Origin of the sequence: Algisphaera agarilytica, assembly GCF_014207595.1 — a bacterium.
In the GTDB taxonomy this organism is placed as follows: domain Bacteria; phylum Planctomycetota; class Phycisphaerae; order Phycisphaerales; family Phycisphaeraceae; genus Algisphaera; species Algisphaera agarilytica.
The window spans coordinates 2,166,479-2,278,959 of the sequence record NZ_JACHGY010000001.1; the positions used below are offsets into that span (position 1 = coordinate 2,166,479).

The 112,481-nt window shown below is 63.7% G+C and carries 110 protein-coding genes and 1 riboswitch (2 of these 111 running past the window's edge); of the genes, 51 read left to right on the forward strand and 59 right to left on the reverse strand.

Annotated features, from left to right (window positions below):
• The 4 genes from HNQ40_RS09265 to HNQ40_RS09280 form a co-directional block, all read right to left on the reverse strand.
• Positions 1 to 17 carry the 5' end (the start) of a class I SAM-dependent methyltransferase gene (locus HNQ40_RS09265; protein ID WP_184677559.1) on the reverse strand. The gene continues 1,213 nt to the left of window position 1, outside the view, so the window shows 17 of its 1,230 coding nt (coding positions 1-17); its start codon is at positions 15 to 17; the stop codon falls past the left edge of the window.
• Positions 14 to 1,003, reverse strand: coding sequence for a GDP-mannose 4,6-dehydratase (locus tag HNQ40_RS09270; RefSeq protein ID WP_184677560.1), 990 nt, complete (start codon positions 1,001 to 1,003; stop codon positions 14 to 16). The genes HNQ40_RS09265 and HNQ40_RS09270 overlap by 4 nt, the downstream gene beginning before the upstream one ends.
• On the reverse strand, positions 996 to 1,769 hold the full coding sequence (gene rfbF / locus HNQ40_RS09275; RefSeq protein ID WP_184677561.1) for a glucose-1-phosphate cytidylyltransferase: 774 nt from the start codon (positions 1,767 to 1,769) through the stop codon (positions 996 to 998). The genes HNQ40_RS09270 and rfbF overlap by 8 nt, the downstream gene beginning before the upstream one ends.
• A gap of 68 nt (positions 1,770 to 1,837) precedes the next feature.
• Positions 1,838 to 2,857 (reverse strand): glycosyltransferase, encoded by a 1,020-nt coding sequence (locus HNQ40_RS09280; protein ID WP_184677562.1) that lies wholly within the window; start codon positions 2,855 to 2,857, stop codon positions 1,838 to 1,840.
• Between the two features lie 191 nt (positions 2,858 to 3,048).
• On the opposite strand from HNQ40_RS09280, the gene HNQ40_RS09285 reads away from it, so the two are divergent.
• Entirely contained in the window at positions 3,049 to 3,765 is a 717-nt protein-coding gene (locus tag HNQ40_RS09285) for a lipopolysaccharide kinase InaA family protein (protein ID WP_221435453.1), read from the forward strand.
• Positions 3,766 to 3,783: 18 nt separating this feature from the next.
• Here the strand turns inward: HNQ40_RS09285 and HNQ40_RS09290 are convergent, their stop codons facing one another.
• Positions 3,784 to 4,446, reverse strand: a complete 663-nt coding sequence (locus HNQ40_RS09290; RefSeq protein WP_184677564.1) for a hypothetical protein — start codon at positions 4,444 to 4,446, stop codon at positions 3,784 to 3,786.
• Between the two features lie 190 nt (positions 4,447 to 4,636).
• Between HNQ40_RS09290 and lepA the strand changes: the two genes are divergently transcribed.
• Positions 4,637 to 6,451, forward strand: coding sequence for a translation elongation factor 4 (lepA, locus tag HNQ40_RS09295; RefSeq protein ID WP_184677565.1), 1,815 nt, complete (start codon positions 4,637 to 4,639; stop codon positions 6,449 to 6,451).
• A 62-nt stretch (positions 6,452 to 6,513) separates the two neighbouring features.
• Here lepA and HNQ40_RS09300 read toward each other — a convergent pair whose 3' ends face one another.
• Positions 6,514 to 7,554, reverse strand: a complete 1,041-nt coding sequence (locus tag HNQ40_RS09300) for a glycosyltransferase family 61 protein (protein WP_184677566.1) — start codon at positions 7,552 to 7,554, stop codon at positions 6,514 to 6,516.
• A 122-nt stretch (positions 7,555 to 7,676) separates the two neighbouring features.
• Between HNQ40_RS09300 and HNQ40_RS09305 the strand changes: the two genes are divergently transcribed.
• The 14 genes from HNQ40_RS09305 (at position 7,677) to HNQ40_RS09370 (ending at position 21,866) form a co-directional block, all read left to right on the forward strand.
• Complete coding sequence (locus HNQ40_RS09305; protein ID WP_184677567.1) at positions 7,677 to 8,114, forward strand: bis(5'-nucleosyl)-tetraphosphatase; 438 nt, start codon at positions 7,677 to 7,679, stop codon at positions 8,112 to 8,114.
• Positions 8,115 to 8,473: 359 nt separating this feature from the next.
• Complete coding sequence (locus tag HNQ40_RS09310; RefSeq protein WP_184677568.1) at positions 8,474 to 8,998, forward strand: type II secretion system protein; 525 nt, start codon at positions 8,474 to 8,476, stop codon at positions 8,996 to 8,998.
• 155 nt (positions 8,999 to 9,153) lie between these two features.
• Entirely contained in the window at positions 9,154 to 9,438 is a 285-nt protein-coding gene (locus HNQ40_RS09315) for a hypothetical protein (RefSeq protein WP_184677569.1), read from the forward strand.
• A gap of 102 nt (positions 9,439 to 9,540) precedes the next feature.
• Positions 9,541 to 10,059 carry a GspH/FimT family pseudopilin gene (locus HNQ40_RS09320; RefSeq protein ID WP_221435454.1) on the forward strand — a complete coding sequence of 173 codons (519 nt, stop codon included), beginning with the start codon at positions 9,541 to 9,543 and terminating at the stop codon, positions 10,057 to 10,059.
• Between the two features lie 133 nt (positions 10,060 to 10,192).
• Positions 10,193 to 11,335 carry a pilus assembly protein PilM gene (gene pilM / locus HNQ40_RS09325; RefSeq protein ID WP_315852786.1) on the forward strand — a complete coding sequence of 381 codons (1,143 nt, stop codon included), beginning with the start codon at positions 10,193 to 10,195 and terminating at the stop codon, positions 11,333 to 11,335.
• Positions 11,332 to 12,012 (forward strand): PilN domain-containing protein, encoded by a 681-nt coding sequence (locus HNQ40_RS09330; protein WP_184677572.1) that lies wholly within the window; start codon positions 11,332 to 11,334, stop codon positions 12,010 to 12,012. The genes pilM and HNQ40_RS09330 overlap by 4 nt, the downstream gene beginning before the upstream one ends.
• Positions 12,002 to 12,556, forward strand: a complete 555-nt coding sequence (pilO, locus tag HNQ40_RS09335; RefSeq protein WP_184677573.1) for a type 4a pilus biogenesis protein PilO — start codon at positions 12,002 to 12,004, stop codon at positions 12,554 to 12,556. The genes HNQ40_RS09330 and pilO overlap by 11 nt, the downstream gene beginning before the upstream one ends.
• A 2-nt stretch (positions 12,557 to 12,558) precedes the next feature.
• The gene (locus tag HNQ40_RS09340; protein ID WP_184677574.1) at positions 12,559 to 13,089 is read left to right on the forward strand and encodes a hypothetical protein; all 531 of its coding nucleotides are present in this window, start codon (positions 12,559 to 12,561) and stop codon (positions 13,087 to 13,089) included.
• Positions 13,090 to 13,156: 67 nt separating this feature from the next.
• Entirely contained in the window at positions 13,157 to 15,199 is a 2,043-nt protein-coding gene (locus HNQ40_RS09345) for a secretin N-terminal domain-containing protein (RefSeq protein ID WP_184677575.1), read from the forward strand.
• A gap of 89 nt (positions 15,200 to 15,288) precedes the next feature.
• Positions 15,289 to 16,494, forward strand: coding sequence for a tetratricopeptide repeat protein (locus tag HNQ40_RS09350; RefSeq protein ID WP_184677576.1), 1,206 nt, complete (start codon positions 15,289 to 15,291; stop codon positions 16,492 to 16,494).
• Positions 16,495 to 16,885: 391 nt separating this feature from the next.
• Positions 16,886 to 18,523: an HD domain-containing phosphohydrolase gene (locus HNQ40_RS09355; RefSeq protein WP_184677577.1), complete on the forward strand. Its 1,638-nt coding sequence runs from the start codon at positions 16,886 to 16,888 to the stop codon at positions 18,521 to 18,523.
• On the forward strand, positions 18,520 to 18,855 hold the full coding sequence (locus HNQ40_RS09360; RefSeq protein WP_184677578.1) for an STAS domain-containing protein: 336 nt from the start codon (positions 18,520 to 18,522) through the stop codon (positions 18,853 to 18,855). Before HNQ40_RS09355 ends, HNQ40_RS09360 begins: the two co-directional genes overlap by 4 nt.
• Before the next feature lie 5 nt (positions 18,856 to 18,860).
• Entirely contained in the window at positions 18,861 to 20,612 is a 1,752-nt protein-coding gene (locus HNQ40_RS09365) for a GspE/PulE family protein (protein WP_184677579.1), read from the forward strand.
• 27 nt (positions 20,613 to 20,639) lie between these two features.
• Positions 20,640 to 21,866: a type II secretion system F family protein gene (locus HNQ40_RS09370; protein ID WP_184677580.1), complete on the forward strand. Its 1,227-nt coding sequence runs from the start codon at positions 20,640 to 20,642 to the stop codon at positions 21,864 to 21,866.
• 12 nt (positions 21,867 to 21,878) lie between these two features.
• Here the strand turns inward: HNQ40_RS09370 and HNQ40_RS09375 are convergent, their stop codons facing one another.
• Together HNQ40_RS09375 and HNQ40_RS09380 are read right to left on the reverse strand one after the other, a co-directional pair.
• Positions 21,879 to 23,786, reverse strand: a complete 1,908-nt coding sequence (locus HNQ40_RS09375) for a DNA gyrase/topoisomerase IV subunit B (RefSeq protein WP_184677581.1) — start codon at positions 23,784 to 23,786, stop codon at positions 21,879 to 21,881.
• Positions 23,787 to 23,797: 11 nt separating this feature from the next.
• Positions 23,798 to 26,254 (reverse strand): DNA gyrase/topoisomerase IV subunit A, encoded by a 2,457-nt coding sequence (locus tag HNQ40_RS09380; protein ID WP_246402824.1) that lies wholly within the window; start codon positions 26,252 to 26,254, stop codon positions 23,798 to 23,800.
• Positions 26,255 to 26,354: 100 nt separating this feature from the next.
• Here HNQ40_RS09380 and HNQ40_RS09385 point away from each other — a divergent pair, with 100 nt between their 5' ends.
• The 4 genes from HNQ40_RS09385 to HNQ40_RS09400 all read left to right on the forward strand — a co-directional run bounded on the left by HNQ40_RS09385 (position 26,355) and on the right by HNQ40_RS09400 (position 28,940).
• Entirely contained in the window at positions 26,355 to 26,855 is a 501-nt protein-coding gene (locus HNQ40_RS09385) for a crossover junction endodeoxyribonuclease RuvC (protein ID WP_184677582.1), read from the forward strand.
• 3 nt (positions 26,856 to 26,858) lie between these two features.
• A complete protein-coding gene (locus HNQ40_RS09390; RefSeq protein WP_221435455.1) occupies positions 26,859 to 27,179 on the forward strand; it encodes a hypothetical protein in 321 nt (106 codons plus the stop codon).
• A gap of 94 nt (positions 27,180 to 27,273) precedes the next feature.
• Positions 27,274 to 28,119 carry a hypothetical protein gene (locus HNQ40_RS09395; protein WP_184677584.1) on the forward strand — a complete coding sequence of 282 codons (846 nt, stop codon included), beginning with the start codon at positions 27,274 to 27,276 and terminating at the stop codon, positions 28,117 to 28,119.
• Positions 28,120 to 28,232: 113 nt separating this feature from the next.
• On the forward strand, positions 28,233 to 28,940 hold the full coding sequence (locus HNQ40_RS09400) for an HAD family hydrolase (protein ID WP_184677585.1): 708 nt from the start codon (positions 28,233 to 28,235) through the stop codon (positions 28,938 to 28,940).
• A gap of 81 nt (positions 28,941 to 29,021) precedes the next feature.
• On the opposite strand, the gene HNQ40_RS09405 is transcribed toward HNQ40_RS09400, so the two are convergent.
• The 13 genes from HNQ40_RS09405 to hemC form a co-directional block, all read right to left on the reverse strand.
• Entirely contained in the window at positions 29,022 to 29,555 is a 534-nt protein-coding gene (locus HNQ40_RS09405; protein WP_184677586.1) for a type 1 glutamine amidotransferase domain-containing protein, read from the reverse strand.
• A gap of 30 nt (positions 29,556 to 29,585) precedes the next feature.
• Positions 29,586 to 30,449, reverse strand: a complete 864-nt coding sequence (locus tag HNQ40_RS09410) for a M48 family metalloprotease (protein WP_221435456.1) — start codon at positions 30,447 to 30,449, stop codon at positions 29,586 to 29,588.
• A gap of 132 nt (positions 30,450 to 30,581) precedes the next feature.
• Positions 30,582 to 31,385, reverse strand: a complete 804-nt coding sequence (locus HNQ40_RS09415; RefSeq protein ID WP_184677587.1) for a DUF2071 domain-containing protein — start codon at positions 31,383 to 31,385, stop codon at positions 30,582 to 30,584.
• Positions 31,382 to 31,867, reverse strand: coding sequence for a hypothetical protein (locus tag HNQ40_RS09420; RefSeq protein ID WP_184677588.1), 486 nt, complete (start codon positions 31,865 to 31,867; stop codon positions 31,382 to 31,384). The genes HNQ40_RS09415 and HNQ40_RS09420 overlap by 4 nt, the downstream gene beginning before the upstream one ends.
• Positions 31,864 to 32,727 (reverse strand): DUF2071 domain-containing protein, encoded by an 864-nt coding sequence (locus tag HNQ40_RS09425; protein WP_390675125.1) that lies wholly within the window; start codon positions 32,725 to 32,727, stop codon positions 31,864 to 31,866. Before HNQ40_RS09425 ends, HNQ40_RS09420 begins: the two co-directional genes overlap by 4 nt.
• 33 nt (positions 32,728 to 32,760) lie before the next feature.
• A complete protein-coding gene (locus HNQ40_RS09430) occupies positions 32,761 to 33,291 on the reverse strand; it encodes a GbsR/MarR family transcriptional regulator (protein WP_184677590.1) in 531 nt (176 codons plus the stop codon).
• A 157-nt stretch (positions 33,292 to 33,448) separates the two neighbouring features.
• Positions 33,449 to 33,628 (reverse strand): hypothetical protein, encoded by a 180-nt coding sequence (locus HNQ40_RS09435; protein ID WP_221435457.1) that lies wholly within the window; start codon positions 33,626 to 33,628, stop codon positions 33,449 to 33,451.
• Positions 33,629 to 33,844: 216 nt separating this feature from the next.
• Positions 33,845 to 34,582, reverse strand: coding sequence for a PDZ domain-containing protein (locus tag HNQ40_RS09440; RefSeq protein ID WP_184677592.1), 738 nt, complete (start codon positions 34,580 to 34,582; stop codon positions 33,845 to 33,847).
• A 26-nt stretch (positions 34,583 to 34,608) separates the two neighbouring features.
• The gene (locus HNQ40_RS09445; protein ID WP_184677593.1) at positions 34,609 to 35,826 is read right to left on the reverse strand and encodes a phosphotransferase; all 1,218 of its coding nucleotides are present in this window, start codon (positions 35,824 to 35,826) and stop codon (positions 34,609 to 34,611) included.
• Between the two features lie 18 nt (positions 35,827 to 35,844).
• The gene (locus HNQ40_RS09450; protein ID WP_184677594.1) at positions 35,845 to 36,750 is read right to left on the reverse strand and encodes a YicC/YloC family endoribonuclease; all 906 of its coding nucleotides are present in this window, start codon (positions 36,748 to 36,750) and stop codon (positions 35,845 to 35,847) included.
• Positions 36,751 to 36,792: 42 nt separating this feature from the next.
• Positions 36,793 to 37,281, reverse strand: coding sequence for a preprotein translocase subunit SecG (gene secG / locus HNQ40_RS09455; RefSeq protein ID WP_184677595.1), 489 nt, complete (start codon positions 37,279 to 37,281; stop codon positions 36,793 to 36,795).
• Between the two features lie 22 nt (positions 37,282 to 37,303).
• The gene (tpiA, locus tag HNQ40_RS09460; RefSeq protein WP_315852770.1) at positions 37,304 to 38,071 is read right to left on the reverse strand and encodes a triose-phosphate isomerase; all 768 of its coding nucleotides are present in this window, start codon (positions 38,069 to 38,071) and stop codon (positions 37,304 to 37,306) included.
• A gap of 199 nt (positions 38,072 to 38,270) precedes the next feature.
• Complete coding sequence (hemC, locus tag HNQ40_RS09465; RefSeq protein WP_184677597.1) at positions 38,271 to 39,377, reverse strand: hydroxymethylbilane synthase; 1,107 nt, start codon at positions 39,375 to 39,377, stop codon at positions 38,271 to 38,273.
• A gap of 207 nt (positions 39,378 to 39,584) precedes the next feature.
• On the opposite strand from hemC, the gene HNQ40_RS09470 reads away from it, so the two are divergent.
• A complete protein-coding gene (locus HNQ40_RS09470) occupies positions 39,585 to 41,030 on the forward strand; it encodes a dicarboxylate/amino acid:cation symporter (protein WP_184677598.1) in 1,446 nt (481 codons plus the stop codon).
• A gap of 125 nt (positions 41,031 to 41,155) precedes the next feature.
• On the opposite strand, the gene HNQ40_RS09475 is transcribed toward HNQ40_RS09470, so the two are convergent.
• The 3 genes from HNQ40_RS09475 to HNQ40_RS09485 form a co-directional block, all read right to left on the reverse strand.
• On the reverse strand, positions 41,156 to 41,515 hold the full coding sequence (locus HNQ40_RS09475; RefSeq protein WP_184677599.1) for an RNHCP domain-containing protein: 360 nt from the start codon (positions 41,513 to 41,515) through the stop codon (positions 41,156 to 41,158).
• Between the two features lie 907 nt (positions 41,516 to 42,422).
• Positions 42,423 to 46,415, reverse strand: a complete 3,993-nt coding sequence (gene dnaE / locus HNQ40_RS09480) for a DNA polymerase III subunit alpha (RefSeq protein WP_184677600.1) — start codon at positions 46,413 to 46,415, stop codon at positions 42,423 to 42,425.
• A gap of 243 nt (positions 46,416 to 46,658) precedes the next feature.
• A complete protein-coding gene (locus tag HNQ40_RS09485; RefSeq protein ID WP_184677601.1) occupies positions 46,659 to 47,141 on the reverse strand; it encodes a YHS domain-containing (seleno)protein in 483 nt (160 codons plus the stop codon).
• Positions 47,142 to 47,297: 156 nt separating this feature from the next.
• Between HNQ40_RS09485 and HNQ40_RS09490 the strand changes: the two genes are divergently transcribed.
• On the forward strand, positions 47,298 to 48,821 hold the full coding sequence (locus HNQ40_RS09490; protein WP_184677602.1) for a RecQ family ATP-dependent DNA helicase: 1,524 nt from the start codon (positions 47,298 to 47,300) through the stop codon (positions 48,819 to 48,821).
• A gap of 38 nt (positions 48,822 to 48,859) precedes the next feature.
• On the opposite strand, the gene HNQ40_RS09495 is transcribed toward HNQ40_RS09490, so the two are convergent.
• Together HNQ40_RS09495 and HNQ40_RS09500 are read right to left on the reverse strand one after the other, a co-directional pair.
• A complete protein-coding gene (locus HNQ40_RS09495; protein WP_184677603.1) occupies positions 48,860 to 49,405 on the reverse strand; it encodes a hypothetical protein in 546 nt (181 codons plus the stop codon).
• A gap of 186 nt (positions 49,406 to 49,591) precedes the next feature.
• Positions 49,592 to 50,137: a carboxymuconolactone decarboxylase family protein gene (locus HNQ40_RS09500; protein ID WP_184677604.1), complete on the reverse strand. Its 546-nt coding sequence runs from the start codon at positions 50,135 to 50,137 to the stop codon at positions 49,592 to 49,594.
• 124 nt (positions 50,138 to 50,261) lie between these two features.
• On the opposite strand from HNQ40_RS09500, the gene HNQ40_RS09505 reads away from it, so the two are divergent.
• Genes HNQ40_RS09505 through HNQ40_RS09515 form a run of 3 tightly spaced genes read left to right on the forward strand, consistent with a single transcriptional unit; the run spans position 50,262 to position 52,122 of the window.
• Positions 50,262 to 50,831: a TetR/AcrR family transcriptional regulator gene (locus HNQ40_RS09505; protein WP_184677605.1), complete on the forward strand. Its 570-nt coding sequence runs from the start codon at positions 50,262 to 50,264 to the stop codon at positions 50,829 to 50,831.
• A 45-nt stretch (positions 50,832 to 50,876) separates the two neighbouring features.
• Positions 50,877 to 51,761, forward strand: coding sequence for a ribosome biogenesis GTPase YlqF (gene ylqF / locus HNQ40_RS09510; protein WP_221435458.1), 885 nt, complete (start codon positions 50,877 to 50,879; stop codon positions 51,759 to 51,761).
• A 19-nt stretch (positions 51,762 to 51,780) separates the two neighbouring features.
• Positions 51,781 to 52,122 (forward strand): DUF3817 domain-containing protein, encoded by a 342-nt coding sequence (locus tag HNQ40_RS09515; RefSeq protein ID WP_221435459.1) that lies wholly within the window; start codon positions 51,781 to 51,783, stop codon positions 52,120 to 52,122.
• 109 nt (positions 52,123 to 52,231) lie between these two features.
• Here HNQ40_RS09515 and HNQ40_RS09520 read toward each other — a convergent pair whose 3' ends face one another.
• The 3 genes from HNQ40_RS09520 to HNQ40_RS09530 form a co-directional block, all read right to left on the reverse strand.
• Positions 52,232 to 52,888, reverse strand: coding sequence for an outer membrane protein (locus HNQ40_RS09520; RefSeq protein ID WP_184677607.1), 657 nt, complete (start codon positions 52,886 to 52,888; stop codon positions 52,232 to 52,234).
• A gap of 174 nt (positions 52,889 to 53,062) precedes the next feature.
• Positions 53,063 to 54,661 (reverse strand): family 16 glycosylhydrolase, encoded by a 1,599-nt coding sequence (locus tag HNQ40_RS09525; RefSeq protein WP_184677608.1) that lies wholly within the window; start codon positions 54,659 to 54,661, stop codon positions 53,063 to 53,065.
• 82 nt (positions 54,662 to 54,743) lie between these two features.
• Positions 54,744 to 55,694: a DNA-methyltransferase gene (locus HNQ40_RS09530; protein WP_184677609.1), complete on the reverse strand. Its 951-nt coding sequence runs from the start codon at positions 55,692 to 55,694 to the stop codon at positions 54,744 to 54,746.
• A 63-nt stretch (positions 55,695 to 55,757) separates the two neighbouring features.
• On the opposite strand from HNQ40_RS09530, the gene HNQ40_RS09535 reads away from it, so the two are divergent.
• A complete protein-coding gene (locus HNQ40_RS09535; RefSeq protein WP_184677610.1) occupies positions 55,758 to 56,708 on the forward strand; it encodes an NAD(P)-dependent oxidoreductase in 951 nt (316 codons plus the stop codon).
• Positions 56,709 to 57,132: 424 nt separating this feature from the next.
• Here the strand turns inward: HNQ40_RS09535 and HNQ40_RS09540 are convergent, their stop codons facing one another.
• From HNQ40_RS09540 to HNQ40_RS09550, 3 genes are read right to left on the reverse strand one after another with little or no spacing between them, the layout of a single operon-like run.
• Positions 57,133 to 58,326 (reverse strand): endonuclease/exonuclease/phosphatase family protein, encoded by a 1,194-nt coding sequence (locus HNQ40_RS09540; protein WP_184677611.1) that lies wholly within the window; start codon positions 58,324 to 58,326, stop codon positions 57,133 to 57,135.
• Positions 58,310 to 60,223, reverse strand: a complete 1,914-nt coding sequence (locus HNQ40_RS09545; RefSeq protein ID WP_184677612.1) for a mechanosensitive ion channel family protein — start codon at positions 60,221 to 60,223, stop codon at positions 58,310 to 58,312. The genes HNQ40_RS09540 and HNQ40_RS09545 overlap by 17 nt, the downstream gene beginning before the upstream one ends.
• 43 nt (positions 60,224 to 60,266) lie before the next feature.
• On the reverse strand, positions 60,267 to 60,563 hold the full coding sequence (locus HNQ40_RS09550) for a hypothetical protein (protein WP_184677613.1): 297 nt from the start codon (positions 60,561 to 60,563) through the stop codon (positions 60,267 to 60,269).
• 223 nt (positions 60,564 to 60,786) lie between these two features.
• Here HNQ40_RS09550 and HNQ40_RS09555 point away from each other — a divergent pair, with 223 nt between their 5' ends.
• From HNQ40_RS09555 to HNQ40_RS09600, 10 genes are all read left to right on the forward strand, one after another.
• Entirely contained in the window at positions 60,787 to 61,725 is a 939-nt protein-coding gene (locus HNQ40_RS09555; protein WP_184677614.1) for an HDOD domain-containing protein, read from the forward strand.
• 294 nt (positions 61,726 to 62,019) lie between these two features.
• Positions 62,020 to 62,403 carry a winged helix-turn-helix domain-containing protein gene (locus tag HNQ40_RS09560; RefSeq protein ID WP_184677615.1) on the forward strand — a complete coding sequence of 128 codons (384 nt, stop codon included), beginning with the start codon at positions 62,020 to 62,022 and terminating at the stop codon, positions 62,401 to 62,403.
• 82 nt (positions 62,404 to 62,485) lie between these two features.
• On the forward strand, positions 62,486 to 63,514 hold the full coding sequence (locus tag HNQ40_RS09565; RefSeq protein WP_184677616.1) for a type II secretion system protein: 1,029 nt from the start codon (positions 62,486 to 62,488) through the stop codon (positions 63,512 to 63,514).
• A gap of 95 nt (positions 63,515 to 63,609) precedes the next feature.
• Positions 63,610 to 66,189, forward strand: a complete 2,580-nt coding sequence (locus HNQ40_RS09570; protein ID WP_184677617.1) for a hypothetical protein — start codon at positions 63,610 to 63,612, stop codon at positions 66,187 to 66,189.
• 82 nt (positions 66,190 to 66,271) lie between these two features.
• Entirely contained in the window at positions 66,272 to 66,832 is a 561-nt protein-coding gene (locus HNQ40_RS09575) for a PEP-CTERM sorting domain-containing protein (RefSeq protein WP_184677618.1), read from the forward strand.
• Positions 66,833 to 67,017: 185 nt separating this feature from the next.
• Positions 67,018 to 68,259 carry an argininosuccinate synthase gene (locus tag HNQ40_RS09580; RefSeq protein WP_184677619.1) on the forward strand — a complete coding sequence of 414 codons (1,242 nt, stop codon included), beginning with the start codon at positions 67,018 to 67,020 and terminating at the stop codon, positions 68,257 to 68,259.
• Positions 68,260 to 68,298: 39 nt separating this feature from the next.
• Positions 68,299 to 69,402, forward strand: a complete 1,104-nt coding sequence (locus HNQ40_RS09585) for a lactonase family protein (protein ID WP_221435460.1) — start codon at positions 68,299 to 68,301, stop codon at positions 69,400 to 69,402.
• 29 nt (positions 69,403 to 69,431) lie between these two features.
• Positions 69,432 to 70,424: an NAD-dependent epimerase/dehydratase family protein gene (locus tag HNQ40_RS09590; protein ID WP_184677621.1), complete on the forward strand. Its 993-nt coding sequence runs from the start codon at positions 69,432 to 69,434 to the stop codon at positions 70,422 to 70,424.
• 117 nt (positions 70,425 to 70,541) lie between these two features.
• Entirely contained in the window at positions 70,542 to 72,200 is a 1,659-nt protein-coding gene (locus HNQ40_RS09595) for a choice-of-anchor I family protein (protein ID WP_221435461.1), read from the forward strand.
• 140 nt (positions 72,201 to 72,340) lie between these two features.
• Positions 72,341 to 74,068, forward strand: a complete 1,728-nt coding sequence (locus HNQ40_RS09600; RefSeq protein ID WP_184677623.1) for a M3 family oligoendopeptidase — start codon at positions 72,341 to 72,343, stop codon at positions 74,066 to 74,068.
• A 778-nt stretch (positions 74,069 to 74,846) separates the two neighbouring features.
• On the opposite strand, the gene HNQ40_RS09610 is transcribed toward HNQ40_RS09600, so the two are convergent.
• The 7 genes from HNQ40_RS09610 to HNQ40_RS09640 form a co-directional block, all read right to left on the reverse strand.
• The gene (locus HNQ40_RS09610) at positions 74,847 to 75,452 is read right to left on the reverse strand and encodes a hypothetical protein (protein ID WP_184677625.1); all 606 of its coding nucleotides are present in this window, start codon (positions 75,450 to 75,452) and stop codon (positions 74,847 to 74,849) included.
• A 133-nt stretch (positions 75,453 to 75,585) separates the two neighbouring features.
• The gene (locus tag HNQ40_RS09615; RefSeq protein ID WP_184677626.1) at positions 75,586 to 78,501 is read right to left on the reverse strand and encodes a DNA translocase FtsK; all 2,916 of its coding nucleotides are present in this window, start codon (positions 78,499 to 78,501) and stop codon (positions 75,586 to 75,588) included.
• A 154-nt stretch (positions 78,502 to 78,655) separates the two neighbouring features.
• Positions 78,656 to 79,741: an alpha/beta hydrolase gene (locus HNQ40_RS09620; protein ID WP_184677627.1), complete on the reverse strand. Its 1,086-nt coding sequence runs from the start codon at positions 79,739 to 79,741 to the stop codon at positions 78,656 to 78,658.
• Positions 79,742 to 79,799: 58 nt separating this feature from the next.
• A complete protein-coding gene (gene dut, locus HNQ40_RS09625) occupies positions 79,800 to 80,243 on the reverse strand; it encodes a dUTP diphosphatase (RefSeq protein ID WP_184677628.1) in 444 nt (147 codons plus the stop codon).
• 15 nt (positions 80,244 to 80,258) lie between these two features.
• A complete protein-coding gene (locus HNQ40_RS09630) occupies positions 80,259 to 80,732 on the reverse strand; it encodes an SRPBCC family protein (protein WP_221435462.1) in 474 nt (157 codons plus the stop codon).
• A gap of 37 nt (positions 80,733 to 80,769) precedes the next feature.
• Positions 80,770 to 81,627, reverse strand: a complete 858-nt coding sequence (locus tag HNQ40_RS09635; protein ID WP_184677630.1) for a Cof-type HAD-IIB family hydrolase — start codon at positions 81,625 to 81,627, stop codon at positions 80,770 to 80,772.
• 97 nt (positions 81,628 to 81,724) lie between these two features.
• Entirely contained in the window at positions 81,725 to 82,861 is a 1,137-nt protein-coding gene (locus tag HNQ40_RS09640) for a DNA polymerase III subunit (protein ID WP_184677631.1), read from the reverse strand.
• Positions 82,862 to 83,014: 153 nt separating this feature from the next.
• Here HNQ40_RS09640 and HNQ40_RS09645 point away from each other — a divergent pair, with 153 nt between their 5' ends.
• On the forward strand, positions 83,015 to 83,569 hold the full coding sequence (locus HNQ40_RS09645; RefSeq protein WP_184677632.1) for an OB-fold nucleic acid binding domain-containing protein: 555 nt from the start codon (positions 83,015 to 83,017) through the stop codon (positions 83,567 to 83,569).
• A gap of 172 nt (positions 83,570 to 83,741) precedes the next feature.
• Positions 83,742 to 84,581 (forward strand): ferredoxin--NADP reductase, encoded by an 840-nt coding sequence (locus HNQ40_RS09650; RefSeq protein ID WP_184677633.1) that lies wholly within the window; start codon positions 83,742 to 83,744, stop codon positions 84,579 to 84,581.
• 106 nt (positions 84,582 to 84,687) lie between these two features.
• On the opposite strand, the gene HNQ40_RS09655 is transcribed toward HNQ40_RS09650, so the two are convergent.
• The 4 genes from HNQ40_RS09655 to HNQ40_RS09670 form a co-directional block, all read right to left on the reverse strand.
• The gene (locus HNQ40_RS09655; RefSeq protein ID WP_184677634.1) at positions 84,688 to 85,101 is read right to left on the reverse strand and encodes an ester cyclase; all 414 of its coding nucleotides are present in this window, start codon (positions 85,099 to 85,101) and stop codon (positions 84,688 to 84,690) included.
• Positions 85,102 to 85,146: 45 nt separating this feature from the next.
• Positions 85,147 to 85,620, reverse strand: coding sequence for an anthrone oxygenase family protein (locus HNQ40_RS09660; protein WP_221435463.1), 474 nt, complete (start codon positions 85,618 to 85,620; stop codon positions 85,147 to 85,149).
• Positions 85,617 to 86,480, reverse strand: a complete 864-nt coding sequence (locus tag HNQ40_RS09665) for an NAD(P)H-binding protein (RefSeq protein ID WP_184677636.1) — start codon at positions 86,478 to 86,480, stop codon at positions 85,617 to 85,619. The genes HNQ40_RS09660 and HNQ40_RS09665 overlap by 4 nt, the downstream gene beginning before the upstream one ends.
• 301 nt (positions 86,481 to 86,781) lie before the next feature.
• Positions 86,782 to 87,006, reverse strand: coding sequence for a hypothetical protein (locus tag HNQ40_RS09670; protein ID WP_184677637.1), 225 nt, complete (start codon positions 87,004 to 87,006; stop codon positions 86,782 to 86,784).
• Positions 87,007 to 87,356: 350 nt separating this feature from the next.
• Here HNQ40_RS09670 and HNQ40_RS09675 point away from each other — a divergent pair, with 350 nt between their 5' ends.
• Positions 87,357 to 88,349: an AraC family transcriptional regulator gene (locus HNQ40_RS09675; protein ID WP_221435464.1), complete on the forward strand. Its 993-nt coding sequence runs from the start codon at positions 87,357 to 87,359 to the stop codon at positions 88,347 to 88,349.
• A gap of 31 nt (positions 88,350 to 88,380) precedes the next feature.
• On the opposite strand, the gene HNQ40_RS09680 is transcribed toward HNQ40_RS09675, so the two are convergent.
• Complete coding sequence (locus HNQ40_RS09680) at positions 88,381 to 88,713, reverse strand: PepSY domain-containing protein (RefSeq protein ID WP_184677639.1); 333 nt, start codon at positions 88,711 to 88,713, stop codon at positions 88,381 to 88,383.
• A 57-nt stretch (positions 88,714 to 88,770) separates the two neighbouring features.
• Entirely contained in the window at positions 88,771 to 89,970 is a 1,200-nt protein-coding gene (locus HNQ40_RS09685) for a phosphoribosylaminoimidazolecarboxamide formyltransferase (RefSeq protein ID WP_184677640.1), read from the reverse strand.
• 162 nt (positions 89,971 to 90,132) lie between these two features.
• Here HNQ40_RS09685 and ruvA point away from each other — a divergent pair, with 162 nt between their 5' ends.
• The 3 genes from ruvA to HNQ40_RS09700 all read left to right on the forward strand — a co-directional run bounded on the left by ruvA (position 90,133) and on the right by HNQ40_RS09700 (position 92,700).
• Entirely contained in the window at positions 90,133 to 90,795 is a 663-nt protein-coding gene (ruvA, locus tag HNQ40_RS09690; protein WP_184677641.1) for a Holliday junction branch migration protein RuvA, read from the forward strand.
• Positions 90,796 to 90,853: 58 nt separating this feature from the next.
• Entirely contained in the window at positions 90,854 to 91,726 is an 873-nt protein-coding gene (locus tag HNQ40_RS09695) for an AraC family transcriptional regulator (protein ID WP_184677642.1), read from the forward strand.
• A 107-nt stretch (positions 91,727 to 91,833) separates the two neighbouring features.
• Entirely contained in the window at positions 91,834 to 92,700 is an 867-nt protein-coding gene (locus HNQ40_RS09700; protein ID WP_184677643.1) for a nuclear transport factor 2 family protein, read from the forward strand.
• A gap of 105 nt (positions 92,701 to 92,805) precedes the next feature.
• Here the strand turns inward: HNQ40_RS09700 and HNQ40_RS09705 are convergent, their stop codons facing one another.
• The 4 genes from HNQ40_RS09705 to HNQ40_RS09720 all read right to left on the reverse strand — a co-directional run bounded on the left by HNQ40_RS09705 (position 92,806) and on the right by HNQ40_RS09720 (position 94,667).
• Complete coding sequence (locus HNQ40_RS09705) at positions 92,806 to 93,216, reverse strand: nuclear transport factor 2 family protein (protein ID WP_184677644.1); 411 nt, start codon at positions 93,214 to 93,216, stop codon at positions 92,806 to 92,808.
• A 169-nt stretch (positions 93,217 to 93,385) separates the two neighbouring features.
• On the reverse strand, positions 93,386 to 93,910 hold the full coding sequence (locus tag HNQ40_RS09710; protein WP_184677645.1) for an SRPBCC family protein: 525 nt from the start codon (positions 93,908 to 93,910) through the stop codon (positions 93,386 to 93,388).
• 22 nt (positions 93,911 to 93,932) lie between these two features.
• Positions 93,933 to 94,283, reverse strand: coding sequence for a TfoX/Sxy family protein (locus HNQ40_RS09715; protein WP_184677646.1), 351 nt, complete (start codon positions 94,281 to 94,283; stop codon positions 93,933 to 93,935).
• Positions 94,284 to 94,286: 3 nt separating this feature from the next.
• Positions 94,287 to 94,667: an ArsR/SmtB family transcription factor gene (locus HNQ40_RS09720; RefSeq protein ID WP_184677647.1), complete on the reverse strand. Its 381-nt coding sequence runs from the start codon at positions 94,665 to 94,667 to the stop codon at positions 94,287 to 94,289.
• Between the two features lie 121 nt (positions 94,668 to 94,788).
• Here HNQ40_RS09720 and HNQ40_RS09725 point away from each other — a divergent pair, with 121 nt between their 5' ends.
• Positions 94,789 to 95,376 (forward strand): HAD family hydrolase, encoded by a 588-nt coding sequence (locus HNQ40_RS09725; RefSeq protein ID WP_184677648.1) that lies wholly within the window; start codon positions 94,789 to 94,791, stop codon positions 95,374 to 95,376.
• Between the two features lie 15 nt (positions 95,377 to 95,391).
• Here the strand turns inward: HNQ40_RS09725 and HNQ40_RS09730 are convergent, their stop codons facing one another.
• The 7 genes from HNQ40_RS09730 to HNQ40_RS09760 form a co-directional block, all read right to left on the reverse strand.
• Entirely contained in the window at positions 95,392 to 95,715 is a 324-nt protein-coding gene (locus tag HNQ40_RS09730) for a DUF1476 domain-containing protein (protein ID WP_184677649.1), read from the reverse strand.
• A gap of 905 nt (positions 95,716 to 96,620) precedes the next feature.
• Positions 96,621 to 97,679: an NAD(P)/FAD-dependent oxidoreductase gene (locus HNQ40_RS09735; protein WP_184677650.1), complete on the reverse strand. Its 1,059-nt coding sequence runs from the start codon at positions 97,677 to 97,679 to the stop codon at positions 96,621 to 96,623.
• Positions 97,680 to 97,709: 30 nt separating this feature from the next.
• Positions 97,710 to 97,949, reverse strand: a complete 240-nt coding sequence (locus HNQ40_RS09740; protein WP_221435466.1) for a cysteine-rich CWC family protein — start codon at positions 97,947 to 97,949, stop codon at positions 97,710 to 97,712.
• 2 nt (positions 97,950 to 97,951) lie between these two features.
• Positions 97,952 to 98,206: a (2Fe-2S)-binding protein gene (locus tag HNQ40_RS09745; protein ID WP_184677651.1), complete on the reverse strand. Its 255-nt coding sequence runs from the start codon at positions 98,204 to 98,206 to the stop codon at positions 97,952 to 97,954.
• Positions 98,207 to 98,246: 40 nt separating this feature from the next.
• Positions 98,247 to 99,029, reverse strand: a complete 783-nt coding sequence (locus tag HNQ40_RS09750) for a type II secretion system protein (protein WP_184677652.1) — start codon at positions 99,027 to 99,029, stop codon at positions 98,247 to 98,249.
• A 6-nt stretch (positions 99,030 to 99,035) separates the two neighbouring features.
• On the reverse strand, positions 99,036 to 99,668 hold the full coding sequence (locus HNQ40_RS09755; protein ID WP_184677653.1) for a PEP-CTERM sorting domain-containing protein: 633 nt from the start codon (positions 99,666 to 99,668) through the stop codon (positions 99,036 to 99,038).
• A gap of 50 nt (positions 99,669 to 99,718) precedes the next feature.
• Positions 99,719 to 100,537 carry a hypothetical protein gene (locus HNQ40_RS09760; protein WP_184677654.1) on the reverse strand — a complete coding sequence of 273 codons (819 nt, stop codon included), beginning with the start codon at positions 100,535 to 100,537 and terminating at the stop codon, positions 99,719 to 99,721.
• 140 nt (positions 100,538 to 100,677) lie between these two features.
• A riboswitch (cobalamin riboswitch) is annotated at positions 100,678 to 100,949 on the reverse strand.
• 116 nt (positions 100,950 to 101,065) lie between these two features.
• On the opposite strand from HNQ40_RS09760, the gene HNQ40_RS09765 reads away from it, so the two are divergent.
• A complete protein-coding gene (locus HNQ40_RS09765; protein WP_184677655.1) occupies positions 101,066 to 102,259 on the forward strand; it encodes a glycosyltransferase family 4 protein in 1,194 nt (397 codons plus the stop codon).
• Positions 102,260 to 102,411: 152 nt separating this feature from the next.
• Here the strand turns inward: HNQ40_RS09765 and HNQ40_RS09770 are convergent, their stop codons facing one another.
• Positions 102,412 to 103,263, reverse strand: coding sequence for a class I SAM-dependent methyltransferase (locus HNQ40_RS09770; RefSeq protein WP_184677656.1), 852 nt, complete (start codon positions 103,261 to 103,263; stop codon positions 102,412 to 102,414).
• A gap of 122 nt (positions 103,264 to 103,385) precedes the next feature.
• On the opposite strand from HNQ40_RS09770, the gene HNQ40_RS09775 reads away from it, so the two are divergent.
• The 4 genes from HNQ40_RS09775 to HNQ40_RS09790 are packed head-to-tail and all read left to right on the forward strand — an operon-like array spanning position 103,386 to position 107,933.
• On the forward strand, positions 103,386 to 104,234 hold the full coding sequence (locus tag HNQ40_RS09775; RefSeq protein WP_184677657.1) for an FkbM family methyltransferase: 849 nt from the start codon (positions 103,386 to 103,388) through the stop codon (positions 104,232 to 104,234).
• Between the two features lie 30 nt (positions 104,235 to 104,264).
• Positions 104,265 to 105,062: an ABC transporter permease gene (locus HNQ40_RS09780; RefSeq protein ID WP_184677658.1), complete on the forward strand. Its 798-nt coding sequence runs from the start codon at positions 104,265 to 104,267 to the stop codon at positions 105,060 to 105,062.
• Entirely contained in the window at positions 105,046 to 105,795 is a 750-nt protein-coding gene (locus HNQ40_RS09785; protein WP_221435467.1) for an ABC transporter ATP-binding protein, read from the forward strand. The genes HNQ40_RS09780 and HNQ40_RS09785 overlap by 17 nt, the downstream gene beginning before the upstream one ends.
• A 35-nt stretch (positions 105,796 to 105,830) precedes the next feature.
• Positions 105,831 to 107,933, forward strand: coding sequence for a glycosyltransferase family 9 protein (locus HNQ40_RS09790; protein ID WP_184677659.1), 2,103 nt, complete (start codon positions 105,831 to 105,833; stop codon positions 107,931 to 107,933).
• Here the strand turns inward: HNQ40_RS09790 and HNQ40_RS09795 are convergent.
• Positions 107,922 to 108,416 carry an adenylyltransferase/cytidyltransferase family protein gene (locus HNQ40_RS09795; RefSeq protein ID WP_184677660.1) on the reverse strand — a complete coding sequence of 165 codons (495 nt, stop codon included), beginning with the start codon at positions 108,414 to 108,416 and terminating at the stop codon, positions 107,922 to 107,924. The genes HNQ40_RS09790 and HNQ40_RS09795 overlap by 12 nt on opposite strands.
• A gap of 108 nt (positions 108,417 to 108,524) precedes the next feature.
• On the opposite strand from HNQ40_RS09795, the gene HNQ40_RS09800 reads away from it, so the two are divergent.
• From HNQ40_RS09800 to HNQ40_RS09810, 3 genes are read left to right on the forward strand one after another with little or no spacing between them, the layout of a single operon-like run.
• Positions 108,525 to 109,946 carry a hypothetical protein gene (locus HNQ40_RS09800; protein WP_184677661.1) on the forward strand — a complete coding sequence of 474 codons (1,422 nt, stop codon included), beginning with the start codon at positions 108,525 to 108,527 and terminating at the stop codon, positions 109,944 to 109,946.
• A gap of 27 nt (positions 109,947 to 109,973) precedes the next feature.
• Positions 109,974 to 111,155, forward strand: a complete 1,182-nt coding sequence (locus HNQ40_RS09805) for a glycosyltransferase (protein WP_184677662.1) — start codon at positions 109,974 to 109,976, stop codon at positions 111,153 to 111,155.
• Between the two features lie 9 nt (positions 111,156 to 111,164).
• Positions 111,165 to 111,899 carry a sugar transferase gene (locus HNQ40_RS09810; RefSeq protein ID WP_184677663.1) on the forward strand — a complete coding sequence of 245 codons (735 nt, stop codon included), beginning with the start codon at positions 111,165 to 111,167 and terminating at the stop codon, positions 111,897 to 111,899.
• 191 nt (positions 111,900 to 112,090) lie between these two features.
• Here HNQ40_RS09810 and HNQ40_RS09815 read toward each other — a convergent pair whose 3' ends face one another.
• Positions 112,091 to 112,481 carry the end of a sensor domain-containing diguanylate cyclase gene (locus HNQ40_RS09815; RefSeq protein WP_184677664.1) on the reverse strand. It continues 1,031 nt past the right edge of the window, so only the last 391 of its 1,422 coding nucleotides appear in the window; its start codon lies beyond the right edge, outside the window — the gene reads right to left on this strand; it ends in the stop codon at positions 112,091 to 112,093.

The window sequence follows — 112,481 nt, forward strand, 5'->3', positions numbered from 1 at the left end:
TAGGCCGATATTTTCATTCGGAAGTCTCGAAGTAGTGGTTGTACCAGTCGATGGTCCGCTCGAGGCCGACGTCCAGGTCGTGCAGCGGCGACCAGCCCAGCACGCTGCGGGCCCGGCTGGCGTCGAGGCATTGCTCGCGGATCTCGTGGCTGGCTTCGTTGCGGATGTCCGGCTTGAGGTCGCTACCCATCAGCTTGAGGACCAGCTCGGTGATCTCGGTGACGGTGTGGCGGTGGCCGTAGGAGAAGTTGAACGCCTCGCCCGATAGCTCGGGCTTCTCGGCGAGTTGCTCGGCCAGCAGGGTATAGGCTGCGGCGCCGTCTTCCACGTAGAAGTAGTCGCGGATGAACGTGCCATCGGAGCGGATGATCGGCCGCTGTCCGCGGATGATCGAGCGGAGCGTGCCGGGGATGATGCGGTTGAAGTTCAGGTCGCCCCCACCGTAGAAGTTGCCGCAGCGGGTGATGGCGACGGGCGTGCCATAGGTGTTGGCGTACGTCTGGGCGATCAGGTCGCCGCAGCTCTTGGACACGTCGTAGGGGTGTTTGCCCTGCAACGGCATGTCTTCGTTGTACGGCTGAACCTCCTGGTCACCATACGCCTTGTCCGACGACGCCATCACGATCGACTTCACGGTCGGCGTTCGGCGGCACGCTTCGAGCAGGCACCACGTCCCGGCGATGTTCGACTCAAACGTCGACACCGGGTTGCGATTCGCCACGCCGACAATGGTTTGCGCCGCGAGGTGTAGCACGGTGTTGATCTCGTATTCGCCGAGCACCCGTTCGAGCAGCGCTTGGTCGCACACGTCGCCACGTACAACCTTGACCTGTTTCAATAGTTCTTCGCCGAGCAGGATCGACTGCGGCACGTGGTCACGGACGAGGCAGACGACATCGGCGCCCAGTTCGAGTAGGCGTTTAACGGTCCACCCGCCGACGAGACCCGTCGCGCCAGTGACCAGCGTGGGCCGATCGATCCAATGGGAAGCTTGCTCAGTCATGCCACACCTTCCACGGCGGATCGCCCTCTAGCCACATCTCGTTGAGCAGCGAAACCTCGCGCTGCGTGTCCATGCACTGCCAGAAGCCGTCGTGTTTAAACACCGCCAGCTTCCCGTCCGCCGCGAGCTTTTCGAGGATGCCTTTTTCCAGGTTCGTGTCGGGGCCGTTGAAGTACTCGCTCACGCCCCGATCCATGACCATGTAGCCGCCGTTGATCCAGCCCTCGCGGACCTGGGACTTTTCGCTGAAGCGGGTGATAAGGTCGCCGTCGAAGTCGAGGCTGCCGAAGCGGGCGGTGGGGCGGACCGCGGTGAGCGTGACGAGCGCATCATTGTTCTTGTGGAAGTCGAGCAGGGCGGTCAGATCGACGTTGGCCACGCCGTCGCCGTAGGTCAGCATGAACGTGTCGCCGGGCATGCGGTCGAAGAGCTTTTCGAGTCGGCCGCCGGTGTTGGTGTGGAGCCCGGTGTCGATGAGGTGTACCCGCCAGTCTTCGGTCTGGGGCCGGGCGATCTCGACGTTGCCGTCTTTGAGGTCGATGCTGAGGTCGCCGCCGAGCTGGTAGTAGTTCAGGAAGTACTGCTTGATCATCGAGCCCTTGTAGCCGAGCGCGATCCAGAAATCCTTGAAGTCGTGCTGGGCGTAGAGCTTCATGATGTGCCAGAGGATCGGCCGGCCGCCGATCTCGACCATCGGCTTGGGCCGAACTTCGGTCTGTTCGGACAAGCGGGTGCCCAGACCCCCTGCGAGTAAAACCACATCCATGTGCGTTTCCAGAACGGGTGCGAATCAGCACACAATATAGTCGGATGCGCGTGTTGACGCCGACCCGCTCAGCGGGCGGGTCGGGCGACGATCTGCCGCCAGAACTCGGTGAGTTGTTGGGTGAGCGCGGTGCGTCCGTGGACTTTTTCCACATACGCCCGGCCCCGCTCGCCCATCGCTCGGCGTCGAGACGCGTCCTCGGCCAATCGGACGATGGCGCTGGCCCACGCATCGCTCGTATCGGCCGTCAACGCCCGGGCCCATTCGCCTTCACCCGCCGCCACGACATTCTCGCCCACCGCCGAGCCCACCCACGGCAGGCCCCAGGCCATGTACTGCAGGATCTTGTACGGACACTTGCCGCGGGTCCACAGCGTGTCGGGCATCGGGCACAGGCCCAGGTCGGCCTCGCGTAGCGCCCGGTCCTGTTCCTCGGGCGACCAGGGGCGGTGGTCCACCTCCAGCTTCGAGCCGGGGAACTCGAGCTTTTTCCCGCCCACGAGGCGGAGCTGCAGCGGAACCTCGGTGTCGAGTCGTGTAAAGACATCCGCGATATCACGGAGATAGACCTGCGTGCTGGTCGAACCGAGCCAGAGCAGGGTGACGGGCTGGCCATCCGTCGATTCCCGCACGGGCACGGCGTCGGGCAGGTCCACCGCCATCGGCATGATCTCGATCGGGTGGCCGAAGGGCTCGGACAGGTCAGCGAGGAAGCGGCTGCCCACCAGCGACGCATCCGCCCGGCCGACGGTCGCATTGAACCGCCGTCGGCGGACCCAGCTCGGCTGACCGCCGTTCTTGCTCGAATAACTCAGTGGATCGTCGAAGTCGATCACCCAGAGTTTGGCCGCTGCGCGGACCGCCTTGGCGTCGCGGGTGGTGAGGATGTTGCGGTGCCACCACACCGCGTCGGCCCGACGCATCTCGTCGAGCAGGGCCTTGCGTTCGGGTCCGGGCTTGGGCCAGGTGCGCGGGGTGACGGTGATCCCCTGCTCGGCCAGCGGGGCGATCCAGTTCTCGACGCGCTGCTGGTACGACGCGGAGTCGGGCTTGCGGGTCACCGAGAGGATCTGGATCGGGTCGGCCATGGGACCCGCGATGATACACTGGCCCGCCGACGTGACGCTGCTGATCCGCACGGTGGTCACCTATTCGTAGGTCAGGCATGCCTGCCTGACAAAGCCCTTGGTGATTCGGCGTCAGGCAAGCATGCCTGACCTACGGCAGCGATGTGAAGCATGTATCGACCTTAATTCGAGGCTCTATGTCCGATTCCCCCTTGCCAGAACCGACCGCCGAACTCCCCGAGCCCGCCGAGCTTCTGGCGTTGCCTGAGGCGAAGGTGTTCAAGCAGGACCGCCGGAGCCGGGTGTGGTCGGTGGAAGACGGCTCGGGTCGGCGATGGGCGATCAAGCGTTTCGAGCACAGCCCGCTGCGTCAGCGGCTGGTCGCCAAAGTCGGCCAACACCCCGCCCAACGTGAGGTGAAGTGGCACGCCAAGCTCATCGCGGCGGAGCTGCCGGTGGTCCCGATCTTTGCGGCGGGACACGACGCATCCGGCCGGCAGTGGCTGATCACACCCTGGCGTGGCGACGACCTGGCGGAGTGGATTCAAGACGGGCGTCTGGCGGATGATCCCGCCCTGCGGCACGACGTGACCCGGCAACTCGGTGCGATCGCCGGGCGGATCATGCAGATGCGGGTGTTCAACCGCGACTTCAAGGCCCGCAACTTTGTGGTGGACGAGCAAGGCAAGGTCTGGCTGATCGACGCCGGCGGTTGCCGGGGCGGCAAGGGCACGCCGTTGCTGGCGTTCGCGCTGCGGATGCTTACGCTGCTGAACCGTACGGCAAGAGGAGCCGCGAAGGAATCGGGCCGGGCCGACGCATTGCCCTCGCGCACCGATCGTCAGCGGTTTTTCCGGACAATGACGGCCGCTTGGCCGAGCCTGCCCGACGGGATGCAGCACCTGCCGCGATCGCAAGAGTTCGATTGAGTTTCAGCTTCGGCCGAATCAGCGCATCGACAGGTACCACTTGCCTTCGTAGCGGTCGAAGGTCCAGGGGTCCAGCTGGTCGCCGGTGGAGGTGCTGATCGTGACGACGGCGGTGGCGACGTCGTCCTCGATCGTGAGATCGTTGATGGCGGTGATCTCGGCGTCGAGCGCCTGCTTGTCTTCTTCTGCCGCGGGGTCGGCGTTGTCCCCGGCGTCTTCGGAGGTGGCCAGCTGGGTCTTGCTGTACTGCATGCTGAAGATCAGCGACATCGCGTCGACGAAGAAGCCCTCGGGATCGCCCATGCGTTTGGCCAGCCGTTTGGTCTCGGCTTCGGCGTTGTCGCTCATCATGACGTCCATCGGATTGAAGTTTCGGGGCAGGTGGTTGTCCACCAGCTCGCCGAGTCGGGGGTCGCTGCCGGGCTGTTGCGCCATGGCGGCTAGGGCCAGAGCCATCTGCCCGATGATCTCGTCGCGGCGGGCTGGGGAGACGGTGGCGACGAAGGCTTCCCAGTCCCGGTCATTGAACGCGTCCCGGGCGGCTTCGTAGGCGGCCTCGGGGGAGCCGAAGCCGCGCTCGGGGGTCTCGCCGTCCTGGGTTTCCTGCCCAAGCGAAGGCAGGGCGAGGGCCAGCATGGCCAGCAGGGCGGTCAAAGGGATCAGGCGGAGGGCTTGGGGCATGGGGAGGGCTCCGGTGGGGTGGGCCTTCTATGATATCTCAGGGAAACAGGGCCGAACACGGCCGGTCCCGCGCAGCGACACATCACAAGCCCCGCTGCCCTACAATCTGCCCCTTCCGCCCGCGCCAGTCCGCCGGGCCGATGCCCAAAATCACCCCGTACGCCCCCGGCCCGACGCCCCACGCACACCGATGTCTACCCCGACCCACATCCGCAACTTCTGCATCATCGCCCACATCGACCACGGCAAGTCCACCCTGGCCGACCGCATGCTGCAGGGCACCGGCGTGATGCACGAGCGCAACGCCCGGGAGCAGACCCTCGACAACATGGACCTCGAGCGTGAGCGTGGCATCACGATCAAGGCCTCGGCCGTGTCCGTCGAGCACGAGTACAAGGGCGAGACCTACGAGCTCAACTTCATCGATACCCCCGGCCACGTCGACTTCCACTACGAAGTCTCCCGCGCCCTGGCGGCGTGTGAAGGCGCGGTCTTGGTGGTGGACGCGACCCAGGGCGTCGAGGCCCAGACGGTCGCCAACCTGTACAAGGCCGTGGACGCCAACCTCGAACTCATCCCGGTCATCAACAAGATCGACCTGCCCAGCGCCCAACCCGAAGAGCGGGCGATGCAGGTCGAGGAAGTGCTCGGCCTCGACGCCGCCGACTGCATCATGACCTCGGCCAAGACCGGCGTGGGTGTGGCTGAACTGCTCGACGCCATCTGCGCCCGCTTCCCCGAGCCGCAGGGCAACCCCGACGCTCCGCTTCAAGCGCTGATCTTCGACGCGATCTACGACGACTACCGCGGCGTGGTCGTCTACTTCCGGATGATGAACGGCCGGATGAAAAAGGGTGACCGCATCCTCATGATGGGTGCCCAGCGCACTTACCAGGTCACCGAGCTCGGCAAGTTCCGCCCCGAGATGACCCCCACCACCGAGGCCTTCGAAGCAGGCGACGTGGGCTACATGGTCGCGGCGATTAAGACCCTCGAAGACGTCAACATCGGCGATACCATCACCCTCGACACCGCCCGCTGCGACGAGCCCCTGCCCGGCTACGAAGAGCCGGCCCCGATGGTCTACTGCGACTTCTACCCGTCCGGCGACACCCAGTTCGACGAACTCCGCGACGCCATCGCCCGGCTGCACGTCAACGACGCCAGCTACACCTACGAGCCCACCAACTCCGAAGCCCTCGGCTCCGGTTTCCGCTGCGGCTTCCTGGGCATGCTCCACATGGACATCATCCAGGAGCGCCTCGAACGCGAGGGCAACGTCAGCATCGTCCAGACCGCGCCGACCGTGACCTACGAGATCAAGATCGTCGGCAAGGGCGGCGACACCGAGGTGATCCAGATCACCAACCCCGCCGAGCTGCCGGACATGAGCAAGGTCAAAGACATCCGCGAGCCCATCGTCGCCGCGGAGATCATCACGCCGACCTCCAGCATCGGCGACATCATGAAGCTCTGCGAGCAGCGCCGCGGCGTGTACAAATCACAGAAGTTCCTGGCCGACGACCGGCAGATCCTCGAATACGACCTGCCCCTGGCCGAGATCATTTACGACTTTTTCGACAAACTGAAATCCATCACCTCCGGCTACGGCACGATGGACTACCACGTCACCGGGTTCAACTCCGACAACCTCGTGAAGATGGACGTGCTGGTCAACGGCAACCCCGTCGAGGCGTTGTCCCTGATCGTGCACCGCAGCAAGGCCGAGTTCCGCGGCCGCCACCTGCTCAAACGCCTCAAAGAGCAGATCGACCGCCACCTCTTCGAGATCCCGCTCCAAGCCGCGATCGGCGGCAAGATCATCGCCCGCGAAACCATCAAGTCTGTCGGCAAGAACGTGACCGCCAAGTGCTACGGCGGCGACGTGTCACGGAAACGCAAACTGCTTGAGAAGCAGAAGAAGGGCAAGGAGCGCATGAAGAAGGTCGGCAGCGTCGACATCCCCCAAGAAGCCTTCATGTCGGTGCTCGACACCGGCGAATGATGGGCAAGGCTTACACCCTGATTTGAGTAATCACGTTACGACGTTACGGGATGGCTTCAGCCCTATCCGCCGTACTCACACAGTTGTGTGATTTGCTGCGGAGCCATCGCCGCATCGAGTGCGTGGGGGTCGACCTGGATCGCCTGGGCCTGGCGCGCCCGGGCGAGTTGTTTGTCGTCGAGGTCGCGGATGATCTCGGCGGTCACCCGGCCACGGGTCGCGCTCCAGGTCCCGCCGAACACGGCCGCGAGGTGGCGGTACATGTGCACGGCATACCCGGGCCCGAAGATCTCGACGAGGTGGAACGGCTCGTCGGGTTTGGTGTGGCCGGCCTTGAACACCATGGCAGCGAGGGCGGCGCCGTGGACCGCGACGATGCTCTGGGCGTTCCGCAGCATCGACCACTGCCTTTCCAACGGGTGGTCTTCAAAGTACACCCGCTCGTAGCCCCGATCACGCAGCAGGGGCCAGATCTCCGAGTCGTCGTTATCCACCCGGCGCACGCCACGCCGGGCGATGTAGAGCTTGCGGGGGGTGTCTGAGGTGGAACCGGGGAAGTCGAGGTTGAACAGGCGGGGGTACCACTCGTAGAAGTGGCCGGACTTGGTCTCATCGAGGATCAGGCCTTCGACCGGCCCATCGGTCCGGACGGTGTTGAAGCCCAGGAGCGTGTAGGCACGCTCGGCCATTGCTGAAGCGCGTTTGCGGAGGACCGCGGTGATCGGGAAGTCCGGGGCACCGTGCGCGGCGAGCTGCTCGCGGGCCAGCAGCATCCGCGAGACCTGATTGGTCAGGACGTGGGCGATGTTGCCGTCTGCATCCCGCCGGGTGTCGACGATCAGCTGGCCATCGATTTTTTGCGCGGGAGTACGCAGGGCCTCTCGGCGGTGCAGCGGGTTGCGGCTCAGCGGCACCTTCCCGAGCGATGTAGTGGAACCTTCAAAGGTGCGCACCGCGATGGACCGCGGCGCGTTGCGGTAGGGCGGGGCGTAGATGTTTTCGGTGGAGGCGTTCCACGCGCTGTTGAGGCGTGTGGCGTGGCCGACCGTCCAGGCCTCGGGGACATCAATCGACTCCAGTTCCAGCTCAACATCAATCTGCATGGCAACCCCAGACAATTACGTGGTGGTAAGTGCGTCCCCGGGCTCGGCGTCCAATCGATCGATTGGCACCAAGTTCCCGTAACAAGATTTTGACCCCGGGCATCCCCGTATAATCAATCTCCATGGGTATTTTGCAGGATTATTCGTGCGGTGTCATCCCCTGCCGTTCCGGCGCGAACGGCAAGGAGTTTTTGCTCGTCCAGCTCCACGCGGGTCACTGGTCATTTCCGAAGGGGCACCCCGAGGCGGGCGAGACGCCGATCGAGACCGCCCGGCGAGAGTTGCGGGAAGAAACGGGCCTGACGGATATCACGCTGCTCGAATCCCCGGCGTTTGAAGAGATGTATTCCTTCACGAAACGATCCGGGAAGGTCGTCGAGAAGACCGTGACCTATTACCTCGGCGAGCTCTCGGACCCTTCGGCCGAGGTGTCGGTGCAGCCCGAAGAGGTGGCGGATTTCGCGTGGGGCGACGCCGAGGCCACGATGCAGCGGATGACGTTTGCCGAGGGCCGACGGTTGTTCGGGGAAGTCTTGGATTATCTGGACGTTTCGGGCTAAGGGGTTCGTTCTGTAGGGATTAGCGATCGGCGGGGCGGGGGGATTTATCAGATTCGGCGGGGTGGGGTTTGCTCAGGTGGCCTGCATATCTTCTGTTCTGGTCGCCTGCTGCGGCGTGTGTCGCGGCAGGCCGACCCTTTTTGGGTTGTGGGTTAAGTCGCCCCAATGAGGGGTCGATGAAACCAAAGATCACGTATCTCTCGCCGTAGCCCTAACCGGGTTGCCCAGGAGAGGGCTTAGGCAAGCAATACGTGGTCCGACGGTCGAGCGTGTGGCTCGCCGTCAAACCGTGTTGAGTCGTGTGGGCTCAGCGGAGAAAGCCATAGTGGGCAACAGCCCCCGAAACAGGAGTTAGTCTTATGTCGGCACGTACTTTGAAGGCTAAGGGTTTCACCCTTGTTGAAATTCTTATCGTTGTGGTCATCCTCGGCATCCTCGCCGCGATCGTTATCCCCCAGTTCACCAGCGCTTCGGAGTCGGCTAAGGCTTCGAGCATCGTGACCCAGCTGCAAACCATCCGCAGCCAAATCGAGCTGTTCCAGATTCAGCACAATGGTGATTACCCCCTTCTGACCGCCGCCACCGATGGCACGGCGTGGGACGTTCTGACCGAAGAAACCAACGTTGCTGGTAGCACCACCATCACCGCTGGCGAAACCACCTACGGCCCCTACCTGCAGAAGGCCCCGGTTAACGGCTTCGAAGACAGCTCGGAAATCATCCTCGGCACCGGTACCGCCCTCGGCACCGCTGCTGCGGGTAGCGGCTGGCACTACAACGCCACGACCGGTGAAGTCAAGGTCAACATGGCCGCCGCCAAGGCGATCGAAGTTGGTCTGCTGGACACCGGTGAAACCGAAAACGACGACGTCCGCGGCTACTAAGCCACGAATCCGTCAGACAGCAAATTGAAACGGTGGAGGCGAATAGCCTCCACCGTTTTTTTACCGGACGGCCCGGGACAACCACAGTCTCCCCACGAACTGTCCGATGAAGATTCGGGATTAACCCCGCTTATTGACAAGCCCTGGAGCAATTTATGAAAACCCTCCGCTACCTCAACACCGTGCTGACCGTCATCGCCATCCTGCTGACGCTCAACGTCTACATCCAACTGACCGGCACCCCCGCAGGCGCCGCGGTGTCCGTGGCCCAGGAAGCCCACGCGTCGGAGAAGAAACCCGTCCGCGGGGTGGGTTCCAGCGCCCAGGCTCAACTCGACCAGCTCAAAGAGATCAACGAAAACCTCGCCCGCCTGTCGGGCAAGCTGACCGACGGCTCGGTCCGCGTCAAAGTGGATTCGCTGCCGGCCGAAGGCGATTGATCCGGAGATGTAGGTCAGGCATGCCTGCCTGACGCTGGTCGATTGTGTGTTGTGTCAGGCAAGCATGCCTGACCTACGGGGCTCATCCCGAACTACTCCGCCATGATGAAACACCAACCACATCCTGCTCGACGACGTAGCGCGGCTTACACCCTCGTTGAGGTGCTGTTGGTCGTCACGATCCTGGGGATCGTCAGTGTTTCGGTGATCCCGAGCATGCTGACGGCCGGCGAGATGGGCGTGCAGGCCGCGGCACGGGTGATCGTGGCCGACCTGCTCTACGCCCAGAACGAAGCCATCGCCCAGCAGGCATCACACAAGGTGGTGTTCGACGTGGCCAACAACTCCTACCAGATCCAGGACCAGAACGGCACGCCGTTGACGGTCGATTGGCTGGGGGGCTCGGCCAACAACTACATCGTGGACTTCGCCAATGACCAGCGGTTCCAGGGCGTCACCATCACAGCGGTTGACTTCGGGGTCACCACCCCCAACGAGATTTCCTACGACAACCTCGGCGGCCCCTCCACGGGGGGAAGCATCACCATCCAGTTCGACCGACAGTCGTACCGGATCGATGTGGCCGAGTTCACCGGACGGGTCACCGTGACCCAGATTTAGCAAACCGACGCGATCGGGCTCTGATCCAGCCCGGCCGACCAACGAACCAGGGAACACAAAGCGTCGGGGGAATGAGAGGCAGAACGTGTTTGGAGGCAGTAGAAAGAAAAGCGAACTCCCCATCGGACTCGATGTGGGCGAGTGCGGCGTCAGGCTGATGCAGCTGTCGACCCGCGGCGGCCAGGTCAAGGTGATCGCGGCGGCCCGGGCATCGCTTCCCCAGGAAATGAATGCGGGTTCCGAGGGATACCACGCCGCGCTGGCCGCGGCGATCCAGCAGGCCTACAGCGAAGGCGGTTTTAGCGGGAACCGCGTTGTCACCTCGTTGCCCGTGTCGTCGGTGCAGTGCAAGAACCTGCGTCTGCCCATGATGCCCGCGGATGAGTTGGACTCGGCGGTGAAGTGGGAAGCCCAAGACCGCTTCCGTATGGGCAAAGGCCAGTGCTGCGTCCAGCACATGCACGCGGGGAACGTCAATCAGGGCGATGAGGTCCGTCAGGAACTGATTCTGCTCGCCGCGAAATTAGATCAGGTGGAAAGCCACGTCGCTGCGGTCACCGACTGCGGGTTGCGTCCCGTGGCGATCGACGCGGTGCCGTCGGCGCTCGCTCGCCTGTCGGCGATGCGCCAAACCCTTCTATCCGCCGAGTCGAACGGGTCCGAGGTTCAGGTGATCCTGGACATCGGGCAGAGCGCGACCAAGGTATTGATCGCCCTGGATGGCCAGGTGCGGTTCTACAAGCCGATCGAGATCGGCGAAGGCACGTTTGATTCGGTCTTGTCCGGAGCAATGTCGATTTCGCTCGACGAGGCCCGCGAGCTACGTCGCGGCATCGCCGCAATGGCCGGTGACTCCGAAGACCCGTCTGATTCCCCGAACGCAGAACAAAGCGCCAAAGTCATGGAAGCCTTGCAGCCCACGTTGAGCGAGCTCTCGCGTGAGGTCGGCCTGTGCTTGCGTTACTACGGCGTGACGTTCCGAGGTGCTCGGCCCGGTCACGCCGACCTGGTCGGCGGGGGGGCGACGCCCTGGCTGGTGTCGGCCCTCGGCGAGTCGGCCGGTCTATCGCTGAGCCTGGATCAACCCCTGGGTGGCGTCGATCTTTCGGCCGTCCGTGACGTCATCAAGCCCGGAACCGAAGGGGCTTGGGCGGTCGCAGCGGGCCTGTCCATCCGCGACCACATGCAGCAGTTCACGGCGAATCCCGGGGCTGACCAAGACGAAGAATCTTCGGTGTTCACCGAAAACGCAACGACGAAGGAGGTGGCAGCATGACACGGGTCGACTTCCTTCCCGAATCGTATCACCGCGTCCAGCAGCGGCGTGGCCGGTTGTTCAGGCAGGTCATCCTGCTGGGCGCGACCGTCGGCTGTCTCGCGGTGGCGACGATTGGCCTCAAGGCACACACCGCCAATCAGCTGCGGACCGCTGAACGCTTAGAAGAAACCGTTGAAGCCGAGCGCGCGGCGCTGGGGCTGATCACGGGCCTGGACCACGAACGCCAGGCCCTGCAGAAGTCGTTTGATCTCAAGCGTGAGCTCGATCCCCCGCTGACCTACGCCCAGGTCTTGGCGGCGTTTGGCCACGCCTTGCCCGAAGGTGTCGCGGTGTCCGAGCTGGCGATGACGTCGGTCCGCCCCGAGCCCGAGCGGATCACGGCCGAGGAATCCAAAGGACGTAAGCAAAACAAAGAAAAGGCAGATGAAAAGCGAGAGCCTCATCTGATCGGTCTGGAGCTCCGCGGGTTGGCGCCCGACGACCTGACGGTCGCGCAGTTGGTGTCGGCCCTGGATGAACACCCGATGTTTGGACGCGTCACCATGCGTTTCAGCGAAGGGGTCCAGATGCAGGGGCTGATCGCCCGTGAGTTCAGCCTGACCGCGACGGTGGACCTCGACCGCGAGTTCCGCTGGACCAGCGATGTGACGGAGGAGGTGGCCCATGCAGATTGATAAATCGCAATGGATGGTGATGGGGGCGATCGGCTTCATGCTGGCCGCGTTTGCCTTGGGCGTTTGGTTGCCCGAGAGCAAGAAGGTGGCGGGCTATCAGGAACGGATCGCCAGCGCCGAGGAAGAGCTGGGCCCCAGCTTTTTCGAGCCGGCCATGATGGACCAGCGCGTCAACGAGGTTGAAGCGCTCAAGCAGGAGCTCAGCAACGCGACGCGCTACGTGCCTAACCGGCCTGAGCTCGCGTCGGTGCTGCGTAGCCTGAGCCAGGCCGTGGAATCTCAGGGCGTGTCGGAACAGAGCCTGCAGACGCGGGAAACCCGCCGCCACCTGCACTACTCGGAGATCCCGCTCACCCTGGAGTTTGAAGACACCTTCACCGCTTCCTACGGCGTGTTGGAACAGATCGAGTCGTTGCCCCGCCTGGTTCGCGTGGACGCGATGAATATGCGGGTGTTGGACCGTGACGGCTCGGAGCAGACCTCGCCGGTGATGCAGACCACGCTGCGATTGAGCAGCTTCTATACCGGCGCGGAGGAGAAATAGCTGTGAAAGAAAAGCTCAACGACTTGCTGGAATGGTGCAAGCGCGACAAGAAACAGACCGGGATGGTCCTCGGGCTGATGGCGGTGGGCATGCTGCTGTGGGGTCGATTGATCCTGAAGCAGGCGCCCCAAACGGCCTCGGCGGACGACAAGCCCGCCTGGCTGGTCGAGGCCGAAGCCGACATGAACTCGGGCCCCAAGGAGGTCATCACGCTGGCCGAGCCGCCGAAGCTCGAGCGTGACCCGTTCATATTGGACCCTAATCGCTACAAACGGACGTTATCGGAACAGGATTTGGTAAGTGGGGCAAAGTTAGATGAAGGCTTGACCGATGAAGCCAAGCGGATGGCGGTCGTGGATGCGGCCGCGGAGCTACAGCTCCAAAGTGTCACGCTGGGGGATGTCCCCGCGGCTTTCATCAACGGCAGGTTGATCCGAATCGGCGAAAGCATTGAAGGCTTTGAGCTACTGACCTGCGACGAACGATCCGCGGTGCTCGAGAAACAGGGCATCCGAGTCCGACTGGGGATGTGAACCCCGAAACGTAACCACCTTACCCTTTGATTCGAACACGCTTTGAGGCAGAGCAAGGAGCATCGCCATGACCTCTCGAGACAATGACAAGATCAAGCAATTTTTGATGGCCGCGGGCCTTGGGGTTGCGTTTAGCCTCACCGGCGCGTCTTACGCCCAAGCCGCCGAAGGCGACGAGCCCATCGGCTTGTTCGACGAGAACGCCCAGAGCCTCGAAGGCCAGGACGTCGCCGTCGACTCGCTCGGCCAGATCGACATCACCGTGAAAGACCTGGAGATCGCCAAGGTCCTCCAGCTGCTCTCCATCCAGAGCCAACGCAACATCGTGGCCAGCCGCAACGTCTCGGGCAAAGTGTCCGCCGACCTCTACGGCGTCAGCTTCAACGAAGCCCTCGAAGCCATCCTCACCCCCAACGGCTACGGCTACGAGGAAAAAGGCAACTTCATCTACGTCTACACCGCCGCCGAACTGGAAGAACGCCAGAACGCCATGCGGAAGACCGTCACCAAGGTGGTCCGCCTGAACTACATCAGCTCGGCCGACGCCTCGGCGTTTGTCACCCCGCTGCTCTCCAGCAACGGCTCGATCACCGCGACCGGCGAAGTCGACGCGGGTTTCCTGCCCAGCCAATCCGACGGTGGTGAAAACTCCTTCGCCCACGCCGACACGCTTCTGATCCGCGACTACGAAGAAAACGTCGAAGAGATCGAAACCGTGCTGAACGAACTGGACGTGCGCCCCAAGCAGGTGCTCGTTGAAGCGACCATCCTGCAAGCCACGCTGACCGAACAGAACGCCTTCGGCGTCGACTTCTCGGTCGTGGCCAACTTCGATGCCCTGGCCGACTTCACCAACCCGCTGGGCGTGGTTGATCAGATGATCAACGGCACCAACACCGGCGGCGGCGGTACCGGCGTCAGCAGCACCGTCGGCAACACCGCCACGGGCAACGCGGGCATCAAGGTCGGTGTCACCGGCTCCGACGCCTCGGTCTTCCTGCGTGCCCTGGATCAGGTCACCGACACCACCGTCCTGGCCAAGCCCAACATCCTTGTGCTCAACCGCCAGAAGGCCGACCTGCTCGTCGGTGAACGTCTGGGTTACCTCTCGACCACCGTGACCGATACCTCGGAAACGCAAACCATCGAGTTCCTCGATGTCGGTACCCAGCTGAGCGTCCGCCCCTTCATCAGCGAAGAAGGCAACATCCGCCTCGAACTGCGTCCTTCGGTCTCCGACGGTACCACCCGTCTCGAAGGCGGCTTCATCATCCCTGATGAAACCACGCAGGAACTGGTCACCAACATCATCGTTGAGTCCGGCCAAACCGTGGTGCTCGGCGGCCTGTTCGTCGAAGACACCCAAGTCGGCCGCAACCAAGTGCCCGGACTGGGCGACCTGCCCTTCGTCGGTGCGGCCTTCAAGGGCCACGACGACGAGATGCGTCGCAGCGAAGTCATCTTCATGGTCAAGACCACCGTCATGGACCACGTCGACCTGGCGATCCTCGGCGAAAAAGCCAGCGACCGCGTGATGGACGCCCGCATCGGTATCCGCAACGGCCTGCTGCCCTGGTCGAACGACAAGCTCGTTAGCGCCCACCTGCTGGACGCCCAGAAGCACCTGGACGCGGGTAACACCAAGAAAGCCCTGTGGAGCGTGAACCTCGCCCTGCACCTCGCCCCGACTTCCAAAGACGCCATCACGCTGAAGGAAGAAATCACCGGCGAACCCATGCCCTACTACGACCAGACCTTCTTCGGTTCGCTGGGCGACGACATGATCGACGCCGAGATCGAACAGCTCCCCGCTGAAGAAGAAGTGATCATGCTCGAACAGTCGCTCGGCTCGACCGAACCGGCCGAAGAAGAAACCTCCACGTTCGTCGCCCCCGTCGCCGGCTTCACCGAGGCCGATAAGTCCGAGGCCGCCGAAAACGATGCCTCCACCACGATCGTCGTCGATATGTTCGATGAGTTGACCGTCGAGGGCGAAGTCGCTGATGCGTCGACTCCGGAATCCGAAGCCCAAACCCCTTCGGAATCTGAAGAGTTCGAGGCCGCCGTGGCTGAAGTGGAAGTCGACTTTGTGGTCGGCCCCACCGACTAAACCCGGCCCGCTTCGAAATCTAAACCTTACCGCCCGCCCTCTGGAACCCCGGAGGGCGGGTTCACAGTCACGCCAAGGAATTCCGAGCCATGCCCAGCCAGCGCACCCGTCAACGCCAAGTCCTGAGCCTCGCCGCATTCATGCTCTGTGCCACCTCCCTGATCGGCTGCACCAACAGCCACCAGGAATGGATGGACAACGCCGAGACCCGGTGGAACGGTATCCGCTCGGCCGCCATGCTCGATATGGCGAAGGGTCAGTTCGAAGCCGGTGCTTTGGACCAGGCCGAGAAGACCATCAACGAAGCCGCGGCCGTCGACGCGTCGAACCCGCAGCTCCACCTGATGGCGGGGCGGATCTGCCTCGAACGCGGCCAACTCGAACGCGCCTACCGCCTCTTCGAGCTATCCAAAGAACTCGACGGCAACAACGCAGAAACCTACTACTACCAGGGCGTGGTGCTGCAGCGTTGGCACCAGCACGAAGCCGCGCTGGATGTATACAAGAAGGCTTACGAGCTCGAGGCCGACAAGGCCAACCGCATGCTCGCGGTGGCGGAAACCTACGTCGCGCTGGACCGCCCCGAAGACGCGATCGCTCTGCTCGAAGAAAAGAAGTTCTACTTCGACCAGAACGCAGGCCTGCGGGCGATGCTCGGCCACCTCTACAGCATGAAGAACGAGCACCGGCTGGCGGTTGAAAATTTCCGTCAGGCCACCATGCTCGATCCCGAAAACATCCGTTATCAGGAAGAGTTGGCCCTCGCCCAGGTGGCGGCCAATGCCCACGCCGACGCGGTGCACACCCTCAAGCTCCTCCTGGATCGCCCCGAGTACTCGGACCGCAACGACCTGAAGCGTTCGCTCGCTTCGGCTGAAGCAAGCCTGGGCCGTCTCGATGCGGCCCGCCAGATCTACATCGGCCTGACCCGTCAGGACCCGACCAACACCGCCGACTGGATCCGTCTGGGTGAGATCTGCTGGAAGACCGAAGACCTGGGCGGCGCCCTGATCGCCGCCAACCGTGCGATCACGCTCGCCCCGCAGCGTCACGAGGGATACCTCCTCTCGGGGCTGGTGTGGCAGAAGCGTGAGAAGTTCGAGAACGCGCTGGAGATGTTCGACCGGGCCGCGGAGTTGGCCCCGCAAGACAGCACGCCGCTCATCCTGCGTGGCATCTCCCTCCAGAAAACCGACCGCAAAGCCGCAGCGGCCGAAGCCTACACCGAAGCGCTCAAGCGCAACCCCGAGGACGTCCGGGCCCAGCGGCTCCTCGCTCAGATCGATACGAACTGATCCAGAGCGATTAAAAAAACGTTTCAATCCAAACGCCACGCGGTCGAACGCGTGGCGTTTTTATTGGGTGTTGTTCACGGGACCCCGGCCGCTCCGATAACTCTTGCCGTGAGGGCGCCTCTGGGTTGAAATCCCCAGCCGTCACGCCGCGCCCACGCGGTAAATCGATACAGACCGCACAGTTAATTGCATTCCGGGTTTGGCCGAAAAATATTGTGTGTACGGATTTGCATGTAGGGCATCCGTATGCATTGGCGTCGTGCGCGCCGCAATACTGCCCAGGGAACCGAATGTTTGATCCGCGTTTCAATATGAAATCTCACGCTGCGTCGTGTGCCCAGGCACCGGCCGGCGTTGGCACGGGAGCCCGCGCTTCGGATGGAGGTGCGCGATGACCCCGACCCAAGCCAACCCCGCACCCCACCGGCTGGCCGATCGCATCGAAGCGATGGGTCTGTCGCTGCTGAATCTGAATGCCGAAGGCTCGGCCACGTTCGTCTGTGGCGGATCGTGGTTTGAGAAGACGTTGGTCGAATCCAACATCTTCCGCCGCGCGGTGAAATCTCAGTTCAACGTGCTGTGCGACGGCGAGTCGTCGTTGATCACGTTGTTCCCCTGCGTGTACCTGGCCAAGCTGAAAACAGAACCCGTGTCCGCCGAAGGTCAGACCTGCGAAGCGGTGTTGATGCTGGGGCCTGAACTGCTCAAGGGCGAGATGCTCCACCGCCTGTTGGATGAAGCGAAACTCGACCATCAGGCAACGATCAGCCGGATCGAATCCGATCGGCTGGTGAACGAGGCCGAGGCGAACCGTATCGCGTTGACGCTGGGGTGGATGCACAGCGACAGCGAAGTGCTTTCGCTTCGTCGCCGTGAACTCCACCACCTCAGCGAAGAGCTCGCGGACAACTACGAAGAACTGAGCCTGCTGTACAAGCTGTCCTGCAGCATGTCGCTGGACCAGCCGCCGACGCACTTCTTTAACGAGGCTTGTGCCGAGTTGCAGGAAGTCAGCGGCTTGGGCTGGATCGCGTTGCAGATCACCGAAGAGCAGCCGCGGCTGCAGCAACTCCGCGGCGCAATCTACACCGCCGGTGCCATCGATTCCGCCCGGCCGATCCGTCAGCTCGGCCGCGAGCTGATGCGCGATTACGGCGGCACCACCGACACGACGATTATCGACGACACCGCCAAGATGCCCGGCGTCGCTTCCCGGGTCGGCAGCAATCTGCTGATCGTCCCCCTGGTGCGTGACGGCCAAACGCTCGGCGTGTTGTTCGGCGGCGATCGGACCGACCACGAGCACATCGATTCGGTCGATGCCAAGCTCTGCGCCTCGTTGTGCAACACGCTGGCGATCTTCCTGGAAAACCTCATGTTCCTGGAAGACGCCCAGTCGATGTTCCTGGGCACGCTGCACGCGTTGACCAGCGCGATCGATGCCAAAGATTCGTACACGTTTGGTCACTCCGAACGCGTCGCGCTGCTGTCGGAGATGCTCGCGCGGGCGGCCGGGATCGACGAGGCGACGGTCGAGCGCATCTACCTGGCGGGTCTGGTCCACGACGTGGGCAAGATCGGCGTGCCGGAGCGCGTCCTGTGCAAGGCGGGCCGGCTCACCGACGACGAGTTTGAACTGATCAAGATGCACCCGGGCATCGGCGCGAACATGCTCCGCGATATCCGTCAGATGGAAGACCTCATCCCCGGGGTGTTCTACCACCACGAACGGTGGGACGGCTCGGGCTACCCCGAGAAGCGAGCGGGACACGACATCCCGCTGTTTGGCCGGGTCATCGGCCTGGCCGACGCGTTCGACGCGATGAGCTCGGACCGCACCTACCGGTCCGCGTTGCGTATCGAAGAAGTGCTCGCCGAGATCGAGCGGTGCATGGGGTCACATTTCGATCCCGACCTGGCCGAGGTGTTTCTGAACCTCGATTTCGAACCCTATTTCAACATGATCCAAAACCACCACGCCGCACGGAGCTTCGGCTCGGACTCGGTGAAGGGCAGTACCTCGTCATGAAACTATCACACGAAGACCAACACGAACTCACCGTTCTGACGCTTCAGGGAGACCTGGCGAACGACGAAACCGACCGCTTCCGCCGTGCCGCGTTGGAGCGGATCGACGCGCGGATCCGTGACTTCGTCCTCGACCTCGAGGGGCTGGAAGGCATCGATTCGCAGGGACTCGAGTCGCTGCTTTGGTTGCAAGAGCAATGTGATGAACGGCTCGGGCAGGTCCGGCTGGCGGGTTGTCAGGAGCACATGAGTGCGGTGTTGAAGATGACGCGTTTGGATAACCGCTTCGAGTGTTGTGAGGACGTCGAGTCCGCCATCAAGAGTTTGGGATAATTACCATGACCGCACTGAATTCCAATCAATCGTCTCCTCAGACCAACGCCGCGCCCGCCCCGCGTGTGGGCGATCTGCTGCTGGAAAAGGGGCTGATCACCGACGAACAGATCGAGCAGGCCCTGGCGTTTCAGAAGAGCCGGGGGCACAAGAAGCTCCTGGGCGAGGTCCTGGTGGAGATGGAGTTTGTCACCACCCACCAGGTGATGGAAGCGCTGGCGGATGCCTACGGCGTCCCCTTTGCCCGCCTGACGTCGAAGATGGCCGACCCGAAGGTCGTGGGTCTTCTCGAGCGCGAGTTCCTGGAGTCCCAGACCCTGCTGCCGTTGTTCCTGGTGCAGGGTAAGCTGACACTGGCGATGGCCGAGCCGACCAACGTGTTTGTGGTCGACGAAGTCGAGCGGATGACCGGCCACACCGTGCAGGTCGTCGCGACCACGCCCCAGGACATCGAAGAAACGCTGAAGTCGGTCCTGCCCGACGGCAACGTGTTCGTCATCGACGACATGATGGACGTGAGCGATTCCGACTTGTCGGTGGTCGAGAAGCAGATCACGGACCTGTCCGACCTCGAAAACTCGGCGTCCGAATCGCCGGTGATCAAGCTGGTGAACTACATCGTCTACGCCGCGGTGAAAGACGGGGCGAGCGATATCCACATCGAGCCCGACGACGGCAACCTACGCGTCCGCTACCGAGTCGACGGCCGGCTGTTTGAAAAGCTGTCTCCTCCGCACCAGATGCTGGCCGCGGTGGTCAGCCGGATCAAGATCATGGCCGGCCTGGACATCTCCGAACGCCGGGTGCCCCAGGACGGCGGCATCACGATCGTGATCGACAAACGACAGATCGACCTGCGGGTCTCGACCTGCCCCGGCAAGTTCGGCGAGAAAGTCGTCATCCGGATCATCGACACCCGCAACGCGATGACCAGCCTCGACAAGCTCGGCTTCGGCTACGAGATGCTCGAAAGCTTCCGCTCGACGATCCACGAGCCCAACGGCGTGTTCCTCGTCACCGGCCCCACGGGTTCGGGTAAGTCGACCTCGCTCTACGCCGCGCTCAACGAGATCAACAACGAAGCGATCAACATCTCCACGGTCGAAGACCCCGTGGAATACAACCTGTCGGGCGTGAACCAGTTCCAGGTCAACGAGAAGGCGGGCTTCACGTTCTCCGGCGCGCTGCGGTCGCTGCTGCGTCAGGACCCGGACGTGATCATGCTCGGTGAGATCCGCGACCAGGAGACCGCCAAGATCGCCACCCAGGCCGCGCTCACCGGCCACATGGTGCTCTCGACGCTGCACACCAACGATGCGCCCTCGGCGATCACCCGGCTGTACAACATCGGCGTTGAGCCCTATCTCGTCGCGGCGTCGATCCGCGGCGTGCTGGCCCAGCGCCTGGTCCGCAAGATCTGCAAGCACTGCAAAGAACAAGTCGAGATGACCCACACCTTGGAGCGCACCATCGAGCGATTGGTGCCCGCGGGTGAGGCGCCGCTCGAGACCGTGTACCACGGCACCGGGTGTCCGAAGTGCCGCGAGACCGGTTACGCCGGGCGTCTGGGCATCTACGAACTGATGATTCCCGACGACGAATGCCTCGACCTCATCAGCCGCGGGGCGGGGCTTCAGGAGCTGCGCCGCCACGTCGAAGCGGGGAACGGCTACACCACCCTGCGTCAGGACGGCCTGGAAAAAGTCCGTGCCGGCCTCACCACCCTCGAAGAGTTATTCAAAGCTACCGCGGGTTGATCCCGCTCATCGCGATAGAGCATTGCCATGCCTGATTTCGTCTACAAAGTCCGAACCGCCGCCGGGGAGCTGACCACCGGGATGATCACCGCCGCGTCCATCGCGGATGCGGGGGGGAAGCTGCGCAGCGACGGCATGTTCATCGTGAAGCTCGATCCGAGCCGCGGCGCGAAGTCCAAAGAAGCGGGCAAAGCCAAGACCGCCTCGGCCAGCACCCGTGTGCCCCGGCCGCTGATCATCGCCTTTGCCCACCAGCTGGCGGTGATGGTGGACACCGGCGTACCGATCAGCGAGGCGTTGCACTGCATCGCGGACCAATGCGACTCGGCCGAGTTCAAACTGATCCTCGAAGACGTTGCGTCGCAGGTCGAAGCGGGGGGCGAGCTCTCGACGGCGCTGGGCCGCTTCCCCAAGGTGTTCCCCACGATCATGGTCAGCCTCGTCCGTGCTTCGGAGGTCTCCGGCACGATGGGCGTCATGCTCGAACGCATCAGCAACTACATGGGCAAGGAATACCAGACCCAGAAAAAGATCAAGGGCGCGATGACCTACCCGGCCGTGATGCTGGCGATGGTGTTGACCGTCACGGTGGGTCTGCTGGTGTGGGTGTTGCCCCGCTTTGCCACGATCTTTGAATCCAAGGGCGCGGCGCTGCCGCTGCCGACACGGATGTTGATGTTCATCAGCGATTCGTTGATGCTGCACTGGTATCTGTGGGTCGGGGGAACCGTGGCGCTGGTGGTCGGTTTTGTGGTGGGGATGCGGACTCACGCGGGGCGCCGCGTGTTCGACCGGGTCAAGCTGTCTTCGCCGATCTTCGGCGACTTGTTCTCCAAGCTGTATGTGACGCGCTCCACGCGCACGATGGGCACGATGATCAACGCCGGGGTGCCGGTGCTGGACATGATCGCGATCGTGAAGGACGTGACCCGCAACGCGCTGTACGAAGACCTGTGGGAAACGGTCGACGATCGCCTGCGGCAAGGGGCCCAGCTGTCCGACGCCTTGTTCGATTCGCCGCTGATCCCGCGTTCGGTTGCGCAGATGATCTATGCGGGCGAGAAGTCGGGGCGGCTTGGCCAGACCATGGAAAAGATCGCCGGCTTCACCGAAGAAGAATTCGACGAACAGATCAAGACGACCACCAACCTGATCGAGCCGACGATGGTCGCGATCATGGGCGGGATTGTCGGCTTCGTCGCGATCGCGCTGCTCCTGCCGATCTTCTCGGTGAGCAGCGTGGTGGGCAGCTAAGCGGCAACCGATTCAGACGTCGATTTCCTCGGCGTCCTCGGCCCGTTCCATGATGAAGCGGAAGCGTGCCGAGGGGTCTTTGCCCATCAGGTCGCTCATCACGCGGTCGGTTTCGAGTTGGTCGGCGATCTCGACCCGCAGGAGTTTGCGCGTCTTGGGGTTGAGCGTGGTTTCCCACAGCACCTTGGGCATCATCTCGCCCAAACCTTTGAACCGGGAGATTTCCGGTTTCGCGCGGCCGTTGGCTTCTTCGAGGATGCGGATGCGGTCTTCTTCGTCCGCGGCCCAGTGCGTCTCCTTGCCGATGTCGATGCGGAACAGCGGGGGCACGGCGATGTAGACCCGGCCGTCATCGATCAATGGCTTGAGGTGGCGGTAGAAGAATGTCAACAGCAGTGTGGTGATGTGGTGGCCGTCGGAGTCGGCATCGGCGAGCAGGATGATGCGCTGGTAGCGGAGCTTGCTCGCGTCGAACGCCGGGCCGATGCCGCAGCCCATCGCGGTGACGAGGTCGGACAGCTCTTTGTTGTCGAGCACTTTCTTGAGGTTGGCGCTCTCGGTGTTGAGCACCTTGCCGCGCAGCGGGAGGATGGCTTGGTGGGCGCGGTCCCGGCCCATCTTGGCGCTGCCGCCGGCCGAGTCGCCTTCGACGATGAATAGTTCCGAGTCACCACGGCCACTGGAGGAGCAGTCGCTGAGTTTGCCGGGCAGAGTGAGCTTGTTGGTCGCGCTCTTGCGGGAGATCGACGCCGAGGCCGCTCGGCTCGCAGCGCGTGCCCGGCTGGCGGCGATGATGCGGGCCACGATTTGCTCGGCGACCGAGCTGTTGTTGTTCAACCACTGCTCAAGGGCTGGACGCAGCGCCCCGTCGACCATCGCTTGCACTTCGGGGTTGTTCAGCCGGTCCTTGGTTTGACCCTGGAATTGCGGGTCGGCGATGAACACCGAGAGGATGCCGACGAGCCCTTCGCGGATGTCGTCGTGGGTGATCTTGACGCCACGCGGGGTGAGCTTGTGGGTGTCGATGTAGTTGCGGACCGCTTTGGTCAGGCCGGCGCGGAAGCCGTTTTCGTGCGAGCCTCCCGCCGCGGTGGTGATGCCGTTGACGTAGCTGCGGATGTGCTCGTCGGTGGACTCGGTCCACTGCAAGACGAGTTCGACGCGTTCGCCGTTCTCTTTCTCGAAGCCGAAAGCGGCGTCGTGGATCGGCCGGGCGTTACGCTCCTTGAGCACCTGGTTGAGGTAATCCGCAATGCCGTTGTGGTGCTGGAACGTGGCCTTGTTGCCGTTGACCTCGTCGACGAAGTTCACCTTCACGCCCTTGTGCAGGAAACTGACGGTTTCGAGCCGGCCCTTGAGCGTTTCGGGGTTGAACTGGGTCTTGGGGAAGATGGTCGGGTCGACGGTGAAGGTGATCGTGGTGCCGGTGCCGCGGGTGGCGCCCTTCTTCTTGAGCAGCTTGGTGGTGGGCTTGCCCTTGGCAAACTCCATCTTGTATTCGTTGCCGTCGCGCTTGACCTGGGCGGTGAGCTTTTTGGACAGAGCGTTGACGACGGACGCGCCGACACCGTGGAGGCCGCCTGAGGTTTTGTAGTTGCCTTCGCCGTCGTTCTGGAACTTGCCGCCGGCGTGGAGTTCGGTGAGGACGAGTTCGAGGCCGGTCTTCCCGGTCTTGCGGTTCTTGTCGACGGGGATGCCCCGGCCGTTGTCGGCCACGCTGACGGTGTCGCCGGTCTTGTGCAGGGTGAGGGTTATCTCGGTCGCATGGCCGTTCATGGCCTCGTCGACCGAGTTGTCGAGCACTTCCCAGGCCATGTGGTGTAGGCCGGCAGAACTCACGCCGCCGATGTACATGCCGGGGCGTTTGCGCACGGCTTCGAGGCCTTGCAGAACGTCGAGTTGGTTGGCGGTATAGGCCATGGGGTTCTACCTCAGCTAAACACCGGCGGGGCGGGGACGTCGTCGGGGATGATGCGGGCGATCTTGCCGTTCTTCTGGATCTCGGTGCCTTTCCCGCCGCGGGCGGTGGTGCGGTACTTCACGGTGCTTATGGTCTTCTTCGCGCCGCGGTTGGTTTCGACGTTGAGCAGGTCGCGGTCGCCTTCGCTGGCTTTGAAGCCCAGCAGCTTGTCGAGCGGGCCGAGCTTGATGAGTTGGACACCCTTGCCCGGGCCAGAGAGGTAGTTGACCTCGTCGGCGGAACACACCATCGCCCGGCAGTGGGCCGACACGGCGAGGATGGTCTCGCTGCCGTGCACCGGATCGAAGCCGACCACAGCCTCACCCTTCTTGGGGCGGGCGAATTTCCGTCCCGCACGGGTTGAAGGCTCGACAAAACTCGCCAGGCCGAACCGCAGCGAATAACCGTCGGACGTGGCGGCGAAGCCGTGGACCCACGGGCAGTCGTCGGGCTTCTTGGGGTCTTCGGCGAGGCTGGCGATGCCGCTGTCCACGGTACGTTCGTCGAACGACATCGCCGCGACGATCTTTTCGCCGTCCTTGAGTTTGAAGAGTTTTTGGATCGGCTCGCCGTAGCCCGTGGACGCGGGGATGTCGATGAACCGGGCGGTGTAACACGTGCCCAGACTGGAGAAGAAGCCAAGCGTCGAACGCGTCGAACCCGCCACGCAAGCAAGCACGCGGTCGCCTTCGCGGATACGGCTCTTGCTGGGTTCTTTGATTTCCTTCTGCCGTTTGATCCAGCCGTCGGCCGTGACCAGCACGTGGCAGTCTTCCGCAACAATGAAGTCTTCCGCGGAGTATTCGGGCTCGTCGCCGACCGCCGCGATGACGGTCCGGCGTTTGCCTTCCTTGGTCTTGCCGTAGTCGGCGATGATCTGGTCGAGTTCTCCGCGGACCAGGCCCCATCGCCCGGAGGTCGTCGTGTCGCTGGCGTCTTCGTTGAGCAGCTTCTTGATCTCGCGGGCGCGCTTCTTCTTGGCCTTGAGCTCATCGGTGACCAGGTTGATTTCCAGACGGGCCAGGCGATAGAGCTTCAACTCGAGGATCGCATCGGTCTGCTCCTCGTCGAGTTGTTTGAAGCGTTTCATGATCTTCACCGCCGCGTCGGCCTTGCCATCTGAAGCGCGGATGATCTTGATGATCTGGTCCAGCGCATCGAAGATCAGCGCAAAGCCTTCGAGGATGTGGATGCGTTTTTCCAGGCCGGCCAGCTCGTTTTCGAGGCGGCGGGTGACCACATCCAGGCGGAAGTGCAGGAAGTGCCAGAGGATTTCCTTGAGGCCCAGCCGGTCGGGCGCGCCGACCTCGGGGTTCTGCGTCGGGACCAGGCAGGTCAGGTTGACGTTGAAGTTGGTCTGCAGCGCGGTGTGCTTGTAGAGGTAGGCCAGGACTTTGGCTTCTTCCGCGTCTTTCTTGAGTTCAAGATCAATTCGCACGTCCTCGGCCGAGAGGTCTTTCACATCCAGCAGCAGCGGCATCTTGCGATCGAGCACGACCTGGGCGATCTGCTCGACGAGGTTGGCCTTATTCACGCCGTAGGGGATGCTGTCGATCGTGAGGATCTTCGAGGCACGGCCGCCGCCTTTGCCGGGGACGGTGGTGCCGCGGACCTTGATGCTGCCGGTGCCGGTCTTGTAGATTTCGCGGAGCTCATCTTTGGAGTTGATGATCTGCCCGCCGGTGGGGAAGTCGGGGCCCTGGACCGCGTCGTTGGCGACGAGCTGGTAGTCCTTGATCTCGGGGTCGGCCAGCATCTTGAGGCAGGCCTTGACCACCTCGGTCAGGTTGTGCGGCGGGATGTTGGTCGCCATGCCCACGGCGATGCCCGAGCTACCGTTGACCAAGAGGTTGGGCAGCTTCGAGGGCAAGACGACCGGCTCGGTCTTCGTGCCGTCGTAGTTCGGGCGGAAGGGCACGGTGTTTTGCCCGATGTCGTCGAGCAAGGCGGTGGCGGGTGGGGCGAGTCGGCACTCGGTGTAGCGGTAGGCGGCGGGGTTGTCGCCGTCGACCGAGCCGAAGTTGCCGATGCCCTCGACCAGCGGGACGCGCATCACCCAAGCCTGGGCCATACGGACCAGGGCGTCGTAGATCGCGCTGTCGCCGTGGGGGTGGTACGAGCCCATCACGGTGCCGCAGACGGTGGCGGACTTGCGGGGCTTGGCCTCGGCGCGGAGGCCCTGCTGCCACATGGTGTAGAGGATGCGGCGCTGAACCGGCTTCAGCCCGTCGCGCACGTCCGGCAACGCCCGGCTGGTGATGACCGATAACGAGTAGTTGAGGTACCGCGACTGGGCCGCTTCGTGCAAAGCGATGCCGACATCGCCGCCGGAGCTGCCGTTGTCACCGGTGGAACTGTCTTTGCCGCGCAGGTCGGCGTTGAACAGGGCTTCGTCGTCGTCGGATTTTCGGCTGCGGCGTTTGGCCAACGATCAAGCCCTCCGTGGCTTGCGGGGTGAGGCGATGAAATACACGAATCAGCGGGCGGGGCTCGGCCTTGCCCGGGGGGAATGAAATAGACTATCACGCATGGCCGAAGGATTCACCCGCGTGTTGGGCATCGACCCCGGGCTGCGGCTCACGGGCTACGGCGTGGTCGATCTGCACGACGGCACCCTCGAACCCACCCTCGTCGAAGGGGGCGTCATCCGCCTCGACGCCAAGCAGCCCATGGAACACCGTCTGCTGCAGCTCCGCAATGAGCTGTCCGAGCTGATCGCTCAAGTGAAGCCCGACCGCATGGCCGTGGAACAGCTCTACGCCCACTACGCCCACCCCCGCACCGCGATCCTTATGGGACACGCCCGCGGGGTCATCCTGCTCTGCGGCACCGCGGCGGGTCTGCCCACCGAGCACCTCGCCGCCACGGAAATCAAGAAGTCACTCACCGGCAACGGCCACGCCACGAAAGAGCAGATGCAGCTCTCGATCCAGGCCCAGTGCCGCCTTGCCGAACCACCCAGCCCGCCGGACGTTGCGGACGCGATCGCGATCGCGCTATGCCACGCCCGAAGGATCGCCACGGGATAACGCATGACGTTTATGGATGTACTGGTTTACGGATTCGGGGGGTTGTCGGCCCTCGTATGGGGCGTAGCGTTGGTGATCAATGCCGTGGTCTTTGTGCAGCGGGTGGTGAGAGACAAGCCCAGTCGGCTGGAGCCGGTGGGGTTTGTGAGCCTGATCGCGGGGATCTGGGCCTACTTCGCGGCCCGTTCGGTCTGGCCGACGCTGGGTTGGGTGGGGATGGCTTTTGTGTTGCTGCCGCTGGTTTTGGCGGTGATGGCCAAGGGCGTCGACTACCCCGGGCCCAACTCGGACGCTCCCATGGATTCCGATAATCCGAACTCCTGATCGCGTTGGCATCCACGCCAACCCTCCACCGATACACCTTGCGGCGTCGGCGTGGCCGGCGGCTTTTGGTCCCCCGCCCCGAGGTGTAGACGAGATGACGAGCGAACGCGAAGCAAAGGTTTGGATGGTGGCGGCAGCGGTCATGCTGGCGTGGGCGTGCATCATGGTGGGATGCACAACCTCGACCACCGTGGGCTCGATCGCACCCGTCGTCTCTCCCTCGGTAAGCGAGAACGGCCCGGTGTGGACCGAGTCGACGACGCTGACCCTCTCGCCCGACGCGTCGTCGATCACGACCCCGGATCAACCGGCAGGTTCGATCGAGTCGGCGTCGCTGTTCACCGTCGAGACCGAGCCCGCCGCGCCCCAGCCCGTTGATGATGCGTCGCCCGTGCGTGACATCGATCTGCGTGGGCTGTCGATCGCTCAGCCGCTGGTGCTGGCCAAGCGTTTGATGATCGCCTCGGCCGAGCTGCTGCCCGAGACCACGCCCGATTGGGCGTCGACGATCTCGGCAGCCACGCCCGCCGACTTCCTGGCCCAACCCGTCGCCGCGTCGACCGTCTGGGCCCAGCGGCTGGGTTACGACCGCCCGGCCTCGGAGTCCGGATCGGCGGTCCTGGGCTGGGCGGCGCTGGAACGCAGCGCCGTGATGCTGCAGCCGTGGGAGAGCGACCCCACGCCGACGCCCAACGCCGCCGCCACGCTGACCGCCGAGGACGCCAAGTTCGACGCGGCGGGGATGGTGGCCCTGGTGATCGGCGCGATGGTCCTGCTCTTCGGCGGCGAGGCTGTGGTGGTGTGGGCCCTCAACCGACGCGGCCAATCGGTGCGGGTGATCGAGACGCCCGTGACGGCCGAGCAAGTGGAAGACTCGATCTTCCGCTTCCCCGAGCCGATCGAAGACGACGCCGACGAGTCGTACTCCCGGGCCGCGTAATCCGTTTGCTGCGTTAGCCGCGGGGCTTGGCCCCGCGCGTCTCCGAACCGCAAGTCGATATCGCTACACATTCCAGCGCCCCTCAACGCGTTCGCCGGATAGACTCATCCAACATGGACGACCTGCCCCGCGCGATCCTCTTCGACCTCGACGACACGATCCTCGACACCACGCTCAGCGCCACCCGCGTCTGGCGGGAGACCGCCAAGGCGTTCGAGTCTGAGATCGGCCAACCCGCCGAGGTCTTCGACCCCATCCTCGACGCCTCGCGCATCTGGTACTGGTCCGACCCCAAGCGCAACCACGAGGGCCGGCTCGACGTGCAGAAGTCACGCATCGAAGTCACCCACCACGGCCTGCTCGAACTGGGCATCGACAACTACGACCTCGCCACCCGCTTCGCCGACTACTACAGCGACCACCGCGTCACGTCGATGCGGCCCTTCCCCGGCGCGATCGAAACCCTCGAACACTTCGTCGCCTCGGGTGTGCCCATGGCGCTGATCACCAACGGCGACGCCCAGGGCCAACGCGACAAGGTCGCCCACTTCGACCTCACCCAGTATTTCCAGGCGGTGCTCATCGAGGGCGAGCTCGGCTTCGGCAAGCCCGACCCGCGCGTCTTCCAACAGGCGCTGCGCGCCTGCGACGCCCCCGCCGAGGATTCATGGTGCGTCGGCGACAACCTCGCCTGGGAAGTCGCCGCCCCGCAGTCCATGGGCATGCAAGGCATCTGGAACGACTGGGAAGGCAAGACCCTGCCCGAAGACAGCGAGATCATCCCCGACCGCGTCATCACCCGCATCGCGGAGTTGGTCTGAGAAGGATCAGGCTCGGATTTTTCGGATGGATGCGGATCAAGGCATCAATCCGATTTCATCCGAGACATCCGAGCCAAACTTCTAATTCATCATCATCGCAATCAACGCCGCCATGAACGCCGGCAGGTCGTCGGGCCGGCGGCTGCTGACGCGTTGGTGCTTCTCATCCACGCAGACTTCCTGATCCACCCAGACCGCGCCGGCGTTCGTGAGGTCGTCGGTGAGCCCCGGCGTGCTGGTGTAGGTCACGCCCTTGACGATGCCCGCCGAGATGTCGATCCACGGGCCGTGGCAGACGCTGGCGATGGGTTTGCCCGCGTCGGCGATGGCTTTGGTGATCTGCTTGACCTCGTCGTAGCGTCGCAGCTTGTCGGGCATCCACCCGCCGGGCACGACCAGCGCGTCGAAGTCGTCGGCACTCAGGTCACGCACCGCCGCGTCGCTCTTCTGCGGGTAGCTGTACTTGCCCTGGTACACCACGCCCGCTTCGAGGCCGGCGATCGTCACCTCGGCCCCCGCTTCACGGAGGCGGTACTTGGGGTATTGCAGCTCCTGGTCTTCGTAGTCGTCGCCCACAAAGATCAGGACGCGTTTGTTTTCGAGCGGTTTGGTCATGGCGGTTGCTTCGGCGGTTGGTGGGGGTGGTCAGCGGATCAGGCCGCTCGGCACGCCGTTGGGGAACATCTGTTTGATCTGTTGCTCGACGAGGCCGACACGTTCTTCGGGGTGGGGGTGGGTCGAGAGCATCTCGGGCGGGTGAGCGCCGCCGGACGCCTCGGCGAGGATCTGCAGCAGCTCGACCATGCCCTGCGGATGGTAGCCCGCCTCGACCATGTAGTGCACCCCGTGGTGGTCGCATTCACGTTCGTGCTCACGGCTGTAGCCCTTGCCCAGCACATCGAGAAACTGCGCCGCGATCTGCGCCCCGGTGACATCGCCCGTCGCCATGCCCGCGGCGCCGCTGAGCTGCTGGAAGAACTGGCCCTGGGCCATCTGCTGGGCGCCGTGGCGTTGGATGACGTGGGTGATCTCGTGGGCCATGACCGCGGCGAGCTGCGAGTCGCTGAGCTGGTCGTGCAGCACGTCGGTGATGAACGTCTGCCCGCCGGGCAGGGCGAAGGCGTTGACGACCTGATCGTCGGCGAGCAACGTGAACTCGAATTCGTACGGGCTCTCGGCGGTGCCGTGGTGGCGCTTCGCGGCTTCGACGAGTTCACGTCCGATGCGGTCCAGCCGGGCCTGCGCTTCGGGGTCGGGCTCCACGCCGCCGAACTGCTGGGTCAGGCTCGGCACCGCTTGCAGCCCCAGCGCGACTTCGTCGGCGGGCGTCAATCCGACGCGTTGTTGCTGGCCGGTGAACGGGTTGGTGCTGCTGGTGCTCAGGTAACTGATCAACGCAAACCCCGCGATCACCAGCGCGATCACCAACCGTATCTTGAACGACCCCATCTTCCCGCCCCGGCGGGGACGGCGGCGGTTTGATCCGGGCATGGGCAGACGAATAGGCATAGCAGGTCCTCCTGATCGCAGCCCCTATTCTATCCGCGTTGTCGATCGACCTTGCCACGCTTTACGGCGAGTTCACAACCCGCGGTGCCAAAGCTCGGGCGCAAGCCGTTGCGCCGCTCGCGCCATACCCACTTACGCCGACTGAGCGACTTCCGCCTCGGCGTCCGCCGGTTGCTCCACGGCCTGCCCCAACAGCCCTTCGGTCCGGCCAAGCTTCCACGTGTAGTCCATCGCCGCGACCCGCGTCGCCAACTCGAACCGCACATGCTCCGACTGGCCAAACTCTTCAAACAACCCGAACTCCGCCACGTCCACCGATACCGGGGTCTCGGCCCACGCCGCTTCGTCCCGCTGGACCTCGGCGATACGCAGCCGCCGTCGGCCCTCTCTCCCGGTGACCGCCAAGGCGTAGGGCTGATACTTCAAAAACTCCTGCGCATCCTGCAGCGTCGGGAAGCAAGAACCCATCTCCAGCCGGGGCGGACGACCATCCAGGCGAAGCGTCGCGTCGGCCCGACCGTCGGCGGTACGAACCCCGAGCGTGTAGGTGTCTGGCTCCGCCGCCAGCGCCATCTCCGCCGCGTGGAACTTGAAGTCGGTCGTCCAGTTGCCCACCGCCCCGAGCACGCGTGCATCCGCATCGCTCCGGACGAAGTACAAACCTTTACGCACGTCCGCCCGGTCGGTCATCGCCTGCACCAAAAGCCGATACGCCACGTGGTGGTAGGTCACGCCGAGCGCCGCCGGCGCATCCACCGCCCCCGGAAACGCCGGCCGCATCCCTTCGACCCGGCAGGCGACGATATTCCAAAACGCCCAAGGCCCACGCGTCACGAGCTCCAGGCCCTCGGGGATCAACCCCGCCACCGTCTCGGCGGGCGTGCGGTAAGAAAGCAGCACACAGTCGGTCAGTCGGCCGGTCATGGTGAGGTTCATATCATTTCTCCGAGCAAATAAGTGATCGCGAGGATGGCGATCAATGATCCGTTCATTAATCCCCACCAGTGCATCGCCGCCTGCCGTGGGGTTTGGTCGACGCTGGGCGCGAGTCCGATGTACACCTTGCCCATGACAAGGTCGGCCAGCACAAGCCCGCCAAGCGCCGGCAGGCCGCCGAACCAACTGCACAGCGCCCAGACAGGCAGCCACGCGGTCAAGGCCAGGCTTCCCGTGGTCATCGTCCACAGCGCACGGTCGCACCGGGCCTGCCGCATCTCCGCGGGGCTGTTGCAGCACGTGCCGAGCAGGAACACGACCCAGAGCAAGCCGGCGGAACCCATCAGCATCGCCGCATAAACTCCCAAGTCTTCGCAGAGCGCCATTGCGTAAAACACGGTGATGGCGATCGAAAGCACAATCCCCGCGCCGCGGAGGTGATTCGCTTCGGGGTGCCAGGCTTGGTACGTGGAGTGTGTCATGCCGCCACCTCCTCGGCGTGGGGATGCGTGGAGAAGCCGTGCGTATCGCGAATGCGTTTGGGGCCGCCCAGCCAGACGCCATGGACGCCGGGGCTGTAGTGAGCGGCGATGGGTTGGGCGGTGTCGTGCCACGGGCCGGTGCATTGCGCAAGGCGGTCGTCGATGAGGTCGAGGTCATCGATGCGCTGCTGCGGCCAGGGCTCGTGCCAGATATCGAATCGCCTGCGCACCCGGCCGCGTTCGGTGAAGGCGGTGTAGCGCTCCAGCACAAACTCGTCGAGCGTGTCGCGCTCGGCCGGGGCGAAGTCATCGAGCGGCGGACCGTCGTACCGGTAGTGCAGCGGGGCGGTCTCGTCGTGGGGCTCGACACGGCCGTGCAGTTCGCCGGTTTCGTGATGGTGTTGGTAATCGAGTGCGCCGTGGCGGTAGGGCAGGCCGTACATCGGCGGCCCCAGCAGGATCGCCAGGCGATTGGGCAGCCACTCCGCCAGGAAATAGATTCCCGTGTCGCGACCGACACGGACGTAGGTGCGTACGTTCAGGAAGCCGTGCTCAGAGACCGGCCGCATCAGCGTTTGAAACACCGCGGGCAGCGCCTGTGGACGCAGCTTGCGGAGCGTGAACGCCACCAGGCTGACATACGCCTTGCCCTCGTGCAGATCCAAAGGGAAGGGGATCTGCGGCTGAAGCTCATCGGGATCGACTTCGTAGTGGATCATCAGGGTTCGGTCCCAATCGCTCAACATGAGTGGCGTTTCTCGGCGTTGTTTCCACTTCGCCAACGAACGATCGCTGAGAACAGTTCGGCGTGGCGTGGCGGTTTGAGGTCGTTCAGCGGCGAGCGGGGGCATGACAAACATCCGGAAAAAAGTGGGGTAGTGAGGAACGTGGAGTTAACCAGTCAGCCCGAGGACCTTGCGGACCTTTGAGCCCATCTTCACAAACTTGATCACGGCACCCGTCGGCAGGGCGCGGATCTGGGTGTACCACTGGGCCAGGTCGTCGATTAGGCCGTGCAGTTCACGCAGCCGACGGCGGGTGTGGTCGGACTCGCTTTCGGCGGCCTCGGCTTCTTCGACACACTCGCGGAGGATCGCCAGCGTCGGGTCGATCTCACGCTTCTTCCGCTCGTCGAGAATGATCTGGAACATCTCCCAGACATCCGCAGTGGTGATGAAGTGGTCGCGGCGCTCGCCGAGGACCGGGGCGGTGTGGACGATGCCCCAGCCCTGGAGTTCTTTGAGGCTGGTGGAGATGTTGCTGCGGGCCACGCCGAGCGTCTCGACCAGGTCGTCGGCGTTGAGCGGCCGGTCGGCGAGGTAGAGCAGGGCGTGGACCTGGGCGACGGTGCGGTTGACGCCCCAGCGGGTGCCCATCTCGCCCCAGTGGAGGATGAATTTCTGTTGGACGGCGGAGAGTTTCATGACGATCGGTCCATTCGGTTGTTTCTGTCTGTACAGAAATTATCGTCAAAAACAAAGGCCAGTCAATAGCGCATCGAAAAAATTTCGACCAGGGAGGGCCGAGAATTGCGCAAGCGTATGCTTTGGCTTTGTTTATGATTGAAAAAACGAATGGCCGTTAGGAGTCCGCGTGGCTCTTCACCGCGACCGCCTGCTGGGCGTTGCGGAACAGGCCCAAGCCGATGAGTCCCATGCCCACCAGGGCGAGCGGGTTGCCCCACAGCGCTCCGAACTTCGGATGGATGGCGGTTGCGGTGATCGCGGTGAGCAGCGTGGTCGCCGCGGTCAACTGAATCATGTGTTTCATGGTTTGCCTCGTGACTGACCATCGTCCGAAGCGTCGCGTGGGCTGAGCGTTGATTTTGGAATCGCCGCGAAAAAGTGGGGCGGGTGGTAAGCCGAGCCGGATCGCCGGGCGGGGCGCGTTGTAACGATTGGCTCGTCTCCGCGGGTTAAGCCCGTTGCACCCGCTGGGTGGTTTCGAGCCCGCCGCGCTAAGACGGTCGCGTGGTGCTTATTCAGGATCGTTGCTTGGCGGAGCGAGGTTGTTGTCCACTAGCGGGAAGTGCTGCTGCCGATACTCGGTCCAGGCCACATCGAAATCAGGCGTGAGGCCAAACTCGGGGAAGGCGTACATCGCGCCCAACGCGTTGCGATTGGCCAGCGGGATCTCGATATCCAGGCTCTCGCCGTTGCGTTGCACGGTGAGCGTCAGGGTGTCGCCGGCTTGGTAAAGCCCCATCAGGTCTTCAAAACGCTGGTTCTGGTTGGCTGCACCCAAGAGCTGCCCGTCCAGCGCGACCACACGGTCCAGCGGGTGGAGTCGGCCGGACGCGGGGAACCCTTCCAGCACCCGCGTCACCAAGGCAAACGTGTTCGTCGTCCGGTTGCGCTGAGCCTTGGGGTCGGCGTCGATCGGCGGGGGTTCGATCTGCATCGACTGCACCACGCCGATGGAACCCGGACCCTCGGCGGGAAACGTGTCGAGCCGCATCTGGCGGAGGAAGTGATGCCGGGCCACGGCCAGCAGACGCTGCCGCACCTCGGGCTGCTCGGCCTGAGCGTACCACCCGACAAGCTGTTCGGTGCTCAGCGTTTCGTCGAGATACAGCGCATCGCTCGCCTCCTGCCGGATCTCGAAATCTTCGGCGGCCAGGTCAACGAGCGGGTTGTGCTCGGGCTGCGCGACGGCCGGGCCGCCCACGGACAGCAACACGACCGACACAACGGCTAAACACGCTAGGGCTTTCATGCGACGAGACTCCCGACGGGTGGAGGCTAGTTTTCGATCGAAGCGATCAGGTTGTCCGCGTTGGACTGGAGCCAGCGCACCTTGCGTTCGACCATCGGCAGGAACTTGCCCCCGGACATCCGGCCGAACATCCCGGTCGCCGCGATCGGGATCACACTCTCGGCGATCAGCGCCTCGATCATCAGGTACGGCATCACTTTCAGCTCCGCCCGACTCAGGACCGCGTCCGGCACCGAATCGTAGCCGCGGATGAACCGCTTGAACCGCGACTCGTCCAGATAGTCCGGCCAGTCGGTCGGGTTGTCGCCGCCGCCGATGATGGAGAACTGCAAGGCGCCGTTGGCCACGTCGATGATGCGTTGCTGCAGCCGGGCCGCGTCGTAGTCGATCACCGCGACCACCCGGGGCCCGCGGAACAGCATGTTCCCGGGGTGCCAGTCCGAGTGGGCGATCTGCAGCGGCCACTTGTCGAGCCCGGCGTCTTTGACGCGCTTGGCCGCGGCCTGGTACGACTCGTGGAGGAACTGAACCACCCGGCCGATTTCTTTCCGATCCAGCTCCGGCTCGGTCTTCATCAGCGTGGTCGGGATCGCGTTGCTGGACGACGCGACCGAACGCGACGCGTGGTACGAGCCGCGGGGCGCATCGAATTTGGGTTTGTGGTCGGCCAGCAGCTTGTGGAACAGCGCGACGGTTCGCCCGGCCTCGGTGGTGGCTTCGAGGGACTGGTCGTAGCTGTTGCCCTGGATGAACTCGAACAGCTCGTAGGTCGAGCCGTTCCACTTGAGCATCGAGTTGTTGTCCTGCCGGGTCCCGATGAGGTGGGGCAGGGGGAACTGCCGATTGGCCAGGTGCATCTGCAGGCCGTGGCAGAACGCGACTTTGTACGGGTCGTCACGTCCGCGGGCACGGCGCTTGAGCAGGTAAAAGTTTTCGGGGGTGCCCACGATCATCTTCGGGGCCTTGCGCGAGCCGCGTGGGAATTCCTTGAGCTCGGACAGCACGCCCAGGTCGTAGTGGGACAGCACCACCGCGAGTTCGTCGGCGGCGAAGGTTTGTCGGCCACCCGCGCCCGAGCCGAAGCTGGAGACGCCCGTGGCGGACATGCCCGCGGCGGATATCCCGGAACGCCGTTTGACCGCCTCCGTCGCGACATCCGCGGCGGCGGGGTTGGTCATCGTGGCAGGGCGTGGGGCGGAAGGCATGGGCACGTCGATCACAAAACAAAGCGGGCGGTGATACATGATACGCCGAATCCAGGATTATTCGACGTTCTGGACCTGCTCTTTGATTCGGTCGATGCGGCTCTTGATCTCCACCACGGCCCGGCTGATCGGGGTGTCGTTGCTCTTGCTGCCGATGGTGTTGGCCTCGCGGAGCATCTCCTGGGCGATGAAGTCCATCGTTCGGCCGGCGGGCTCGTCGCCCTTGCCCGGCGAGCCGGTCTGGATGATCTCGGTGAACTGATCGAGGTGGCCGTTCATTCGCGACAGCTCTTCGCTGATGTCGGCCCGGTCGGCAAAGACCGCAACCTCGCGGAGGAGGTCATTTTCGTCGACCTTCAGCTTGGCCTTGGCCATGAGTTCGTCGACCCGGGCGGTGAGGCGTTGGTGGTATTCCTGTACCACGGCCGGGGCGCGGTCGGCCACGATCTTGATCTGCCCACGGATATGCTCGACCTGGCCAATCAGGTCGTCGGCGAGGGCTTTGCCTTCGGTGGTACGCATCTCCAGCAATCGATCGAGCGCATCGCTCAGCAGCTGCGGCAACACCTGCTTGGCTTTGGCCAAGAGGGCGTCGTCGTCGGTCTGGGGCTGCAACACACCCGGCAGGGCGAGTAGCTGGGTCAGGTCGATCTGCACCGACTCGTCCTGGACTTTCTCGCGGACCGTCTCGAGGTGATCGAGGTAGGTCATGAGCGCCTGGTCGTTGATGGAAGATGTCGCCGCCGCATCGGAAACCTTGACCTTCACGGCCAGCGAGAAGCTGCCGCGGCTCACGCGCTTGCGGAGCGCGCTTTCGAGCAGGGCTTCCATCCCGGCGATCTCGTCGGGCAGCCGGGTGGCGGCTTTGAAGTAGCGGTTGTTGAGGCTGCGCAACTCGAGGCTGAACTGCACGCCGTCGTGTTCCGCCGAGGCACTGCCATAGCCGGTCATGGATCGGATCAAGCGGGGGCTCCGGTCAGAGAGTGAAGGAATCAAGGCGGCCGATCACTCGGCGGGGGCTTCCGTGGGGGCGTCTTCGGTCACGCTTTCGACGGCGTCTTCGGCAAGCTCTTGGGCTTGTTCGGCGGTCTCGGCCACCTCATCGGCGGCTTCTTCGGCCGTTTCGGTGGCGTCTTCAATGAGGTCGGACGCTTCGCCGGCCATGCCGGTCTCGGTTTCAGCGGGAGCGCTGACCTGCGCGTCTTCCTTGGCCTGGTTCTCGGTGGGGTTGATCTTCCAGGTCAGCGCCATGGCCAACCCGAGGAAGAGCAGGAAGCAGACGACGGTGACGATGGTCAGGACGTCGCCGACCTTCGCGCCCACGAACGAGGATTCGCCGCCGCCCGCTCCGCCGAAGGCGCCGCTGAGGCCGCCGCCCTTGGGCTTCTGGATCAGGATGATCATCATCATGAACAGGCAGATGAAGACGAAGGCGATCGCCAGAACGATAACGCTCCAGGAGATCTCGGCGAGCAGGGGGGTGAGGTGTTGCATGGGTTGAAAAGTTTGGTTCGGTTTACTGGGCGGCGGTGATGATGCCGTTGAAGTCTTCTACTTTGAGCGACGCGCCGCCGATGAGGCCGCCGTCGATGTCGGGTTGGGCGAGGAGCTCGCCGGCATTGGCGGGCTTCATGGAGCCGCCGTACTGGATGCGGGTGGTGGCGTACACGTCGGTGCCGGGGTAGATGCCCGAGAGGCATCCGCGGATAGCGGCGTGGGCGGCCTGGGCGTCTTCGGGCGACGCGGTCTTGCCGGTGCCGATGGCCCAGACGGGTTCGTAGGCGATGGTGACCTTGCTCATCTGCTCGGCCGACACGCCCGCCAGGCCGTAGCACATCTGGGCGTAGTTGATGAAGTCGGTTTGGCCGGCTTCACGCTGCTCGAGCTTTTCGCCGATGGCCAGGACCACCTCGAAGCCGGCTTCGAGCGCAGCGAGGACTTTTTCGTTGATCAATACATCGGTCTCGCCGATGACGTGGCGGCGTTCGGAGTGGCCGACCAGCACGGTGGCGACGCCGACGTCCTTGAGCATCGACAGCGACACTTCGCCGGTGTAGGCGCCGTTGGCTTGGTGATAAAAGTCCTGGGCACCGACTTTGATCTGGCTGCCCGCGTCGCAGAACACACCCGCGACCATGGCCAGGTAGGGGAAGGCGGGGAACACGGTCACGTCGACCGCGTCGGTTTTGACCGCCTCAGCCAGGCCCACTGCGAGTGCCTTGGCGTCGCCGGTGTGCAGGTTCATCTTCCAGTTGCCACCAATGGTCGGTTTGCGGTCGGACACGGGGGTACTCCAAAATGGCGTCGCGGGACAGCGATCGGGCTCAAGGCCCATTCAGCGGGCCCCAGCGGACCGAAGAGTATAACGAATCACCCGCCCCGCAGCGCTGCGACCCGACGGGGGCATCGGTCCCATCTGTGGGGCCTGCTCAAACGGGCCCGCCACACGGGAGGCTTTACGAGAAATGTCGGTTGGGCGGGGGTTATTCCGCCAGGACGCGGTCGCCCGCGGGGGGCGGAGGCGATTGGAAGCCGTGGATCGGGGAGGGGGTGCTCTGGGGGGCCTCGCTGGGCGGGTTGGAGCCGGGGTGTTCCAGAATGCGGGCTTTGGCGGCCTCGGCCAGGATTTCCTTGGCCCCTTGGTTCAGGAGGTCGGTGGTGACCTGCTTGACCACGCGACGCAGCTCCGAGGTCTTGCATTTCTCGTCGGCTTCGAGGGTCGTTTGGCCGTCGGCCGAACACAGCCGGACGCGGAGGCGGAACCAGTGCGAATCGGCGTTGCGCTTGGCCTGGGTCTTGGCGGGGTCGATCGGCTGAGCCAGCACCGCGATCGGCGAGTAGCAGTCGGCCCCGAGCAGGCGGACGACTTCGCGCTCGTGGGTCACGGCGGTCGACGTCGACGCCGCGTTCAGCGGGAGGCAGCGTGTCAGCGTGACGTGGTCGGTCGCCCGGCAGCGGATGCCCAGCGCGCCCTGGCAAGCCGAGGGCAGCATCTCTTCGATCGACAACGGGCGATCCGCGTGCTCACCCAGCCCGAGACGTTTGAGCCCGGCAGCGGCCAACACCGCCGCGTCGAAGTGCGGCCCGTCATCGGACAAGACTTTATTAAGACGCGTGTCCACGTTGCCCCGCAGCAGCCGGATATCCAGGTCGGGGCGGACTCGGCGGATCTGTGCGGCGCGGCGTGGGCTGCTCGTGCCGACGATCCCGCCCTGGGGCAGGTCGGTCAGGCTGCCGTAGCGCTTGGCGCTGACCAGGCAGTCTTGAACCGTGTGACGTTTGGGGGTGGCGGCGAGCGAAAGGCCCGACAACGCCTCGGCCGGATCGACCGGCAGGTCCTTGAGGCTGTGCACCGCGAGGTCGGCCTTCTCATCGAGAACGGCCTGATCGACACGCCGGGTGAACAAGCCCTTCCCGCCGGCCTCGGCCAACGAGCCCTTGGTGATCTGATCGCCTTCGCTTTCGACCCAGTGGAAGCCCACCTCGACCGGGTGGAGCTTGCGCAGCGCTTTGGCCACCAACTCCGCCTGCACACGAGCCAGTCGGCTGGTACGCGAAGCAATCACAATCGGGCGTCGGCTACGTCTCAACCGGTAAGGCCCCTTCCACCAGGGTTTGAATTCAGAGAACAACTCAGAAAAGACAGGACTTTTCTAAAACACCATCTCGCCGCTTAGTCATTCAAAGCAACCCAATCAATATAGCGAACCCTAGCGGCTTTGTGGTGGGGCTTTTACGCTAATTTTCTCCTGCCGCTCTTCTTATGGTCTGGTATAAACAGTCTTAATAGTAAGTCCATGAACCAAGCCAACGAACCCCATCCCACAAGCTCAGCCGCGCTGCCCTGGCGTTGGCCGTTGCATTGGCAGGTCCTCCTGGGGCTGGTGATCGGGGCGTTGGTCGGCCTGACCATCGGGTCGTGGGCGATCGACCAACTCCCCACCGACACCCCCGCCGAGCAACGCGGGGCGCTGGCGGGCAAGGCCGCGACCGCGAGCATCGCCTACCTCGTCTTCGATCTCATCGGCGACCTGTTCATCCAGGGCCTCAAGCTCATCATCGTCCCGCTGGTCACCAGCTCGATCATCCTCGCGATCGTCGGCATCGGTCGCGGCGCGGGCCTCGGCCGACTCGGCGGCAAGACGCTGCTCTACTACGGCTGCACCTCGCTGATTGCCATCCTCATCGGGCTCACCCTCATTAACTTCGTCAGCCCCGGCGTCAGCGACGGCCAGGGCATCCTCGTCGGACAAGACCTCTCGGCCTTCGAAGACGCCCAGGAAAAGGTCGAGGACAAAACCGGCGGCAAATCCGCGACCGACTTCCTCGACGTCTTCCGCACCATGGTCCCGCCCAACCTGGTCAAGGCCGCGTCGGACGGGTCGCTGCTCGGGCTCATCGTCGTGTCCCTGTTCGTGGGCTACTTCCTCGCCCGACTCGACACCGACAGTCAACCCGTCCTCGTGAAGTTCACCCAGGGCGTCTACGACATCACGCTCAAGATCACCGACGTCGTGCTCAAGCTCGCGCCCATCGGCGTCATGGGCCTGCTCGCCGCGACCGTCGGCGAACAGTACGCCAAGCTCCGCCCCGACGGCCGATTCGAAGCCTTCCTCACCGGCATCCTGCAATTCGCCGGCGTCGCACTTGCCGCGCTGCTGCTCCACCTGCTCGTGGTCATGCCGCTGATCCTGATGCTCGTCGCCCGGGTAAACCCATTGCGACACTACAAAGCCATGGCCCCGGCGCTCATCACCGCGTTCAGCACCGCGAGTTCCTCCGCCACGCTGCCGCTGACCATGGATTGCGTGGAGAAACGGGCCGGCGTGTCCCGCAAGACCACCAGCTTCGTCCTGCCGCTCGGCGCCACCGTCAACATGGACGGCACCGCGCTCTACGAATGCGTCGCCGCGATCTTCATCTGCCAGGCCTTCGGCATCGAGCTCTCCTTTGCCCAGCAGTTCATGATCGTGATCACCGCGCTGCTGACGAGCATCGGCGTCGCCGGCGTGCCCTCCGCTTCGTTGGTCGCGATCGTGGTCATCCTTACTGCGGTCGAAAAACAACTCCAGCCCGGCTTGCTGCCCGAGGGCGCGTCCCTCGTCGCTGGCATGGGCCTGCTCTTCGTCTTCGATCGTCCGCTGGACATGTGCCGCACGGCCGTGAACATCTTCAGCGACAGCGTCGGAGCCGTAGTGCTCGCCAAGACCGAGGGTGAGACAGACATCTTGCGGCCTGCCTAACTCAAAAGGCGATCGAGATCGCTCGGATGAATCGGATTTTGTCGGATTCAAGACCAACGGGGTTCTCTTCGTCTTGATCCGATCCCATCCGATTCATCCGAGCTGAAATACAGCCCAGCCGACGCTCACACCGGCAGGTGATCCAACGGGAACGGCGGATTACTCAGCGGTTTCAACACCAACTGCAACAACGCCAACTCGCGGTCGTCGCCCGCGATGCGGTTGACCTTGATCACGCCGCAGCCGGTGCAGCGGTGGATGATGGACCACTCGCCGTCGTCTTTGGTCTCGATGCCGATGGGCTGCATCTTCGCCCCGCAGGCGCTGCGTCGATCACCCGGCGACTCGTCGACGTGACGGGACCAGAGGCAATACGGGCAGTGGTTGCGGTGCCGGGTACCGTACGAACGGGCGTCGACGTACTGGCCGCAATGGATACAGGTGAAGCTGTCGGCCTCGTGCCGACGGGAACGTTTGGAAGCCATATAAAAACTCACGCTTGTGGAGCGGGAACAAATCAAAACAAAAGCAAGCGGAGGGCAACCCGACGCCGAGAAGGGCGTGCAGCGATCAAGTGCGATGAGCTACACGAGAGGAGCCGGGTTGTTAAGAAGCAGTGGCCATACAAGTCCCCATCAGTGGGTGATGCCCAAAGCATAACGCGGCATCACCCCACGACCAAGAAGAAAAAGCTGGGTACTTAATCCGTAAAGGTTTTCAAAGAGCGGGTATCAGACTCCCCGCCGCACCTCGATCCCCGTCCGTCTCCGGTTGCGGGGCACGCTATGGCACGCGTGGTGCGGTGGGTGGGAGGTTGTTTGCCGCAGATTTCACAGATTTCGCGGATTCAAGGTAAGCAGCATCCACAGATAAGCACGATCAACATGATGAAAGCCAATTGATCAATCATGCTTGTCGTGCCCTATCTTTGGATTCATCGCTTTAATCAATCTGCGTCATCTGCGTAATCTGCGGCAAAACAACACCCGAATCCAAACCCACGACCGCCTTCCCGTCACGGCTCCGACCTTGAGAGATCCCGGCAAGGTGGTATCTCAAGCATCGCCACGTCCGCTCGGGCCATCAGCCCGGAGTCCTCGGGTATGGGTGGGCTTGGCGCCTTGCCTGTGCAACCTTCACACCTGGAATGCCACCGAGGTCCGACACTGGGGGCTGCGACGAAAGGGGTGTCGCACCGAAAGGTCGTTCGGATGATCAGCACGCTTGCAACTTCAGCAACGGCAACAGATGAAATTCTTTGAACCCACAGCTGTTTTCTTTGAATCCATGCGACATCTTGTGCGCATGATTCGGTCGTAGGTCAGGTCTTCGACCTGACGCGGAGCAGAGGTGGAGGGTGTCGGGTCGAAGACCTGACCTACGTGTGGAGGGTCAGTTATCTAGCCGGTCGATCGACATCCCGCCGTCGTCGTGCATGGCGAAGGCGAGGTCGCCTTCGGACTTCACTTCGCCGTGGCGTTCGATGGAGCGGCGGCGGTTGATCTTGGGGGCGCCGTGGAGTTCGCAGCGAGCCGTTCGGCCGGGCAGGCCTTTCATGATGGTTTCGGCACTGGCGAGCAGCATGTCGTCCGGGCTGACGCGTAGGCCGTTGAGGCGGAGTTCGACGACGGTGCCTTCCTGGTGCAATTCAAGCACGACCTCGGCGGCGCTGCCGTTGGCGCGCATCGCGCCCTGGCGGAAGACCTCGCGGAGCTTGTTGAGCTGTTGTTTGGACTCGCCGTTGAGGTCACAGTCGGGGGTGTCTTCGATCACGACCTTCACCGTGCGGGTGAGCTTGAGGTGGGCCTGGTCGATGGGGATGACCTTGTCGACGATGATGTTGGGTTCTTCGCGCCTTCGGTCGACCTTGCCCTGCAGGAACACCACGGCGTCCATCTCCAAGGCGTTGCTGCAGGTCGCATAGGTGTCGGCGAAACACACCGCGTCGATCTTGTTGGACTTGCTGTCTTCGAGGGTGAGCATCGCCATCTTGCTGCCGGCGGATCGACCGTTCTTCACCATGGTCGGGCGGACGCGGCTGAGCATGCCGCCGACGATGATTTCTTGTTGGGCGGGCAGGCCGTAGATATCGGGGATGGAGGTTTGGCTGAACCGCTCGAGTTGCTCGGCGTATTCCTGCAGCGGGTGGCTCGAAACATAAAGCCCCATGACTTCCTTCTCGAAGTCGAGGCATTCCTTCTTGGTCCACTCCGGGCACTCGGCCAGGGTCTTCACCGGCTGGGTTTTTTCTTCTTCCTTGCGCTGCGCATCCACGTCGCCGAAGAGGAAGCTGCCGCTGGAGCGGAGCTCGGCTTCTTGTGCGCCTGACTTCATGGCTTCTTCGATCGAGGCGACCATGGCCGAGCGTTTCTCGATGCCGTGCAGGGCGTCGAACGCGCCGCATTTGATGAGCGCTTCGACGGAGGAGCGGTTGATGACTTTGCTCGACACGCGTTCGCAGAAGTCGTAGAGCGAGGTGAACGGGCCGTTGGCGCGGCGTTCGTCGATCATCGACTGGATGGCTTTGACGCCCAGGCCTTTGACGGCGCTGAGCCCGAAGCGGATGTGGCCGTGGTTGGGGTCGCGTTTTTCGCCGGGGGCGTAGACGACGGTAAAGGCGACGTCGGACAGGTTGATGTCAGGCGGCTTGACCTCGACGCCGCGCTGGCCGTTGGGCAGCAGGACCTTCTTGCATTCGTCGATGTACTCGACGACTTTCTCGGTGTTCACCGATTCGTAGGTGAGCACCGCGGCCATGTACTGGATGGGGAAGTAGGTCTTGAGGTAGGCCGTCTGGTAGGCGACGATCGCGTAGCCGGTGGAGTGTGACTTGTTGAAGCCGTAGCCGGCGAACTTGAGGATCAGGTCGAACAGGTCGCCGGCCTGCTTCTCGCTGACGCCCTTGTCGCCCGCGCCCTTGATGAAGTCGGCGCGGGCGGCGTTGATGACCTTTTCCTTTTTCTTCGAGATCGCCTTAATGATCGAATACGCTTGGCGGAGCGGGATGCTGCCGAGCTCGTTGAGCACGAGCATGACCTGCTCCTGGTAGACCATGATGCCGTAGGTCTCTTCGGTGAGGCGGTCGACGATCTCGTGGACCTTGGGCACGGCTTCGGTGCCGTGCTTGCGGTGGTTGTAGTTGGGGATGAGCTCCATCGGGCCGGGGCGGTAGAGCGCGTTGGCAGCGATGAGGTCGGTGAGGCGGTCGGGCTTCATCGACATGAGCAGGCCGCGCATGCCGCCGGATTCGAACTGGAACACGCCGGCCGTTTCGCCGCGGGCGAAGAGCTCGAGGACGCGGGCGTCGTCGTACTCCAGGCGTTCGAGGTCGAGCGGGTCGTCGGGGCTTTCGGGGTCGGCCCCGACCGACTCGAGGATCATCTCTTCGCTGAGCGACTGCTTCACGAGCAGCTTGCCGCGCTCGATGATCGAGAGGGTGCGCAGGCCCAGGAAGTCCATCTTGAGGAGGCCGACTTTTTCGCAGGTCGGGCCGTCCCACTGGGTGACGATGGTGTCTTCGCCGCCCGAGCCCTTGCTGCCGGGGGCTTTGTAGAGCGGGACGATGTTGTCGAGGGGCTGGGTGGCGACGATGACGCCCGCGGCGTGGACGCCGGCGTGGCGGGCGAGGCCTTCGAGGCGCTGGGCGGTCTGGTAGACGTCGTTGATCTGCGGCTGGTCTTCGCAGAGCTTGCGCAGGTCGGGCTCTTGTTCGAGGGCGCTGTCTAGGGTGGTCTTCAGGCCGTCGCCGATGAGCTTGCAGACCTTGTCGACGTCGCCGAGCGGGAGGTCCATCACCCGGCCGACGTCGCGGATGGCGGCGCGGGCTTTGAGGGTTCCGAAGGTGATGATCTGGGCGACGTGGCCGTATTTGTCGCGGACGAACTTGATCAGGTCGCCCCGGCCGTCCTGGCACATGTCGATATCGATATCGGGGTATTCGGTGCGGTCCGGGTCGGTGAAGCGTTCGAACAGCAGGCCGTATTCGACCGGGCAGGCGTTGGACAGGCCCAGGCAGAACCCGGTCATGGTGCCGACGCCGGAGCCACGGGCGAGCACGGGGATGTCGCGGGCACGGGCTTCGTTGGTGAAGTCCCAGACGATCATGAAGTACGCCGAGATGAGCTTGTCCTTGAGGACCTTGAGCTCACGCTCCATCCGGGCGCGGTGTTCTTCCTGCAGCGGGTCGGCGTTCCAGTCTTCCGGCGCACCGTAACGCCAGATCGCGCCGGCCTCGGTGAGCAGACGCAGCGCCCCGTCGCACTGCTCTTTCAGGTCGTCTTCCGAGTCGGTGTCGTTCTCGCTGTCGAACGGCTCGACGCGGATCGTCTCGCAGAACTTCTTGTACCACGCGGTCGAGCCGGCGGGGTGTTCGCAGGTCTTGCTGAACCGCTCGATGACTTTCAGAGCGCCCTTGCTCTCGGTGGGTAGCGTGGGCAGGTCGGTCTCGATGCGGACAACCGGCGCGTGGTTCGCATCAAAGTCGATCTCGACCTCGCAGCGGTCGGCGATCTTGCGGGTGTTGTGGATCGCCTCGGGGTGCTTCTCGCCGAAGTGGTCCCACATCTCGTCGGCCGACTTGACGTAGAGGTCTTTGGGGTAGTGCAGCCGGCTGGGGTCGGACTTGATCTTGCCCATCGAGATGCAGCACAACGAGTCGTGGGCGTCCCAGTCGTCGGCGGTCATGAAGTGCGCATCGTTGTCACACACCAAGGGCAGGCCGAGCTCTTCCGCAAGGCGGGCGATGTGCGGGTTGAGGTCGCGCTGCAGCTGTTCTTCGTGGTGCTGCATCTCCAGGAAGAAACGCGGCTCGCCCTTGTCGTTGGGCTTGAAGATGGATTGGTGCCACTTGGCTTCCGCGACCGCGTTCTTCCAGTGCGACGGGTCGTTGGTCTGGTGGAACTGCTTGAGGTGGTAGGCGAGCGACGAGCCGAGGTGGCCGTTGATCGCGATGAGGCCATCGGACCAATCGGTCAGGGTCGACTTGTCCATCCGCGGCTTGAAGTAGAAGCCGTTGAGGTAGGCGTCGGATGAGAGCTTGAGCAGGTTCTGCCAGCCCTGTTGGTTTTCCGCGAGGAGTACGAGGTGGAACCCGCCGTCGGACACGCCGGTGAACTCGCGGTTGGTCCGGTCGCTGGGCTTGCCGTTGACGTCCGGGGCGACGTACGCCTCGATGCCGAGGATGGGCTTGATGCCTTCCTTCTTGGCGAGGTTGTAGAACTCCACGGCGTTGTGCAGGTTGCCGTGGTCGGTCACGGCGACGGCGTCCATGCCCAGCTCCTTCACACGCTTCACCAAGCGGTCCAGCCGGTTCGCGCCGTCGAGCAGCGAGTACTGGCTGTGCAGGTGCAGGTGAACGAAGGAATTGGGGCTGGGGGCTTTGGCCATCCGTGGCGGCTTTCGCGGGGTTGGAGGAGGCGGAGGTGTCGGGCGGACACACAGGAGTCAACCACCGAGGTCGTAACGAGATTTTAGCAAGCTTCGTGGTATGAAATAGGGGGTTAAGAACCCTAAGTTTTTCAGGGTTTGGAGGCCAAGTAATGTGGAAAAAGTGTCGGCTGTTGGCGCAAGAAAAAACCCGCTCGATATGAGCGGGCTTAGTGGGTTCGTTGGCGTGACGGGGAGTAAGACTTACTCGCCGTTTTCCTTGGCCCAGAACGCGTCGGCCTTCTGGGTGAACTCGGCTTCGTCCTTGCTATTCCAGAGCTCCAGGGCGTTGGCTTCGTCGTTCTGGAGGAAGAGGAAGACGCGGCCGTCGACGATTTTGTAGAGGGTCGGGTCGACGGGGAAGTATTGGTCGACGGCCATGCCGAAGGCGCACCAGCCGCCGTAAGCGGGAGCGTACTTCTCGGGGTCGCCGTTGAAGGTGCTCAGTTCCTCGGCGTTGGCGAAGAAGTAGGTCACGCCCTCGTGCTCCGCGGAGAACTCGGGCGAACCGAAATGGGGGCCGTCTTCAGAGAAGTACGACACGGGCGAGTAACCCTGCAGGCCCAAGGCAGTGGTCAGGGGCTTGGCACCGTGGTCATGGTCATGTCCGTCGCCGGCGAAGGCGGTGGGCAGGGCAAAAACGGTCAGGGCGAGAGCGGCGGCGGCGATGGTTAGGTGGAACTTCACGTTTGATCTCCTCGATCGGGGGCCGGGTCGGGGGTTAATCGCCCGGTAGACTGGGGGGCTAGGTCAGGCCGACGTCGGCCTGCGATGATTGGACAACTGGTATACCGATCTGTCTATTTCGTGGTTTCGATTTTTTTTGCCCCGCCGATCTCGCTTATGTCGTTTGTCGCCGCCCAGCACGTTCTCCGGGAAGTCTTTCAGCACGATTTGTTTCGCGGCATGCAGGGGCCGGTGATCCAGCGCATCACCGAACACCCCGCGGGGCAGGGCCACGCCTTGGTGCTGGCTCCGACCGGCGGAGGCAAGTCGCTGTGCTACCAGGTCCCGGCCTTGGCTCTGGCGTCCCGGGACGACCGCCCGGGGATCACGTTGGTGATCTCGCCGTTGATCGCGCTCATGAAAGACCAAGTCGATGCGCTGCGTGCCAAGGGGGTGGACGCGACCTACATCAACTCGTCGCTGAGCCGGGGCGAACGTGAGAAGTGTTACGCCGGGCTGGCTGCGGGGCAGTTCAAGCTTGTCTACGTCACCCCCGAGCGGTTCCGCAAACCCGAGTTCCGCGAGGCGTTGGAGAAGGTCGGCGTGTCACTGCTTGCGGTGGACGAAGCGCACTGCGTCAGCGAGTGGGGCCACGACTTCCGCCCCGACTACACCCGCATCGACGCGTTCCGCGAGCTGCTGGGCAACCCCACCACGGTCGCGCTGACCGCCACCGCCACGCCGGACGTGCAGCGTGACATCATCGCCCAGCTCGGCCTAACGCCCGGTGACGCGCCGGATCAAGTCCAGACCTTCCACGAAGGCATCGATCGGCCGAACCTCACGCTCGAAGTCGAAGAAGTTTGGGACGACGATGGCAAGCTCGAACACATCACCCAAGCCGCTCGCGGCTTAGCGCCACCGTCCGACGAAAACCCGCAAACCCCCAAACGGCTGACCGGCAGCGGCATCGTCTACTTCACCCTGATCAAAACCCTCCGCGACTTCAGTGAACGGCTGCGCGCCCAGCGCATCCCCCACCTCAACTACCACGGCGACCTCGACGCCCGGCAACGCCGCGACGTGCAAGACGCGTTTATGAACAACCAGTGCCCGTTGGTGCTTGCGACCAACGCCTTCGGCATGGGCATCGACAAAGCCGACATCCGCTTTGTGGTGCACGCCGATCTTCCCGGCTCACTCGAAGCGTATTACCAGGAGATCGGCCGGGCGGGCCGTGACGGCAAGCCTTCCATGTGTCGGCTGCTCTACGACCAGCGCGACCTCGCCACGCAGATGGAATTCATGCGCTGGGCCAACCCCGATGCGGAGTTCTACCAGCGGGTGTTCGCACTGCTCGAACACGAAACCGACCGTATCCACGCCGAGGGTTTGGATTGGATGCGTACCGAGCTCCACGCCAAGCAGGGCAGGCACGACCGCCGACTCGACACCGCGCTGGCGATGCTCGAACGCTACGGCACCCTCGCCCCCGACTCGAACTGGCGCGAGGACGACCACCCTGAGCTACGCCTCGTCGGAGACCTGGCTCCTGAATTGCTCGACGAAGAACGCCTGGCTCAGAAACTGCAACGCGACCAGATGAAGCTGTTGGCGTTGGTGAAATACGCCAACCACGACGGCGACCGCAAGGCGTTCCTGAACGAATACTTCGGGATTGAAAAAACCCCCGAAGCGTGACACGCTTCGAGGGCCAGGGGTTGGGGTCGTTTGGAGGCTTACGCGGCCAGGGCTTTGTGCGACGGCAGCTGGTTCAGCACGGCGTGGCCGAAGGCGTTGAGTTCCCGGCGGCGGAACCAGGTCACCGTCGCGGCCATCGCGGCGATCGCCAAGGCCAGGGCGAAGAGCGTGCCGCCATCGGTTTCGATGCTGCCCGGGGCGACGGGGATCACGATGCCGATGATCAGGAGGTGGGTGGCGATCGCGCCGCCGATGACCATCAGGCTGAAGGCGGCGCCAATGGCGCTGGCGTAACCCACCCAGCCTTTGAAGTCGGTCCAGCCTCGGATCTCACGGGCCGAGCACGCACACGACGGATCGATCCGCGTCAGCCACCCGGCGGGGACCAAGAGCAGCACGGCCGCGACGAGTTCCGCGAAGGCGGTCAGCGTGGCTGCGGGGCGTCCGCCGATGGATTCAAAGATCACCTGGGTCTGCGGGGTGTAGGTGAGTTTGAAAAACAGTGTCTGCAGCAGCAGAACCGCGATGGCGACCTGAAACAGCCAAGTGATACCTGCGATCCAGCCGGGGTGTGTGGACTTCATCTTTGCTCCAAGGGTTGGGAGTACGGTGTTTTGTGGTGGCTCGGGGGTACAACCGGCCCCGGGGCGTGAGTATTCCGGCGGAGCGGTTTTTCTGAATCGCGGATGAAACAAAAAGCCGCACCCCACGCAGGGACGTGGGGTGCAGCCGGGGTGAGTGTCATGGGATGGAGGTCGCCGTCGAGCGGATCACACGGTTTCGGGGATCTGGACTTCGGGGAAGTCGACCGTCGTCTCGGCGATGTGGTTGATGTAGTTGGTGAAGATGTTGAACACGGTCACGGCGATGATCTCCACGATCTGCTGATCGCCGAAGCCCGCGGCTTTGACGGCGGCGAGTTGGTCGTCGGTGACGAAGCCTTCGCGGTCGAGGATGGCCCGGGCGAAGGTGATCGCGGCCTGGGCCTGGGCGTCGTCGGCCGAGCCGGCGAGTGCGGCCTGGGTTTGATCGTCGGTCAGGCCGTTCATCTTGCCGATCGCGGTGTGGGCCGCGGCGCAGTAGTCGCAGCGGTTAGCCCCGCCCACGGCCAGAGCGATCTGCTCACGCAGGGCACCGGAGAGCGAGGTTTCGCCGAGGGTGCCGGTTGCGTCGAGCGCGCCTTTGAGCACGGCGGGGGCTTGGGCCATGGTGGCGTAGATGTTCGGCACACGGCCGAGTTTTTGCTGGAGGCCGTCCAACAGCGGGGCGGCTTCGGCGGAGGGCTGGTCAACGTCAACGGGTTGGATGCGGGGCATGGTCTTCTCCAGAGAAGGGGGAGGGTTCGGGTTACGTTGATCACAGAACAGACAGATCGGTCTATCTATTTCCACCGGTCTGAAATATTCTCGTTTGGCCATCCGCTAGACTCCCGGAGCACCCATGCCTTCAACCAAGCAAGAACAACTCGTGGAATCCGCCTTGGGCCTGTTTGACCGGCTGGGGTTTCATGCGGTCGGCATCGACCGGGTTCTGGCCGAGGCGGGCGTCGCTAAGATGACGCTCTACAACCACTTCCGCTCGAAAGAAGAGCTGATTGTGGCGACCCTGGAGCTGAAGGACCGCCGGTTCCGCTCCTGGCTGATGACCGAGGTGGAGAAGAGGGCCAGTGAGCCGCGGGACCGCTTGCTAGCGATTTTTCCGACCCTGAGTGACGAGGTCGACAAGCCCGGGTTTTCCGGCTGCATCTTCGCCCGGGCCGCGGCGGAGTTCGGCGAGATGGACCACCCCGTGCACCAGGCGGCGGCGGAACACAAACGCCTGGTCCGTCAGTACATCTCGACCCTCGCGGCCGCGGCCGGCGCCGCGGAGCCCCATCGGCTGGCGTTCCAGCTCGGGGCGTTGATGGACGGGCTGATGGTCAACCAGCAGATCGGTGGGTGCGAAGTCCTGTGCGACGCGGTGCACGAGTCGGCCCGGAAACTCATCGACGACGCGATCCCCGTAAAGTAGTCGGCTGTTTGATCCCCCGACCACACCCCGCACCCGCCACCACCCATGCCCATCCAATGGTTCCCCGGCCATATGAACACGACCCGGAATCAGCTCACCGAGCTGATGCCCCGGACCGACGTGGTCATCGAACTGCTCGACGCCCGCCTGCCCGGCTCGTCGAGCAACCCGTTGTTGGATGAACTCCGGCGGAACGTCCCGGGCAAAGGCCCCGAAGGCCGGCCCGGCGATGTGCCCTGCATCACGCTGCTGACCAAGGATGACCTGGCCGACCCCGAGGCGACCGCGAAGTGGCGGGACGAGTTCCACAACCGACGCGGCGTGCAGACCCTGGCGGTGAACCTCAGCGACAAGCGGGCGACCAAGAACATCCCTAAGCTGATCCGCCGACTCGCGCCGCAGCGCGTCGAGAAGAACAAGCCGGTGCGGGTGACGATCGTGGGCATCCCCAACGTGGGCAAGTCGACGCTGGTCAATATGCTGCGCGGCAAGTCGGTGGCCCGGACCGGCGACGAGCCGGCGGTCACCAAGGGGCCGCAGGAGATCAAGCTCGACCGCGACATCGTGCTGACCGACACGCCCGGCATCCTCTGGCCGAAGTTCGATGACGAGGCCATCGGCCTGAACCTCGCGGTCAGCGGCGCGATCAAAGACACCGCCACCGATTACGACCTCCTGGGCCCGCACGCGGCGCGATACCTCTTGGCCCAATACCCCGATCGTTTGATCGAGCGCTACAAGATCAAAGACCCCGCGGACCTGCCCGACCCGGAAGACGAGAACGCGCCGTTTGCGTTCATCGAGTTGATCGGCCGGAAGCGTGGGTGTTTGATCGCGGGGGGCGAGGTGGAAATGTCCCGCGCGAGTGAGCTATTGTTGCGTGAACTGCGGGGCGGCAAGCTGGGACGCGTGAGCCTGGAACTGCCGTGATCGATTGGCGTTTTGTTTGATGGAGTTTGCGGTGGTTGTGCCGAGCGGATTGATGCGGGTGTTGCGGACGGTGGGTCTGATCGAAGGCGTGTCGACCTTGCTCTTGTTTTGCGTCGCGATGCCGATGAAATACAAGGCTGGGATGGATTGGGCGGTGTCCTACGTCGGCATGGCCCACGGCCTGCTTTTCATCTTGCTCTGGCTGTTGTGTGCCGCGGCGTGGGCGAAGGGCCTGCCGACCAAGCTCACGCTGATGACGATGATCGGGGCGATCCTGCCGGGCGGGCCGTTCTTCATGGATTTCAAGCTCAAGCGGTACGAAACCGAAACCGCGGCGGCCGCAAGTCATCCGGTGGTTTAGCGGGCGATCGGAGATCGCCGTTCGTGTTGGTGGCGTTGTGGTGTCGGAGCGCGGATCTACGATCCGCGGCTAAACGATTGTTTGATCGAAGCGTGGGTCGTGTGCCGTTTTAAAACGAAATGCGCAGCCCGATGTCGACGGCGTGGGACTCGAGGTCGTCGAGTTCAAAGTCGCCGAAGTCGATTTCCGTGGAGGCCCAGTAGCGGTAGCCCGCGGTGATCTGGAGGTTGCGGGTGAGTTCGTAGGCGACGCCGGCTTTGAGTTGGTAGGCGAAGCCGTAGCCCGCGTCGTCGAAGTCGGCGGTGCCGAGGCTGCCGGTGCCGGTGGCGTCGCCGTCGAACATGACCACGCCGATGCCGCCGCCGGCGAAGAGCTCGAAGCCTGCGGGGAGCGGGAGGTCGGCGTAGATGTTGGTCATCAGGCTGATGTTGTCGAAGCTGCCGCTGCCCGCGTCGGCCGAGGGCGGGTCGGTCCGCAGCAGGACGCCTTCGGTGTCACGGAAGGTGAGTTCGAGTTCGTTGCGGAGGAGGCCGCCGTCGATACCGATCGCGCCGTAGAAGGCGGTGTTGGTGTCGAGGTCGAACTCGAAGTCGGTGCCGGCTGCGTCGTCATCGAACAGCGTGGCGGGATCGTTGCTGGGGAATCCGACGCCGAGGTCGAGGTAGATGAACGCCGAGGCGGAAGGGGCGGCGAGGGTGCACGACGCCGTCAACATGCATAGGGTCGGGCGGACCAGTCGGGTCAGGCAAAGGGGCGAACTGTTCATCGTGGGGTCTCCGCGTTTTAGAGTGAATCACCGCTTGAGCCGGGGCATGGGCGTTCTTTTTCATCGACGGGAGGCGGGATGCTTTCGTCGGCGTCGGGCTATCGGACGGCCAGGCGCATGGGATATCGGGCGTCGGCTCGACGCTCTTCACGGGAGGCGATCATGCGATGGGGTTCAGTCGAGCCCGAGGTCTTTTTCGTACTGGCGGATGAACCGGGTCACGTCGGTTTCGCCGGTGCGGTGCGGCCGCCATGGTTTCTCGAGCGCGGGTTTGTACGTCCCGGCGTTCTTCCAGGCGCGGACGTAGCGGATGCTGAAGGTCGAGGGCAGGTCTTCGGGCTCGGGCCAGCCGAGCCAGTTGGTCATGGTCTCGGAGTCGAAGAGCATGTACTGCGGGGTGTGCCAGTGGGTGTTGGGCATCCGGCGGACCAGAACGCCGTTAACGTAGTACTTGATGTGCTCGGGCGTCCACTCGAGGCCGAAGACGTGGTAGTCGTCGGCGAAGCGGAAGGGCGCTTTCCACTTGCCGCCCTTGTTCCAGTGGTTCTTGCCGTCTTCGGGGGTCTCGAAGATGTGGGCGTTCATGTTGTAATTGTATTCGTGGCCGATGGCTTTGCCGCCGAGCTCGAAGACGTCGATCTCGGTGCGGGAGGTCTTGCCCTGGGCGTTGCGCATCGAGCTGCTGAACCACCAGGCGCTGGAACCGGCCGAGTCCATGGCCTTGGACTCGATCTCGAAGTAGCCATACAGCACAGGTTCGACGCTGCGGACCGAGGCGGAGCTGTAGTTTTCGTAGAGCGAGTCGCGGTACTGGGTGACCTTGGGGTAGTCGGGGTCGTAGCGCATCGTGAGGTGTAGTTCACCATCGGCGACCTCAACGTTACTCGGGAGAAAGAGTGCGGGGACCCGGCCGTACCAGTTGGGGTTGTGGTCGTGCCACTTCTTGGCGTTGAGGCGTTTGCCGTCGAAGGCGTCGGTCATCTTGGGGTAGCGTTTCCAGTTGCCTTCGTTGTTTTGGTCGGAGAGCGGGAGCTTGTCGGTGATGCGCTCGGGCGTTTCGCCGAGGGGGCGAGCGCGGGTCCAGTCGTCGCGGGGATCTTCGACGACGCCCCACTTCGCGGCGAGGTAGTTCTGCACGTCGGCGAACTGTTCATCCACGAGGAAGCCCCGGTCGTAGATGAGGATCTCGGCGATGTCGCCCTGGAGGCGTTCGTTGCCGCTGAGCTGGTTGCGGCCGAGGGTGAGCGGGCCGCGGTGACGGCCGCTGAGGCTGGCGGTGAAGATCCGGGCGCGCATGGCGTCGGCGGTGCCGTTGGTGTCGCGGAAGACGCTCTTGCCCTTGGTGTCGTTCTTGCTTTGGCCGTCGTGGGCCGAGAGCAGGCGTTGCCAGCGTGAGCCGCCGGCGAGGTCGGCGTCGCGCTTGAACACGATGAAGATGGTGAGGCTGCCCGGGCCCTGGGCCAAGGCGTCGGTGTCGAACCAATGCTGCCCTTCGAAGCGCAGCGCGGGCCGGCCTTCGCCGAAGGCGTCGCCCACGAGTCGGGGGGCCGAGTCGGCCGCGGCCCGGGCTTTCACCTTGGCGGGCGAACGGCTGTGCCATTCCACCACACGGCCGTTGTTGTCGGTCTTGAGCGTGTCGGGCTGCGATGCGTCGAGCCAGACGATCAGTCCGTTGGAATTCGGGGCGTGGGTCGTGTCGTCCGCCAGCGTCGTGGCTGACAGCGAGGCAACGCAAAAAAAGGCCAGAACGCTAGAGATGAAGTACTTGACCATGCCCAAAGGATAGGCCTGTGGGCCAGAAAACGCAGCCTTATCGGGGAATTACCTAGGTCGGCCTGACTAAGCCAAGCCCGTTTCAGGACTTGGGGGTGGCGGACTTGATGCGTTTGAGGGCTTTTTTGCGGTAGTCCGGCGAGAGCTCGCAGCCCAGCCAGTCTCGGCCGAGCTTGTTGGCGACGGCCAGGGTCGTGCCGCTGCCCGCGAACGGGTCGAAAACCAAGTCGCCGTCGTTGGATGAGCACCGGATGATCCGCTCCAGCAACGCCTCGGGCAGCTGGCAAGGGTGCCACTGCTCGCGCTCCTTGAACGTGCCGGCCAGTCGCGACTGGTACCACGTGTCCCACCCCGCATCGAACGCGCCTTCGTGGGCGGCGTCCTGCGGGCGGACGTGCCAGTTCTCCATCGCGGGGAACTTGAGTACCCACGTGTCGTCGGGCAGCTTGCCCTTGGGGTTCTGGCGGGTGTCGTTGTAGGTGGTCATCCGGGCGCTGGGCACGGCGACCTCGTCGTAGTGGAACGTGAAGGGGGTGTTCTTGGTCAGGTTGCTCTTGGGCTTGCCGGTCTTCTTGTTCACCGCGGCGCTGCCGACGCAGTAGAACAGGTGGGCGTGGCTGCGGTTGAACTTGATCTTGCAACGCTGGCCGAAGGTGTAGTGCCAGACGATCCAGTTGCGGAAGAGCAGCTTGCCCTCGCGCTGGAGCTTCTTGAGGTGGACGCGGGTCTCGGCGGCGTACTCGTCGCCGATGAGGATGTAGAAGCTGCCCGTGGGCTTGAGTAGGTCGGCGGCGGCATCGATCCAGTCGTAGGTCCACTGGAGGTAATCGTCGTCCGGCCGTTGGTCGACGTAGTGGCCGTCGTACTCGAACCCGATGTTGTACGGCGGGTCGGCGAAGATCAGGTCCACCGACCCGGGGTCCGCCTGGGCCCACGTCTTCATCTGCTCGATGCAGTCGCCCTGGGCAATGGTGTTGCGTGGCGGCGTGGCGGGGGTTCTCGCGGGCCTGGATTTCCGAGTCTTGGTGGGCATGAAGCGGGCAGTTTAGCAGGCGCGCGTTCTTCGCGCTAGAACACGGCTTGGTACGCTGTGGGCATGAAACCCAAAGTGCTGATTACCGAACGGCTGGATGAGGAATGCGCCGCCTGGCTCGGCGAGCGGGCCGAGGTGGTGTGGGTGGCGCACGACGATCCCGCGGCGATGGCGGAGCATCTCCCCGGGGCACAGGGCATGGTGGTGCGGACCTACACGCAGGTGGACGCGGCGCTGCTGGCCCAGGCCCCGGAGCTGAAGGTGATCGGCCGGGCGGGGGTAGGGCTGGACAACTTCGACCTGCCGGCGTGCGAGGCGGCGGGGGTTCGGGTCGTGTACACACCCGACGCGAACACCCAGGCGGTGGTCGAGTATGTCACCGGGCTGATGATCGACCACGTCCGGCCCAAGACGCCGTTGCCCGGCGGGGCGGACGACGCGGTGTTCCACGCGATGCGCAAAACCGAGGTCGGCACCCAACTCGACGAGATGACTCTGGGCATCCTCGGCTTCGGCCGAATCGGCAAGCGGTTGGGTCAGGTGGCACACGCGATCGGGATGAATCTGCACGTCTGCGACCTGCTTCCCGAGGCGGAGATGCGCAAGGCGGTGGACTACCCGTTTACCTACTGCAGCCACGAAGAGCTCTACGCCGGGTCGGATGTGGTGAGTGTGCACGTGGATGGTCGGCCGGAGAACCGGCAGATGATGGGCGCCTCGGCGTTCGCCGCGATGCGAGAACACGTGGTGTTCATCAACGCCGCGCGGGGGATGCTGGTGGACCACGACGCCCTGGCGGCATGGGCGGAGGCTTCCCCGAGGGCGTCGGCGTTCCTGGATGTCCACGACCCCGAGCCCCCGAGCGCCGATTCTCCTCTGCACGGGCTAGGGAACGTCACGCTCCTGCCCCACCTGGCCTCGCGGACGGGGACCGCTCTCAAGAACATGAGCTGGGTGGTCCGGGATGTTGATGCGGTTTTGGCGGGTAAGGAGCCGAGCTACCCCGCGTTTTGAGGGGGTTGGATAAACGCACCGGCGGGGACTTCAGCGCGGTCGGTGCGCCTAGGAAAATGCCTGATATGCACCGGCCCCGGGCAAGTCAATGCCTGTTTTTTAAACAGCCCCCAGAACCCTGTTCAAAACATCAACTTTCGCAATTCTGCAATGCTGCAATGTGAGGCAGTAATTGATCCTAAGTCGTTTAAATACCTTAAGATAAATGCAAAAAAAGATGAAAAAAGTCTTGGCTGATCTAACAAAAAAGATACAATGTGTCTGTTGAAGAGCGAGTCATCGATCATCAACGTTGAAAATTAATCGCCCCCACCCGCGTGGCATGCAACGTGCCATGCAACCCTCTCTAGCGGTCAGGCTCCCCCACCTGGCCGCTTTTTTTATGCGCGTATTGTCCTGATTGCTCGACCCGTCCCGCGGGCCGTCATTTCGGGGCAGATTCGCCCGGCTGGACCTCGTATTTCAGATCGACCCAGACCAAGCGGTGGTCCGAGGCATCGATCCATCCGTGGCCGGTCTCATCCGGGGCGGGCCAGAAGACGCCGGCGTCGACCACCGTCCAGTCGTGGGTCGGCAGGACGTAGTCGACCCGCAGGTTGCCCGAGCCACGCGGCGGCTGGTCGCCCCAGTCCGCGGTGTCGAGGGCGGGGTCGGTCTGGTGCTCGGCGTTGATCCCGCCGTCGGCGAGCGCCTTTTCGACGCCGCCACGGCTGCGGGGCTGTGGGTCGGTGAACCGCCGGTTGTCCAAAAGCTGATCGATCGCCCCGGGGATCGATTCGCCATCGTTCGGGTCGGCGTTGAGGTCGCCCATGACCACGATGGGGCGGTGGAACTGATCGACGCTGCGGTTGCAGACCAAGGCGATCGCGCTGATCTCATCGAAGTTGCGTTTGCCGTTGCGGTCTTCGGGGCCATCAAACACCGGCGGGGTGGGGTGGCTGATGAATACGGAGAACGCGGTGTCTTTGACGGTGAGCTGGAGCAGGACGTGGTTCTTCGAAGACAGCCGCAGCGTCTTCTGCGCCTCGACGGGGTAGTAGTCGTCGGGGAATGAATTCTTGGGGAACCGCTTCCACGGCCGGGTCTGCAGGTCGGTGACGACTTTGGCTTCGTCCTGGGCCTGGGAGAGCAGCAGCATGCCGTACTGCCCGGGGTACTCGCCCCAGCCGTGGGCGTCGGGCGCACCGCCGATCGTGCCGTCGCCGTTGAGGTCGAGGCCGGTGGGCAGGCCGGTGTTCACCTCGGGGGAATAGGCGTGGGCAAACGTGATCGGCTCGGCCCCGTGTTGGGCCACGCCCAGGTAGTTCTTCTGGAACTGCTCGGCGAGTTGGCCGGTGGGGTCGTGATCGAACTCGTTGATCAAAAGCACATCCGGGCGGACCGTTTGGATGATCGCCGCGACCTTCTTGAGCTTCTCGTCATCCGGCGTAGACAGCCGTTGGGAAAGCTCTTCCGCGGTTTCGCCGGAGAGCGCCGCGTTGAACGTGGCGAAGCGGATGACCTCGGCGGGGTGTTCTTGGGTGGTTTGGGCCTGGAGGTCTACGCCGCAGAGGCTTGAGGCCAGAACCGAAAGCGAGCAGGCGAAGATCGCGGGCAGCGGCTTACGCGGGTTTCTCATCGTCTTTCTCGGGGTCGAGGGTTTCGTTGCCGGCCTCGTCGAGCGGGGTCGGGCCGACCTGGCCGTAGGTTTGCGGGCCGGGGATTTCGGTCTGCCAGGACTGGTTGGCGATGACCGCCTGGGCGGCGCGGATGCCGCTGATCATGGACCGGCGGTCGGTCATGGAGGTGGGCTTGTCGTGCGTGGGCTGGTGCTCCTCGCCTTCCTGCAGCTTGGGCGGGTGCTCTTCCTTAAATAGATGCACCGTTTGCGTCGGGAAGGCGAACTTCACGCCGAGCGTGTCGGCCAGGCGGACGATGTCGATGAACAGCCGTTCGCGTTCGCGCAGCTCGGTGTTCCAGTCGGGCACCTCGAAGAACATGTAGAGCAGCACGTCCATGCTGCTGGCCGACCACTGGTGCATCCAGACCTGGTAGTAGTCTTTGCGGGTGTAGGGGTGGGTGCGGATGAGCTCGCGGATGCCTTCGGTGAAGGCTATGAGCTTGTCGGGGGGCGTGTCGTACTGGACGCCCAGGTGGGTTTTCCATCGGCGGTACTGGCGGCGGCCGTAGTTGTCGACCTTGGCGCGGACGAGCGTGGAGTTGGGCACGGTGACCTGCGAGTTGTAGAACGTCCGGATCCGGGTGCTGCGGAAGCCCACGTCTTCGACGGTGCCCTCGACGTCGTCGATGACCACCCAATCGCCGACGCCGAAGGGGCGGTCCAGGAGCACCGCGACGCTGCCGAAGAAGTTCTCGATGGTGTCTTTGGCGGCGAAGGCGAAGGCGATTCCGCCGATGCCCAGCGACGCGATCATCGGGCCGATGGGGATGCTCAGGGCCTCGGCGCCGTAGATCGTGCCGATGACGATGATGAAGATCTTGATGGCCCGGCGGATGAGCGGGATGAGGATGTCGTCGAACTTGGTCTTGGTCCGCCGGGCGCGGGAGGCGACGATTTCCGCCACGAGATCGACGATCCGCCACGCCGCCCAGGTGCCCGCAAGGACAGTCCATACCGCGGCGGCTCCGTAGAGGAGTTCGTGGGCGTCATTGGGCAGGCCCAGCAATCGCATCGCCAGCAGCCAGATCAGACCCGCCACGAACAGACCAACCGGGCGGCCGGCGACGGCGATGGAGTCGGCGTGTTCCTGCCCCCGGCGTCGGCCGATCTGTTGCACCACGATCACGCGCCAGCCGACCCGCAGAATGCGGTCCACCACGACCCCGATCAGGATCAGGACGAGGATGCCGATCCACTGCCAGTACTTGATCCGCAGCCACTGCTGGCTGACCAGCGAGGCGGGGATGTAACGCTCGAGCACCGAGCTGTAGGCGTTGTCCACCGTTTGGAGCCGGCCCTTGGCGACCGCTTTGCGGTGCAAGGCGGGCAGCTGTCGCAGGGTGTCGGCACTGAATAGCCAATCGCCCGAGGCCACGCGGTCGAAGGTGATGTTCTCGGATTCGAGCTCGAACTTGCGGGCGAGGTTGGCGTCGTCTTCATTGAACGGGCGGGGGAAGAAGACCGAGCTGACTTGGCCAGGCTCGATGGACTCGGCGTCGTCGAGGGTGGCGAACTCCACCCAGCGGACCCGGTCGAGTACCTCAAGCAGTTGCTCGGCCCGCTGCTTGGCGGCGTAGTCGTCGGCGCGGAGGTCGGCCGCCTCGAGATCGAAACACGCCAAGACCGTGGGCCAGTACTCGTTCGACCCGTCGCGCACCGCGTGGATCGCGCCGAGGTAGGTCTGCATCGTCGCCCGGGGTGAGTCGTAGGCGACCGGCACGGGGCCGTTGGCCGTGGGGATGGTGTTTACGGCGGGTGGGGCGGTCGTTTCCTGCGGCTGCGCCGGCAAGGTGGAGACCACGACGCAGCACCAGCAGCCGATCAGCCACCAGAGTGTTGGGCGAGACAGTTTCATGTTGGTTGAGGTTACCGGATCACGCCGGCTGGGCAACGTTGGGTCAGCGCTGCATGACCCGCACGTTCTCGCGGAGCTCGTCCCCGGGCATGGCGGGCTGTTTGCTGGAACCTCCGCCCAGGCCGGCGAACCACCCCCCGATACCGGCAATCACCGAGGCCACGGCATACACCACCAACCCCACCGCCAGACCCGCCAGCAGAGCCAGAACCACCGGCACCACGACCACCAGGGCTCCACAGAACAGGGCGGCCATGGTCGGCCAGGCCGGCTTGCCGCCGACACGCTCGTAGACGCTGCTGAAGCGGGGGTCCTGATTGAGGAAGACTTTCCAGCTCATGCAGCCATCGTAGACCCCGTTCGTACGCCTCTCAAGCCCGATTCGCAGATTTGAGTTTGCTCAAACTGACGGTTGGGCCGGTTGTGACGGCAGGGTTGCTCCGGAAATCCCCGAGACGGGGCCGCGGGGTTAATTCTTCGACAGCGGGCGTCGATACCTCAGCCAGAGAGTCCAGGCCCTCGGTTCGGGTCTGGGAGCTCCTCGGAAGAGAGGAAAGATCCATATGTCACAAGCATCCGCCGATACCGAACTCACCCCCAAGGCTCCCGAGGGCGCTCCCGCCGGCTCGGCCGATACCAGTTCGGCCGCCGCCATCCAGGAAAACGTCCAGTCTGCGATCAAAGAGATCAGCCACATCGCCACCCTCCCCGAGGTGACGATGAAGATTATCAAGCTGGTCGAAGACCCCGACTCCACCGCCCAGGACCTCAACAAGGTCATCAGCAACGACCCCGCGCTGGGTGCCCGCATCCTCAAGGTCGTGAACTCCGCGTTCTACGGCCTGCCCGGACAGATCGGCAGCATCAACCGCGCCATCGTCCTGCTGGGCCTTAACGCCGTGAAGAATATCGCCATCGCCGCGTCGCTGGCCAAGCTGTTCCGCGGCGGCAAGATCAGCAACAACTTCGACGCCCGCGACCTGTGGCAACACTCGATCGCCACCGCCGCCGCGACGCGTCTGCTCAGCAACAAGTGCGGCCTGGGCCTGCCCGACGAGGCCTTCCTCGCAGGCCTGATCCACGACATCGGCATCATGGTCGAGATCCAAGCCCGCCGTCCGAAGTTCATCGAAGCGCTGGCCATGGTCGAAGAACAGGGCTGCACCCTGCGTGAAGCCGAGTTCGCCTGCATCGGTGCGACCCACGAGATGTTCGGGGCCGGCCTCTGCAAGCTCTGGAAGTTCCCCGTGTCCTTCCAATACGTCACCGGCTTCCACCACCACCCGATGGACCTGGCCGAGAACAACCGCACCCTCGCCTGCCTGACGCATGTGGCCGACCACATCGCTGGCAAGATGGAGCTGGGCTTCGCTCACGACGTGAAGCTCGACGCCCCCATCTCCAGCGAGATCATGCAGCACCTGAACCTGAACGCGACCGACATCGACGAAGTCGCCGAACAGCTCCCCGAAGCCATGGACGAAGCCCAAGGCATTTTCTAAGTCAGCCTTGGCGGCAAGACCGCAGGTTTCGCCCCCCAACCCCGATCTCTCTTTTCCCTCCGGGCGACGGCACGCAAGTGTCGTCGTCTTTTATTATGCGCGGTTATCAAACGGACATCAATCACCCAGGCGCGGCCCCGACTGACACATTGCTTGCGAACTATTCAAAATCGTTTAACGCGTTGTTTGCATGATCGCGACAGTCGATCCGTATCTTTTCAGTCAACATGAATTCGGTGGGTGGTTTCGTCGGTCTAACGTCACGTTTGAGTTTGTGATTGAGGGTACGAGGTGTTGACGCCACTTGATTATGGGGTCGAGGATGGGGACCACACGCCGCTGTGTGTGGGTCGGATCACGGTCCACCCCGAGAGCTACGAGGTCTACGTGGACCGCGAAAGGGTCGAGCTCACGCTGACCCAGTTCCGCCTGATCCACGCGATGGCCAAGCGCCCCGGCTGGGTGGTCTCGGCCGAGCAATTCAACCGCCGATTCGGCCAGCCCTCTCGAGAAGCCCCGGCGACCAACGCCAACATCAAGCATCACATCGCCGCACTGAGGCGGAAGCTCGGCCCCGGGGCCGTGCAAGTTCAGACCGTCCGCGGTCAGGGTTATCGATTGACCGAAAGTTCCCCGACGCATCGCGGAGAGATTCACGCCGATCAATCGGATTCGTAATTCAACGCTAGCGTCTCTGCGACCATCGAGCATAACACTGTGCCTTCACCCGATATTTCCCTTATACCTGGAGCCCACGCCCATGCTGGCGACCCGTAACTCGAACCGTTTCCACGCATTCACTTTGATCGAATTGCTTGTTGTTATTTCGATTATCGCACTTTTGATCGGAATTCTCCTTCCCGCCTTGGGGGGTGCTCGTAGCGAGGCGCGTGCGATCGCGTGTGCCTCGAACATGCGCCAGGTTGCGATTGCCATGCAGGGATACACCGTCGAATCCAAGGAGTATCTTCCCGCTTCTTACTACTACCCACCCAACCCGTGGGACGGCGGGGAAACGATGTCAACTGACTGGAACCTTGTCGAGCAGGCTGGATCAAATCCTGCAGAAGGTTATATGCACTGGTCATATCTGCTGCTTGCCAGCTCCGGCGGATCGCTTGCTCTGGAGGCATTTGCGTGCCCGGAGATGGAAAGGCGCGGCCACCCCGCTACCAACGCAAGGGACGGCGCATCTACTCCAGGCGGATACACCCCCGCCTATGCAGGAACCGTGGACCGGCAGGTGGATGTGCTGGCATACACCGCTAGCGAAATCGTGATCCCACGTAATAAATTTTTTCCTGCCGGCTCGGCTCCAATGCAGAGTAATCGACAGGTCCGCGCTTCCGAAATTATCTCGGCAAGTGAGACCATCATGGTGACAGAATTCGTTGATAGCTACACCGGCATCTCGGATGCATCCGGTATCTCCAAGAGCCACCGTCCTGTGAACCCGGTGAACGGCGCATCAAGCGGAACCCTGGGGGCTGGTGATTCGGTTGCCGCGTTGGCGGGCGATGTCTTCAACGGCAAATTGCTCTGGTCCGATACGTCGAACTTTGGTCTTACCGACGAGGCAACGCACCTGAATCCGGGCGGCTTCCTTGAGGGGCCGAACCAAGTGGGCCGCCACCACCCCGGTGGGGATGAATTGGGGGGGACGGCCAACTTTGCTCGTGTTGACGGCAGTACTTTCCGTGACACGATTGCGGAAAAGCAATGGGGCGCGAAGTTCTATGCCGCGACGGGCTCTCCGGAGTTCTCTTTCCTGGGGGCCGATTTCGAATAACCGTTCGGTGCTTTATTCATCACTGCGGTCGGTGTGTGCCGGCCGGATAAATGTTGTTTGTGATCAAGTGTTTGATTGATGGAGGCAGGATAATCATGCAGAAGTATCGTATCGTCAAGTTCAGTACGGCAGCTCTTTTGGCCGCTGTATTCGCATCTGAATCTTCGGCCCAATTCAGCATTGGGACCAAGACCAATGAAGTCAACACCACCGGCGCTACCCTGTTCCGTGGCTTTTTCGAAGCCAATGCTCAGGGTAACGACGCGATCGATCTCGATGGCGATGGTGTTGTTACCGACCTCTCGGTCCCCACCCTCGATAACGTGTTCGGCTCGACCTTTAACGTGCAATCCCGTGGTATCGGCTCGGGCAACGGCTTCCAGGAACTCGTTGACTTAGGTTACAACAACGGCGCGGGCGCAGCCTGGTCCAGCGGCAACTACAACTCCAACGACTACGCGACCCTTAACTCCGTCGCGGCGACCCCCAGCTCGTCGTTCACCGGCGATGTCTACTTCGACATGTCTGCGGTCGACGTTCCCTCGGCTTGGTTCGTGACCGACACCCGCGCCGGCGCGAAGTGGGACAATTCGCCTTTCGATAACACGGGCAACGCTCCCCGTGCCGGTTACGGCAACAACGCGATCCAATCCAACATCAACATCTTCTCCGAAGGCGGAACGGGCGCTGCGGGTCAGAGCCAGAAGCTCAAGAGCCTGACCCCCACCGGCGGTGGCGGCACGACGCTCAACCTCAACCAAGGCAACCCCGACGCCCAGACGCTGTTCGACACCGAAATCGCCTGGACCCCCATCGGCGTGTTTGCCAACTACGGGGCTCAAGTCGACTCGAACGGCTCCGCCGCCGGCGGTGAAGGTGAAGTCCGCAAGACCACCCTGCAGCACGGCTACGTGACCGGCCGAACCGAAACCGGTGAAAACCTCGGCTTCGTCGCTCGTGACTCGGGTTCGGGTACCCGCAACGGCTTCGCCAACTCGATCGGTGTCGACCCCTCGTGGGCCGGCGGAGACAACGTGGGGCAAAAGAACGGCTCGGGTGATTCGCAATTCGACCGCCTCGGCCCCGAATTCCAACCGACCCACAAGGGCGGTTCGTCGCGGATGGAAGGCACCGTCCAGAACTTCCGTCTCGCGGTCGGCTACTCCGGCCTCGCCGACGGCCTGGGCAGCAACAGCCGCGCCGGGGACGACTCGGTCGACGGCGATTACCAGCTCCTCGCCGTGGGTAACGACACCATGGCCGACTGGCTCAACAGCTACGTGTTCCCCAAGCTGGGCACCTCGGTCGCGAACGCCTCGTCCAACAACGTGGTCTTCAACGGCGACCCCAACGCCGCGCTGGCCGGCACGCCCGGTGACTTTCTCGCCCAGTCGTTCGCTCTGGTTCCCGCGGTGGAAGCTCTTCCCGATACCTCGGATACCGACCAGTTTGTCGCCAACGGTGACTTCAGCCCGGCCCTGTCCGGCCCCGGCGGTGTCTACGATCTCGACCCCAGCCTGCTGCCCACCGACAACATCACCACCGGGTACGGCCCGACCGCCAGCAACGGCAACCGTTACGGCAAGTATTCTGACCGCACCGACATCTCCGGCGGCGGCTTCAGCGTCACCACCTACACCGACGGCACCGACGGTACCGTGGGCTACATCGCCAACGACGGCACGGTCCTGACCGAGGGAGGCTCGATGTTCGCGGGCAACGCGTATGCCGACCGCAACGCGATCGCGGGTGACTTCGACGACGACGGCGACCGCGACAAGGACGACATCGCTTCGATGGTCAACGCTTACGAAAACAGCGGCGCTAAGGGTGCGGCGGCTGCTGTGGACGCCTTCGGCAACACCATCAACAGCCGCGATGCTCTGGCGGCTGGCGACGCCGAAGCCTCGCTGGAATTGCTCGGCGACTTCAACGGCGACGGCAGCTTCACCGCTGAAGACGTCCGCTACGGTGCGGACGGCCTCTTCAACCAGGGCCGCAGCGGTGAGCAACTCGATCGTAAGCAGAACTTCATCGATGTTGATAACGCTTCGACTTCCGGCAACCTCTTTGCCACCACCCTCGCCACCGGTAAGGCTTACGCCGCCGGTGACAGCCGTGGTGACGTAGCCGGCAGTGGCTTCCAGGCTCGCGGTTGGGCCCCCCAAGGATTCGACGGCACGGTGGATGCCCAGGACATCGACTACGTCTTCGATCAGTTTGTGGGTAACAGCTTCGTGACCGATGGCGTTGCGAACTGGGCCGACCTGGATGAAGCCGCGGGCTTCGATCTCTCGGCCGACATGGACGGCGATCTCGATGTTGACCAAGACGACGTGACCGAACTCGTGACCGAAATCCTCGGCACGTTCTTCGGCGACGCGAACCTCACTGGTGAAGTCGACTTCCTGGACGTCAGCATCATCTCGGCGAACTTCAACCAGACCGGTGTGGGCTGGGCACAGGGTGACTTCAACGGCGACGGTGTCGTTGACTTCCTGGACGTCAGCATCGTGTCAGTGAACTTTAACGCGGGTGTCGGTGCCGCGGCCGAAGCGTTTGCTTCGTTCGGCATCGACGCATCGTCGGTCATCCCCGAACCCACCACCTTTGTCTTCACCGCCCTGGGCGGTCTGACCCTGATCGGTCGTCGTCGCTCGTCGCGTCGCGCCTGATGACATCGCAAACATGCCGGGCGGCCGATTGGCTCGGCCGCCCGGCCCACTTAGTTAACCCCTTTATTTGGAGAGAATGGATATGAAGTCTATGTTTAAAGCCGGTGCACTCGCCCTGTCGTTCGCGGTCTCCGGTGCTGCCTATGCTCAGCCCCAAATCACGGTGACCCAAGACGTCTCGACGGGCGGAAACGCGCTGTTTACCTTCGAGATCAACGCCAACGGCGTCAACTACGACACCATCAACTTCACCACCACCGCGACCGCCGGCCAGTTCCTGCAGACCGAGACCGCGGTTGGCGTGTACAACTTTGTTGCCGGTAACGATGACTCGGACATCCTGGGTCTTCCCACGATCGGCTCGGGCCTCTCGGTGCTTGGCAATGTCGATACCACCTCGGAAATCGCCGGCACCATCACCACCTTCGGTGGCGCTCCCACCACCTCGCTGAACGGCGGCTTCGCCCAAGTCGTCTTCGCCGATGGCGAGCCCGGTGCCGGTCAGTACCAGGCCCTGTTCGCTCTCAACGGTGATCAAGTGGCTGCGGTCAACGGCAGCTACGTGATCCCCGAGCCCGCCTCCCTGGCCCTGGTTGGCCTCGGTGGCCTGGCCATGGCGGCCCGCCGCCGGCGCCTCGCCTGATCCCGGATCGTTTGATCGGATCGACAATTTAGACAGACAGCAAAGGCCCGGAGCTCCTCGTGACTCCGGGCTTTTTCGTGGTTTGGAGCGGAGATGAAGCTTGCGGGGGGGTGTGGTATCGTGTGGGATTCGCGGCCGGTTTGGCCGTGTGAATGCCTGTTTTACATCCCCGTTAGGAACCTCCGATGGCCGCTTCGTCCGACCCCAAGAAAATCGTCCTCGCCTACTCCGGCGGGCTCGACACCTCCGTCATCCTGCCCTGGCTCAAGGGCCGTTACCCCGGCGTGAAGCTGGTCTGTTTTGCCGCGGAACTCGGTCAGGGCGATGAGCTCGACGGCATCGAGAAGAAGGCCTACGCCAGCGGCGCGGACGAAGTCGTCGTGAAGGACCTGCGTAAAGAGTTTGCCGAGCAGTACTGCTTCCCGATGATCCGGGCCCACGCGGTGTACGAGTCGGACTACCTGCTGGGCACCTCGATCGCCCGGCCGCTGATCGCCAAGCACCAGGTCATGGTCGCCAAGCAGACCAAGGCCGACGCGGTGGGCCACGGCGCGACCGGCAAGGGCAACGACCAGGTCCGCTTCGAGCTGACCGCCCGGGCGCTTAATCCCAAGCTCAAGATCATCTCGCCGTGGAAAGACCCCGTGTTCATCGAAGACGGCCTGACCGACCGCGAGACCGCGATCGACTACGCCAAGAAGCACAAGATCCCGATCGACCAGACGACCAAGAAGATCTACTCGCGCGACCGCAACCTCTGGCACATCAGCCACGAGGGCGCCGAGATCGAAGACCCCGCCACCGAGCCGAACTGGAAGAACTGCCTGGTCATGTCCGTGCCCGTCGAGAAGGCCCCGGCCAAGGCGCAGTACGTCACCGTCACCTTCGAGAAGGGCAACCCCGTCGCGGTGGACGGTAAGGACTTCAAGGGCGCGGGCCACGAACTGATCGCCCGGCTGAACAACATCGGCGGCCAACACGCCGTCGGCCAAACTGTGCTCACCGAGAACCGCCTGGTCGGCATGAAGTCGCGCGGCGTGTACGAAACGCCCGGCGGAACGATCCTCTACGAAGCCCACAAGGCCCTCGAACAGCTCTGCCTCGAACGCGACCTGTGGCACGAGAAGATCCGCCTCGCCACGCGGTACGCCGAGCTGACCTACAACGGCCAGTGGTTCCACCCGCTCCGCGAAGCGCTGCAGTCCTTCATGGACGAGGCGAACAAGGTCATCACAGGTACCGTGAAGGTCAAGCTGTATAAGGGCACCGCGATGGCCGTCGAAGCCGACAGCCCGCAGAGCCTGTACGACCCCGAGCTCGCCAGCTTCGCGATGGACGGCTACGACATCACCGCCGCCCGCGGCTTCATCGACCTCTACGGCCTGCCCATGCAGGTCCGCGGCATGCGGCAGAAGGTCAAAAAGTAAACCCGCTGTCTGACGGAGTGGTTCTGCTTGAACACGTCTGTGACTCCCGGCTCTGAACCCGTGCATGTGCTCATCGGCTCGTACACCGAGCGGTTGGGGCACAGCGTGGGCGGTGGGCCGGGCGTGATGCTGGTGCGTGTCGATGCGGACGGCCGACTGTCTCCCGTGGGCGAGCCGGTCATGGTGCGCAACGCGTCGTATGTCAGCGTGAACGCTGCGGGCGACCGGGCGTACGCCAGCAGCGAGATCGTGGATTTCAACGGCACCGACGATGGCTGCGTGACCGTCCTCGAAGTCGACGCAAAGAACGGCTCGCTCCGCACGCTGCAACAGGTCGGCTCGCAAGGCGTCGGGCCGGCGTGGACGCGGCCGACGGCGGATGGGCGTTACCTGCTCACCGCCAACTACCTCGCGGGCAACGCGGTGGTGTCGGCGTTGGGTGTCGACGGACGCGTCGGCGAACCTACGGCCATCCTGCCTCACGTCGGCACCGGCCCGGACGCGTCACGTCAGGAAGGACCGCACCCCCACGCGGCGCTAACCAGCCCGGACGGCCGATGGCTGTACGTCGTGGACCTGGGCATCGACGAGGTGGTGGGTTATCAACTGGACGCGGATGGCAGAGCCAAACGGGTTGATGCGGCGGGGGCGACGCTGCCCGCGGGCACCGGGCCGCGCCACGCGGTGTGGTCACGTGACGGCAACTTTATGTATGTCGACCTCGAACTCAGCAGCGAGATCGCGGTGCTGCGGTATCAGGCCGAGGACGGCGGGCTGTGGGTGGAGCAGGTGATCTCGTCGCTGGCCTCGCCGGATATGCACGCGGGGCAGGCGAGTCACCCGTCGGAGATCGCGGTCTCGCCGGACGGGAAGTATGTGGTGGTTGGCAACCGTGGGCCGGACGTGCTGTCGAGCTTTGCGGTGGACGAGGCGAGCGGGAAGTTGTCACCGATTGCGGATACGCCCACGGGCAAGACGCCGCGCAACTTCGCGTTTTGCGGGCCGTCATTGGTGGTCCTGGCCGAGCAGGATGCGCACCGCCTGACGAGTTTCCACTTCGACGCCGATACAGGCATCCTCGAACCCACCGGCCAACGCCTCGACGTCATGAGCCCGTGTTTCGTCTGCCCGCTGCCGGGCTGAGTGGCGATCGCATCGGTTACGATGACCGCATGAAAGTTCTCTACGTCGGCGGCACGGGGCAGATCAGCTTCGATTGCGTCCACGAGTCGGTGCGGGCGGGCTACGAGACGTGGGTGCTCAACCGCGGCAACTCCAACGCGGGGCTGCCCGCCGAGACGAAATTCATCACCTGCGACTTCGAAGACGACTCGGCCTACGCCCAGATCGCGGACATGGGTTTCGATGCTGTTTGCCAGTTCCGGGTGTTCGGCGTCGACAAGCTGAAGCGCGACATCGATCTGCTCACCGGTAAGGTAGGGCAGTACGTCTTCATCTCGACCGCGTCGGCCTACCACAAGCCGGTGTGGGTGCAGTTCATCACCGAGGACGTGCCACTGATCAACCCGCACTGGGAGTACAGCCGCAACAAGGCGGACTGCGAGGCGTTGCTGCGTGATTCGCAGGGATTGCCCTGGACGATCTTGCGTCCGAGCCATACCAGCCGTGACATGTTGATCACCGCGATGGGCGAGGGCGACTTGCTCGCGTCGCGGATGGAGCGGGGCTTGCCGGTGGTGGTGCCGGGGGACGGGACGAGTTTGTGGACGGTGACCGCATCGACCGATTTCGCCCCGCCGTTTGTGAAGCTGCTGGGCAATGCGAAAGCGATCGGCGAAGACTTCCACCTCACCAGCGATCACGCGTATGCGTGGAACACGCTGTACGCGGCGCTGGGTGAGACGCTGGGGGTGACGCCGGACGTGGTCCACGTGCCGACCGATACGCTGGTGAAGTTCAATCCCGACTGGGACGGCCCGCTATGGGGCGACAAAGTCTGGTCCGCCCAGTTCGACAACCGCAAGATCAAGTCGGTCGTGGGCGATTTCGGTTGCGACACGCCGTTGGATCAATTCATGGCCGACCGCGTCGCGGCGTATCGCGAGCGGGTTGCGGGGGCGGGTGGTCCGAAAGCCATCGTCGCCCCCGAGCGCGACGCGTTGTACGACCGCATCGCCGCGGCGCAGCGATCCCTGGGCGGGTGAGCTGAACGCGGTTTCCGCTCAACCCGCTTTTACATACTGCTCACGCAATCACAACAGCACGCTTGCACGGGCGGCGTATCTTCCGGCCTCCACTTTTTCACCCCCATGGAGGTCAGGATGCAACGACAGGTCAAGGCAGCTTTCGCAACGGGAACCCTCGCCGCGGGTTTGGTTTTTGGTTCGGCGGCTCAGGCTCAGCTCGGCTTGACGGTGATCGGCAGCTACGGCTCCGGCGTCTTCGATAGCTCGGCCGCGGAGATCCCCGCCTACGACGCCGCGAGCCAGTGGCTGTTTGTCACCAACGCCGCAAGCGGCGAGGTGGATGTCCTGGACCTGTCCGACCCGACCATGCCCAGCAAGATCGGCTCGATCAGCCTCGCCGGCTCGCCCAACAGCGTCGCGGTGTACAACGGCCTGGTCGCCGTGGCCGTCGAAGCCGCCACCGTGACCGACCCCGGCCAGGTGCAGTTCTTCAACGCCGGCGACCTGACCTCGGCCGGCTCCGCGGTGACCGTCGGCGCTCTGCCCGACATGCTCACCTTCACGCCCGACGGCTCTAAGCTGCTGGTCGCCAACGAAGGCGAGCCCGACGGCGGCGTCGACCCCAACGGCTCGGTCAGCATCATCGACACCAACACCTTCGCGGTCTCCACCGCCGGCTTCACCGCCTTCACCGACGCCAACACCGCGACCACCGCGACCCTCGGCAACACGCCCACCAACGCCGTCCGCCGTGACCCGGGTGTCGCCACCCTCGCCGCCGACGTCGAGCCCGAGTACATCGCGGTCAGCGAAGACGGCACCACCGCGTTCGTCACCCTGCAGGAAGCCAACAGCGTGGCCGTGGTCGACATCGCCACCAGCACCGTCACCTCGATCCATGCCCTGGGCACCAAGGACCACAGCGTCGCGGGCAACGAGCTCGACGCCTCGGACCGCGACGGCGGCATCAACATCACCACCGAGCCGGTCAAAGGCATGTTCATGCCCGACGCCATCGCCACCTACAACGCCGGCGGCGTCAACTACTACATCACCGCCAACGAAGGCGACGACCGCGGCGAAGACGAACGCATCAAGGACCTGACCCTCGACGCCACCGCCTTCCCCAACGCCGCCACCCTGCAGCAAGACGGCGAACTCGGCCGGCTGGGCGTCTCGACCTGGGACGGCGACACCGACGGCGACAACGACTTCGACGAGCTGTTCAGCTACGGCACCCGCTCGTTCTCGATCTTCGATGAAAACGGCAACCTCGTCTTCGACTCGGGCGACGACTTCGAAACCATCACCGCCAACACCGCCGGCGTGGTCTTCAACTCGACCAACGACGAAAACGATTCGGAAGAAGGCCGCTCCGACAACAAGGGCCCCGAGCCCGAAGGCGTGACCCTCGGCGAGATCGATGGCAAGACCTACGCCTTCATCGGCCTCGAGCGTGTCGGCGGCATCATGGTCTACGACGTCACCGACCCCAACGCCGTGAGCTTTGAAGAGTACATCAACCCCCGCGACTTCAGCGTGGATGATGCCGACCTCGCCACCGCGGTCGCCGCCGCGACGGGCACGCTCACCTCGGACCTGGGCAGCCTCGACCTGGGCCCCGAGGGCCTGCTGTTCATCGCCGCGGGTGACAACGCTCTGGGCATCCCGCTGCTGGTCGTCACCAACGAAGTGAGCGGCACCACCACCATCTACGCCGTGCCCGAGCCCGGCACCGCCGCCGCTCTGCTCAGCGTCGCGGGCCTCGGTCTGCTGCGTCGCCGGAAGGCCTGAGTCTCGACTCAACCCAACTCGACCCTCTAAAGGGAGAAAGACGGCCCGGCTTATGCCGGGTCTTTTTTTGTCGGTAATCCGCTTGAGATTCTGTGTTGCGATTGCGTCCGGATGCGTTCGTGGTCATCTATACTTTCGCCATGACCACAACCTCCACCCCGCCTGCCCGTCACTTTGTCGCCGCTGATTTCGACCCCGCCGATTGGGCGCAGGTTGAGCCGTACTTCAAAACGCTGATCGAACGTGAACTCGAATCAGCTGAAGCCGTCGAGCAGTGGCTGACCGACTACTCCGAGCTCTCCGCAGTCATGAGCGAGTACGGCAGCCGTCGCAACATCGACCACGCCTGCCACACCGACGACGAAGCGATCGAAAAAGCCTACATGCACTGGGTCGAGAACATCGCCCCCAAGCTCGCCCCCTTGGGCAACGAGCTGAAGAAGAAGTATCTCGATGCCCCGGGTTTGGCGGGCCTCAACCCCGAGCGTTACGACATCCTCACCCGCGAGTGGAAGGCGTCGTTCGAGCTGTTCCGCGAGGCGAACGTACCGCTGTCCACCGAGGTGACCAAGCTCAACAGCGAGTACGACAAGACCATCGGCGCGATGCTCGTCGACTACGACGGCAAGACCCAGACCCTGCAGCAGCTCGCCCGCTACCAGGAAGAGACCGACCGCGCGGTCCGGCAGGAAACCTGGGAGCTCTCGGCCAACCGCCGCCTCGAAGATCGCGAGAAAATCGACCAGATCTTCCAGGACATGTTCGAGCTGCGCGAGCAGATGGCCAAGAACGCGGATTGCGAGAACTACCTCGAGTATTCGTGGAAGAGCTGGCAGCGTTTCGACTACACGCCCAAAGATTGCGAAGACTTTGCCGACGCGATCGAGTCGGTAATCATGCCCCGCATTGCCGAGCTGGACGAACAGCGGAAGGCGGCGCTCGGCGTGGATACGCTTCGGCCGTGGGACGGCTCGGTGGATGTGAAGGGCCGTTCGCCGCTCCGGCCGTTCCCCGAGGACGACGCGGGCGCGATGGTGAGCGGGGCCAAGGATATCTTCAGCAAGATCGAGCCTTCGCTCGCCAAGGACTTCGCCACGCTGAAGTTCGGCCGCAACCTCGACCTCGACAGCCGCAAGGGCAAGCGGGCCGGTGGGTTCCAAGCATCTTTGGCGGAATCGAAAGAGCCGTTTATCTTCATGAATGCCGCGGGCACGCAGCGGGACGTGGACACGATGCTGCACGAGGCGGGCCACGCGTTTCATTACATGTGGGCCAGCCAGGCCGAGCCGTTGACGTTCATGCAGCACGCGCCGATCGAGTTCTGCGAAGTCGCCTCGATGTCGATGGAGCTGATGGGCTGCGACCACTACGGCGTGTTCTACGACCACGAAGAAGAAGCCGCCCGCGCCAAACGCAAACAGCTCGAAGGCATCATCCGCTTCTTCCCGTGGATGGCGACCATCGACATGTACCAGCACTGGCTCTACAGCAACCCCGGCCACGACATCGCGGCGCGGACCGTCGCCTGGAAGCAGATCGCCGGCCGATTCACCAGTCCCGTGCTCGATTACACCGGCTACGACGACGTCGTCGCCCACCGCTGGCACGCCCAGCTGCACCTGTTCCACATCCCGTTCTACTACGTTGAGTACGGCATTGCCCAACTCGGCGCACTGCAGCTCTGGCTGAAGTACAAGAACGACCCCGCGTCCGCCCTCCAAGGCTACCGCGACGGCCTAACCCTCGGCGGCACCAAGCCGCTGCCCCAACTGTTTGAAGGTGCGGGCATCAAGTTCGATTTCACCAAGGACACCCTCGCCCCGCTGATTGATGCGGTGGCTGATGAGTTGGAAAAACTGCCCGAATGATTGAGCGAATCGCGGCATACCCGCGACGCTTCTTTTGACAATGGTGTGAATTATATGAAGCGCCGCGGCTTCGCCGCGTTACGATGAAACCGATGCTCCGGGTCATCGCCTATCACATGATTCTTTCCGCGTACGGGTTCTGGCTCCCCAATGACCCGCGTGGATCGTGGTCAACAACCGTTCGGCGTTACGAATTGGCGGCGTTCGGGCCCGCGACGAAGACAGACTCCACCCAATCGGTGGCACATATCCCACACGATCAGGTCTCCCGGAGAGCAGCGAAGGATGCACTCAAGTACAAACCAGTTCGATTTACGGGCCACCAAGCCAAGTTAATCGCGGAAGGCTTTGCGGTGGCGGCCAAAGAGCGGGGCTATGTTTTCTACGCCTTGGCCATCCTCCCCGATCATGCTCATATTGTGATGGCACGCCACTCCCGACCGATTAGCGAGATTGCGTCGCATCTCAAAGCGAGGGCGACGCGTGCAATGGGGGACGCAGGGTTGCATCCGTTGGCGGAGCATCGGTCTGTGTCGGGCCGAACGCCTTCGCCGTGGGCGCGAAACTCCTGGGCACCGTTTGTGCGTGATGAGTCGCACCTGCGGAACGCGATCCGGTATGTGGAGAACAATCCGGTGAAGTCGGGGCTGCGGCGGCAGAGGTGGTCGTGTGTTTCGCGATGGGAACGAGAAAAGAAAACGACGCGGTGAACCGCGTCGCTTCGTGGGGTTTATGTATGTAGCGCCGCGGCTTTGCCGCGATGCGATTGGTAAAACGGTTATTTGCTCTTGCCGATCATCTTCGCAACGTCTTCCGCGGCTTCTTCGAGCATTTCGTCGCGGCTGTCGCTGTGGGAGTCTTCTTTGATGCGGGACGATTTAAGGACCTCGCCGGTTTGGCCGTTGGTGAGGGACATCTCGGCTTTGAACTTGGCTTTGGAGCGACCGGTCCAGTAGCTGTAGCCGGACTTGCTGTAGTCGTAGACCTGGCCGCGGAGCACGACTTCGTCGGCCTGGCCGAGCGGGTCTTTGGAGACGCGGATAGTGGTGAACTGGTCGCTGTAGCGGTCGGCCAGTTCTTCTTCGACGACCTCGGCAAACTCTTCGCCGGCGTCTTCGTCTTGCGAGTTGTCGGTTAGGTTCACGAACGGGACGATCGTCACGACGTTGTAAGCCGACAGGTCAATCGTGTCGTCGTAATCGCCGTCGGTGTAGCTGGGCCAGGCGGCGCGGGCGGCCTCCACGGCACCTTTGTTTTCGTCGTCCGGGTCGCTGCTTTTCTCGCTGGAGCCGCCGTCGTCCGAGCCGCCGCCGTCGCTGGAGCAGGCGAGCAGGGTGGCGCTCAGGCAGAGCAGCAGGGCCATCAGTTTGGTCAGGTCTTTCATGGTTCAATCCTTCGGTCGGGTGTTTCACACGGGTACGTGGGGTGATTCGCAAAGAAAAACGACGGCCTGCGCGGCCGTCGTTATCGTTCGAGATTCGGTGAGGTTTGTCAACCGTTTCGGGGTTGATTCTGGGTTAATCCTCGTCTTCTTCCTCCTCGTCCGCTTCTTCCCACTCCTCATCGTCGACCTCTTCGTATTCCATTTCGACGTCGGGGTCTTCTTCCTCTTCGTCGTCTTCGTACTCCTCTTCGTCGCCCTCGGCCTCGTCGACTTCTTCGTATTCGTACTCGTCGTCTTCGGCATCCTCGACGTCTTCTTCGTCTTCGACTTCCACCGCGGCCTCGTCGACGACCTCGGCCTCGTCCTCGTCGTCATCGAGATCGAGTTCTTCGTCTTCCTCGACTTGGGCTTCGGCCTGTTCGTCTTCGATCGCCGTGGCTTGAGCCTCGGCTTCCGGGCCGTTGGCGACGGCGTCGCTCTCGACCATGTCGTTGGCGATCATTTCCTTCATCGCTTCCCACTCTTCGGGGCTGATGAGGACTTCGCGGGCCTGGGCGGTCTTGTGGTGGCCGAGGATGCCGCTGGCTTCCATCTGCTCGATCATGCGCGAGGCACGCGAGTAGCCGATGGTCAGCCGGCGTTGCAGCAGCGACACCGAGCCGCGCCCGGTCTCGAGCACGACCATCACTGCGTCGTCGAACAGCTCGTCGCGTTCTTCGTCTAGCGCGCCCGCGTCGCCGCCGTTCTTGATCTGAACCAGTTGCGGCTCGAACGATTGCTGGCTGACGGTCTTGAGGAACTTGACCGACTTGCGGATTTCGATGTCGTCGACCAGCGTGCCCTGGGCTCTTACCAGGTCGGACGAGCGGGGCGAGAGGAACAGCATGTCGCCGTGGCCCAGCAGCAGCTCGCCGCCCTTGGCGTCGAGCACGATGCGGGAGTCCATGCCCGAGGCGACCTTCATGCAGACGCGAGACGGCATGTTCGACTTGATCAGGCCGGTGACGACGTTGGCCTGCGGGCGCTGCGTCGCGAGGATGAGGTGGATGCCCACCGCACGGGCCTTCTGGGCGATACGGACGATCGAACCCTCGACCTCCTTGTTGGTCATCATCAGGTCGGCCAACTCGTCGATCACGAACACGAGGTAGGGCAGCTTCTTGGGGATGCGCGCCGCTTCGTTGTCGTTTTCGATCTCCAGGCGGTCCTTGATCTCGTCCCAACCCAGGTCGTTGTACGACGCGATGTCGCGGACGCCGACCTCGGCGAGCAGCTCGTAGCGCTCGTCCATCTTGGTCACGGCCCACTCCAGAATCTGCGCCGCCTTGTTCATCTCGGTGACGACGGGGCACATAAGGTGCGGGATGCTCTTGAACATCGACATCTCGACCATCTTCGGGTCGACCAGGACGAGCTTGAGCTCGTCGGGGCGTTTGGTGAAGAGGAAGGACATGATGATCGAGTTCATGCACACCGATTTACCCGAACCGGTGGTGCCGGCGATGAGCATGTGGGGCATCGCGTTGAGGTCTTGGACCAGCGGGTTGCCCGAGGCGTCCTTGCCCAGGAACATCGGCAACTTCATCTTGGCGACCGCTTCGCGGTTCACGCTCATGAGCTCCTTGAGGCGGACGCGTTCCTTCTTGAGGTTGGGCACCTCGATGCCGATCGTGTTCTTGCCGGCCATGTTGGGCACGACGCGGATGTTCGGCGCCTTGAGGGCACGGGCCAGGTCGCTCTGCACCGCGGTGATGCGCGATACTTTGGTACCCGGGGCGAGCTTGATCTCGAACAGCGTGATGACCGGGCCCGAGTCGATGTTGACGATCTCGCCCTTGATCTTGTATTCGAGCAGGGCGGCCTGGAGTTCCTGGCCCTGCTGCTCGACGATGCCGCGCATCTCTTCGCTGAAACCCACCTCGGGGTCTTCGAGCAAGTCGATCTCGGGGAACTGGTAGCCGGTGAGGTCCATCTCGCGGATGGGGGCCTCGTGGGTCTCTTGTTTCTTGGCGAAGTTGATCGGGATCTGCGACATCTTGGCCCGCAGCTCGTCGGGGTCGAACTTCTTCTTTGAGTTGACGTAGGCCGAAGGCGCGTCGGCCGAGAGGTCTTCGTCGTCCTCGCCGGCTTGTGCTTCGATATCCGCGTTCTCGTCTTCCTCCTCTTCATCTTCGTACACGTACTCGTATTCGTACTCGTCGTCCTCGGCGGTTTCGAACGGCTCGCTGCCGCCGAGGCCGCCGGCGTCTTCATCGATCTCTTCGTCGTCGCCGTGGCGTTTGCCTTTGCGTTTACGCTTGGACTTCGAGGGCAGTTCAATGTGGCCGCCGTCGAGGTCGTTCTCGCGCTGGGCCACACCGCCGCCTTCGCGCGACATGAAACCGAAGCCCGCTATGCTGGGCATCTTCCAGCGGGGCATGTTGAACTCGGGGATGCCCGGGAACCGCTCACGGCTCACGTTCATCAGCCGCATCACGCCCTCGGCGAGCACCCGAGGGATCGCCAACACGATCTGATCGACCGCGAGCAGCGCCCCGATCCAGAACGCGATGCCCAGGATCAGCAGACTGCCGGCCGTGGCAAAACGCCCGGCGATCTCTTCGTGGATCAGTACACCCAGCAGGCCGCCCGGGCCTTGGGGCGCGCCGTCGTAGCCGGTGACGAATTGCGTGGTCGCCACCGCGATCATGCCCGAGGTGGTGGCAGTCATGATCGCCAGACCTGCGGCACGGATGACGGTTTGGTTGACCGGGCGGTTGGCGAGGGTCAGGACGAGCCAGGCCCCCAGGCCGATGGTGGCGACCCAGACGCCCGGGCCGATGACCAGGTAGGCCTTGTGCGCGATGGCGGCGCCCAGCGGGCCCATCCAGTTGGCGGTGTCGGCGTTGGTGACGCCCACGGCGTGCGACGGCGCGTCCGCGGAGTTGTAGCTAAGCAGCGAGGCCACGACGATGAGCCACGCCCCGATCGCGACCGCCAGCCCGATCTGCCGGAGCACCGCCAGCCGTTCATCTGCTTCTTTTTGTTTCTTTGTTTTACGCTTGGCCATTTTATTGGACCCTTTAACGGTGAATCACGATCACAGCGCACAACCATCGCGCTGCGCCTGTTCTCTATCGGCCGAAGCGTCGATGCGGCGACAGATTCAGAAGCCCCGCAGAGACGCCAAAGAATCCCCTCGAAACACATGAAAGTTCCCCAGATCAGGGGTCGGTTTGCCCGGAATGGGCCTCGTTGGCCACCTGGGTCTGCTCTTCTTCCGGTAGCAGGTGCCGCTCGAACCAGTCCAGCATCGGCTGGTAGATCGGCCAGACGACCGTATCGCCCAGCGAGGTGTGGTTCGCGCCCATCACGCGGATCAGCTCGACGTTGTCCCGGTCCGCGGCGTGGTACAGACGCATCGCGTGTTGGATGGGGATCAGTCGATCTTCTTCGCCGTGGATGAGCAACGTCGGCGTGTCGATCCGGGCCAGCCGATCGATCACGTCCGCGTCGTCCGGGTCGAAGTCCGCATGCCGTCCCGCGTGGTCAACCACCCGCGTGTACTGCTCGTCGGAAAGGAACCGGAACCCGATCGCCCGGCCGTAGTCCGGCACGATGTCGCGCATCGACGTGAACGTCGAGATCAACACCATCGCCTCGATCCGCTCGTCGAGGTCCGCCAGCTGCACCGCCGTCGCCCCGCCGAACGACACGCCCCACACACCCACCGGCCCGGCCAGTAGGTTGCGCTCTTCCAACTCGTCCAGCACACGCTGCATGTCGCGCGACTCACGCACGCCGTAGGTCGCCCACTTGCCGGTCGATCGGCCGTGGCCGCGTTGGTCCACCAGCACCACGCGGTAGCCGTGCTCAGCCAACATGCGGGCCCACATCAGGTACCACCGCCGATTGATCCAGTCGTAAAACCCGTGCAACATCAGCACGGTCGCCACGGGCTCGCGGGTCTGACGCGGGGCATTGTGATCGATGTGGAACAACGGCTGGAGGTGGTCCGGGTCGTCTTCCTTGGTCTCGATCCCCATGAACTTTTCGTTGCTCGGATCGATCACCCACACCCACAGCGACACGGGGTCGTCGCTCTCGACTTCGATACGGAACTCGTGATCGATCACCGCGTCGTCGAGGGCCAAGGGCTCGACCCGATCGATCTTCTCCAGCGGCTTGCCGTGGTTCGGCGTACGGCTCACCCATTCGCCCAGAATGCTCTCGCAGCCAACCGACACCAGTACCGCAGGCACAAGCAACAGCAAGGACCACAGACGACGCGACGTTTTGGAGTGCAGCAAACCAGCCATCGTAGAGACGAATTGTAACCTCGGGATGTCAGGCTTTGGCGAGTTTGTGTCACACACCGGTGTGTCCGAAGCCGCCTTCGCCGCGGTCGGTGGGGGGGAGCTCGTCGACCTCGACCCATTGGGTGCGGGGGACGGGTTTGATGAGCATCTGGGCGATGCGCATGTGGGGCTCGACGGTGAAGGCGGCGGGGCCGTGGTTGATGAGCGGGACCTTGACCTCGCCCCGGTAGTCGGCGTCGATGGTGCCGGGGCTGTTGGGCAGTGTGACGCCGAACTTGCTGGCGAGGCCCGAGCGGGGGCGGACCTGGGCTTCGTAGCCGTCGGGCACCGCCATCGCGAAGCCGCAGGGGATCATCGCGATCTGCTTGGGCGCGATGACGACCGCCTCATCGAGGCAGGCGTGGATGTCCATGCCTGCGGCGTGCTCGGACTGGTAATCCGGCAGGGGGGTGTCGGTGTTGTGGGGGAGGCGTTGGATGGGGACTTGGAGCATATGGCGAGTGGCGATTTAGTGATTTGGCGATTGAGGGTTGCGACGCTCGGCTTCGGCTTTGAGGGCTTGGTTACGCGTGGCGATGAGGTTGCGGAGGTATTTTGCCATGAACAGGCGATCGACGAGCCACCCGATCGGGCCGAGGGGCGAGGCGAAATGGATCGTGTCACGCATGCGGGTAACGCCACCTTGCAGTGATTCGAAGTGGTGATCGTGGCCGAAGTGCTTGAAGGCGCCGCGGGTCATGGTGTCTTGGAAGTAGCGGGGACGGTCGAAAGCGGTGATCTCCGAAGTCAGGCGCTGCGTAACCCCGAGGTGTTTCGCTTCCCACGTCACCGATTCGCCTGGGCCGATCAACCCGGTGGTTACACCCCCGATGGCACGCTCGCCCGTGTGGCTCAGGCTCCGTGTATGGAAATCGATGTCTCGTGCCAAATCAAAGCACGCGTCAATCGGCGCAACGATCTCGGTCACAATCTCGATCTTCACCAACGTCTCTCAATCACATAATCACGAAATCGCCCAATCACCAATTGCCCTCCAGCATCTGCCGGATCGCGTGGGCGACGCCGTGCTCGGAGTGGCTGAGGGTGTGGCGGTCGGCTTTCTCCGCGGCGCGGGGGACGGCGTTCGCCATCGCGACACCCAGGCCGGCGTGTTCGAGCATGGCCAGGTCGTTGATCTCGTCGCCGATGGTCGCGATGCGGTCGGGGGCGATGCCGCGTTGGTCGGCGATCCAGGAGAGGCCTCGCCACTTGTTGACACCCTTGGCGAAGACCTCGACGATGAATACCGCGTCCTCGGCCTTGGCGGTGGGGACACCGGCGAAGCAGTGCAGGTCCACGCGGTCGGCGAAGCGTTCGACGAGTTGTTCTTCGACATCGAACGCGGCCCGCCCCGTGGCGACCACGCCGACGCGGAGGCTGTGGTGCAGGTCCTCGGGCGTGGGGTGGCGGTTCTCGGCGACGAGCAGGTTGTTCATCGCGAACCAGCGCTTGGTGTTGTCGGTGATCTCGCCGTCGCCGGTGACGAGGAAGTCGCGGCCGGTTCGGCCGTGTTCCTGGAAGACGAGCACGGCCTGGGGTAGGTCACGCATGAACTCGATGAGCTCGAGCGTCAGATGCGGCTCGATGTCGGCCAAGTCCACCGCGTGGCCCGAGTCCATCTCCACCACCACCGCGCCGGTGTTGAACACGCCTACCGGCAAGTTAGGCACATCGCCCAGCGCATTGAGTGACTCCCGCCAACCCCGCCCCGTGCACGGCACGACCAGCACCCCCGCGTCCTGCGCGTCCGCGATCGCGCGGCGGTTCTCCGTACTAACGGTGTGGTCCGGCCCGAGCAACGTGCCGTCGAGGTCCAAGGCAATCAGGTCGTACTTCATTTTCAGTGATGAGTTAAAAGTGAACAGTGATGAGTAAGGCAAGCAGCAATGAGCCACAGGATAGCGATCGGGGTTCTCCACTCATCACTGTTCACTGTTAACTCATCACTCTTTCGCGAAGCGAAAGCGCTATCGCTGAGGCAAGGCCGTCACAGGTCAGGCCGAGGTTGACGTTGCTGCCCAGGCGCGATTCCGCTACGCCCAGCGCATCGATGACACCGACCCAGGGCAGGAGCTGTGCCTCGGCCGACTCGGGGTCGGCGGGGTCGCAGTGCTCGGCGAGTTTGTCGAGTTGTTCCTGAGCATAGGTCGCGATGAGCGAGAACATCAGGCCCGCCGCAAGTTTGTTGGCCGCTTCCTTCGAGGCGTTCTGGTGGTTCTTCACCCACGCCTCGGCAAAGCCGTTGATCCGCTCGGCCATGTCCGCGCCCAGGCTCGGCACCGCTCGTCCCATCGCCATCTGCTCGAGCTGCGCTAGCACCACCCGCGCCCACTCGGTGAGTTTGTAGTCCAGTACGAGCTTCGCCCGGCCGAGGCTGCCGTGGGCAAATCCAACCAGCCACGAACGTTCAACCGGTTCGAGTGTCTCGGCGTGTTCCTGCAAATAGCGGTCGAGCACCTCGTTGGGCAACGGCACAAACGCGATGCGTTGGCATCGGCTGCGGATGGTCGGCAGCAGGCGGTCTTCGTTGGACGTGACCAGGATGATCGTCGTGCCGCCGCCCTCGTCGGGCGTGGGCGGCTCTTCGAGGGTCTTGAGCAGCGCGTTCTGCCCGGCGGGGTTGAGCAGCTCGGCCTCGTCGACGATGAACACCTTGCCGTGGTTCAGTTGGGCCCCGAGGTAGGCCGGCTCGATCAGCGCGGTGCGCAGCACGTTCACGGGGATCGAGGTCAGCTTGCGGTCGCGGGTCTGCTTGTCGTCGCTGTAGCGGGCGAGTTCTTTATTGACCACGTGCAGGTCGGGGTGGGCCACGCCGGGGAAGGCGTCGAGGCTGTCTTCTTCCGAGTCGATGCGGAAGGCCAGGCAGGACGGGCAGCCCCCGCACGCGGATCGACGCCCCGCCAGGTCCGTGACGGGGTCGTGGCAGAGTAAAACTTTCGCGAAGGCGAGCGCGGTGGTGAATTTTCCGACGCCTGCGGGGCCGTGGAAGATCTGGGCGTGGTGGACCCGGCCCGAGGCGAGTTGGGCGTGGAGCTGGTCGAGGGCGTGGGTTTGGCCGTGGATGCGGTCCATCGGGGCATCTTAACCCGCCGAGGCTTCCCCGGCCGGGGCGCGGGGCGTAGAATAAAGTTGTCTTGTATTTCCGACCCTTGAGCGGTCGATCGCTGGCACCGTCTGCCGAGACACCACGGCCCCGACTGGATTCCCGACCCAGAAAGTCATTCGATGAAGTTTAAACCCAACCGCGTCTTCCGCTGCTCCCTGTTGGTCTTCGCCGCCTGCGCGATCTGCGTCATGGCTTGGCAGAACACCCAGCCCGTTGAGGCGGCGGACAGCGACCGCGTGAAGCTCGACCGGGGCACGCCGTACATCGTCGCGGCCGGCCGAAGCCCGATCCCCTCGGCCGGGGAGAACATCACCGAACCCCTGCCCTACAAACGGCTCGTGGACGACAGCGGGTCCAAGGTCCGAACCAAAGCGCCCGACGGCCCCGTGACCTGGGGCGCGGCCCACAACTACGTCGGCCAACGCATCACCGTCGAAGGCAAGATCGTCAACACCTACAACCACGAGGGCAACATCTGCTTCCTCAACTTCCACGAAGACTGGCGCGGCAAGTTCTATATCCCGGTTTTCAAAGAAGTCTTCGACGACCTGCCCCAGGCTCCCGAAAAGTACTACCTCAACAAAACCATCCGCGTCACCGGCAAGGTCACCCAGCACCGGAACCGACCCAACATCGAGGTCCGCAACATCAAGCAGATCGAGATTGTGGATTAGGGGTTGGGGGCTTGGGTGTTGGGGGCTTAGGATTTTGGTTTTTGGGGTCGATCTACGCCTGATTGGGCGGTAGCATCTTGTTGCTGGTGCCTCGCAATTCACTTCATTGGCAAACGGCACGCGGGCAATCTCCCAAGCCCCCAATCCCCAAGCCCCCAACTCCCGTCTCTCCATGCCCAAAGACATCCACAACGCCACGCTGGTCGAACGCATCCATTCCCACGAAGACCTCGCCTTCTTCCGGGTCAAGTACAACGACCACGACGTCCCCGACTTCGAGCCCGGCCAGTTCGCCACGCTCGGCCTCCCCGACACCTCGCCGCCCGATCCCGACAAGCCCGTCCGCCCCGGCCGCGGCCCCAAGCTCATCCGCCGGGCCTACTCCATCGCTTCCCCCGCCACACAGAAAGACACGCTGGAGTTCTACATCGTCCGCGTCGAAGACGGCCAACTCACCCCGTCGCTCTGGGACATCGAGCCCGGCCAAACCCTCTTCATGAACGAAAAAATCGGCGGCCACTTCACGCTTCCCTCGCCCACCCTCGAAGACGGCAGCCCCGACCCGCGTCGCACCTTCGTCATGGTCGGCACCGGCACCGGCCTCGCCCCGTTCCGCAGCATGTACCTCACCCACCGCGGCACCGCTTCCGGGGGCCGCTGGGACAAGTTCATCCTCTTCGACGGCTGCCGCCTCGCCCGTGACCTGGGCTACCACGACGAACTGACCCAGCTCGCCGAGGAAGACGACTCGTTCGTCTACCTCCCCACCGTGACCCGCGAGCCGGACGACAGCGACTGGCCGGGTTTGCGCGGCCGGGTCAACACATTGCTCGAACCCGACAAGTTCCAGGAACTCACCGGCACCCCACTCTCCCCCGACGCCTGCAACGTCTTCCTCTGCGGCAACCCCCAGATGATCGACCAGGTCGAAGCCGACCTAAGCGACCGCGGCTTCGTCACCCACGACCGCAAACACCCCGATGGGAATCTCCACTTCGAGCGGTACTGGTAGTTTCTTTAACCTCGGGATTCAAAAATACCCCCCGACCCACACGTTGGTGGACCGGGGGGGATACAGAATCAAAGCGGTCGGTAGCTCGATGTCGATGAGGTAGTCGCTAGGTCAATCCTAATTGGCTGACGAGCGCAAGCTCATCCATTAACTCCCATTCTTCCATGATCCGTTCGTCGACGACTCGGCTGATCACCACTCCCTGGACTTCCATCCTTCGGCCGGTGCCGGGTTCGCCTTGAAACGCGCCGAGGTGGGTGCCGCAGAGCGTCAGGCGGGTACAGACTTTGCCGCCCTCTGCGAACTGTTGATCGATTATGACTTCCAGGTCGGGGAAGGCTTCTCGATATCCAGTAAATATTGTTTTGAGTTGCTCGGGGCCTTGCAGGCTTTCGGTCGGCGTGCGGTACCGGTAATCCGGGTGGACGAGGTCGTCCACCGCAGATAAATCGTTTTGGTTGATGCCGCGTTCGATCAGTTCACGAACAATGTCTTGAGCTTTAGTGTTGGCGGTAATCATGGGGTTGCTCTTTCGGTTGGAAGTAGAGTTTCATGAGGCCGACATTTAGGGCATCGCGAGGGCGTATGCCGCGACCGCAAGGGCGGCGGCGCATGTGCGTAGGTGGTTCAGGAATGTCCAGCGTTTGAGGTAGTGCTGCCAGTACTCGACGGCGTTGCTCGTGGAGGCGTCCATCGGCGCAAGCGCGTCGTTCATCGGGATGTTGCCCGCCGCGGTGATAATGAACGAGGCGAGGTAGAGCAGGCCGCCCACCATGAGCCAAGCCGAGCTGGGCGACGACCAATTGAAGACCGCAAATACGACGCTGGCCAGGCTGAGCACTGCGGTACCCATGAAGACTCCCATGGTGATGGGATTCATGACGGTGATGTTGATGGCCTGCATACTTTCGATCCCGTTGCTCGGGGCGACTTGGCCCAGGGCTTTCATCACGAACGTCGAGAAGGTGAAGAACAAGCCAGCCACCAGGCCGCTGCCCACGGCCGCGACGACAGTGAGGGAGGTCAGGAGGATGTTCACGACATCACCTCCTTCGTCCAAGCGCCTTCCGCAGCGGCTTGCTTGGCGTAGTCGGCAAAGTCGCGGGCCTGGCGACCCAATGCCTGCTGCACGCCGTCGCAGAGGTATTCGTTGCGGCCGTCGAGTACCTCGTTGAAGAGGTAATTCAAAAGGCCCACGATTTCGGCAGGTGCCCCTTCGGCCAACAACCCTGCCTCGAACTCTTCGGGGGTCACGTCGAGAAACTGGACTTCAACACCCGCCGCATCGGCGATGGTTTGCACCGCTTCGCCGAACGTGAGCAGCCGGGGCCCGGTGACTTCGTAGATCTTGCCGTCGTGCCCCGGCTCGGTCAGAGCGGCAACCGCGACGTCGGCGATGTCGTCGCAGTCGACAAACGGTTCACGCACATTGCTCACGGGAAGCGCCACTGTGCCGCTCATCACCAGGTCCAGGAACGCGCCTTCGCTGAAATTCTGGTTGAACCAGCTCGCACGCACGACGGACCATTCCACGCCCGACGCGGCGACGATTTTTTCGCTCGCCTGAGCTTCGGCCTCCCCCCGCCCTGATAACAACACGATTCGCGAAACCCCGGCAGCGACCGCGTGATCGATCAACGCCTGCACTTTCTCCAACGCGCCAGGCACCGTGAGGTCCGGGTAGTAGGTGAGGTACACGGCCGACACGCCGTCGAGGGCCGGGCCCCAGGTCTCGGGCGTGTCCCAGTCGAACGGCACCTCGGCCGATCGGCTGCCCGCCCGCACCGGTCGGTCCAGGGCGTTCAGCCGGTTGATCACGCGTCGGCCGGTCTTGCCGTTGCCGCCGATGACCAGAGTCAGGTCTTGAGGGTGGGAAGATTTTTGAAGTTCGTTCTGCATCACAAGGTCTCCATGAAAGAGGGGTACGGACTTGAGATGGCTGCCACACGACAACCGATCTCGCGTGGAAACCAAATTACGGACGCCTCGATTCATTCGATATGGCGCGTTGTTGCCGATGCTTTGCAGTTCGTCCAAAGCGACGGCGGTGAAGGTGATTGGTGACGGGGCGACGTCGAGAAATGCTCCTACATAGCAACTCGCTTACCTCCAAAGCGCCATGCACGAAAACCACAGGATTGAATCCTGTGGTCTCCGCGGTCGAAAGGGCTGGGCCCTCAATCAAACTGTCACCGAAGGTTTAGCGGGTCCCGCGTCCGCCTTGGATCATGTGGCCATAGGCTGGGCGGGTTTTCGAAGCCGTGACGTTCTTTGCCGGGACGAGGTTGTAGACCGCGTCTTGTTGCTTGGCGGCGACCGCGTTTTCACGGGCGTGGTGTGCCCGATCGACTTGGGGGCTGGCTTGGGCCAGGCCGGCAAGAGTGAGGGTGGCCGTGAGAGCGGTCAGGGTGAGAAACTTCTGCATCGGAAACATCCTTTCGAGGGTCTGCGGTATGGGCAGACGGTGAGTGGTTCCCTCACGAACGCCGTAAGGGAGAAGAGTTCAATCCGTGGAATGAGCGAGGCTCTGGGGTCAGTGATCCCGCCAGGGCGGCGGCCGGTCGGGGACCTCCCGAAGTGGGGAAGCGAAGAGTGTTTTGTGGTTCATCGCTTGCTCCTCGGTTTGGGGTTCTGGTTCACGAATCAGCGGGTCACACGTCACAGGCAAAAAGATAGGGCAGCGAGCGGTATGAAAATATGGCGCTTTGGGGCGGGCTCATGCTCTTTTGTCCAAATTTCGTGGTGGGCCTCGCGAGGGAGTCATATACTCGGAACGTGACTGACCCGGCCCAATCAAAATCACACGACAAAGGCCCGACTCAGCGTCCTGCCGATGCCTGGGTGTCGAGCGATCCGCTTGGGCAGGCGCTAGATTTCCTGCGGATGGACGGCGTGTTCTACTGTCGTTCGGAGTTCACCGAGCCTTGGGGTCTCGATCTCCCGCCGATGCCGGACTGCCTGATGTTTCACGTGGTCACCGAAGGCCGGTGCGTCATGTTGACGTCCGACCCCGAACCGCTTGACCTGCAGCAGGGCGTCTTTACGCTCGTGCCCCACGGCGAGGGCCACGTGGTGGCGTCTTCGGCGGACGCCCAGGCCACGAATCTGTTCGAGACCGAGCGCTACCACGTCACCGACCGCTACGAACGACTTGTGCACGGCGGCGGGGGAACGCCCTGCCAAATGATCTGCGGCGCGGTGCACATGGACCACCCCGTCGCCGAACGGCTGATCTCGCTCCTGCCCCAGACCGTTCGGTTCGACACCTCCGACCCTGACCGGGGCGATACAGCCCAGGGCATCCTCAATGTCATGGCCAGCGAAGTCGAAAAACCTCGCCCTGGCAGCGAAGCGGTCATCGCCCGGCTCGCCGACACTCTGGTGATCCAAGCCATCCGGACCTGGATCGAAGACGAGCCCGCCGCCCAGACCGGCTGGCTGGCTGCAATCAAGGACCCACAAATCGGTCAGGCTTTGCAGAGTCTCCACCAAGACCCCGAGCGTCCTTGGACCGTGGAAGACCTGGCGGAACAGGCGGCGATGTCGCGCTCCGCCTTCTCCGCACGTTTCAGCGAACTCGTTGGTGAGTCGCCCATGCGATACGTGCGAAGTTGGAAAATGCAGGTCGCCGCGGCGTTGCTCAAGAGCGAGGGGGCGACGGTAGCCGAGCTGGCGTTTCGCTTAGGTTACGAGAGCGAAGCGGCTTTTAGCCGAGCGTTCAAACGTGTGATGAAGGTCTCACCGGGTTCCATTAAATGCGACCCATGACCATCGATATTGAGGCCACGCCAAGAGGGTATCAATCTACGTCGCCATCAACGCCTTCGTGAGAAAGGTCACCCGAGAGCTCGGCCTGGATTTCTTCGAGGCTTTCTTCTTCGGTAGCGATGATCTTGCCACTCACGGCGTCGACCTCGACTTCGTAGGCCTGGTCGCCGGACTTGATGAAGATATCCCACTGGGTGTCGGGTTCGTCGAAGCGGATGCCGAGGAGTTCGCCGCCGACTTCGGCGGTCGCGGCGTCAATCGCGGCTTCTTTGCTGATCAGGGTTGCGTCTTTTTGCGAGCAGCCGGTCACGCTTAGCACACCAAGAGAGGCGAATGCGGCGATCGTCCAAACGGGTTTTGTCATCTGGTTGTTCTTCATGAGGGGCGATCGCTTTCTATCGAATAGATGTAGGGAGTGGGATTAGTGCAGGAACAGCCGGACGCCGGTGTGGCTCATGGCCATGCCGTGTTGGTCGGCGGCTTCGGTGACGCCTTCGTCGCGGGCGCTGCCGCCGGCCTGGGCGATGAAGCCGACGCCGCTGGCGGCGGCGCGGTCGAGGTTGTCGCGGAAGGGGATGAAGGCGTCGCTACTCAGCACCACGCCGTCGAGTTGCTTGAGCCAGTCGGCCCGCTCTTCGTCGGTCAGGGGTGACCAATCGCCGACCAGGGCCTTGGCGAGTTCGTCGCGTTCGCCCTGGTTCAGTTCGTGGTGGCGCACGAAGTTGTCGGCGGCGTTGACCTTCTCCGCCTTGGCGAGGCCGTCGGCGAACTGCAACGCCAGCGCCTTGGGATGAGTCTTGAGCAGCCAGCGATCGGCCTTATCGCAGGCAATCCGGGTGCAGGCGATGCGCGATTGTTGCCCGGCACCGATACCCACGGCCTGCCCCTGATAACCCACGGAAATACTGTTGCTCTGCGTGTGCTTGAGCGTGATGGTCGCGACGATCAGCGTCTCCATGACATCGGCGGGGATGTCTTTCTTGGCGGTGACGATGTTCGAGAAGGTGTCGGCGGTGATGGCGATGTCGTTGTGGGTCTGCTCGAGGGCCAGGCCGAACTCGACGCGGGACTCGACGGCTGGGGGTGTATAGGCCGGGTCCATGGTGAGCATGACGTACTTGCCACCCTTCTTGGCCCGGAGCATGTCGAAGGCCTCGGGTTCGTAGCTCGGGGCGATGATGCCATCCGACACCTCGGGCTTGATGAGCGCCGCGAGGGTGGCGTCGACGGGTTCGGACACGGCGATGAAGTCGCCGAAGGACGCGACGCGGTCGGAGCTGCGGGCCTTGGCGTAGGCGGTGGCGACGGGGGAGTACGCCCCGCCGGGCACGTCTTCGGGCGAGGCGTAGAAGAAGGCTTTGAGGAACTCGGGCGAGAGCTCACCCGCGACCGCGGCACCGGCCGGGCTGACGTGTTTAAACGACGCGGCGGCGGCCTTGCCCGTGGCGGCCTTGAGGTCGCGGACGAGCTGCCAGGCGCGGATGCCATCGAGGGCGTTGATGTACGACGGGCTGCCGTTGACCACCATGAGCGGGCCGTCGCCGGACGGGCCGGTGCCCGGGGTGGTGATCTGGGCGTGGGGTTGGTTGGGGTTGCAGCCGTACTTGAGGGGGATTTGCATGGGTTCTGGGTGTTGGGGGCTTGGGAGTTGGGGGCTTAGGCGACGTTTGGGGCAGTCGCCGCCGGAGTGCGATACCCTAGCCGATTATCCGAGTAACGACTGCCCCGTGCTCAGGGCCTTGAAACCCAAGCCCCCAACCCCCAAGCCCCCAACACCTCATCCATGATCTCACGCATCACCGGCACGCTCGACGCCATCGAACCCGACAAAGCTTTCGTCGATCCCGGGCAGGGCCTGGTCTACGAGGTCATGCTCCCCGCCTTCGCCGCGACCCGCCTCTCGGTGAAGACCGGCCAAACCGTCACGCTCCACACCTTCCAGTTCATCGAGTCCACCGCCCAGGGCGCGACCATGTTCCCCCGCCTCGCCGGTTTCCTCACCGAGCAGGACAAGCAGTTCTTCGAGCTGTTTGTCACCTGCAAAGGCATCGGCCACAAGCGGGCCCTGCGTGCGATGATCCTCGACACCAACACCCTCGCCAGCGCGATCGCCGACCGCGACGCCAAGCTCATCCAGACCATGCCCGAGGTCGGCAAGAAGCTCGCCGAGACCATCGTGGTGACGCTGCGCGACAAGGTGGACCAGTTCGTCAGTGCCGCGGCGTATGGCGCAGGGGCCGAGGGGCCCAGTGGCCAAGGGGCCGAGGGGGCTCCCGCTTCCGGCGGCGGCAGCCTGGCCCGCGAGACCTTGGAGGTGCTCCTCCAACTCGGCGAAAACCGCACGCAAGCCGTGCAGTGGATCGACCGCGTGTTGTCGGCCGACGATGCCCCGACCGATGTGCAGGATGTGGTGGCAGCGGTGTATCGGTTGAAAGCGGGTGCCTAAGGCCCCGACTCGGCCGTGAAGTTCATCGGGTATTGATCAGCAGTTTTGCGGTGACGCCATGGATATCCCCCTGATCACCTACCGGCCAAGGGAACCGCGAGAGCAGAACCTCGAAGTGATTGATCTGCAGCAGATCAATCGGGATCGGCACCGGATGTCGCACGACCCCACGCAGCCGCACCGGCTGGATTTCCACTTGCTGGTTTATGTGGAGGCGGGGCGGGGTGAGCATTTCATCGATTTTGCTCGCCACCCGTTTGGGCCGGGCAGTTTTATTTTTGTGAGTCGCAGCCAGGTCAATGCGTTTGATTTCACCGACGAACCTCGCGGCCGTGCGGTGGTGTTCACCGACGGGTTTGCCGACGAGACGCAGGTGAACACACGGGCGTCGCTGTTCTCGCCGATGCAGATCGCGTCTAACCCGGGGCCGGTGTTTCAGCCGGATGATGATCTGCTTGAACGGGCGTGTTCGGTGTTGGCCGAGTTGGAACATGAGGCAACTCGGCAAGCACCGGATTCGATGATCGTGATCCTGCTGTTCGCGGCGTTGCTGCGGATACTCGATCGAGGCCGGCCCGTGGAGGGGCGCAGCGACATCAGCCGTGATCAGCGTGAAGACCTGTCGCGGTTTATCGAACTGCTTCACGACCATCATGCCAGCACCCGGGATGCGTCGTATTACGCCGATCAACTGAGCATGACCTACAAGACGCTCAACGCGCTGTGCAAGCGTGCCGCGGGTCAGACCGCCAAGCAGATGATCGACAGCTACGTGGTCTTGGAGGTGAAGCGCCGCTTGGCTTTGGAGAAGCCGTCGATCCAGGCCTTGGCCTACGAGCTGGGCTTTGAGGACGCCAGCAATTTCAGCAAGTATTTCAAGCGCTGTGCGGGTTTGACGCCGGCCGAGTTTATGAAAAACAGCGCCGGTTAGAGATCTACCCGAGATGGGTTGATTTTGACCTGTTCCGTTTAGGCCTTGGTCCATAAGGTTTTGCTGTGACATTCACCCGGCCTTCGGGCCAACCCAAGGAGCAGGTCATGAAAACCGCACTCTCGCTCGTCCTGACCGCATCGGCCCTGTCGGCCTGCGGCGCCCCACAAGCCACCACCCCAGAGGCCACCATGGAACCGACCAACGCCCAGAAAGCCGTAGCCCTCCTCAACAGCATCGAGACCGGCGACACCTCGGCGGTTGCCTACATCAACCCCGAGCAATACACCCAGCACAACCTCGCGGTCGCCGACGGGCTGGCCGGGTTTGGCGAGGTGCTGGCGGCCCTCCCCGAAGGCAGCGCCAAGGTCTCGGTCCAACGCGTGCTGACGGACGGCGACTACGTCATCACCCACACCGAGTACGACTTCTTCGGCCCCAAGGTCGGCTTCGACATCTTCCGTTTCGAAGACGGGCTGATTGTCGAGCACTGGGACAACCTCCAGGAGCTGGTGGCCGAAACCGCGTCAGGCCGAACCCAGATCGACGGCCCGACCGAAGTGACCGACCTGGAGCTGACCGAGGCGAACAAAGCGCTGGTCAAGGGGTTTGTCGCGGACGTGCTGATGGGTGGTTCGCCGGAGAAGATCACGCAGTACATCCACCCGGACAACTACGCCCAGCACAACCCCGCGGTAGGCGACGGCTTGGCGGCGTTGGGCGCGGCGATGAAGGCGATGGCCGAGGCGGGCACGCCCATGGTCTACGAGAAGAACCACGCGGTCTTCGGCGAGGGCAATTTCGTGTTGACCGTGAGCGAAGGCGTCTTCCTTGGCCAGCCCACGAGCTTCTACGATCTGTTCCGGATCGACGGCGGCAAGATTGTCGAGCACTGGGACGCGATCGAAACCATCCCGCCCCGCGACGAATGGAAGAACGACAACGGCAAGTTCGGCTTCCCCGGCATGGAGTGAGTGCGGGACGGAGTCGGCCGAACGCCAAACAAGGGTTTGCATACGACAGAGCCCCGGGTCATTGACCCGGGGCTAAAGTTTTTTTGGGGTTGTCGGTGAGTTGATTTACGCGCCGTAGCCCGTGGGGTCCCAGTAGAACTCGACCTGGCTGATCTTGCCGTCCTTCACAGCGTAGAGGCAGACCTCTTCCATCTGCATGCGTTGGCCGGCCATGGGGCCTTCCTTGGCGGTGCAGTCGATGGACATCCACACGGCGAAGCTGCCGTTGTCGTGGGGGAACGGGCCCTTGATCTCCATGCCGTGGACGTCGTGGGCGTTGTCCCACCAGTCGTTCATCTTCAGCAGGGCTTCCTTGCCCTCGGTGACCTGGGGCATGTCGTCGCCCATCGCACAAGCTTCGATGTGCTTGGCGTCGTCGGCGTACAGCTCGTTGATGGCTTCGCGGTGCTGGCCTTGGTTGCAGTAGTCCACGAGTTGTTTGCCCACGGCGAGGGTGGCTTGCAGGGATTCGCTCATTCGAAAGTCTCCGGGAATGGGGTGAGATGATTGGGTGGGAATTAAGTTAGGTTTTTGATTGGTATTTGTCAAGCCTGAATCATCTCTGATTTCGATTATGTTTTCGTCAGCATGGGGCAGCACGGATCTACGCTCCGCGGCTCAACGTGCGGAAGTCCAATCACGGTTGTTACGACGCGTTGGCGGCGGGTTTGCCGTATATCGCCTCGCGGGGGTCGACGCCGCGGACGTGGTAGCCCAGGGCGCGGAGGCACTGCCACCAGCCGCCGGTGTGTTCGCTGCGCTCGGCGGAGGTGTGGAGTTTGTCGTGGGTGAGCACGATCTCCGTGGCGGGCTCGCCGGGGGCGTAGTGGTTTTCGGTTTCGAAGAGTTCCCAGGTGACCTGGGAGTTGGCGCCGAAGTCCGGCTGGCTTTCCCAGGACCAGGTGTAGCTGATCTTCTGGTTCTCGATGACTTCGGTGAACGTGCCGACGCCGACGTGCTTGCTGCCGTCGGGCGTGACCATCTCGAAGCGGAATCGGCCGCCGACTCGGGGCTCGATGAGGACCTCGCCGCAGGTCACGTTGGGGTCGGGTGCGAACCAATGTGTGTATTGCTCGGCGGTCGTCAGCGCTTCGAACACGCGGGCGGGGGAAGCCTGGACATGCTTGTGCAGGCGGATCATGGCTGAGGGTTGGGTGGGGGACGAGGTCATGGCGATACTCCGGAGAAGGGGGCTACTTTTTGGTCTTGGCTTTGGGGGCCTTGGCGGGAAGGGTGGAAACGAAGTCGGCGGTCTGGTCGATCCAGTCGACGAGCTTGGCCTTGGTGTCGAAGTCGGGCGGGTCGACGAAGACCCAGCCCTTCATGGGCTTGCCGGTGATGTCCATGGGCCGGGCGAGGCCGTCGTCGATGGCGGTGTTGGCCGCGTCCACGCCGATGCGGCAGGTGAGCTGGTCGTGGTAGATGCCGATCGCGAAGTTGCCTTGGAAGAACCAGGCGTCGCCGCCGAAGAAGAAACGTTCCTCGAAGCCGCGGTCGGCGATGGCGCTGCGGACACGTTTGGACACGGCGGGGTCGCTGGGCATCGATCATTCCCCTCCGCTCGGGTCGTCGTTCTCGGATTCGAGGAAGTCGGCCAGCGCATCGAGGCGGTCGCTCCAGAATTTGCGGTAGAAGGCGACCCAGTCGTGGGCGTCTTTCAACGGCCCGGCGACGAGGTGGCACCGCCGGACCCGGCCGTCTTTCTCTTGCTTGAGCAGCCCGGCCCGCTCCAACACACGCAGGTGCTTGCTCACCGCGGGCAGGCTCATGCCCCCGGAAGCGGCATCGACGAACGGCGCCGCGAGCTCGGTGACGCGGACGCCTTCGCCGGTGGTTTCCGCGGCCATGCGCGCCAGGATCGCCCGGCGGGTGGGGTCGGCCAGGGCGGCGAAGGTGCGGTCCATCGCGTCGGGATCGGGTTGAGGCATTAATTTAACCATACGGTTAAATATTAGTCTATATCGATTTCATGTCAACCCTTTGCTCATAGAAAACCGCTATGGTCTGTGCCCCGCCTGTTGTTCTGTCCTCCCAGATGTTCCCCAACCCATGATTAAGCCCCACCACCGCGCCCTGGTCTTCGACTGCGACGGCACGCTTGCCGACTCCATGCCCGTCCACTGGATCGCCTGGCACGAAACGCTGAAGAAGCACGAGCTCGACCACCTGTTGCCCCACGACCGCTTCATGGCGTTCGGCGGCGTGCCGGCGGTGCAGATCCTCGACATCCTCGCCAAGGAGTCAGGCCGAACGCTCGACGCCCGGGCGATCATGCTCGAGAAGTACGACGCCTACTACGAGCACGCCGACAAGATCACGCGTATCGAGCCGATCGTGGAGTTGGCCCTGGAGTACAAGGGCAAGCTGCCCATCGCCGTCGCCACCGGAAGCACCCGCACCGGCATCACCAACACGCTCCAAGCCATCGGCATGACCGACCACTTCGACGCGGTGGTTTGCGCGGACGACGTCGAGAACCACAAGCCCCACCCCGAGACGTTCCTCGTCGCCGCGGAGAAGCTCGGCGTGGACCCGAAGCACTGCCTCGCCTTCGAAGACGCCCCGCCCGGCCTCGAGAGCGCCCGCGCGGCGGGCATGGACGTCATCGACGTCAACGACATTCTCGCGACGGCTTGATCGTCTTCACCGTATTCAGACCTCGTCGTGCACCTGACGCTCGGCTTGGCCCATGAGCATGGCCATGCGGTGTCGCAGCGAGGCGGGGGTGACGGCGACGCCGTAGGTCTTGAAATCATCCATGACCTTGCGTGCGACGTCGTCTTCGCCCGGCTCGCTGAAGTCGGCGTGGACCACGTCTTGTGCGTAGGCCATCGCGTCTTTGCCTTCGAGCCCGAGTTGGAATGCGGCCCACTCGCCGAGCAGGCGGTTCCGCCGGTTCCTGACTTTGAAGTTCAACTCACTGTCGTGGGCGAGTTGAGTTTCCATACCACGTTTGCGTTCTTCGTAACCCGACATGACAGTTCCTTTCCGGCCTCATGCAGGCGTTCGAGGCCTATACCTATTTTACGACCCGGACATCGTTTCCGTTCCTGAAAAACAACGGTTTCCGCATGTTGGTGGATCCGTGAACACTTACTCGCAAGCCCGCATCATCCGTATCAAATGGATGCACATTAGCCCCGGGTCAATGACCCGGGGTGGCCGCGGCGAACGACATGGGGTTGCGTGGTCCGAGCCAATGAATCCGTTTCGTATGGTTTGAGTGGATGCCACGATCATGCCATTGCCCCCCCCGCGGCGGCCCGGGGTCATTGACCCCGGGCTAAAGTCGGGTTTGTGCGCACAACGGGGCACGCCCGAACGTAGAAAAACATCAACGCAGAAAAATTCTTACTCCTTGTCATCGCCCATCTCCCTGAATTCAGCGACATCTCCGTGCGCACACCTGGTCCGTCTCGCCCCCTAATGTCGGACCACGGTGGCATTCCAGGCGTGAAGGTCGCACAGGCAAGGCACCAAGCACGCCCATATCCGTGGAGCCGGGCTGACGCACACGTCGGGTGCGTGGCGACACTTGAGCTCACCACCTTGCCGGGATCGCTCAAGGTCGGAACCCGTCGTCGTTGGTCGAGGGTCCGTGTTCAAGGGGACTCGTTTCGATCCACCACGGAGAGCGCGGAGGCACGGAGAAGAACCAAGGCATTGATTATTGAAATCAAATGCTTCCTGCCTTCCTCCGTGTCTCCGTGCCTCCCAAGCTCCGTGGTGGATCGAAACGACAACCCAACCGCTCACCCCACGCCGGCCACGGCAGCGGGTGTGGCGGGGAACACGGGTTCGCTCTTTGAAAACTTGAAGCGCAAAAAAAGCCCACGGAATTGATCCGTGGGCTTTGCGTGGTGTTGTTGTTTGGCGTTTGATCAGGCCGTGGCCGTCGCGGGCTCGGCTTCCTGTTCGGCGAGCCAGCGCTCGGCGTCGATCGCGGCTTTGCAGCCCATACCCGCGGCGGTCACCGCTTGGCGATACACGTGGTCGGCCACGTCGCCGGCGAGGAACACGCCGGGGATCTTGGTGGTGCTGCGGTACGGATCGTCGAGGATCAGGTAGCCCGCGTCGTCGGCTTCGAGTTGGCCGTCGAGGAAATCGGTGATCGGCGTGTGGCCGATGGCCATGAACAAGCCTCCGAGCTCCATCGAGCTGGTTTCTTGGGTTTTGTTGTTGATCAGTTCGACGCCGGTGATCTTCTCGTCGCCGAGGACTTCCGTGATGGAGGTGTCCCACATGACTTCGATCTTGGGGTTGTCGAACACGCGTTGCTGCATGATCTTGCTCGCCCGCATCTCGTCACGGCGGACAAACATCACCACCTTGCTCGCGAACTTCGCGAGGTAGGTCGCTTCTTCCACGGCTGTATCGCCGGCGCCCACAACACCCAGCACGGCGTCGCGGAACATCGGCAGCGCCCCGTCGCACACCGCACACGCGCTGACACCGCCGCCGGTCTGGGCCAGACGCATCTCGTTTTCCAGGCCGAGCCAGTTGGCCTTCGCGCCGGTGGCGATGATGACCGAGTCGGCCAGGACTTCGTAGCCGCCGTCACCGATGACGTGGAACGGCCGCTTGGACAGATCGACGGACTTCACGTTCTGGAAGACGTTGAACAGGCCGAAGTTCATGTCCAGGTCTTCCTGTTTCTTCACGCCGGCGTCGGTGACGACGCGGGTGTCGAAGCGCAGGGCTTGTTTGAAGAACTCGGTCATGAGCTCGGGGCCGGTCTTGCCGTCGGGGAAGCCGGGGTAGTTTTCGACCTCGGTGGTGAGCATGAGCTGACCGCCGGGCAGGAGGTCCTTGCCCGCGGCGCGGCCGGGGAAGACCAGAGGCGAGAGTTCGGCCCGGGCGGCGTAGATGGCGGCGGTCCAGCCCGCGGGGCCGGAGCCGATGATGACAACTTTTTCGTGAGGCAGGTTGGATTCAGTCATGGGCATATCCTAGCAACTCGGATGCGGCGATTAATCGGCATAACGCCGGAGCACCCCGCGGGTATTCCAGGCCTCGACGCACGCCCCGCAGATGCACGATTTCCCCACCGCCTCGGGGGGTAGCTGCTCGGTCAGAGAGGCCGGCACCGTCACGCTCATGCACCAGCAGGCTTTGGGGTCCTGTCCCTGGGCGACCGCGCATTGGTTGAAACCGCCGCACAGCGGGCAGCGGCTCGGGGCCAGGGGCAGGGATAGGTCGTTGGGGGGCACGCTCAGCCCTGCACTAGCGGGGCGGCGGCGGTCTTGTCGTCGGCGGTGGCGTAGGGCTCGTCGTCCTGCGACAGCAGGTAGCCGAACGTGGTCTGGCCCGTGCGATAGGCCCGGCGGAGGTACGGCCCGCACATGGTGCAGCAGGCCGAGGCGCTGGTTTGTTCGACCAGTTGCGGCAGCGACAGCCCCTCGGCCCGAGCGGTGTCGATCAGGTCGCAGAACGTGCGTTGGGTACAGATGCAACGGTCGATCTTCATGGTGGACTCTAGGCCGGTGGTTGGTGGAGGGTGGAGCGGGTTAAAACGAGGTCCACGTCGGGAAGCCGTAGATCGTGCCCTCGCCGTCGCCGGTGTCGGGGTTGGCGACGGGGGTCTCGCCGATGGTGGTCCAGACGTTTTCGGTGGGTGGGGGTTGAATCGAGCTGGCATGGCCGTCGAGGTAGACGAGATTGGCGGTGGTGTTGGGGTGGCGGAAGTGGGTGGTGCCGGCGACGAAGCCGGTCTTGCGGTAGGCCATGGAGTGGGGCTCGTAGAAGTCGTCGGTGAAGTCCTGGTGGATGGCGTCAGCGAAAGCGAACACCTCGCTGGCTTGGGTGACTTCGATGAGCCTTCGGGGCTCGGCGTTGGGGAACGGCCAAACGATGCCGCCGTTGTATCCAAAGTGGGCCGAGCTGACCTCGAATTTCTCGACGAAGCGATCGCTGTCGTCGGGGAAATCGGGGCAAGCCAGGCCTTCGTAGATATCGCCGCCGAAATAGGTGGCGAGTGGGCTGCGGGTTTTGTCGAGCGGCCGTAGCGTTGCGCCGGGGGCGGCCCCCCCGGGTTCGAAGCCGAACCACCACAGCCGGCCGCTGGGCAACACCTGGGAGTGTGTGACCATCCGTCCGTCGTAGTCCTGGGCGTAGAGCAGCAAAGCGGTCCCGGTCTGTCGGAGGTTGCTCAGACAGAGGGTCGACCTCGCGGCCGATCGGGCCCGCCCCAGCGTAGGCAGGAGCAGGCCGATCAGCAGCGCGATGATCGCGATCGAAACAAGCAGTTCGATCAAGGTAAAGCCGGGATGGCGGTGACGTTGCCTGGGCATCGTGGGTCAGTCTCGGCGTTGACGGCGGACGCAACCCAGCAGGACGCCGCTACCCAGCAGCACGAGGGCCGCGGGTTCGGGCACCACGGCCGGCGGGTCGTTGGTGGGCGAGAAGCCGCCGCCGTTGAAAGGCGACACGTTAAGCGTGAAGCCGTCATAGGAGCCGTTGGCCAGGACACGGTCGGTGGAGCCAACACTCGAGCTGGTCCAGTCGCTGGGCACCAGCGGAGTCGTGTCGCTCACCCAGTACGACCAGCTCTCGCCTTGGGAGCCTTCGAACACGGGGATCTCACTGAAGCCATCGAAGCTGAAGCCGTTGACGAAAATCGACGGGCCGCCGCCGAAATCGAAGAACTGGCGATCGACGACCAGCGATCCGTCGCTGTCGAGCGCCAGGAGCAGGTCTTCACCGGTCGCGGTGCCGTCGTAGGAGTAGGAGAACTCATACGCGTTGCCGCCGACAAAGCCGAAGTCCAGGACGAGGTACGAGGTGTTGGCCCCCGTGCCGACGCTGTAGCCGGGCAGAACCTGGGCCGACGCGGTCTGGGTGAACACCAAGAGCGCAAAGGCAAGGGCCAGGGCTTGGCTCAAGCGGACCATGGTGCGGAAGGGGGACAGCGATAGGGATCGATTCTTCAAAACATTCTCCTCTAAAGGGTTCATTGATCAACAGGAAACAAACAAAGCAATCACGCGGAACGGCGGCGCTGAAAGACCAGCAGCCCCGTGGCCGCGAGGCCCATCACAGAGTGGGGTTCGGGGACCAGAACGCCGACCTTGCTGTTAGCGATGGCCACGGTGTCGAGTTCAAAGGTAGCGCCGGGGTTGTTGAAGCGGATATAGCTGACGCTGCTCAGCCCGGTTGGCGAAAGGTCCAGCCAGGTCCCCCCGGCCGAGCCGTCCAGCAGGTTGCCGATGCCGGCGTAGGTCAGCCCGTCGAAGTCCGAGAGCTCGGCATCAAACGGTTTGCCGAAGTCGGCCAGGATCGGATTGCTCGGCACCGTGCTCGAGCTGCCGGTCAATGCTTCGGGGTTGAGGTAGTAGGTGTGCGGCAGGTTGAACGGGATGGTAGAGGTGTCGACACTCACCCAGTCGTTGCCGTTGTCGCTGACATGGATATCGACCGAGTCTCCGCCGAACGACGCGGCGGGGTCCTGGGCCCCGGTCAGGCTTGAGTTGTTGATGAGAAAGACGTTGGTGTAGATGCCGATGTCCAGGCCGTCGCCGATCAACACTTCGTTGGAAAAGCGAAGCGTCAACTCACCGCCGCTGCCGATCCGGGCGAGTTCGCTGGTGGAGAAGTGGGGGTTGAACGGAGTGAGCAGCCCGAACCCGGTGTTGTCTCCGGGCTGGCCCAGGGCGGCGTCCGGGTTCGTGTACGAGCCCACGCCGCTGCCGGGCGTGTACGAGATGACCTCGTCCACAAACGCCGCGGCGTGGGAAGAGGGGCTGGTGAAAGCCAGGGCACTACCTGCAAAACACAACAAAGCAAACGAAGTATTCTTCACGAGGCACTTTCCGGCCGTGATTCGCGCACGACCTCCCCTGCGGTTGGATAACCGTCCTCGCGAAGCGTGCAGATGACAGGGGGAACCGCTCAGGGGTAAAGCGACCGCGTCGACCTGCCCGGGTGTCCTAATTCGCGAGGACCCGATGCAACTCTCAGGCAGGTCTTCCGGCTCAGGGCCTTGCCGAACTCACCTTCCCGTCATCCGCCCGTTGCAGGCTCGACAGTGGTAAACGAGTTCGACGCTTGGCCCATTACGGCGGCGCGTCCGCGGGAGAATTCCCCTGTTTCGCAAGGATTTGACGCGATTCGCATCCATCCTCAACAACCCAGCAGGGGGCACTCCGCTTCCCTTTTCACCCGGCGACGTCCCTGATCGGCCGTCGTCGGGCACCTGAAAGCAATACCACCGCACGGTAACGATCGCCCCCAAACGCCGCAACCGGATAAGCCCCTAATCTGGATAAATAAGTTTTCGCGGCGCATGAACGCGCCTCGGCTTTGGGTGTCGCCTCTGCGGAGTTACCCTATGGGGATGATTCTCATCGATGGGCGCACCATCGGCCCGCACCTCTCGGGCATCGGGCGCTACACGCTCAACCTGCTGGCCGGCCTCGACGCGGCGCACGCCCAAAGCCCACTGCAAGGCGGCCGGGTGCGGGTCTGGATGCAGCCGCAGGTGTTGCAGAGCCCGGCGGTGCCCGACGCGATCAAGCGCAGCGGTGCGCTGGACCTGATCGAATACCCGGACGCGCCGCAGCGGTTCTCGAGCATGGCCCGGGGCCACCGCGAGTTGCGGCGGCTGGGCGTGGAACTCGTGCACTGCCCGGATGTATTCGTGCCTTGGCGGACATCTTGCCGGCGGGTGGTCACGGTGCACGACGTGATCCCCCTGGTCTGCCGGGGACAACTCAAGAAAAGCCGCAAGCAGAAGTTCCGCATCGTGTGGCGGGCGTGGATGAAACGCCAGGCCCGCCGGGCGATCCGTTCCGGCGGCGGCATCATCACCGTCAGCGAATACTCCAAGCAGGACATCCACCGCCACCTCAACGTGCCGCTGAATCACTTGCACGTGATCTACAACACGCCCGCCCCCCACGTCGATCCGGACGGATCAAACCACGACCCCGAAGCGCTCGCACGGCTGGGCATCCACGGCCCGTTCATCCTCAACGTCGGCCGACGCGACCCGTACAAAAACGTCGATGGCCTGGTCCGCGCTTTTGCGGCGGTGCGCAACCGTTTTGCGGATGTGCCCCGGGGGCTGCAGCTCGTCATCGTCGGCCAGCCCGACCCGCGCTACCCCGAGGCGGAGCGTGAAGCGGACCGGCTGGGCCTGGGCGACGCCGTGGTGTTTGCGGATTACGTGGACGACGCGGTGCTGGGTCAGCTGTACGGGCAGGCGACGCTGCTGGCGATGCCGAGCTTGTACGAAGGGTTCGGCCTGCCCGCGGTGGAGGCGATGCGTGCGGGGACGCCGGTGGTGGCCGGATCGGTGGCGTCGCTGCCGGAGGTGGTGGGCGACGCGGCGTTGCTGTTCGATGCCCACCGACCCGATGCGCTCGCCGAGGCGATCCACAAGGTGCTGGTCGATCACGAGCTGCAGAAGATACTGAGCGAGCGTGGCCTGGCCCGCGCCGACAGCTTCACCCTGGAGGGTTTTGGCCGTGCGCACCTGGGGTTGTACGAGCGGTTGCTGGGTAAACCCGATGCGTCAGCTTAACGCGGAACGGATTCAGTTCTAGCGGTTGGATGGGAGGGCGAGGCTCCTGCCGAGCCGCAAAGTTTCCACAGCACACGGCTCGGCAGGAGCCTCGCCCTCCCGGTCAGATTCAGGGCCGCCACAAAACAATCGTGGCGCGCTGATGCCGCGGATCAATACTTCTTGAATCGGCGGGCGATGCGTTTGATTACGTCTTTACGTGGTGCGGCCCGTTTCACGGTGGGGTCGGGCGTGCCGCCGATCTGCCAGGCCTGGACGCCGGGGTAGTTGTCGTAGAGCAGGCGACGGGTGCCGCCGAACTTCTCGAAGAGGTGGTCGAACGCGCCGCGGGAGTACAGCGAAATGTGCCCGTTGGCCGGGCCGAGGTACCACCAGTCGCGTCCGCAGGACTCGGGCTCGTAGACCGCGGTCTGGAAGGCGAACACGCCGCCGGGCTTGAGCGACTTGATCGCCGGTTCGATCATCGCCACGGGGTCGGGCAGGTGTTCGATGACCTCACACGCGGTGACGATGTCGAAACGCTGCTCGGGCATGGTGTCGAGGAAGTAGTCCTTGCCGAACTTGGGCTGGATAATGTCGAAGCCCCAGGCCTTGAGCCCGAGGTGCTCGCGTCCCATCTCGATGAACGTGCCCATCCCGCAGCCGAAGTCGCAGATCTCCATCTCCCACGGCAGGCGGTTGAGCAGCAGGTTCGACATCATGATCAGCCGCAGCGTCTGATTAACCCGGCCGCCCCAGTCGGGGTCCTGATTGTCCCAGTAGCTCTCGTCGTAGACCTGGGTGTTGTCGATGTCGTCGAGCAGGTGGGCGAAGAGGAACTTGCAGTTCTCGCAGCGGTAGTACGGGCAGTCGTCGGGCAGGTCGGGGATGTCGCGCCCGGCGAGTTTGGATGACGGCAAGCCAAAAACCATGGGCGCCCGGCCCCCGCAGACTTTGCAGGTGGACACGGCCGGCTTGTTCTGGAGCGGGTTGCCCTGTTCGAGGGATTGGCTGAACTGCGTCAAGGTCGATCTCGTGTGGGCCGCAACGCCGGGTTGCAGCGGGTGGGGGGACTTGAAGCGGCTTTGTTCAGAGCCGTTCAAGATTCAGTACATTGTGCGTCTTCGTTACCCAGGAGTTCACTGTGATGAGACGAACCGTGATGGGTCTCTTGCGAGACATCCTCAAAGAAATCCAGTATCTGCGCAACAACGGCATGTCCTGCTACCTGGGCAATGATACCGTGCTGACCCAGGTGCGCGGGTTCAAGATGGTGTGCCCGTCCGACGACATGGGCGGCACCCCGCACCTCATCCTCGACGGCAACTGGGAACTGGCGGTCACCAAGATTTTTGAGGGCTGCATCAAGCCGGGCATGACCGTGTTGGATATCGGTGCGAACATCGGCTACTTCACGCTCCACGCCGCCCGCAGCGTCGGCCCGGAAGGCAAGGTCTACGCCTTCGAGCCCGAGCAGCGCAACCTCTGGTACCTCCGCCACAACCTCATGCTCAACGGGCACCACTGGGCGGAGGTCGTCGACAAGGCGCTCTGGAAAGAGGCGGGCACGATGACGCTGCGCACCCTCGAAGACTACTGCGGGGGGCACACCCTGGTGGGGGTCGACCCGGCTCAGCTACAGGAAGACCAGATGGTCCAGGTCCCTACGATCACGCTGGATGAATTCCTGGGCGACAACAAGAAGGTCGATGTGATCAAGATGGACGCCGAGGGCGCCGAGCCGTTCATCCTCGAAGGCATGAAGCAGACCCTCGAGGCTAACCCGACGATCAAGATCCTGATGGAGTTCGCCCCCGAGTTCGTCACCGGAGCGGGCCTGGACTACCACGAGTATCTGCGTGGGATCGAAGCGATGGGCTTTTCCATCGGCCTGATCGACTGGGACGTCAAGGTCAAGCCGATCGACCTCGACAAGCTGGACGAGTTCCTGCCCACCCGCATCTGGCCGCAGATGTTGATGCTCGAACGGGGCTAAAACCGCGTACGGCCTCATGGGTCCTGTACCATGGCGGGCCCGATGTCGATGCGTCTGCCTCACCGAGTTGAATACGCCCGGGACCTGCTCTGGGTGCTGGTCCTCAAGGAACTGCGGGTCCGCTACAAGCGGACCGTGCTGGGGTACAGCTGGTCGCTGCTTCAGCCGTTGGCTTTCGCGACGGTGTATTACCTGGTGTTTAAACAGTTCCTGCGTGTGCCCACCGGCGATGTGCCGTACACGGTGTTTCTGATCTGCGGGCTGTTCTCCTGGCAGTGGTTTGCCAACGGGGTGAACGCCTCGACCTACGCGCTGGTCAGCAACGCGCCGCTCATCACGAAGGTGAAGTTCCCCCGGGTTTACGCGGTGCTGAGCGGTTGCATGAACGACCTCACGCACTTCCTCCTCTCGATGCCGGTGGTGCTTTTGGTGGTGCTCGGGCTGGGGCAGTCCGCGCATGTGTCCTGGCTCTGGCAGTTCCCGTTGATCCTGTTGATCCAGTTGGTGTTGGTGGTGGGGCTGTCGCTGTTGTGTGCGACGTTGACCCTGTTTCTGCGGGACCTGGAGCGTTTGGTCTCGATCGGGGTGTTGATGCTGTTCCACCTGACGCCGGTGGTGTATCCCGAGTCGTTGATCCCGGCGCGGTTCCAGTGGGTGCTGTATGCCAACCCGATGGGGGCGATGACGGTGAACTGGCGTGAGATGCTGTTGCACGGCCGGCTGGACCCAGCCATGTTGGGCGTTTCGTCGCTGATGGCGGTGGTGGCGTTAGCGGTCGGGGTGGCGGTGTTCACGAAATTGCAGCCGAGGTTTGCCGAAGTTGTCTGAGCCGATGATTCAATTCGACGGCGTGAACAAATGGTTCCGCCAGGTCACGCCGGGCCGAGGCCTGAAGGATCGGTTGCTCCGGCTGCGTGACCGCGAACCGCCCCGGACCCATGCGCTGGTGGACCTGGACCTCCGCCTCGACCGCGGTGAAGCGGTGGCGGTGGTCGGCCGCAACGGCTCGGGCAAGAGCACCTGCCTCGCCCTCGCGGCGGGGGTGATCAAACCCACCTCGGGTCGGGTCACGATCCGCGGCCGGGTGAGCCCGCTGCTGGCGCTCGGCGCCGGGGTCCACCCCGACCTGACCGGGCGGGAAAACGTCGAGCTCAACGGCGTGCTGCTGGGGCTGACTCGGCGCGAAATCCGTCAACGCTTCGACGCGATCCACGACTTCTCCGAGCTCGAAGACTTCATCGATCAGCCCGTCCGGCACTACTCCTCGGGCATGTTGGCCCGGCTGGCGTTTTCGGTGGCGACGCACCTCGATCCGGAAATCCTGATCGTGGATGAGGTCTTGGCGGTGGGCGACGCGGCGTTTGCGCAGAAGTGCTACGACCGCATCAAGGCGTTCCGCCGAGACGGATTGACGATGCTGTATGTCAGCCATGATGTGCACTCGGTCATCGACCTTTGCGACCGGGCGGTGTACCTTGATCATGGCCGAACGGTTGCCGCGGGCCAGCCCCACGAGGTCTGCCAGCGGTACTACGCCGATCAGGGTCTGACCCTGGTCTGAATCAAACTCCCCGGAAGCCCCCGGAACCCCTTCCGATGCACGACGCCCTCGAGAAAACCTTCGACGCCTGGTGGGCCCAGCAGAACGGCGGCGCCGGGCTGCGCGTCGGGCTGCGTGCCTGGCCCGGGGTGTCGTCGGTCGTGGAGAAGCCGGGCGTGGAGGCGGCCACGGGATCGCTATCGCTCCGCAAGTCTCACGTCTTCGCGGATCGCTACGTGCCGGGCGTGTTGGAAGAGACGCGGCTGATCCTGCCCCTGCGCATGGGGATGCCCGGCGAGGCCGCCGACGGCTTGGCGGTGTGGCGTGAGGAAGACGGCGACCGCCCGATGGAGATCGGCGAGTTGGCGACGCTGATCGTGTTGGCGGTTCGCCAGGCATACCACACCCAGAACCTCAAGCTCGACCCCGGGTTTGCGGCTTTGACCCGCTGGGCGGTGGCTGCGCTCGACGCCGACAACGGCGGACTGGTCGCAGCGATGAAGAACATCGAGCCCCGCATCTTCTGGTGGTGGGGCAGCGCGTTGCATGTCGCGGGAGAGCTTGCGGCGGCGGAGCGTGCTTGGATGTGGCAGACCGACGGGCCGCTGGGGCAGGGCCCGCCCGACGCGGCGGTGCGGAGTCTGCTGCGATTGGTCGAATCGAAAAGCTCGATGCCCGCCGACCGTTTGGGGCTTTGTCGCCGAGCCCAACGCATCCTCGACGAGACGGGTTTCCGTGACTTCGACCTGCAGACGAGCCTGGACATCTCGCGCTGCCGGGCGTTGGCCGAGTTGGGCTACAAGGACGAGGCCTTCCAGGAGGTCCGCCGCGTGCAGCAACGCCTGATCGCCAACCCCTGCGGGAGTGCGGCGCGTCAGGCCCTGCGTATGGGCCTGTTGGGGATGCGGACCGGCGGGCCGACCCGTTTGGTTTCGACGTTCTCGGCGTTGACGACCGGCTCGCTCCTCTCGGCGACCGCGCGGTTCAAGTTCCGCCACGCCTGGGAGACCCGCAAGCAGCGCAGCCGACGACCACGGCTGCCGCAACAGGCTTTGCTTCCCGGCCAGTCCGACGCGCCGCCCATCCAACGCATCGCCGCGGTCCGCCTGGACAAGATCGGCGACCTGGTGTCCATGCAACCCGTGGTCGCGAAGCTGCGTGAACGCTACCCCGACGCCGAGATCGACCTGTTCGTCTCGCCGGGGCTTGAGGGCTTTGCCGCGATGTTGGCCGACGGTGTGCGCGGCGTGCCGGTGCCGTGGAAGCAGCGTGAAGCGTTCGATGCCAAGCTCGCCGAGGTCGCCAAGCAGCAGCCGTACGATCTGTTGATCGATTTGTTGGAGCCCGATACATCACGTCACGCCCGGCTCTGCCGTGCGATCCCCGCGACTTATCGTGTGGGTTTCGACAGCCCGACGCGTCGGGAAGGGTTCACCCACCGCGTGCCCACGCCCGGGCTGCCGCTGCACCTGATCGACCGCACCGCTCGATTGCTTCGGCCGTTGGGCGTGGCGGTGCCCGATACGGTGGACTGGTGCCCGGTGCTCAATCTACCCGACACCGCGCGGCCCGAAGCCAGAAGTCTGCTGACCGAAGCCCTGGGGCCCGGCCGAGTCGTGGGCGTGCACGTCGGGGCGGGCTGGGTGTTCAAGCAGTGGTACCCCGCGTCGTTCGCCGAGGTGGCCAAGCAATTGGTCGAGCGCTTCGGCGTGAAGGTGGCGGTGTTGTGTGGGCCGGGCGAAGACGAGGCGGCGCAGCAGCTCGTCTCGGCGATCGGCTCCAACGCCGCGATCCTCCGCCCGACGTTGGAGCAGCTCCCCGGGGTCTGCGCGGCGGTGGACCTGATGTTGGTCAACGATTCGGGGCCGATGCACGTCGCGGTGGCGGTGGATACGCCGACGGTGGTGGCGTGGGGCCCGGGCGATCGCACGTTGTTTGCTCCGCGTGGAGCGGTGGGGCGGGTCGAGGTCGTGGCGGATCAGCCGCGGTGCGCCAACTGCCCGCAGGATGTCGACGCCCCGCAGTGCCCGATGGGGTTTAGTTACGACGAGGTGCCCTGCCTGCAGTCGCTTTCGGCGGAACGTGTGCTTGCGGCATGCGAGTCGCTGCTGGAGCCCGGGCAGGTCTCGCTGAGCGTGGCGGGTGAATCACGGCCGTGAAGCCAAACGGCTCAGGATCTCGGTCGAGCTGAATTTTTCGGTATCGATGAGTGCGAGTTGCCCGCCGTGGGCTTCGACCGTGGCGCGTTCTTGGCCGACGGGGGTGTTGGGGTCTTGCGCAGCCTCGGCGTACTCGGCACCCTTGGCATACACATCGGGCTGAACCCGCTCCAACATCTCGACTGCGGTCGGCCAGCGGTTCAGCGCCACGCGCTCCACGCATCCGAGCGCCGCCAGCATCTCGGCCCGTTGCGCTTCGGGAAACGCGGGTCGGCCCGGCCCCTTGCCGACGAACCGGTCGGGCGTCACGGTCACCAGCAACACATCGCCGAGCTGCTTGGCGGCCTGCAGGTAACGCACGTGGCCGACGTGCAACAGGTCGAAGCAGCCGTGACACAACACGACACGTCGCCCCGCATCGCGATGCGCGCGACACGATGCGGCGAGCGCGTCGAGGTCGTAGTCGGGAGAATCGTTCGGCACGTCGGCATGATAAGTCCGAGCGAATCCAACCCCCAACCCCTAACTCCCCAATCCTCATGCCAACCAACGCGCGGCGAATCGAACTCACCCAGCGGTATACTCGCTGGCGTGAGACCACGACTGCATGGTTCCGAGCCGCCCTGGGTGACGCTGCTGTGGTGGCTGGACCGCTGGCGTGGGGTGGTGTTTGCCGGGCTGGCCATCGTGTACGTGATCGGGTTGAACGGCCGGTGGCGGATCACCAGCGACAGCGCGTGGTACGTGCTGCAGGCCCGCGCCATGTCGGGCGACCCGAGCGTCGGGCTGGACGGGGTGGCGTTGGGCGCGACGCCGCCGGGCTTGCCTATGGCGATTGCGGCGCTGGGGGGCGGCGCGGGGTGGGGCACGTCGCTGGCGATGTTGGCCGTGGCGGGGCTGACGCTTTGGCTTTGTTTCCAGTTGTTTGTGGATCACGCCGACCGGCCCACGGCGGTCTTGATGACGATGTTGCTGGCGCTCAGCGGGTTGTTCATGGAGATGACCCACAGCCTGCTCACCGAGTTGCCGTTCATGGCGGGGCTGCTGCTCCTGCTCTGGGGCCACGAGCGACGGCTCAACCGCAAGGGGCATCTGGGACTCGCGCTCGGGATGATGCTCGCGGGGGTGTTGTGGATGGCGGCGTTCCGCAGCGTGGTCGCGGTGGTGGGCGGGGCGTATGTGCTCGCGGAGATCATTCATGTGATCGGCCGGAAGGATCAGCGTCGGCTGGGCGTCGCGCTGATCGGGTTGGCCGTGGCGGGCGCGGCAGCGCTCTGGGGCTTGGTCCCAGCAGTGCGGGAGGACGCCATGTTTTTCCGCTACGCGTTGCAGGCCAAAACGCCCGAGGCGTGGTGGGCGAGTGTGCAGATGTTGATGACCGAGGCGCTGCCCGAGGCGGTGTTCGGGCAGGACGTCCCGCCGAGCCTGGCATGGCCCGCGTCGGTGTTGGTGGTCGTGGCGGCGCTCATGTTATTGCGGGCCCGGTTGCTTTGGGGTGTGTTGGTCGGCGTGCTGCTGGTGCAGTGGGTGGTGTTCCTTTCGGACGCGCGCTACGTGCTGCCGGTGTTGCCGCTGGTGGTTTACGGCGTGTGGCGGTGCGGGGTAAGCCTGCTCGGGCGGTGGCGCGAGCCGTGGCGGGGGATCGGGTTTGTGGTGGGCGGGTTGGCGCTGGTGGGGGCGAACGTGATCGCGGTGATCAATCTGGTGAGCGAACAGCGGAGCGGAGACTTTTACGCCGAGTACCGCAGCGGCAAATACGCGGCGGTGATGGACATGGCGGAGATGATCCGACGCGAGACACCCGAGGACGCAGAACTGGCCGTGTTTCTTGACGTGGGCTTAGAGCTCTCAGCCTTGTCCGGGCGTCGCTTGATCCTTCAAACGCAAGCGTCCGCGGCCTCTGGGTGTTATTGGGTCACGAAAGAATCGCCAACAGATGAGGCCCCGCCGCTGGTGGGGACGGTGACCGATCAACGTAGCGGCGAGGTGTGGGGGTTGCGTGGGGTCGAGTGAACGCGGCGGGCCGGGTACGATTGGACGATGCGAGTAGCGCTGGTTCACGAATCGATCACGGGGTTTCACGGCAGCGAGCGCGTGCTCGAGTCGCTCGCCCGGCTGTACCCCGACGCACCGATCTTCGTGCTCATCCACCACCCGAGCGCGACCCGTGGCACCGCGCTGGAGGGCCGTGACATCCGCACGAGTGTGCTGGACCGGCTGCCTTGGCTGCGGAATCGGCACCGGATCCTTTTGCCGTTCATGCCCTACGCTGTCGAGCAGCACGACCTGCGGGGGTTCGATGTGGTGATCTCGTCGCACCACGCCGCGGCGCATGGCGTGCTGACGCGGGCCGACCAACTCCACCTCTGCTACACCCATTCCCCGGCAAGATACGCCTGGGACCTGTACCACGACCACGTCCCGCCCCACAAGTTTTCGCCGATCAAGCGGGCGGTGATGCACCGCTTCCGCCAGTGGGATGCGCTGGCGGGCCAACGCGTCGATGAGTTCGCCGCCAACTCGAAGCACGTCGCGGCCCGCATCCGCAAGACGTACCGACGAGACGCGACAGTGATCTACCCGCCGGTGGACACGGCACGTTTCCGAGCGGACCGGGACCGCGAAGATTTCTATCTCGTTGCGGGTCGGCTGGTGAAGTACAAGAACGTCGACGTCGTGTTGGAGTCGTTTATGCGGACCGGAAAGCGTTTGGTCGTCGTCGGCGACGGATCGGATCGGAAGAAGTTGGAGGTCTTGGCGGGCAAGCGAAACCACGGCTATTTCATGACGAGGCGGCGGCGTTTCCAACGCGAAGAATTGGAACAACGCGGCGCGCTGGCCGAGTCTCCCCGCATCGAATTCGTCGGCGAACTCAAGGAAGCCGCGTTTGCGGACCGGCTGGAACGCTGCCGTGCGCTGTTGTTTGCCGGGGAAGAAGACTTCGGCATGGTGCCGGTCGAGGCGATGGCGGCGGGGGCGCCGGTGATCGCGCTGCGGCGGGGCGGGTTGACCGAAACGGTGGAAGACGGGGTGACGGGCGTGTTTTTCGATGAGCCGACGCCCGAGGCGGTGACCGAAGCGGTCCAGAAGTTTGAAAACCAAGGGGTGACGGCCGGGCCGGGTGAGTTACAATGCTCCGCCCAGCGTTTCGCGGTCCCGCGGTTTGAGCGTCAGATTCAGGACTGGGTCTCCGGGGCTTGGCAGCGATTCATCGAGCAGTAAGGATCAGGGTTGACCCAGGCGACAACGACGCAAGTTCGAGACCTCCCGGTTCGGCCGGAGGTGGTGACGCGATCAAGCAGCGCTGCGGCGTTTCTTTCGCGTTCACGGCCCGGTCAGGCGGCGTCCACGTCGGCGGAGCCCTGGGGCAAGCGCGCGTTTGACGTGATGGCGGTGGTGCTGGCGATGCCGATCTGGCTGCCGGTGCTGGGGTTGTTGATGCTCGCGGTGCGTCTGGACTCGCCGGGCCCGGCTTGTTTTCGGCAGCAACGCTACGGGCGTGACGGCCAGGTGTTCACGCTGTGGAAACTTCGGTCGATGGTGGGCGACGCGGACGAAGCGCTGCCCGAGTTGTTGGCGGCGTGCGAAAACCGATCGGCCGAGTGGGACACCCATGCCAAGCTGCGGCGCGACCCGCGCCTGACTCGGTTGGGTGCCTGGCTGCGACGGTCGTCGCTGGACGAGCTGCCGCAGTTGTTCAATGTGCTGCGCGGCGACATGTCGCTGGTTGGCCCACGCCCGATCCAGTTGGAAGAACGCGAACGCTACGGCCGAGGCTTTTCGACTTACGGCAAAGTCCGCCCCGGCTTAACGGGGTTGTGGCAGGTGTCCGGCCGGAACGAATTGGCGTACGGCCAACGGATCGCGCTGGATCGTCAGTACGTGCGGTCGCGGTCGTGGCGGATGGAGTTGGGGATTATGCGTCGCACGCTGCGGGCGGTTTGGTCCGGGCGGGGAGCTTATTAGGCGGCAGGGAGTAGGCAGTAGGCAGTAGGGCGGACGCAAGCGATGGCGCGCGGGCGTTTATTGTCGTTTGCCTACTGCCTACTGCCTACTGCCTACTGCCTACTGCCAAGCGCATTCCGAGCACGAAGCGTCAGCGAGTGCAACAGGGTCACTCGCTTACGCTTCGTGCTCCGAAAAAAATGTGGAAAGGCTTACGCGGCGGCGGGGCGGGTCATGCGGATGGTGTTGCGGCCCGATTCTTTGGCGGCGTAGAGGGCGCGGTCGGCGAGGTGGATGAACTCGGCGGCGGTGGCGGGGTCGCCGGGGTTGCGTCCGGCGATGCCCGCCGAAAGCGTCACGTTCAGTGGGGCCTCGGCGTCGATGTCCACGGCCTGGGCGGCGCGGGCGGTGCGGATCTTCTCGGCGAGCCGGGCGGCGTCGATGACGTCGGTGTTGGGCAGGATGACGGCAAACTCTTCGCCGCCGTAGCGTGCGGCCAGCGCGTCTTCGGGGACGATCGAGGTCATGAGCTTGCCCTGCGATTCCAGGACGCGGTCACCCGCGACGTGGCCGAAGGTGTCGTTGACGCCTTTGAACTTGTCC

Coding starts and splice junctions, on each gene's coding strand:
- HNQ40_RS09615 (WP_184677626.1), bottom strand. CDS start 78,501: ATGGCCAAGCGTAAAACAAAGAAACAAAAAGAAGCAGATGAACGGCTG.
- lepA (WP_184677565.1), top strand. CDS start 4,637: ATGTCTACCCCGACCCACATCCGCAACTTCTGCATCATCGCCCACATC.
- HNQ40_RS09790 (WP_184677659.1), top strand. CDS start 105,831: ATGCACGACGCCCTCGAGAAAACCTTCGACGCCTGGTGGGCCCAGCAG.
- HNQ40_RS09395 (WP_184677584.1), top strand. CDS start 27,274: ATGACGAGCGAACGCGAAGCAAAGGTTTGGATGGTGGCGGCAGCGGTC.
- HNQ40_RS09600 (WP_184677623.1), top strand. CDS start 72,341: ATGACCACAACCTCCACCCCGCCTGCCCGTCACTTTGTCGCCGCTGAT.
- HNQ40_RS09590 (WP_184677621.1), top strand. CDS start 69,432: ATGAAAGTTCTCTACGTCGGCGGCACGGGGCAGATCAGCTTCGATTGC.
- HNQ40_RS09410 (WP_221435456.1), bottom strand. CDS start 30,449: ATGCCTATTCGTCTGCCCATGCCCGGATCAAACCGCCGCCGTCCCCGC.
- pilO (WP_184677573.1), top strand. CDS start 12,002: ATGCAGATTGATAAATCGCAATGGATGGTGATGGGGGCGATCGGCTTC.
- HNQ40_RS09710 (WP_184677645.1), bottom strand. CDS start 93,910: ATGACCTCGTCCCCCACCCAACCCTCAGCCATGATCCGCCTGCACAAG.
- HNQ40_RS09515 (WP_221435459.1), top strand. CDS start 51,781: ATGGAGTTTGCGGTGGTTGTGCCGAGCGGATTGATGCGGGTGTTGCGG.
- HNQ40_RS09360 (WP_184677578.1), top strand. CDS start 18,520: ATGAAACTATCACACGAAGACCAACACGAACTCACCGTTCTGACGCTT.
- ylqF (WP_221435458.1), top strand. CDS start 50,877: ATGCCCATCCAATGGTTCCCCGGCCATATGAACACGACCCGGAATCAG.
- HNQ40_RS09595 (WP_221435461.1), top strand. CDS start 70,542: ATGCAACGACAGGTCAAGGCAGCTTTCGCAACGGGAACCCTCGCCGCG.
- HNQ40_RS09535 (WP_184677610.1), top strand. CDS start 55,758: ATGAAACCCAAAGTGCTGATTACCGAACGGCTGGATGAGGAATGCGCC.
- HNQ40_RS09745 (WP_184677651.1), bottom strand. CDS start 98,206: ATGAAGATCGACCGTTGCATCTGTACCCAACGCACGTTCTGCGACCTG.
- HNQ40_RS09540 (WP_184677611.1), bottom strand. CDS start 58,326: ATGAGAAACCCGCGTAAGCCGCTGCCCGCGATCTTCGCCTGCTCGCTT.
- HNQ40_RS09330 (WP_184677572.1), top strand. CDS start 11,332: ATGACACGGGTCGACTTCCTTCCCGAATCGTATCACCGCGTCCAGCAG.
- HNQ40_RS09390 (WP_221435455.1), top strand. CDS start 26,859: ATGACGTTTATGGATGTACTGGTTTACGGATTCGGGGGGTTGTCGGCC.
- HNQ40_RS09680 (WP_184677639.1), bottom strand. CDS start 88,713: ATGACAAAACCCGTTTGGACGATCGCCGCATTCGCCTCTCTTGGTGTG.
- HNQ40_RS09435 (WP_221435457.1), bottom strand. CDS start 33,628: ATGATTCAGTTGACCGCGGCGACCACGCTGCTCACCGCGATCACCGCA.
- HNQ40_RS09385 (WP_184677582.1), top strand. CDS start 26,355: ATGGCCGAAGGATTCACCCGCGTGTTGGGCATCGACCCCGGGCTGCGG.
- dnaE (WP_184677600.1), bottom strand. CDS start 46,415: ATGGCCAAAGCCCCCAGCCCCAATTCCTTCGTTCACCTGCACCTGCAC.
- HNQ40_RS09300 (WP_184677566.1), bottom strand. CDS start 7,554: ATGCAGATTGATGTTGAGCTGGAACTGGAGTCGATTGATGTCCCCGAG.
- HNQ40_RS09575 (WP_184677618.1), top strand. CDS start 66,272: ATGAAGTCTATGTTTAAAGCCGGTGCACTCGCCCTGTCGTTCGCGGTC.
- HNQ40_RS09310 (WP_184677568.1), top strand. CDS start 8,474: ATGTCGGCACGTACTTTGAAGGCTAAGGGTTTCACCCTTGTTGAAATT.
- HNQ40_RS09730 (WP_184677649.1), bottom strand. CDS start 95,715: ATGTCGGGTTACGAAGAACGCAAACGTGGTATGGAAACTCAACTCGCC.
- HNQ40_RS09805 (WP_184677662.1), top strand. CDS start 109,974: ATGCGAGTAGCGCTGGTTCACGAATCGATCACGGGGTTTCACGGCAGC.
- HNQ40_RS09775 (WP_184677657.1), top strand. CDS start 103,386: ATGAGACGAACCGTGATGGGTCTCTTGCGAGACATCCTCAAAGAAATC.
- HNQ40_RS09705 (WP_184677644.1), bottom strand. CDS start 93,216: ATGAGCGAATCCCTGCAAGCCACCCTCGCCGTGGGCAAACAACTCGTG.
- HNQ40_RS09320 (WP_221435454.1), top strand. CDS start 9,541: ATGATGAAACACCAACCACATCCTGCTCGACGACGTAGCGCGGCTTAC.
- HNQ40_RS09765 (WP_184677655.1), top strand. CDS start 101,066: ATGGGGATGATTCTCATCGATGGGCGCACCATCGGCCCGCACCTCTCG.
- HNQ40_RS09405 (WP_184677586.1), bottom strand. CDS start 29,555: ATGACCAAACCGCTCGAAAACAAACGCGTCCTGATCTTTGTGGGCGAC.
- HNQ40_RS09570 (WP_184677617.1), top strand. CDS start 63,610: ATGCAGAAGTATCGTATCGTCAAGTTCAGTACGGCAGCTCTTTTGGCC.
- HNQ40_RS09495 (WP_184677603.1), bottom strand. CDS start 49,405: ATGAAGTCCACACACCCCGGCTGGATCGCAGGTATCACTTGGCTGTTT.
- HNQ40_RS09440 (WP_184677592.1), bottom strand. CDS start 34,582: ATGAAAGCCCTAGCGTGTTTAGCCGTTGTGTCGGTCGTGTTGCTGTCC.
- HNQ40_RS09695 (WP_184677642.1), top strand. CDS start 90,854: ATGGATATCCCCCTGATCACCTACCGGCCAAGGGAACCGCGAGAGCAG.
- HNQ40_RS09290 (WP_184677564.1), bottom strand. CDS start 4,446: ATGCCCCAAGCCCTCCGCCTGATCCCTTTGACCGCCCTGCTGGCCATG.
- HNQ40_RS09530 (WP_184677609.1), bottom strand. CDS start 55,694: ATGCCCACCAAGACTCGGAAATCCAGGCCCGCGAGAACCCCCGCCACG.
- ruvA (WP_184677641.1), top strand. CDS start 90,133: ATGATCTCACGCATCACCGGCACGCTCGACGCCATCGAACCCGACAAA.
- HNQ40_RS09700 (WP_184677643.1), top strand. CDS start 91,834: ATGAAAACCGCACTCTCGCTCGTCCTGACCGCATCGGCCCTGTCGGCC.
- HNQ40_RS09550 (WP_184677613.1), bottom strand. CDS start 60,563: ATGAGCTGGAAAGTCTTCCTCAATCAGGACCCCCGCTTCAGCAGCGTC.
- HNQ40_RS09655 (WP_184677634.1), bottom strand. CDS start 85,101: ATGATTACCGCCAACACTAAAGCTCAAGACATTGTTCGTGAACTGATC.
- HNQ40_RS09520 (WP_184677607.1), bottom strand. CDS start 52,888: ATGAACAGTTCGCCCCTTTGCCTGACCCGACTGGTCCGCCCGACCCTA.
- HNQ40_RS09280 (WP_184677562.1), bottom strand. CDS start 2,857: ATGGCCGACCCGATCCAGATCCTCTCGGTGACCCGCAAGCCCGACTCC.
- HNQ40_RS09640 (WP_184677631.1), bottom strand. CDS start 82,861: ATGGACCGCATCCACGGCCAAACCCACGCCCTCGACCAGCTCCACGCC.
- HNQ40_RS09715 (WP_184677646.1), bottom strand. CDS start 94,283: ATGCCCAGCGACCCCGCCGTGTCCAAACGTGTCCGCAGCGCCATCGCC.
- HNQ40_RS09500 (WP_184677604.1), bottom strand. CDS start 50,137: ATGCCCCGCATCCAACCCGTTGACGTTGACCAGCCCTCCGCCGAAGCC.
- HNQ40_RS09475 (WP_184677599.1), bottom strand. CDS start 41,515: ATGGCTTCCAAACGTTCCCGTCGGCACGAGGCCGACAGCTTCACCTGT.
- HNQ40_RS09725 (WP_184677648.1), top strand. CDS start 94,789: ATGATTAAGCCCCACCACCGCGCCCTGGTCTTCGACTGCGACGGCACG.
- HNQ40_RS09355 (WP_184677577.1), top strand. CDS start 16,886: ATGACCCCGACCCAAGCCAACCCCGCACCCCACCGGCTGGCCGATCGC.
- HNQ40_RS09685 (WP_184677640.1), bottom strand. CDS start 89,970: ATGCAAATCCCCCTCAAGTACGGCTGCAACCCCAACCAACCCCACGCC.
- HNQ40_RS09400 (WP_184677585.1), top strand. CDS start 28,233: ATGGACGACCTGCCCCGCGCGATCCTCTTCGACCTCGACGACACGATC.
- dut (WP_184677628.1), bottom strand. CDS start 80,243: ATGCTCCAAGTCCCCATCCAACGCCTCCCCCACAACACCGACACCCCC.
- HNQ40_RS09370 (WP_184677580.1), top strand. CDS start 20,640: ATGCCTGATTTCGTCTACAAAGTCCGAACCGCCGCCGGGGAGCTGACC.
- HNQ40_RS09555 (WP_184677614.1), top strand. CDS start 60,787: ATGTCACAAGCATCCGCCGATACCGAACTCACCCCCAAGGCTCCCGAG.
- HNQ40_RS09545 (WP_184677612.1), bottom strand. CDS start 60,223: ATGAAACTGTCTCGCCCAACACTCTGGTGGCTGATCGGCTGCTGGTGC.
- HNQ40_RS09670 (WP_184677637.1), bottom strand. CDS start 87,006: ATGCAGAAGTTTCTCACCCTGACCGCTCTCACGGCCACCCTCACTCTT.
- HNQ40_RS09490 (WP_184677602.1), top strand. CDS start 47,298: ATGTCGTTTGTCGCCGCCCAGCACGTTCTCCGGGAAGTCTTTCAGCAC.
- secG (WP_184677595.1), bottom strand. CDS start 37,281: ATGCAACACCTCACCCCCCTGCTCGCCGAGATCTCCTGGAGCGTTATC.
- HNQ40_RS09645 (WP_184677632.1), top strand. CDS start 83,015: ATGAAGTTTAAACCCAACCGCGTCTTCCGCTGCTCCCTGTTGGTCTTC.
- HNQ40_RS09420 (WP_184677588.1), bottom strand. CDS start 31,867: ATGACACACTCCACGTACCAAGCCTGGCACCCCGAAGCGAATCACCTC.
- HNQ40_RS09525 (WP_184677608.1), bottom strand. CDS start 54,661: ATGGTCAAGTACTTCATCTCTAGCGTTCTGGCCTTTTTTTGCGTTGCC.
- HNQ40_RS09305 (WP_184677567.1), top strand. CDS start 7,677: ATGGGTATTTTGCAGGATTATTCGTGCGGTGTCATCCCCTGCCGTTCC.
- HNQ40_RS09365 (WP_184677579.1), top strand. CDS start 18,861: ATGACCGCACTGAATTCCAATCAATCGTCTCCTCAGACCAACGCCGCG.
- HNQ40_RS09470 (WP_184677598.1), top strand. CDS start 39,585: ATGAACCAAGCCAACGAACCCCATCCCACAAGCTCAGCCGCGCTGCCC.
- HNQ40_RS09270 (WP_184677560.1), bottom strand. CDS start 1,003: ATGACTGAGCAAGCTTCCCATTGGATCGATCGGCCCACGCTGGTCACT.
- HNQ40_RS09315 (WP_184677569.1), top strand. CDS start 9,154: ATGAAAACCCTCCGCTACCTCAACACCGTGCTGACCGTCATCGCCATC.
- rfbF (WP_184677561.1), bottom strand. CDS start 1,769: ATGGATGTGGTTTTACTCGCAGGGGGTCTGGGCACCCGCTTGTCCGAA.
- HNQ40_RS09610 (WP_184677625.1), bottom strand. CDS start 75,452: ATGAAAGACCTGACCAAACTGATGGCCCTGCTGCTCTGCCTGAGCGCC.
- HNQ40_RS09750 (WP_184677652.1), bottom strand. CDS start 99,029: ATGCCCAGGCAACGTCACCGCCATCCCGGCTTTACCTTGATCGAACTG.
- HNQ40_RS09345 (WP_184677575.1), top strand. CDS start 13,157: ATGACCTCTCGAGACAATGACAAGATCAAGCAATTTTTGATGGCCGCG.
- HNQ40_RS09650 (WP_184677633.1), top strand. CDS start 83,742: ATGCCCAAAGACATCCACAACGCCACGCTGGTCGAACGCATCCATTCC.
- HNQ40_RS09445 (WP_184677593.1), bottom strand. CDS start 35,826: ATGTATCACCGCCCGCTTTGTTTTGTGATCGACGTGCCCATGCCTTCC.
- HNQ40_RS09720 (WP_184677647.1), bottom strand. CDS start 94,667: ATGCCTCAACCCGATCCCGACGCGATGGACCGCACCTTCGCCGCCCTG.
- HNQ40_RS09375 (WP_184677581.1), bottom strand. CDS start 23,786: ATGGCCTATACCGCCAACCAACTCGACGTTCTGCAAGGCCTCGAAGCC.
- HNQ40_RS09780 (WP_184677658.1), top strand. CDS start 104,265: ATGGCGGGCCCGATGTCGATGCGTCTGCCTCACCGAGTTGAATACGCC.
- HNQ40_RS09425 (WP_390675125.1), bottom strand. CDS start 32,727: ATGTTTGTCATGCCCCCGCTCGCCGCTGAACGACCTCAAACCGCCACG.
- HNQ40_RS09665 (WP_184677636.1), bottom strand. CDS start 86,480: ATGCAGAACGAACTTCAAAAATCTTCCCACCCTCAAGACCTGACTCTG.
- HNQ40_RS09415 (WP_184677587.1), bottom strand. CDS start 31,385: ATGAACCTCACCATGACCGGCCGACTGACCGACTGTGTGCTGCTTTCT.
- HNQ40_RS09430 (WP_184677590.1), bottom strand. CDS start 33,291: ATGAAACTCTCCGCCGTCCAACAGAAATTCATCCTCCACTGGGGCGAG.
- HNQ40_RS09505 (WP_184677605.1), top strand. CDS start 50,262: ATGCCTTCAACCAAGCAAGAACAACTCGTGGAATCCGCCTTGGGCCTG.
- HNQ40_RS09735 (WP_184677650.1), bottom strand. CDS start 97,679: ATGACTGAATCCAACCTGCCTCACGAAAAAGTTGTCATCATCGGCTCC.
- HNQ40_RS09350 (WP_184677576.1), top strand. CDS start 15,289: ATGCCCAGCCAGCGCACCCGTCAACGCCAAGTCCTGAGCCTCGCCGCA.
- HNQ40_RS09565 (WP_184677616.1), top strand. CDS start 62,486: ATGCTGGCGACCCGTAACTCGAACCGTTTCCACGCATTCACTTTGATC.
- HNQ40_RS09580 (WP_184677619.1), top strand. CDS start 67,018: ATGGCCGCTTCGTCCGACCCCAAGAAAATCGTCCTCGCCTACTCCGGC.
- HNQ40_RS09635 (WP_184677630.1), bottom strand. CDS start 81,627: ATGAAGTACGACCTGATTGCCTTGGACCTCGACGGCACGTTGCTCGGG.